Genomic DNA, 115,343 nt, shown 5'->3' with positions numbered 1-115,343 from the left:
CATGGTCATAAAGCGGAGCTTACGCACCGGCGCGAAAAGCCATGCCACCAGCAAAATACCGATTGCGCCACCCACGCCGTAGAGCATTCCTGCCCAGCCGTTGCTGTAGCCGAAGCCTACAGCGCCCATGCTCGAACCGGTTCCTACCATGGTCGCGACGGTGGAGCCCAGCGTCAGAAATAGCGGTAAGGAACGTCCGCCAAGTAAAAAATCTTCACCGCTTTTTTGATTACGCGAAACGTACCAGCCAAGCCAAATCATTGCCAACGCGTAAATAATAAAGCCGACTAAAAAGATATGACTATTCATCGTTCACATCCTGCCAGTTAGGGTTATAAAAGGTAAGAGGTTACGGAGCGCTGAATTATTTCAGCGCTCAAAAATCCTGTTTATATTTCTGATTAATAAGTTTTTATACGCGAGCCGCGTTATAACAGGTCACATCCACTTCAACTTTGCAATCCACCACCAGGTCCGCCACACAGCAAATACGGGCTGGCGGATGGTCGCCAAAGAACTCGCGGAACACTTTGTTGAAAGACTGAAAATAACGTGAATCGGTAAGGATGACTTTGACATGCACCACGTCGGCCAGGGTGTAACCCGCTTCGGTCATAATATCCACACAGTTCTGAATCGCCAGACGCGACTGCTCGACGATGCCGCCTTCCACCACTTCGCCATCCTTCATCGGCGTCTGGCCGGAAACATACAGCCAGCCGCCCGCCTCTACCGCCCGGGCGAACGGCAGATGCTGCCCGCCGGTGCCGGTGCCGCCTTCAACGCCATAACGTTTAATGCTCATTTTTCACTCCTTAGTTCATTCGACGGCGCAGGAAACGCCCCGCACGCCCGATAATCTTTTTATCGCTGCCGTAGCTCATCACGCCGTTAACCATCACCGCCTCGATACCGTCCGCCGGTTGTTTCGGGTCGGAGAAGCTGGCAACATCGCGCACCGTTTGTCGATCAAACAGCACCAGATCGGCGAAGTAGCCTACTTTTACCAGCCCACGATCCGCCAGCTGGAAGCGCGCCGCCGACAGCCCGGTCATTTTGTGGATCGCGGTAGTCAGTGGAAACAGCTGCTCATCGCGGCTGTAGTGGCCCAACACCCGCGGAAAGGCGCCCCACAGCCGCGGATGCGGCATCGGGTCGTTCGGCAGACCGTCGGAGCCGATCATGGTCACCGGATAACCCAGTACCCGCCGCACGTCCTGCTCATCCATGTTGTAGTAGATGGCGCCTGCGGGCATCAGCCGCGCCGCCGCCTCGTGCAGGCTAACCTGCCACGCTTCGGCAATCTGTTTCAGGGTTTTCCCTGCCTGCTCCGGCTGCGCTTCCGACCAGGTGATGACGATATCGAACTCATCGGTGACCTGCTTCATATCCAGCGTCGAGGAGCTGGCGGAATAGGGATAGCAGTCGCAGGCAATCTCCTGGCGCTGGCGCATCTTATCGATAAAAGCCAGCGTCTCGCTGGTGCGGCCCCAGTTTTTCGCTCCGGCGCACTTATGGTGCGAAACCACCACCGGAACCTTGCCGTGACGACCAATGCGGAACGCCTCATCCAGCGCCTCCAGAATCGGCTCAAACTCCGAGCGCAGATGGGTGGTGTAAACTCCCTGCTCCGCTGTTAACTCTTCGGCCAGCGCCATCACCTCTTCGGTGGTGGACTGAAACGCGCTGGCGTAGGCCAGCCCGCTGCTCAGGCCGAGCGCCCCCTGACGCAGCGCGTCGCGCAGCTGTATCCGCATCCCGGCGATCTCGGTTTCCGTCGCCGGGCGGAACAGATCGTCCATATGATTATTGCGCAGCGCGGTATGGCCAATCAGCGTGCCGACGTTTAATGACGGCTTCGCCGCCTCCACCGCATGGGCGTACGCTTCAACGGTGGGGTAAACAAAGTGCTCCGCCTCGCCCAGCAGGTTCATCGGGTCCGGCACCTCGCCGCGCATTGTCGCCGTCGCCGCGCTGATCCCGCAGTTGCCGACAATCACCGTTGTCACCCCCTGGCTCAGCTTGGGCAAATATTCCGGCATGCGAATGACGTTAATATCGTCATGGGTATGCACATCGATAAATCCGGGGGCCAGCACGCGCCCCTGCCCGTCAATCACCTGTTCTGCCTCCAGGTTCAACGCCGGGGCTATATCAACAATCCGATCGCCTTTCACCGCCACGTCGCCGCGAAACTGCGGTCCTCCGCTGCCGTCAATGACCGTGACGTTTTTGAAAAGCCAGTTAACTTTCATCGCATTTACTCCCTTTCAACTCTGCCGACAAGTTAACCATTTACAAGGCATAAAAACAGTGGAAAACTACGCAAAAACCAGATCTATTTTTGATACTTTTATTCAAAAAATACATGAATAACATATAAAAATTATATTTTTCAAAATATTAAAATTGATACCAGCTTAAATTCGATCATAAAAACCCAAAAGGATTATGTTATGAAATACCATTCATCTACGCTTATTCCTCATAAAGCCGCCGTCATGTCGGCACCGGCAAATCTGCTGGCGGAGGACGTCTGCCTCCCCGCCGCGCTGCTGAAAAAAACGGCGCTGGAAAATAACATCGCCTGGATGCAGCGCTATGCCGACGCGCACGGCGTGTCGCTGGCGCCGCACGGTAAAACAACGATGACGCCGTGGATTTTTCAGGCGCAGATACGGGAGGGCGCATGGGGGATCGGCGTGGGCAGCGCCTGGCAGGCCAGCGCGGCGATGGCCAGCGGCGTTGAACGGGTGTTAATGGTTAATCAGCTGGTCGGCAGGGCCAATATGCAGGCAATATCGCGCCTGAAAGCGCACTATCGCAAAGCCGATTTTATCTGCTGCATCGATAGCCTCGCCAATGCACGCGCGCTGTCAGCCTTTTTCAGCGAAAGGCAGCAAACGCTGGACGTGCTGATTGAGCTGGGTGTCAGCGGCGGACGCTGCGGCTGCCGCAGCGTGGATGATGCCCTGACCCTGGCCCATACCGTCGCGGAACTTCCGGGCCTGAAACTGCGCGGCCTTGAGCTGTATGAGGGAGTTTTGCACGGCGACGATCCGCAGCCGCAGGTGGAGGCTCTGCTGCGCCAGGCCGCCGATTTGGCCTGCCGGATGGAGCCGCTGGTTGAGGGCGAGTTTATCCTCACCGGCGCGGGTACCGTCTGGTATGACGTGGTATGCAATATCTGGCTGGCGGCACAGAAACCGGCGCGCTGCCGAATCGTTATCCGCCCCGGCTGCTATATTACCCACGATCGGGGCATATACGATATCGCGCAAAAAGCGCTGGTGGCCCGCGATCCGATCGCCTGCGATCTAGGCGGTGATTTAACCTCGGCGCTGGAGCTGATGGCGATGGTCCAGTCGGTGCCGGAAGAAGATCGCGCGGTGGTTAACTTCGGCAAGCGCGACTGCGCCTTCGATGCCGGGTTGCCGCAGCCCATCGCCCGGTATCGCCACGGCGCGCAGCTCTCCGCAGAGGGGATCGAGAGCGTGGGGATTATGGATCAGCACTGTATGCTGCGCCTCGAACCTGGCAGCGACGTGCAGGTCGGCGATATTCTGGTGTTTGGCACCTCGCACCCGTGCCTGACGTTTGATAAATGGAAAACGCTGCTGCTGGTAGATGACCAGTATAACGTGCTGGAAGAGCTGGATACTCTGTTCTGAAGAACTGCCCCCGGATTGCGGCTGGCGCCTTATCCGGGCTACGGGATGGCACCGACCCGTAGCCCCGGTAAGCGCAGCGCGACCGGGGGGACAGCCCGTAGCCCCGGTAAGCGCAGCGCGACCGGGGGGACAGCCCGTAGCCCCGGTAAGCACAGCGCGACCGGGGGGACAGCCCGTAGCCCCGGTAAGCACAGCGCGACCGGGGGGGGCCCAGCCCGAACAGGTGCGCCAGCACCGCCTCCGGGATATTTTTCGCGCGGATAACGTACTACTCCTCTTCCTCGCCCCGCGTTCCATTGCCCAGGGCGATAAACTCCTCCAGCAGCGCGGTAAGCTGGCGCATTTTTTCAACGGTAAATTGGGCTTCGATCTGACGATAGGCCTCTTCCACCTGGGCCTGGGCGCTTTCATACAGCTTCGAACCCGCTGGCGTCAGCGAAACGTACAGCTTGCGCTGATCGTTAACCGGCTTTAAACGCAGAACCAGGCCATCACGTTCCATACGGGTCAAAATACCGGTCAGGCTCGGGCGTAAAATACAGGCGCGAAAAGCCAGATCGTGAAAATCCATCGACGGATTTTCGGCAAGGATACGCACGATACGCCACTGTTGCTCGGTAAGATTATGGCGTTTAACGATGGGCCGAAAATGGGCCATCGCCGCTTCCCGCGCCTGCAGCAGCGCGATAGTTAACGAATCATGCATGACATACCTCGAAATTAAATCCTCACTCTATTAATAAGTTAATAATTAGCGTTAATTGCGTCTGAAGGCAACCGGTTTCTGTCTCTGAAAAGTACCAGATGGTACAACAAAAAACGATTACCAATTGATTTATAACAAATAAAAACAAATTCTGTAAATTTATTGTTAAACCGATCACAAAACATTCACTTCTGTTTGCCAAACCTTCCAGCAAAGAATAAAAGATGATCATTAACATATTAATGAAATTTGTTGTTTCCCAAATCCGTACCAGAGGAGTGGTAAATGAAAGGTACCATCTTCGCCGTGGCGCTAAACCACCGCAGCCAGCTCGACGCCTGGCGCGAAGCGTTCCAGCAGGCCCCCTATAAAACGCCGCCGAAAACCGCGGTCTGGTTTATCAAACCGCGCAACACCGTTATTGGTAACGGCGCGAGCATCCCTTATCCGGAAGGCGAAACCGTGCAGAGCGGCGCGACCGTGGCGCTGATCGTTGGCAAAACCGCGCGCAAAGTGGTCGCTGAGGAAGCGGCTGAATATATTGCCGGTTACGCGCTGGCAAACGACATCAGCCTGCCGGAAGAGAGCTTCTATCGTCCGGCAATCAAAGCCAAATGCCGCGATGGCTTTTGTCCGATTGGCGAACTCGCGCCGGTCAGCAATGTTGATAATCTGAACATCATCACCGAAATCAACGGTCGCGAAGCGGACAGCTGGAACACCACCGATCTCCAGCGCTCCGCCGCTGAACTGCTGAGCGCCCTGAGCGAGTTCGCTACCCTCAATCCCGGCGATGCGATCTTGATCGGAACGCCCCACTCCCGCGTTACGCTGCGCCCTGGCGATCGGGTACGTATCCTCGCCAACGGTTTCCCGGTACTCGAAAACCCGGTTGTCGCAGAAGGAGAAACGGCATGAGACAGGCTCGTATTGAATGGCAGGGACAGCAGCACGATGTGCAGGTTGATGAACGCGGTCGGGTGCAGCTGGCCGACGGCAGGCTGCTAAGCCAGGGCGAATTTCAGTGGCTGCCGCCCGCTAACGGCACCCTTTTCGCACTAGGCCTGAACTATGCCGATCACGCCAGCGAGCTGGAGTTTAAGCCGCCAACCGAGCCTTTGGTATTTATCAAAGCGCCAAATACCTTTATCGGCCACCAGCAGGAATCGGTACGTCCGGATAACGTCGAGTACATGCACTACGAGGCTGAACTGGTTGTGGTGATTGGCAAAACCGCGCGTAAGGTCGCCGAAGCCGACGCCATGGCGTACGTAGCCGGTTATACCGTTTGCAACGACTACGCTATCCGCGACTATCTGGAAAACTACTATCGCCCCAATCTGCGGGTCAAAAGCCGCGATACCCTGACGCCGATCGGACCGTGGATCGTCACGAAAGAGTCGATCCCGGATCCGCATAATCTGGCGCTGTGTACCTGGGTCAACGGTGAACTGCGCCAGCAGGGCACCACCGCCGATCTGATCTTCAGCATCCCCTTCCTGATCGCCTATCTGAGCGAATTTATGACCCTGCAACCGGGCGACATGATCGCCACCGGCACGCCGAAGGGGCTGTCGGACGTGGTACCAGGCGATGAAGTGATCGTCGAAGTGGAAGGCGTTGGCCGCCTGATCAACCGCATCATCAGCGAGCAGGAATATGAGGAGAAGCTGTCATGAAAAAAATTAACCACTGGATCAACGGTAAAAACGTCGCGGCCACGGAGTATTTTCATACCACTAATCCGGCGACCGGCGAAGTGCTGGCGGAAGTGGCCTCCGGCGGCTCAGACGAGGTAAATCAGGCGGTGGCGGCGGCGAAAGAAGCCTTTCCGAAATGGGCTAATCTGCCGATGAAGGAGCGCGCGCGCCTGATGCGTCGCCTGGGCGATCTGATCGATCAAAACGTCCCCGAGATCGCCGCTATGGAGACTGCTGATACCGGTCTGCCGATCCATCAAACCAAAAACGTACTGATTCCACGCGCTTCGCATAACTTTGAGTTCTTCGCCGAAGTATGCCAACAGATGAACGGCAAAACCTATCCGGTTGACGACAAGATGCTCAACTACACCCTCGTACAGCCGGTCGGCGTGTGCGCGCTGGTGTCGCCGTGGAACGTGCCGTTTATGACCGCCACCTGGAAGGTGGCGCCGTGCCTGGCGCTGGGCAATACCGCGGTCCTGAAGATGTCAGAATTATCGCCGCTCACCGCCGACCGTCTGGGAGAGCTGGCGCTGGAAGCGGGTATTCCGGCGGGAGTACTGAACGTGGTTCAGGGCTACGGCGCGACGGCGGGCGATGCGCTGGTACGCCACCACGACGTGCGGGCGGTGTCTTTTACCGGCGGTACCGCGACCGGACGCAACATCATGAAAAACGCCGGATTGAAAAAGTACTCCATGGAGCTGGGCGGCAAATCGCCGGTGCTGATTTTTGAAGACGCCGATATTGAGCGCGCCCTCGACGCTGCGCTCTTCACTATCTTCTCGATCAACGGCGAACGCTGCACCGCCGGCTCGCGCATCTTCATTCAGCAGAGCATCTATCCTGAGTTCGTAAAACGCTTCGCCGAGCGCGCCAACCGACTGCGCGTAGGCGACCCGGCCGACCCGAATACCCAGGTCGGCGCGCTGATTAGCCAGCAGCACTGGGAGAAAGTCTCCGGCTATATCCGCCTTGGCATTGAGGAAGGGGCGACCCTGCTGGCGGGCGGCGCGGATAAACCCACCGATCTGCCGGCCCACTTGAGAAACGGTAACTTCCTGCGGCCAACGGTGCTGGCGGACGTCGACAACCGTATGCGCGTGGCGCAGGAAGAAATTTTTGGCCCGGTAGCCTGTCTGCTGCCGTTTAAAGACGAGGCGGAAGGTCTGCGCCTGGCCAACGATGTGGAGTACGGCCTCGCCTCTTATATCTGGACCCAGGACGTCAGCAAAGTGCTGCGTCTGGCACGCGGCATCGAAGCCGGAATGGTGTTCGTCAACACCCAGAACGTCCGCGACCTGCGTCAGCCGTTCGGCGGCGTGAAGGCCTCCGGCACCGGCCGCGAAGGCGGCGAATACAGCTTTGAAGTGTTCGCTGAAATGAAAAACGTCTGCATCTCGATGGGCGACCATCCGATCCCAAAATGGGGAGTCTGATATGGGAAAGTTAGCGTTAGCAGCAAAAACCACTCACGTACCGTCGATGTATCTTTCTGAACTGCCTGGCAAAAACCACGGCTGCCGTCAGGGAGCCATCGACGGGCATAAGGAAATCGGCAAGCGGTGCCGCGAACTCGGCGTCGATACCTTCATCGTCTTTGATACCCACTGGCTGGTGAATAGCGCCTACCACATTAACTGCGCCGACCATTTTCAGGGCGTTTATACCAGCAACGAGCTGCCGCATTTTATCCGCGACATGACCTACGACTACGACGGTAACCCGGAGCTCGGCCACCTGATCGCCGACGAAGCGGTCAAGCTCGGCGTGCGCGCCAAAGCGCACAACATCCCGAGCCTGAAGCTGGAGTACGGCACGCTGGTGCCGATGCGCTACATGAACGCCGATAAGCACTTCAAAGTGGTGTCGATCTCCGCCTTCTGTACCGTTCACGACTTCGCCGACAGCCGCAAGCTGGGCGAGGCCATTCGTAAGGCTATCGAGAAATATGACGGTACCGTAGCGGTGCTGGCCAGCGGTTCGCTGTCGCATCGTTTTATCGACGATCAGCGCGCCGAAGAGGGGATGAATAGCTATACCCGCGAGTTCGATCATCAGATGGATGAGCGGGTAGTGAAGCTATGGCGCGAGGGTAAATTCAAAGAGTTCTGCACCATGCTGCCGGAGTACGCCGACTACTGCTACGGCGAAGGCAATATGCACGACACGGTGATGCTGCTGGGCCTGCTGGGCTGGGATAAATACGACGGAAAAGTTGAATTTATTACCGAACTGTTCGCCAGCTCAGGTACCGGTCAGGTCAATGCGGTCTTCCCGCTGCCTGAATCGGCTTAAGGAGAGGTCAGAATGCCGCATTTTATCGCCGAATGTACCGATAACATCCGCCAGCAGGCCGACTTGCCTGGCCTGTTTAGCAAAGTGAATGAAGCGCTGGCGGCGACCGGCATCTTTCCCATCGGCGGCATTCGCAGTCGCGCCATCTGGCTGGATACCTGGCAGATGGCCGACGGCCAGCATGATTACGCCTTTGTGCATATGACGCTGAAGATTGGCTCCGGGCGCAGCCTGGAAAGCCGTCAGGAGGTGGGTGACATGCTGTTCACGCTGATCAAAGCCCATTTTGCCGCATTGATGGAAAGCCGCTACCTGGCGCTGTCTTTTGAAATAACCGAGCTACACCCGACATTGAATTACAAACAGAACAACGTGCACGCCTTGTTTAAATAATGCGCGCTCGGTCCGTTCCCTCGCCCCTTTGGGGAGAGGGTTAGGGTGAGGGGAATCTCTGCGGCCTGATGCCCTCACCCCGGCCCTCTCCCACAGGGAGAGGGGGAAAACAATGCCACAGGAAGCAACTATGCTCGATAAACATACCCATACCCTGATCGCCCAGCGGCTTAACCAGGCGGAAAAACAGCGTGAGCAGATCCGCGCCATCTCGCTGGATCATCCGACGATCACCATTGAAGACGCCTACGCCGTACAGCGCGAATGGGTAAATCTGAAAATCGCCGAAGGCCGCGTGTTGAAAGGGCATAAAATCGGCCTGACGTCAAAAGCGATGCAGGCCAGCTCGCAAATCAGCGAGCCGGACTACGGCGCGCTGCTGGACGATATGTTTTTCCACGACGGCGGCGATATTCCCACCGATCGCTTTATCGTCCCACGCATCGAAGTCGAACTGGCCTTTGTACTGGCAAAACCGCTGCGTGGACCAAACTGCACCCTGTTCGACGTCTATAACGCCACCGACTATGTGATCCCGGCGCTGGAGCTGATCGACGCCCGCTGCCACAACATTGATCCGGAAACCCAGCGTCCGCGTAAAGTTTTCGACACCATTTCCGATAACGCCGCCAACGCCGGAGTGATCCTCGGCGGTCGACCGATTAAACCCGACGAGCTGGACCTGCGCTGGATCTCCGCTCTGCTCTATCGCAACGGCGTTATTGAAGAGACCGGCGTCGCCGCAGGAGTACTGAATCATCCGGCTAACGGCGTAGTCTGGCTGGCGAATAAGCTGGCGCCGTACGACGTTCAGCTGGAAGCCGGGCAGATTATTCTCGGCGGTTCCTTTACCCGTCCGGTACCGGCGCGCAAGGGCGACACCTTCCACGTCGACTACGGCAACATGGGCGCGATTAGCTGCCGCTTTGTTTAAGGGGAATATGATGAACAACGCCTTTAAAGACGCCTTAAAAGCAGGCCGTCCGCAGATTGGCCTGTGGCTTGGGCTCACCAGCAGCTACAGCGCCGAGCTGCTGGCCGGGGCCGGTTTCGACTGGCTGCTGATCGACGGCGAACATGCGCCAAACAACGTACAAACGATCCTGACCCAACTGCAGGCTATCGCCCCGTATCCCAGCCAGCCGGTAGTGCGGCCGTCGTGGAATGACCCGGTGCAGATTAAACAGCTGCTGGATATCGGCGCGCAGACGCTGCTGGTACCGATGGTGCAGAACGCCGACGAAGCGCGGCTGGCGGTGAAAGCCACCCGCTATCCGCCCGCCGGCATTCGCGGCGTCGGCAGCGCCCTTGCCCGCGCCTCGCGCTGGAATCGCGTCGCGGATTATCTCCATCAGGCCAACGATGCGATGTGCGTGCTGGTACAGATCGAAACTCGCGAAGCGCTCAAAAATCTGCCGCAGATCCTGGACGTCGAAGGAGTGGACGGCGTGTTTATCGGCCCGGCGGATCTGAGCGCCGATATGGGCTTCGGCGGTAACCCGCAGCACCCTCAGGTGCAGGAGGCGATTGAACACGCTATCGCGCAAATTCGCGCGGCGGGCAAAGCGCCGGGGATCCTGATGGCCAACGAGCAGCTGGCAAAGCGCTATCTGGAGCTTGGCGCGCTATTTGTCGCCGTCGGCGTTGATACCACCCTGCTGGCCCGCGGCGCGGAAGCGCTGGCGGCACGCTTTGGCACAGAAAAAACCGCCCACGGTTCGTCAGGCGTCTACTAATACCCGCAGTACCCTACAAAATTCCCATTAGAGGAAAACAATAATGAGCGATACATCATCTGCCATTCCGGAAAAGTTCGATCCGGCTAATCAGCACAAGCAGCTGACGGCCCAGCAGCAGTCGGTTATCAACAAGCTCTTCCGCCGCCTGATCGTGTTTTTGTTCGTACTGTTTATCTTTTCGTTTTTAGATCGCATCAATATCGGCTTCGCCGGGCTAACCATGGGGCAGGATCTGGGCCTTAACGCCACCATGTTCGGCCTCGCCACCACTCTGTTTTACGCCACCTACGTCATTTTCGGCATTCCCAGCAACGTGATGCTCAGCATCGTCGGCGCTCGCCGCTGGATCGCCACCATTATGGTGCTATGGGGCATCGCTTCCACCGCCACTATGTTCGCCACCGGGCCGAACAGCCTCTATATCCTGCGGATGCTGGTAGGGATCACCGAGGCCGGTTTCCTGCCCGGCATTCTGCTGTACCTGACCTACTGGTTTCCGGCCTTTTTCCGCGCCCGCGCCAACGCGCTGTTTATGATTGCGATGCCGGTGACCACCGCGCTGGGGTCGATCGTCTCAGGCTATATTCTGGCGATGGACGGTCTGCTGAACCTGCACGGCTGGCAGTGGCTCTTCCTGCTGGAAGGCTTCCCGTCGGTACTGCTCGGCATTATGGTCTGGTTCTGGCTCGATGATTCGCCGTCGAAGGCCAAATGGCTGACGGCGGAGGACAAAAAATGCCTGCAGGAGATGATGGATAACGACCATCTGACGCTGGTGCAGCCGGAAGGGGCTATCAGTCATCACGCGATGCAACAGCGCAGCCTGTGGCGGGAAGTCTTCACCCCGATCGTGCTGATGTACACCCTGGCCTATTTCTGCCTGACCAATACGCTTAGCGCGATCAGCATCTGGACACCGCAGATCCTTAAAAGCTTTAACGAAAGCAGCAGCAACATCACCATCGGCCTGCTGGCGGCGATCCCGCAGATTTGTACCATTCTGGGGATGATCTACTGGAGCCGCCATTCCGATAAACACCAGGAGCGTAAGCATCACACCGCCCTGCCGTTCCTGTTTGCCGCCGCGGGCTGGCTGCTGGCGTCGGCCACCGATCACAATCTGATCCAGCTGCTCGGGATCGTGATGGCTTCCACCGGATCGTTTAGCGCAATGGCCATTTTCTGGACCACGCCGGATCAGTCAATCAGCCTGCGGGCCAGAGCGATCGGCATCGCGGTGATCAACGCTACCGGCAATATCGGATCGGCGCTCAGCCCGTTTATGATCGGCTGGCTGAAGGATATTACCGGCAGCTTCAGCAGCGGCCTGTGGTTCGTTGCCGTTCTGCTGGTCATTGGCGCGCTGATTATCTGGGCTATTCCAATGAAAGGATCGCGTCCTCGCGCGACGCCGTAAGGAGCCGCTATGTGTCAGAGCCCTATCGCCAATATCGATATTAACAAAGAGTACGATGAGAGTCTGGGAACGGAAGATGTGCACTATCAGTCGTTTGCCCGCATGGCGGAGTTCTTTGGCCGCGATATGCAGGCGCACCGCCACGACCAGTATTTTCAGATGCACTTTCTCGATACCGGGCAGATTGAGCTGCAGCTCGACGATCATCGCTACTCGGTGCAGGCGCCGCTGTTTGTTCTGACGCCTCCCTCGGTGCCGCACGCCTTTATCACCGAGTCCGATAGCGATGGTCACGTGCTAACGGTAAGGGAGGAGCTGGTCTGGCCGCTGCTGGAGGTGCTCTACCCCGGCACGCGGGAGGCTTTCGGCCTGCCGGGCATCTGCCTGTCGCTGGCCGATAAGCCCGAGGAGCTGGCGGCGCTGGCGCACTACTGGCGGCTGATTGAACGTGAATCGACCTCGCAGCTGCCGGGGCGTGAGCATACCCTGACGCTGCTGGCGCAGTCGGTGTTCACCCTGCTGCTGCGCAACGCGAAGCTTGACGACCACGCGGCCAGCGGGATACGCGGCGAGCTCAAGCTATTCCAGCGGTTTAACCAGCTGATCGACAGCCACTACCATCAGCACTGGACGGTACCGGACTACGCCTGCGAGCTGCATCTGACCGAATCCAGGCTGACCGATATTTGTCGCCGCTTCGCTAACCGGCCGCCCAAGCGGTTGATATTCGACAGACAGCTGCGCGAGGCCAGGCGATTGTTGCTCTTTTCCGACAGTCCGGTCAGCGAAATAGCCTGGCAGCTAGGGTTCAAAGATCCGGCCTATTTTGCCCGATTTTTTAACCGCCTGACGGGCTGTTCGCCAAGCGCGTACCGGGCGCAGAAAGTACCGGTGTCTTAGGATCTTTCAGGGGCGACGCGGCGAGTTCGCAGCCGTCTGAGAGACAGTAGCCCGGGCAAGGCGCGTTAAGCGCCGCCTCCGGGTGCAGAGTGCAGAGTCGCTGAATTTCCCGGAGGCGATGCTGCGCATCTGTCCGGGCTACAAATTCAAAATCCGCACTGGCTTGTCGCCCAGCCCACCGGAGAGCCTGGCCGGAAAAGAGAAAAACCAACCCCGATCACATAACTTAACCCCGCCCGAAAAGTACCCGCCGTTGACCTAAAAGTCTCTTCACCAAAACCGCGTTAACCGCTTCAATTAAACAACAAAAACAAAACATAAATTTAACATCGCATTCCGATTAATACTGAAGAGGTCACCTATGAAACCTGAAAATTTCCGTGCAGACGCTAAACGCCCGTTAACCGGTGAAGAGTACCTGAAGAGCCTGCAGGACGGCCGCGAAATCTATATCTATGGTGAACGCGTGAAGGACGTGACCACCCACCCGGCGTTTCGCAACGCCGCCGCCTCCGTTGCGCAAATGTACGATGCGCTGCATAAACCCGAGCTGCAGGACACCCTGTGCTGGGGTACCGATACCGGCAGCGGCGGCTATACCCACAAGTTCTTCCGCGTCGCGAAAAGCGCCGATGACCTGCGCCAGCAGCGCGACGCCATCGCCGAATGGTCACGCCTGAGCTACGGCTGGATGGGTCGCACCCCGGACTACAAAGCCGCCTTCGGCTGCGCGCTGGGCGCAAATCCGGGCTTTTACGGTCAGTTTGAGCAGAACGCCCGTAACTGGTATACCCGTATTCAGGAAAGCGGCCTGTACTTTAACCACGCTATCGTCAACCCGCCGATCGATCGTCACAAGCCGGCCGACGAAGTGAAAGACGTTTATATCAAGCTGGAAAAAGAGACCGACGCCGGGATCATCGTCAGCGGAGCGAAAGTGGTGGCAACCAACTCAGCGCTGACCCACTACAACATGATTGGCTTCGGCTCCGCGCAGGTGATGGGCGAAAACCCGGACTTCGCGCTGATGTTCGTCGCGCCGATGGACGCCGAAGGGGTCAAGCTTATCTCCCGCGCCTCCTATGAACTGGTGGCCGGCGCAACCGGATCGCCGTACGATTATCCGCTCTCCAGCCGCTTCGATGAAAACGATGCGATCCTGGTGATGGATAACGTGCTGATCCCGTGGGAAAACGTACTGATCTATCGTGACTTCGATCGCTGCCGTCGTTGGACGATGGAAGGCGGCTTCGCCCGCATGTATCCGCTGCAGGCCTGCGTACGTCTGGCGGTAAAACTCGACTTTATCACCGCCCTGCTGAAACGCTCGCTGGAGTGCACCGGTACCCTCGAGTTCCGCGGCGTCCAGGCCGAGCTTGGCGAAGTGGTGGCATGGCGCAATATGTTCTGGGCGCTGAGCGATTCGATGTGCGCCGAAGCGACGCCGTGGGTCAACGGCGCATATCTGCCGGATCACGCCGCGCTGCAAACCTATCGCGTGATGGCGCCGATGGCCTACGCCAAAATCAAAAACATTATCGAGCGCAGCGTCACCAGCGGCCTGATCTATCTGCCGTCCAGCGCCCGCGATCTCAATAACCCGCAAATCAATGAATACCTGGCGAAATACGTGCGCGGATCGAACGGTATGGATCACGTCGAGCGTATCAAGATCCTCAAACTGATGTGGGATGCAATCGGCAGCGAATTCGGCGGCCGTCACGAGCTGTATGAAATCAACTACTCCGGTAGCCAGGATGAAATTCGTCTGCAGTGCCTGCGCCAGGCGCAAAGCTCCGGCAACATGGACAAAATGATGGCGATGGTCGATCGCTGCCTGTCCGAGTACGACCAGAACGGCTGGACGGTGCCGCATCTGCACAACAATACCGATATCAACATGCTGGATAAGCTGCTGAAGTAACGGGCAGCGGGAGGTCACAATGCAATTAGATGAACAACGTTTGCGTTTTCGCGATGCCATGGCCAGTCTGTCGGCCGCCGTTAACGTCATCACAACCGAAGGCGAGGAAGGCCGCTGCGGTATCACCGCCACTGCGGTCTGTTCGGTGACCGATACGCCGCCGTCAGTGATGGTCTGCCTCAACGCCAATAGCGCGATGAATCCGGTTTTTCAGGGCAACGGCAAGCTGTGCATCAATGTGCTCAACCACGAACAAGAGGAAATGGCCCGCCACTTCGCCGGAATGACTGGAATGTCGATGGATGACCGATTCGGCCTCAACTGCTGGCAAAAAGGCGCGCTGGGGCAGCCGGTTCTGAAAGGCGCGCTGGCGAGCCTCGAAGGTGAGATTAGTCAGGTGCAGACCATTGGTAGCCACCTGGTCTATCTGGTGGAAATCAGGAACATTACCCTAAGCCAGCAGGGCCACGGGCTGATTTACTTTAAGCGCCGTTTCCACCCGGTGATGATGGAAATGGAAGTGCTCGCGTAGTTTGCTCTTCCCCCTCTCTCTCGGGAGAGGGGTTTTCATGCCTGTTACCCCTCCCTTTTCTTCACGCTAATACTCCTGTGATCTCAATCACATATTTCCCTCCTGCTCACTTCATAGCCAACCGCTTACCCCGGCTAGCGACCGCTTAACCCCGCATATAACCACTCACAGATTTACCCAACTTTACGCGCGCGAAGTTCTGGCAAGATCGTCCCCAGCATAGCTAATCAATACCTCCAACAACCCTGACTCAAAACTAAAACGGCTTCGGCCCATTATTCATCTCATTAACGCCAGGTTTTACTATGGATACCAAAAAACTACTCAAGCACATACCCTGGGTGATTCTTGGAATCATCGGGGCATTTTGCCTCTCAGTCGTCGCTCTGCGCCGCGGTGAGCACGTCAGTGCGCTGTGGATCGTGGTGGCGGCGGTTTCCGTCTACCTTGTCGCCTATCGCTATTACAGCCTGTATATCGCGCAAAAGGTGATGAAGCTTGACCCGACGCGCTCTACGCCTGCGGTGATTAACAACGATGGCCTGAACTACGTCCCGACCAACCGCTACGTGCTGTTCGGCCACCACTTTGCCGCTATCGCCGGCGCAGGTCCGCTGGTGGGCCCGGTGCTTGCCGCGCAGATGGGCTACCTGCCGGGTACCCTGTGGCTGCTGGCGGGCGTGGTGCTGGCAGGGGCGGTGCAGGACTTTATGGTGCTGTTTATCTCCTCACGCCGTAACGGCGCCTCGCTGGGTGAGATGATCAAACAAGAGATGGGACCCGTTCCGGGCTCTATCGCGCTGTTCGGCTGCTTCCTGATTATGATCATCATCCTCGCGGTACTGGCGCTAATCGTGGTGAAAGCGCTGGCGGAAAGCCCGTGGGGCGTCTTTACCGTCTGCTCGACGGTGCCTATCGCGCTGTTCATGGGTATCTACATGCGCTTCCTGCGCCCTGGCCGCGTGGGTGAAGTCTCGGTGATCGGTATCGTTCTGCTGGTAGCGTCTATCTGGTTCGGCGGCATCATTGCCCACGACCCGTACTGGGGCCCGGCGCTGACCTTTAAAGACACCACTATCACCTTTACCCTGATTGGCTACGCGTTTATCTCCGCGCTGCTGCCGGTATGGCTGATTCTGGCACCGCGTGACTATCTGGCCACCTTCCTGAAAATCGGCGTAATCGTCGGCCTGGCGCTGGGGATCGTTATCCTCAACCCGGACCTGAAAATGCCGGCGGTAACCCAGTACATTGATGGTACCGGTCCGCTGTGGAAAGGCGCGCTGTTCCCGTTCCTGTTTATCACCATTGCCTGCGGCGCGGTCTCCGGCTTCCACGCCCTTATCGCTTCCGGCACCACGCCGAAGCTGCTGGCGAATGAAACCGACGCCCGCTTTATCGGCTACGGCGCGATGCTGATGGAATCTTTCGTTGCCATCATGGCGCTGGTTGCGGCATCGATTATCGAACCGGGTCTCTACTTCGCAATGAACACCCCGCCGGCAGGCCTTGGCATCGTCATGCCGAACCTGCATGAAATGGGCGGCGAAAATGCGGCAATGATCGCTGCACAGCTGAAAGAAGTGACCGTTCACGCGGCGGCGACCGTAAGTTCCTGGGGCTTCGTGATTTCACCTGAGCAGATCCTGCAGACGGCGAAAGACATCGGCGAACCTTCAGTACTGAACCGCGCCGGCGGCGCGCCGACGCTGGCCGTTGGTATCGCCCACGTGTTCCATAAAATCATCCCGATGGCGGATATGGGCTTCTGGTACCACTTCGGTATCCTGTTTGAAGCACTGTTTATCCTCACCGCGCTGGATGCCGGTACCCGCGCAGGCCGCTTTATGCTGCAGGATCTGCTGGGCAACTTCGTGCCGTTCCTGAAAAAAACCGACTCGCTGATCGCCGGTATTATCGGTACTGCGGGCTGCGTTGGCCTGTGGGGCTACCTGCTGTATCAGGGCGTGGTCGACCCGCTGGGCGGCGTGAAGAGCCTGTGGCCGCTGTTCGGTATCTCTAACCAGATGCTGGCCGCGGTGGCGCTGGTGCTGGGCACCGTGGTGCTGGTCAAAATGCAGCGCACCAAATATATCTGGGTTACCGTTATCCCGGCCGCGTGGCTGCTGCTGTGCACCACCTGGGCGCTGGGCCTGAAACTGTTCAGCACCAACCCACAGATGGAAGGCTTCTTCTTTATGGCTCAGCAGTATAAAGAGAAGATTGCCGCCGGTGGCGAACTGACCGCACAGCAGGTCGCCAACATGAACCATATCGTGGTCAACAACTACACCAACGCTGGCCTGAGCATTCTGTTCCTGGTGGTGGTCTACAGCATCATCTTCTACGGCATCAAAACCTGGCTCAACGTGCGCAACAACAAAGTGCGCACCGACAAAGAGACTCCGTACGTGCCGGTACCGGAAGGCGGCGTGAAGACCTCTTCGCACCATTAAACCTTAATGCCGGATAGCGCCAGGCTTATCCGGCCTACAAAGGTGAATTATCATAGGCCGGATAAGGCGCTAGCCGCCATCCGGCTTTATTCGTTATCGGGATTTCACAATGTTTGGTAACTTAGGTCAGGCAAAAAAATATCTCGGTCAGGCGGCGAAAATGCTGATTGGCATTCCGGATTACGACAACTACGTCACGCATATGCAAACCAACCATCCGGATCTGCCGTACATGACTTATGAAGAATTCTTCCGCGAACGCCAGCAGGCCCGCTACGGCGGCGATGGCAAAGGCGGCGTACGCTGCTGCTAATGGAGGCAAACATGGCACCGATTGCAGTCACCCTATTAACCGGTTTTCTCGGCGCGGGGAAAACCACCCTGCTGCGCCACATCCTTAATGAGCAGCACGGTTTCAAAATTGCCGTTATCGAAAATGAATTTGGCGAAGTTTCCGTTGACGATCAACTCATTGGCGACCGCGCCACGCAGATTAAAACCCTGACCAACGGCTGTATTTGCTGTACGCGCTCCAACGAACTGGAAGATGCCCTGCTCGATCTGCTCGACAGCCGCGATCGCGGCGAGATTGCCTTCGACCGGCTGGTGATTGAGTGCACCGGCATGGCCGACCCGGGGCCGATTATTCAGACCTTTTTCTCTCACGATGTGCTGTGCGAACGCTACCTACTGGATGGGGTGATCGCGCTGGTTGACGCCGTACATGCCGACCAGCAGATGAATCAGTTCACTATTGCCCAGTCGCAGGTGGGCTATGCGGATCGGATTTTGTTAACCAAAACCGACGTCGCCGGCGACTGCGACAAGCTGCGCGAGCGGCTGGCGCGCATCAACGCCCGTGCGCCGATTTATACCGTCATCCACGGCGATGTTGATTTAAGCCTGCTATTTAATACCAGCGGCTTTATGCTGGAAGAGAAAGTCGTTAACAGCAAACCGCGTTTCCACTTTATGGCCGAGAAGCAAAACGACGTGTCATCAATCGTGGTTGAGATGGATTACCCGGTGGATATCAGCGAAGTCTCACGGGTAATGGAAAACCTGCTGCTCTCCTTCGCCGAGCAATTGATGCGCTATAAAGGGATGCTGTGGATCGATGGCGAGCCAAATCGCCTGCTGTTCCAGGGCGTGCAGCGCCTGTACAGCGCCGACTGGGATCGCCCGTGGGGCGATGAAACGCCGCACAGCACGCTGGTATTTATCGGCATTCAGTTGCCGGAAGAGGAAATCCGCGCGGCGTTCGCCGGTTTACGCAAATAGCCGCCGCAAAGATGTCTCCCTCTCCCGGTGGGAGAGGGTATCAGCACGCTGGGTGGCTTAGCGGCGAACGACCACCAGCTTCTGGTTAACAAACTCTTTAATACCGAGGTCGGAGAGTTCGCGACCAAACCCGGAGCGTTTCACGCCGCCAAACGGCAGCTCCGGCGCGGTATCAGTCAACCAGTTGATATAAACCATCCCGGTTTCAATCCGCGACGCCATACGTTTCGCCCGTTCAATATTCTGGCTGAACACCGCCCCGCCAAGGCCATAGTGCGAATCGTTAGCGAGCTTCACCGCCTCATCATCGTCTTTCACGACGTAAATCTGCGCGACCGGGCCAAAGAACTCTTCAAAGTACGCCGGGTTATCACGGGTAATGCCGGTCAGGATAGTCGGCTCGAAAAAGCTGCCTTCCCGCTGCGCGGGTTTACCACCCAGGTGCAGCTTCGCGCCGTTTTTCACCGCCTCATTTACCTGTTTAGTCAGCGTTTCCAGCGCATCTTTCGAGGAGAGAGGACCCAGCGTCGTACTCTCATCCAGCGGATCGCCGATCTTCACCTCGCGGAAGGCTTGCGTAAATTGGCTCAGGAACTGGTCGGCGATTTTTTCATGCAGAATAAAGCGTTTTGCGGCGGTACATACCTGGCCTGCATTGTTAAGGCGCGCCTGCACGCCGATCTTCACCGCCTTCTCCAGACTGGCGTCATCCAGCACGACAAACACATCGTTACCGCCCAGCTCAAGCGTGGCTTTCTTGATGTGTTTCGCCGCCTGCGCCGCGACTACGCCACCGGCTTTTTCCGAACCGGTCAGCGCCGCCCCCTGAACGCGGTCATCGGCGATAATCTTCGCTACCTGATCCTGAGAAATAAACAGGTTAGTCCACGCCCCTTCAGGCGCACCGGCTTCACGTACCAGGTGGGCGAAGGTTTCTGCGCAGTGCGGAACGATACTGGCATGCTTGGCAATAACCGGATTTCCTGCCGCCAGATTCGGCGCCAGCACGCGCATTAGCTGGTAATAAGGGAAGTTCCACGGTTCCACCGCCATCAGCACGCCAATGGGATGATGTTCAACCCAGGCTTCGCCCAGCTCTGACTGGTACTTCACCGGGGCCAAAAACTGTTTAGCATTGTCAGCGTAGTAGCGGGCAATTTGCGCGCACAGCTTAACTTCTCCACGGCTTTGCTCAATAAGTTTGCCCATTTCCTGGCTGGCGATTTTAGCGAGCTCTTCAACCCGGCTGTCGATCAGGTCTGCCAGCTTGTGCAGCACCGGTAGCCGCTGGTCAATATTGCCTTTCGACCACTCCGAATGATACAGCGCATCCGCCTTTTGCAGGGCCGCTTCCACGTCCGCATCGCTGTGCGCCGGGTACTCTTTGATCAGCTGATTATTCGCAGGATTCACCGTCTGATAAGCCATATCGTATGTCTCCTTATTATCGCTATTAATACAGTCAAAAATACCGTACAGGATATTAAGAGTAGTCGAGATAGCTAACGATAGCGCTGAACTCGGGTAGATACGGAATTTTCCAGGAATGGAACAGAAAGAGCTACCGGGGTAAGACGCTCAGACCGAACGCCAGCCTGTCCGGAAGTTAATGATGAACGGCCGCGAGCTCCGCTTCCGGCAAGCCGGTAATTCTTAACACCGTTTCCAGCGCCATCCCTTCGGCCAGCATCGTTCGGGCAATACGTAGCGCTTCGGCGCGCTGGCCTTCCTCAACGCCTTCCTGACGGCCTTCAAGGCGCCCTTCCCGCTTACCCTGTCGGCGCCCTACTTCACGTAATCTTTCGGCGATAGTCATTAGCTTCTCCTTATGCTGCGGTACCCGCCGGGCCACTTCGCGGATAAACTTACCCAACCGAAGCGCTTTACCCGAGTGAATCAGGTAATTAAACAGCGTTTTCAACTGCCTGTCATTAGCGTATCCACTAAGCAAAATGGCGGTCAGATGCTCCACAATGCCCAGCAGATCGCGCTGACGAATATGCTTTTGCATCAGCTCCAGCAAAGCCACTCTTCGATGCTGCACAATTTCATCATCAGGCACGACGGTAATGTCCACCAGCGGAAACGGCACGGTATAAAGCTGTTTAGCCAGAACCGGGTCAGCAAACTTATCCAGCCAGGATAACGAATACGGATAAGGGGTGACGACGCCATGATAAAACAGAATCGGCACAACCAACGGCAGCGTTTTATGTCCGTTATCCAGATGGCGCTGCATGGCGGCAACGGCGTAACGCATCAGCCTGAAAGCCATATGCGCATCAGGGGAACTTTGATGCTCAATGACAACATAAATATATCCTTCTCCGGCCGCGGTTTTCAGCGCCCACAGAACATCGGAATAATATGCCCGCAGGTTCTCCTCAATAAAACTACCGGACTCAAGCGTTAACGAATCCAGATCGCAATGTTTTCTTAGCGCTGGCGGAAGATGGATATCCAGGAAGTCCCGCGCGGTGTCAGCATGCCGTAAAAACTGTTTGAAGACCGCATCATGCGGCGTCGACGTGGTACCCTTTTCCATGGTTGTCCGCCCGGCTAAGAAATCGTGCCGCCACTCTACTGCGCGTTTTTTACCACGACACGCCCTGCTGTCGCCTTTTACGAGCCGCCACCAAAGATATCTTCCCTCAGCTGCAAGCAGGACATTTTTGTCGGACGCGCCTCGCAGTTCTCCCGTAGCCTGCTGGCATGTTATAAATATCTCTTCCCTCAGTTAAGGAGCCTGCCGTGAGCCATACGCGCGATATTCTGCAAACCTTCTGGCGCGACGAACAGTTGCCCTGGCTGGAGCTGCGCAGCACCTGGCGCAGCCGCCAGGCCTATAAACGTCACCGCCATCCGCAGCTCTCCGTGGGGGCGATTATCGAAGGGGAAACGCGCTGCATCTGCAACGGGCAAGAGTATCTGCTGCGCCCCGGCGATCTGATCATTATCCCGGCGCAGGCGCCTCATAGCTGTAATCCGCGCGACGGCCAGCCGCGCAGCTACCATATGCTCTATCTCGATCTCAACTGGTGTCGGCAGCAGCTGATCGACGCCCCCTCTCAGCTGCAGATAACGGCATCGCAGCTGGTATTACGCGATGCCGGGTTATTCGCCCACTATCAGCACATTGTCGAATTGATGAGCCAGCAGAATACCGCTGCGTTACCCGCAAGCGTCGCCCGATTGCTGAATAATTTGCCCCTGAGCCCGCTCGCGCCTCAGGCGCTAAGCACAACCAGTTATCGTCTGTTCAGCCGCCTGGCCACTAATCTACAAGAACCGCCAACGCTGGATAGCCTCGCCGACGAGTTTGCCCTGCGTAAAGAGACGCTGATTCGCCTCTTCAAGCAGGATACGGGCCTGACGCCCGCCAGTTTTATCAATATCGCACGTATTGAGTTCGCTAAAACGCGCCTGCGCGCCGGGGATAATATTGCCGACGTAGGATACCAGGCCGGGTTTGCCGATCAGAGCCACTTTCATAAGACCTTTGTCAGCTATACCGCCGCCACGCCGCGCCAGTATGCTCAGAGCCGATCAATATCAGACAATAATTAGCGCATACGCTGGCGTAGGGTGACTTCAGGTTATTACTGAGGTTGCTATGAACATACTCACTACGCTCTTTCCCTCCGCCTTCCCCGCGCTGGCGCTCTCCCATTTTGTCGCCCTGCTGAGCCCCGGGCCGGATTTTTTCCTGCTGGTAGGCTACGCCATCCGCTACCGCCTGCGCGGCAGCGTCGGGCTGTGCATCGGTATCGCCGCAGGCAACGGCCTGTATATCATACTGGCGATTATCGGCTGGGGGATCCTGCGCCACGCGCCGCTACTGTTTACGATTATTGAACTGCTGGGCGCTGCATATTTGTTGTGGATAGGCAGCCTGCTGCTCAGAAGCCGTCCGGCCACGCTGGAGCTGCGCAGCGCTTCGGCTTCACGCCCGTCGCTGATAAAACAGCTTTTGCTGGGTCTGGGCTCTTCGCTGCTGAATCCGAAAAATGCGCTGTTCTATCTCGCGCTGATGACCTCCCTGCTGGGGCCGAACGTCACCCTGGTACAGCAGGCCGTCAGCGGAGTCTGGATGACCAGCGTGGTGCTGATATGGGATTTGTTATTGGTATCGCTGATTGCGTTACCGTCGGTGCAGCGCCGTCTTTCCGCCGTCGTCTGGCGAGTGGAGCGGGTGGCAGGTGGGGTGTTGATGGCTTTTGGCGGCTGGATTGTGTGGCAGTTTTTGCACGAGTTCGCCGTCAGGCTATATGCTTAAGCATATGGAAAAACTCGCTGAACTGAAACGCGCCAAACTGCTGGCGCTCTCGCTGCTGCTAATTGCAGTCGCTATTTTTATCACTACCCTCTTGCTGCCGCCAACGCCCTGGGTCGGTGCGCTGAAGGCTATCTCCGAAGCGGCGATGGTCGGCGCGCTGGCGGACTGGTTCGCGGTGGTAGCGCTGTTCCGCCGCATTCCGCTGCCGTTTGTTTCGCAGCATACGGCGATTATTCCGCGTAATAAGGACCGGATCGCCGACAATCTTGGCTATTTCGTCCAGGAGAAATTTCTTGATACGCCGTCGCTGGTGGCGCTGATCCGCCGCTATGAACCGGCGCTGATGCTTGGCAACTGGTTCAGCCAGCCGGACAATGCCCGTCGCGTCGGCCAGCATCTGCTGAAGGTGATGAGCGGTTTTCTGGAGCTGACCGACGATGCGCGGATCCAGCGCCTGCTGCGCCGGGCGGTACACAAAGCAATTGATAAGGCCGATTTAACTCAGACCAGCGCCATGATGCTGGAGGGGCTGACTCGCGATAACCGTCACCAGAAGCTGCTGGATTCGCTGATTAGCCAGCTGATCGCCCTGCTACAGCGCGACAGCTCGCGGGCATTTATTGCCCGCGGCATCGTGCACTGGCTGGAGACCGAGCACCCGCTCAAAGCTAAGCTGCTTCCTACCGAATGGCTCGGCGAACACAGCGCAGAAATGGTCACCGATGCTGTCAATACGCTGCTCGACGAAGTCAGCCAGGATCGGGCCCATCAGATCCGTCAGGCTTTCGATCGCGCGGCGATGAAGCTGATCGATAGCCTTAAATCCGATCCGCAGATGGCGGAAAAAGCGGATAATATCAAAGCGTACCTGAAGAATGATGAAACCTTTAACCGCTATCTTGGCGAGGTGTGGGCCGACCTGCGCGGCTGGATCAAAAACGACGTCAATAACGAAGATTCACGCATTAAGCAGCGCATTGCCGAAGCCGGGCAGTGGTTTGGCGAAACGCTGCTCCATGATGAGGCGCTGCGCGAGTCGCTGAACGAGCACCTTGAACAAGCGGCGCATCGGGTGGCACCGGAGTTTGCCGCCTTCCTTACCCGCCATATCAGCGACACGGTTAAAAGCTGGGACTCGCGCGATATGTCGCGGCAAATCGAACTGAACATCGGCAAAGACCTGCAGTTTATCCGCATCAACGGTACGCTGGTTGGCGGTACTATCGGCCTGGTGCTGTGGCTGTTTTCACAAATTCCGTCGCTGCTGAATTTACATATATAATTTAAATAACTGTTTTTAATTGATTTTCAAAACAAATAAAATTAACCATCAAAAATGAATGGATATATATGTTGACCCTGAATTTATTGCAGTGTGAAGTGCTGAAGCTGTTTATAACGCAAAACTCAGGATAGCTACCGATCGTCATTGCGTAGAGACTCAACAAGGAGCCCACCGATGTTGCAATGGATGACCCGCTTTTTTGCCCGCCATTCCGCCACGCTGTTCTTTCCGGCAGCGCTGATCCTGTATGACTTTGCCGCCTATCTGACTACCGACCTTATCCAGCCGGGCATTATCCACGTGGTGCGCGATTTTGACGCCGACGTGGCGCTGGCTCCCGCGTCGGTCAGCCTGTATATGGCCGGCGGCATGGCGCTCCAGTGGCTGCTTGGCCCGCTCTCCGATCGTATTGGCCGCCGTCCGGTTTTGCTGACCGGCGCGCTGATTTTTACCCTTGCCTGCTTAGCGACCATGTTCACGACCTCGATGGAGCAATTCCTCGCGGCGCGCTTTATTCAGGGTACCAGCATCTGTTTCATCGCCACGGTTGGCTACGTCACCGTACAGGAAGCATTCGGCCAGACAAAGGCCATTAAGCTGATGGCGATTATTACCTCGATCGTGCTGATTGCGCCGATTATTGGTCCGCTTTCCGGCGCGGCGTTAATGCACTTCGTCCACTGGAAGGTGCTGTTCGGAATTATTGCGGCGATGGGGTTTATCGCCTGGATGGGGCTGCTGCTTAACATGCCGGAAACCGTCCGGCGCGGCGACGTTCCCTTTAGCGCCATCGGCGTACTGCGCGATTTCCGCGATGTGTTCCGCAACCGTATTTTTCTGTTCGGTGCCGCAACCCTCTCACTCAGCTATATCCCTCTGATGAGCTGGGTGGCGGTCTCGCCGGTTATCCTGATTGACGATGGCGGGATGACGACCACAGAGTTCGCCTGGACCCAGGTACCGGTTTTCAGTGCGGTGATCGTTGCCAATCTGTCGGTAGCGCGCTGGGTAAAAGACCCGACGCGTCCGCGCTTTATCTGGCGCGCGGTGCCTATCCAGATGACCGGGCTGGCGCTCCTGATCCTTGGTAATTTACTGTGGCCACACGTCTGGCTATGGTCGGTACTTGGTACCTGTTTCTATGCCTTCGGCATTGGGCTTATTTTCCCGACGCTGTTCCGTTTTACGCTATTTTCTAACGAGTTACCTAAAGGTACCGTTTCCGCCTCTCTGAACATCGTACTCCTCAGCGTCAGCGCGCTCTCTATCGAGCTGGCGCGCTGGCTGTGGTTTAGCGGCGGCAGACTGCCGTTCCATCTGCTGGCGGTAGCCGCGGGGATCGCGGCCGCATGCTGTCTGGCGGGGTTGTTAAGCCGGATGCGCCAGCACGAACCTTCGTCACTGGCGACCGAGAAATAAACTACCGCCCCACAGCGCCGTGGGGCCTTTTTTATTAAGCAATACGGGTAAATCCGGCCTCCAGATCGGCAATCAAATCCTCCACATCCTCCAGCCCGATATGCACCCTCACCAGCGTCCCGTTGAAGTCAACATCCCCCGCCGGACGAATGCTGTTCAGTTCCTCCGGCTGGTTTGCCAAAATTAATGACTCAAACCCGCCCCAGGAATAGGCCATATGAAACAGAGAGAAATTATCGAGGAAATTCGCCATCTGCTCGTCGGTTAATCTGTTTTTTAGCACAAAAGAAAACAGACCAGAGCTTCCGGCAAAATCACGTTGAAAATATTCATGGCCTGGACATTCCGGTAACGCCGGATGGTTGACTCGCGCGACTTCCGGTCTTGCCGACAGCCAGCGCGCAATATAAATACTGCTCTCCTGGTGCTGTTTGAGGCGAACGGCCAGCGTACGCAATCCGCGGCTACCGTTGTAGGCGGTATCGGCGTCCAAAGTTTGCCCCATCAGGTATGAGTTCTCACGCAGACGATCCCAGCAGCGAGCATTGGAGACTGCGGTGCCCAGCATCCCATCGGAGTGGCCAATGGTGTACTTTGTTCCAGCCTGTATGGAAATGTCGACGCCATAATCCAGAGCCTTAAACAGCACGCCCGCCGCCCAGGTATTATCGATCATGATAATAATTTCGGGGTTTACCGCGCGGAGCGCTTTCACCATCCCTGGAACATCCTGTACTTCCATAGTGATGGAACTGGGAGATTCAAGAAACACCACTCGGGTTTCGGGGCGCAAAAGGTCCACGATACCCGCGCCAATCATCGGATCGTAATACGTGGTTTCAACATTGAATTTACTCAGGATCTTATTGCAAAAATCCTGAGTCGGCTCATAGGCTGCTCCCGTCATCAGGATATGATCGCCGCTCTCGACGAATGCCAGAATCGCGTTAGTCACCGCAGCAGCACCGCAAGGATAAAGCGCACAGCCCGCCCCGCCTTCTAACTCACTCATCGCCTTCTGAAACGCAAAGTGGGTATACGTCCCGCGGCGACCGTAAAACAGTTCGCCATTCGCACGATTAGCAGTGGCAAATTTTTTGTCCTTCACGGTATCAAATACCAGCGAAGAAGCACGCTGAATGACCGGGTTTACCGCCCCCTGGGTGTAGCGTTTATCACGTCCAGCGACGACCAGTTGCGTTTCGAGTTTGATAGAATCGTTCATAATATCTCCTGTTTCATGCTTAATCCGTGTTGAAAACCTACACCGCCGCGACCGTTGAGCTCGCCTCAGCGCTCACCGGCTTTTTTCCGGCAAACCGCTCTACTATCTGCGCCGCGTTCAAATCGTGGATTACGTTGATAAGCGTTGCCGGAGCGTCCGTTATCGCCCCCAGTACCACCAGCATTGGGATGGCTTCCATTGGCAGCCCCAGCGTAGTGACAATAAAGATCTCCCCGAGAAATGCGCCGCCCGGTACGCCGCCGACGATGATGGCGGAAAGTACGGCGATCAACATCGTCAGGAAGAACGTCTCGGCGGTGAAATCCATTCCCAGCACCGAGTAAATAAAGACAATTTTCAACGCCGCGATCATCGCCACGCCGCCTTTATTCAGGTTGACCAGCAGCGGAATAGAGACGTCCACGATTTCCGGGTTAATCCCCATCGCTTTACCGGCGCGTAGCGTGACGGGTAAGGTTCCTAAGGAGGAGCAGGTTCCCAGTGCGGTAGCCGATGGTTCGATGGCGTTACGCCAGAAAGCCTTCACCGCCGGAATACCGCCGCCAATGTACGAATAAAAAATCGAGCCAAAGATGTAGTAGACCAGCGTCGCCGCCATAAACAGGCCGATTGCGTGGGCAAAGGTCAACAACAGCGCGGAATCCTGGCTAGCCATGGTCGCCGCGAAATAACAGCCGAGCCCCACCGGAGCGACCTTCATGATGATGGAAACAATCTTCATAATGACGGTGTTGGTATCTTCCAACAGCGACGCGATACGTTTACCCGCCTGCTCCGATTGCCCAATGGCAATACCGGCGATAATCGCCATCACGATCAGCGCAAGAATATTGGACTTAGAGAACAGCCCGATAAAATCGCTAGTCGTAATCATGCTGACAAAGTCCATCTTTCCGCTCCCTGCCTGTACTGACTGAGAGAGATCGATAGTGACGCCCTGCGCTGGGTTGTACCAAAGTGCAAGCGCGACAATCCCGGCGGCAGGAATAAACGCCATCGCGATAGAAACAATAAAGATAATTGCCATAATGCGCCCCAGCCTTCTCAGGTCGGTCATACTGGCAATAGACGACATCACGCTGATACCCACCAGCGGAACAATAATCATAAATAACAGGTTTAGAAATATCTGACCGACTGGCTGCAATTTACTTGCCACTGACGGAGCGTAAATACCTAACAGCCCACCAGCTACCAGAGCGGATAAAAGAATAATAGAAGATTTGTAGGGTTCAAGTCGTGTCCACATAACCGGCACCTTTTAATTTAAATTGTATTAAATGAGATTTAATTCACAATTTGATGATTAATTTTCTCGCCTCCCGTCATTTTGTGATGCAACTCACTTAAGTTGTCATTTATTCACTTTAAAAACTCTTTATTTCCTATTAATCAATAATTACATGTTTAAATCGCCAATGTAATGGCCTATTCGTACCGTTTTAGCAAATCACTTGTGAATAAAAGGCAACAATGAGCATGCAGATATCGCTAAAGAATTTAGAATTTTTTATCAAAATCGTAGATTGTGGAGGATTATCTGAAGCCGCAGCGCAGCTCAACGTGTCGCCCTCTGCAGTCAGTAAAAGCCTGGCCGCAATGGAAAATTCACTGGGCACCACCTTAATTAAACGCACCACTCGCAGTATTACCCTGACCGATGCAGGACAATATTTTTTTAACCGTGCTAATAAATTACTGAAGGAATTTGATGAAACACTCAATACGACCTCAAGCTATGACCAAAATCCTCAGGGTGAATTACGTGTAACCTGTTCAATTGCTTTCGGTTATTCCCACCTGATCAATCTGGTAGGCAAATACCGCCTGAAATTCCCGGATGTGAATCTTTATATCGACCTGAATGATAATTTCATCAATCTGAATGAAACTGATTTTGATATCGCCCTGCGCATCTCTACTGCGCCACCGCAAAACTATGCCATGCGCAAGCTGGTACCGATCCGCTGGGCATACTGCGCTTCGCCTGATTACCTTGCTAAAAAAGGGATCCCCCAACGCCGGATTGATTTGGCAGGCCATGACTGTCTGGTTTATCCAGGCCTCACGCCAGTACTGAAAATAGCTGACGATCAGGATCGCTTGCATCAATTGAAACTTCACATGCCGATTCAAGCTAATAGTAGCCTGGTGCTACTAAAGTCAGTCTTAGAGGGACAAGGGGTCGCATACCTGCCAACTTATTTGATTGGCGGGCATATTCAAAAAGAGGAGATCACGCCGCTGCTGCTCAATGGCACCATTACGTGCGAAACGCACGCCCTGTATGCACTCTATTTCCCCAGCAAATACAGCAATCCAAAAGTTCGCTCCTTTATCGATTTCCTGGTCGATGAGCTCGGGACATTACCAGCATGGGATAGCTGGATACCGAACTGAGTCGATTGTTTTGCAGGGATTTATCCATTTATCCCTAAAATAATCCGGGTTGCAGGACAAAAAGGTTAATCGTTTTGAACAGCGCTTGCGCTGGCCCCGCAAGGGGCGAGGCCACAGGCCGAGTAACAAAACCAACGCACATGCCACTTGAAGTATGAAGGGGATATTTACGTCTGGTAGACGTTTGATATATCAGATGATATCTCTATCACGACAAATAATATCATTGCTTTCACAGCCCAGTTATCAGGAGAAAAAATGACTGAAATCACCTTATCATCCGCCGAGCGCGATCTGCTACGCGAGAAGCTATGTAAATACTGTGAAGAGAATTTTGAACTGGAGCTGGAGCAATTTGACGCTGAATTCTTCGTCGACTTTATCGCTAAAGAGCTGGGTCCGATGTTTTATAACGCCGGAATTGATACGGCAATCGCCACTCAGCTTGCCTGGAGCGACCGGATTCAGGAAGAGATGGATCTGAAAAAAGTCTTTTAGCAACTTCCGTTCGAGAGTCCGACATGCGTGGGCGATCAACAAATACATACTATTAATAGGGTTATAATGCGCGTTCTTTCATCATCTCCCGTGTACGGGGAAGGAAAACCATGTCGCTTATCACCGATCTACCCGCCATTTTTGACCAGTTCTCTGAAGCCCGTCAGCAGGGCTTTCTCACGGTAATGGAACTCAAAGAGCAAAACATTCCGCTGATCGGCACCTATTGCACCTTTATGCCACAGGAGATCGCCATGGCCGCAGGCGCGGTTGTGGTGTCGCTGTGCTCAACCTCCGACGAAACCATTGAAGAGGCGGAAAAGGACCTGCCGCGCAATCTCTGCCCGCTGATCAAAAGCAGCTACGGCTTTGGCAAAACCGACAAATGCCCCTACTTCTATTTTTCCGATCTCGTGGTAGGCGAAACCACCTGCGACGGTAAAAAGAAAATGTACGAGTACATGGCCGAATTCAAAGCCGTACACGTGATGCAGCTGCCAAACAGCGCCGGTGATGATGCCTCACGGGCGCTGTGGAAAGCCGAAATCCTGCGCCTGCAGAAGGCGATAGAAGATCGCTTTGGCACGCCGATCAGCGAAGCCGCCCTGCGCGAGGCGATTATCCTGAAGAACCGCGAACGTCGGGCGCTGGCGAACTTTTATCGCGTCGGGCAGCTCAACCCGCCTGCGCTTAGCGGCAGCGATATCTTAAAAGTGGTCTACGGTGCGACCTTCCGCTTCGACAAAGAGGCGCTGATTGATGAGCTCAACGGCATGGCCGAGCGGGTTCGCCAACAGTGGCAGGAGGGCAAACGGCTGGACGCGCGGCCGCGAATTCTCATCACCGGCTGCCCGATTGGCGGCGCGGCGGAAAAAGTGGTGAAAGCCATTGAGGATAACGGCGGCTGGGTGGTTGGCTTTGAAAACTGTACCGGAGCCAAAGCTACCGAGCGCTGCGTCGGGGAAACCGGCGACGTTTACGACGCCCTGACCGACAAATACCTCGCTATCGGCTGTTCCTGCATCTCGCCGAACGACCAGCGCTTAACCCTGCTCAGCCAAATGGTAGAAGAGTACCAGGCCGACGGCGTCGTGGACGTTATTCTGCAGGCCTGCCATACCTACGCGGTGGAGTCGCTGGCGATTAAACGCCACGTGCGTCAGCAGCACGACATCCCCTATATCGCCATTGAAACCGACTATTCAACGGCGGATATCGGCCAGCTCAGCACCCGCGTGGCGGCCTTTATTGAAATGCTGTAGGGAGCGCGCGTGACTGTTACCGTAGGGATTGATTCCGGCTCTACCGCCACCAAAGGCATCCTGCTCGCAGACGGCGTGATCCTGCGCCGTTTTCTCAGCCCGACGCCGTTTCGCCCCGCCGACGCCATCGTTGAGGCGTGGGAAACGCTCAGCGCTGGCCTGAACGAGCGCCCGTTTTTAACCTTAACCGGCTATGGCCGCCAGCTGGTGGATTTCGCCGATAAGCAGGTCACCGAGATCTCCTGCCACGGACTCGGCGCGCGCCTGCTGGCCCCGCAGACCCGCACGGTCATTGATATCGGTGGCCAGGACAGCAAGGTTATCCAGCTGGACGAAGAGGGTAACCTCACCGATTTTCTGATGAACGATAAATGCGCTGCGGGCACCGGGCGCTTTCTGGAGGTGATATCGCGCACGCTGGGGGCCAGCGTCGAGCAGCTCGATAGCATTACCGAGGGCGTTGAACCGCATGCGATTACCAGTATGTGCACGGTGTTCGCCGAATCCGAGGTCATCAGCCTGCGTTCGGCCGGAGTGCCGCCGGAGGCGATCCTCGCCGGCGTCATCAACGCCATGGCCCGACGCAGCGCCAATTTTATTGGCCGCCTGTCGGCGCAGGGGCCGCTTCTGTTCACCGGCGGCGTCAGCCACTGCGCGGCCTTCGCGCGGATGCTGGAGGGGCACGTGGGAATGGCGGTGCAGACGCATCCCGACGCGCAGTTTGCCGGAGCGATCGGCGCCGCGCTAATTGGCCTACGTCAGAGGAGCCGCCGGTGACGGAATATCTGTTTTTGTTTCACTCAACGGTGGGCGTGGTGCGAATGCGCAAAGCCCTGCAGGCGGCGGGAATGACTTTCCGGGTGAAGGACATTCCGCGCCAGCTGCGCGGCGGCTGCGGGCTGTGCATTTATCTCAGCTGTGAAGAGGGAGAGGAACAACGGTGGGTTATCCCCGGTGCAACGGAAGCCCTGTTTCGCGTCACCGGGGATAACTACCAGCTGCTGGCTCAGTTTCCACAGCAGGCGTAACCCAAGCGCCAATCATATTTTGGCAGGCCGGGTAAGGCGCCAGCCGCCACCCGGCATGAAGCGAGCGCAATATCCGGGTTTAGCCCCTCACCCCAGCAGCTGGCGCACGCAGGATTTAAACACCCGCACGCCATCCGCCAGCGCGGCGCGGTCGAAATGCATCTCCGGATGGTGCAGCCCCGGCAGCAGGTCGCAGCCCAGCCCCCAGAATCCACCTTTAACCTCTGGACGCAGGCGCAGGTAGTGGAAAAAGTCTTCACTGCCCGGCGTGCTTTTCGCGTCGGTTAATCCGGCATCGCCAAAGACCTCGCGAATCGCCTGGCTGACGATGGCCGTAGCCTGTTCATCAATAATAGCGGCGGGCATCTCTTTGACGATCTGGATATTAACGGTGGCGCCGTAAGCCACCGCGCTGCTCTCTATCGCCCGCACCACGCGCTCTTTCAGCATCGCCATGCCGTCGTTTTCCGCGCTGCGCAGATCCCAACACACGTGCGCTTTCGCCGGCACCGAGTTGGTGACCCCCGCATCGCAAAGAAAGCGCGTCGCTTTTGCGCTCCAGGTCAGCGAAGGCGCCAGATGAATCCCGTTCACCGCCTGTACCGCGTGCGAGGCAGCGTCCAGCGCGTTAATGCCCAGATGAGGGCGCGCGGCGTGGGCGGCTTTGCCGTGGAAATCAACCATCACCGTCGCGGAGGCGGAGTAGTACATTGCCGGTACCGCTTTCCCTTTCGGACACTCTTCCAGCGGCCTGAGATGGAAACCGAACAGCATATCCACGTCGTCCAGTACGCCCGCTTCAGTCAGCGCTATCGCTCCCGTGCCCAGCTCCTCGGCGGGCTGAAAGAGTATTTTCAGCTTCCCGCGCTTTACCAGCCCTTCGGCGAGGATCTCTTCCGCGGCGGTCAACACCACCGAAGAGTGACCGTCATGGCCGCAGGTATGGCGAGCTTCTAAACGACCATCGATAATATGGCCCAGCGCATCCATATCTGCCCGCAGCGCCACGACCGGCCCCGGCCTGCCGCTATCCAGCAGCGCCACAATGCCGGTGGTGCCGCCGACGTTGCGCTGCACCTGAAACCCCGCGGCTTCTAATGCATCGCCTATATATGCCGACGTTTTGTACTCCTCAAAGCCCAGTTCAGGGATTTGATGCAGATAATTGAAATGCTCTAAAGTTCGCGACACGTCTTACTCCTTGCCTTTTCTTAAGCAATCACGCGCATGATTAGCATGGCGATGACGGCATTGATAATGCTCACCGCCATCAGCAGCGGCCAATATTTTTTCGGGACATCCGCCACGCCGAGCAGCCGCCCCATATACTGAAGCTGCGAACCCATCAGGAAAATCGCCGGGATAAGAATAGTGATATCCGCCACGTTGAGCGTACCTTTGCTCAACAGGCTCACCGCCACGCCGGTTCCCGCAGAAGCGGAAAGCCAGGAGGTCAGCAATACGGTAATCGCTTCACCCGGCAGACCAAAAAGCCCCATCAGCGGCGCACAAACGTGTCCGATAATCTGCATGACGCCGAGTAAATTAAGCATTTCGGCGATCACGTAGGCCATTAATACATTCGGCATCAGGTTGTTGATGGCAATATTAAATCCTTTACGTGCACCAATAACAAAAATATCGAACGGGTTACTAGAGACTTTTGCCGAATTATTCATTTTCAAAATCTCCTTTATAAGCAGTATTGAGAACCAGACGCGTGATTGCCGCACCGACAAATTTCAGCGCAAACATTAAAAGCAGCGGGATAATAATAGGAATAGTCAGCGAAGCGAAAAGCGCCGAACCAATCGAGAAATAGTTATTAATCAGACCGGCGCCAGAATATTGCCATGCCCCCATAATGACCAGGTCCTTACGGTTTATTCTGTTGCTGTCATACAGCTCTTTCGTCAGCGCCGCACCGGCATCGGTACTCTGTAAATCAGTAATTAACGCCAGGCCGGTATAGCCCGGGATCCCAAGCAGCGGCCGTAACAGCGGCGTCAGCAGCTTATGCGCCGCGCGAATCGCGCCATAGTGGGTGAAGATTTCCAGCAGGCCCAGCGCCAGCATCACCGTTGGCACCAGCGACAGAGCAAACAGGAAACCAGCCTTGGCGCTGATGCCGCCGCTGCCAATAAAGGTGTTGGTTTCCGGCGTTTTCATGGTGCCGAAGGCGCCGCCGAGCGTGGTGAAGTCAAACGCCCCCAGCCAGGCCATGCCTTCCACCTTAAACAGTAACCCGGAGAAAACTAATAATACGATGACCAGTGAAATCCAGGCCCCGGGCCCGACTTTCCACTCATTTGCCGTTTCGTCGGAGGAACATTCCAACGTTTTATTTTCACTCATACCCTGTCCTCACATCATGAAATGTTAGTGCGATTGTTTGCAATTTGAGATTTTGTCAATTTATTGTTATTCGATCTTATTATTTTTTACTGATAAGCTTTTTCCGAGAAATAATTCTTACCCGCAGGCTCATTGGTATACCTCTCCCGTATTCACTTTATCAGCATCATCACAAATTCTTATTCTTTGACTGTCTGAGTCTTTCGGCCTTAATAGCGTGCCGAAAATGCCCGATGAAAATTATCCCCTATTCCAGTTTTTGTCCGAATTACGATTATCTATAACTCGTCGGGATGATAAATACCTGTGAAAGGGTGTTATTGTTGACCACAGGTCAACAAAGGAGTGAAAAACGATGTTGCATGAGAGGCCTATGAGCTATCTGTATGAAGTCGGGATTCAGGGAGGCATTCGCCGGGCCGCCGATATTCTGGGGATCAATCCGTCAGCTATCAGCCGCCAGATAGCACAGCTGGAACGGGCGCTGGAGCTGCCTCTGCTTGAAAGGCAGGGAAGAAACGTGGTGCTTACTGAAGCAGGGCGCCTGCTGGCAGAGGATTACTACGAAAGCCGCCAGCGGCGGGAAAAACTGGAAAGCCATCTGAAAGATTTACGCCACATGCGCGGCGGGACCATCTCGGTGAGGATTGGCGGCGGGCTGGTCACCACCTTTATTGAATCGGTGATGAGTACATTTTCTCAATCCTGGCCAAACGTGTTCGTGGATATTATTGTCGGCAGCATGCAGGAGATGCTCAACGACATCGCCAACGGCGAAGCGGATATGGCGGTCGCTTTCGGCCCCATCGGCAACCCGGAGCTTAAACGCCACAGCTTCCAGTGGGGTCCCATCTGCGCGGTGGTCTCTCCGCATCACCCTATTGCTACCCGGCCCGCCGTCACTATCGATGAACTCACGCAATACCGCCTGATCGCGCTCACTGAAAGCTATGGCCTGCAGCGCCATATGAACGCTATGTTCAAAACCGCAGGACGGCAATTTCACCCGGCCTATCGCTGCAACCTCTTTTCGACCGCCATGAGCCTGAGCCAGGCAGGATTGGGGATCTCTTTTATGACCGCATACGCCGCCCGGGAAGCGATCGCCCACGGCATTCTGCGGGCGGTTCCTATCGATCATCCTATCTCCAGCAGCGCCCAGTGCCATCTGTTACGCAACTCCGACCGTCGTTTTTCTCCGGCGGCGCATCATATGTGGCGGCTGCTGCACAACGCTTTTCGCGACGCGCAGCGGGCGCTGGCGGCCTGAGCTTATTCGGTCACCACAAACCGGGTTGGCGCAAAGCAGTTCAGCAGCCGATGCACCAGGAAGACCATGGTCAGCGTGACGATCAGCGCCACGGTCACCGAGGTAATGCGGTACAGATCGCTGAACACCAGGTCCTGATCCGGATGCAGGTTCTGGCCGAACATGATGCCGATGGTGGTGATGCTGGCGAAACCAACGCCGGCGCCCACTTTCTCCATCACGTGCAGGCGAGCGCTAAACGCCAGGCCGAGGCCAATCAGCTGCATCATCAGCAGCATATGGTTGCTGAAGTCGTAGATAATCAGCTGCACCACCAGAATATAAAGGCAGGCCAGCACCACCCCCACCACGCGCCAGATCGAACTGAGCACCGCGCCGCGATAGTGCATCGGGAACAGGATTAAAATGCCCGCCATCAGCGCCGACAGCGAGTCGCTCAGATCGCAGACCTGGAAGATCACAAAGATCATCGTCGCCACGCTGCCGGAAAGCAGATATTCGTGGCGAATACGGGCGGCATCTTTTTCAATGCGCGGCGGCGGCTTGCGCGGTTCGACATCCGGGATGAAGTAGTTGAGCAGCGCGCTCAGCGCCACCGCCATCACGCAGGCCTCCATATTGGAGAACATCAGCGTGTGCCAGTTGCTGGTGGGATAGCTCATAAAGTTGAGCATCGTGCTTTGACATACCACGCCCATCGAACCCAGCAGAAACAACGGCCCCTGGCTCATAAAGCGAAAGCGCATCACGTACAGACCAAACACCACCAGCGTCATAATGACCGGCCACTGTGAAAGATAGCCGACGATCAATACCATTTCGACGCAGTTTACCGCCGCGCTGAACACAAACTGCCGCGCCACATGGCGGTTAAATACCGGCACCAGCGACAGCAGCATCAGCGGATATACCACGAAGAAAACGCCGTACTGTACGTCGTAGAAGGTTGAAATGCTCAGTGCGATAGTGCCGGCCACGGCGATACGCAGCGTCTGACGAAAATCGTTCGCCGTGTAGACGATGTTGCCGTGCGGGGTGAAGACCCGAGCCAGGGTATTAATAGACATAGTGCAGGAAGCTCACCAGATGAATCTGCGCCCCGGCGAAGGTGCGGGCGAACGGGCCATCGCTATTGTAGAGCTGCACCGTGGCGCGCGCGCCGGTCGGCAGCGGCTTATCCAGCGGCTCGTCCAGGGCGACGTGAATACGCATGCGCTGCGCGTCGCGCACCCAGCGGGTGGACTGTTCCGGCTGCGACAGCTGGCCGTTAACTTCTTCCTGTCCGGCAAGAATACCGGCATCGCTGCTGGTGACGTGCGCCCGATATACTTTGCCCGGCAGCGCATCAAACACCACCGCGGCATCGGTATTGACGCCGGTGTGGCGCAGGCTCTTCTCGCGGAAGTCGGCGACAATATCGGTCTGGTTGCTGACCAGCGCCAGCAGCGGTGTGGCGGCGGTAGCGTACAGTCCGGGGTTAAGCTGCAGGTTACTTACCATGCCGTCAGTCTCCGCGCGGACCTTCGTCCAGCCGAGATTAAGCTGCGCTTCCTCCAGCGCGTTGCGGTATTTTTGCAGCGTGACGTTGCGCCCATCGTCGCGCTCGCCGCGCTGGATCAGCAGATTCTGGATACTGGCGTTGAGCGCGCTGACCGACTGCTCGCTGGTCTGCCAGGTGGTACGCACTTTATCCAGATCCGACTGAGAGACGTTTTGCATGGTGCTCAGGCGCTGGTAGCGATCGAAGGTCACCTTATCGTTGCGCGCGGTGTACTGGGCGGTGCGCAGGTTGGCGCGGGCAGAGGCGATCTGCGCGTCCAGCTGCTGGTTGCTCAGCTTCGCCTGTTCAAGGGCGATTTGCGCCGCTTCAACTTTATTAATGAATGGCGTGGGATCGAGCTCATACAGCAGGTCACCCTTTTTCACCTGGCTGTTGTTGTGCACGTAGACATGGGAGACGTAGCCGGAGACGCGCGACGAGACCGGCGTGACCACGCGCATCACGGTGGAGTCCGGCGTGAGCGGGATCCAGATATCGGCAACGATAAACCAGGCGAATATGGCAAGGAAGGCGGCAATACTCACCCTTACCCAGCGGGCAAATTTCTGTTCAGGGGTCATCATAGTTTTTTAGATCTTATTATCTTCTTCGCGGATTATCCGCAAGTTGCAGGCGATTTGATTTAACGTGGCGCTAAAGGCGGCGAGCTGCGCTTCAGGGATGGTTTCAGTGACGCTCTGTTGATAGCTCTCAATCACGCGGTTCAGCTCTTCCAGCCTCGAACGCCCTTCCGCCGTCAACGTCAGCAGGCGTATGCGTTTGTCATATGGCGATGTAGAACGCAGCAGATAACCCTGCTTTTCCAGCTGCGTAAGGGTGCGCATCAGCGGCGGCAGTTCAATGCCCTGCACCTCCGCCAGCTCGCTGACCGAGACGTTATCTCCCAGCTGATGCAGCTGCATCAGCACCGTCCAGCTTGACTGGGTCAGGCCGGTGTCGGTAATGGCAGAATCAATAATCGCGCGCCACTGGCGCACCACCATCGCCATGCGCATGCCCATCGGGCGGCGGGCAAACAGGTCGTCTTCGGTCATATCATTTTCCTCACTTAGCTGTGGGGAAAATAATACTTATCATGGTAAGTATCAAGAAACGAAAAGTGGATAAGCATGAATTGATAAATTATATGAATGTATCATCCCCGGTCGCGCTAGCGCTTACCGGGGCTACGGCTTTGCGCGGTCTGGTAGCCCGGACAAGGCGCGTCAGGCGCCGCATCCGGGGAAATCCACCATCCGCGCTGACGCTTACCGGGGCTACAGCTCTGCGCAGTCTGGTAGCCCAGACAAGGCGTGCCAGGTGCCGCCTCCGGGGAAATCCACCATCCGCACTCACGCTCCCGGGGCTACAGCTCTGCGCAGTCTGGTAGCCCGGACAAGGCGCGTCAAGCGCCGCCTCCGGGGAAATCCACCATCCGCGCTTACGCTCCCGGGGCTACAGCTCTGCGCAGTCTGGTAGCCCGGACAAGGTGCGCCAGGTGCCGCCTCCGGGGAAAATCCCCGGTCGCGCTGACGCTTACCGGAGCTACGGCTTTGCGCGGTCTGGTAGCCCGGACAAGGCGCGTCAGGCACCGCCTCCGGGGGAAATCCCCGGTCACGCTCACGCTTACCGGGGCTACAGCTTCGCGCGGTCTGGTAGCCCGGACGAGGCGCGTCAAGCGCCGCCTCCGGGGAAATCCACCATCCGCGCTTACGCTTAGCGGGGTGATGGATAGGCACCGGATGATAGATCGCATTTTTTAATTGATCTGATCCCGACGCAGCCCGACGTCTTTCAGCTGTTCATCGCTCATACGCTGCAATGTTCTGCGTGTTTGTTCACGAAGCCACCATTTTTTGATCGCCCGCGCCAGAAATACGAAGCCGATAAACGGCTGTTTTGCCCGATTCTCGTGAAATTCCATCCTCTACCTCCTCACCTTGCCAGAGGCTTTATCTTCACGGATCCGGGGCCAAACAATACAGATTCACAAAATACTTTTCTTTAACATACAGATTCGCTAAAACGTACAGCAGACCTCATTTTTACCGCCAATCTGTACTGGTTTATTGATCTGTATGGCGACGATCAAGGATACAGCATGACCCGCTATCAACATCTGGCCAGCCTGCTGGCAGAACGCATCGAACAGGGGCTGTATCGCCCCGGCGAAAAGCTGCCTTCGGTACGCAGCCTGAGCCAGGAACACGGCGTCAGCATCAGCACCGTTCAGCAGGCCTACCAGACGCTGGAACAGCAACAGCTGATCGTGCCGCAGCCGCGCTCCGGATATTTCGTGGCCCCGCGTAAAGCCCAGCCGCCGGTGCCGCCGATGTCGCGTCCGGTCCAGCGTCCCGTCGAGATCACCCAGTGGGATCAGGTGCTGACCATGCTCGACGCCCGCCACGATAAATCGATTATCCCCTTCGGCGGCGGCTCGCCGGACGTCACCCAGCCGAGCCTGAAGCCTATCTGGCGCGAGCTGAGCCGGGCAATTCAGCACAACCTTAGCGAAGTGCTGAACTACGACGAGCTGGCCGGGCGTCGCGAGCTGCGCGAACAGATCGCCCGCCTGATGCTCGACGGCGGATCGGTGGTCACCGCCAACGATCTGGTGCTCACCAGCGGCTGCCACAGCGCGCTGTCGCTGGCGCTGCTGTCGGTATGCCAACCTGGCGATATCGTCGCCGTCGAATCCCCTTGCTACTACGGCACCATGCAGATGCTGCGCGGATTAGGGCTAAAAACTATCGAGATCCCCACCGATCCGGAAACCGGGATCAGCATCGAGGCTTTGGAACTGGCGCTGGAGCAGTGGCCGATCAAAGGGGTAATCCTGGTCCCTAACTGCAACAACCCGCTGGGATTTATCATGCCGGATGCCCGCAAGCGGGCAGCGCTGTGCCTCGCCCAGCGCCACGATATCGTTATCTTTGAGGATGATATCTACGGCGAGCTGGCAACCGAATACCCGCGCCCGCGCACGATCCATTCCTGGGATATCGACGGCCGGGTGATGCTCTGCAGTTCGTTTACCAAAACCATCGCTCCCGGGCTGCGCATCGGCTGGATTGCCCCCGGCCGTTATTACGATCGTCTGCTGCAGATGAAATATGCCGCCAGCGGTACCAACGTTCCCTCCACCCAAATGGCGGCCTGTAATTTTATTCGCGAAGGCCACTACCACCGCCATGTGCGGCGGATGCGGCAGATCTATCAGCGTAATATGGAAATTTACACCTGCTGGCTGCGGGAGTTTTTCCCCTGCGGGATCTGCGTTACCCGCCCGAAAGGCGGCTTTATGCTGTGGGTCGAGCTGCCGGAGCAGGTGGATATGGTCTGCGTCGCGAAGCAACTATGTCGGCTGAAGATCCAGGTAGCGCCGGGCTCGTTGTTTTCAGCATCCGGGAAATATCGCAACTGCTTAAGGATCAACTGCGCCCTGCCGCCGATCGAGAAGCATAAAGAGGTGATGGTGCAGCTAGGAATGGCGGTGAAGGTAGCGATGGAGCCGGATCTATAGCGTGTAGCACTCTGCCAGAAACGCCATCATCTCATTCGCATCTTTGCTGTGATAGAAACGGACCATTTTGCTGTTGAAATCCAGCGCCCGCGCGGCGGGGATACTGATCGGATTATAACCATGACGCATCAGCCAGCCGTTCATCATATGGCGACTGGTGTGTTTATTTCCGTCAAAGAAAAACTGGAAATATGCGCCGATCAGAAACATCGCCAGCCCACCTTCAAACGGCGGCAATGTTTTAATCTGGCTAACGCCTTCGGCAACAATACGGTTTAATTCCGGCGCACCTGCTTCGGTTGCGGGCGGGAAATGCGTCCCCAGTTCGCCGAGATGTACGCGCGCATGTAATGCAACTCCTTACCTTCGCCACGAAAGATGCCCCACTCCAGCGCCTCATTGCGGGCAATAATGGCGTGCAGCAAGGTAAGCCAAAGGATAAGAAAGAAGTGTTTCTTTCACATATCCTTGCACGCCTGAACGAACTCTTTATAACTGATAACCTCACGGACAAGGACATGATTAATTATGCCTCAACCGTGCGCGATAAATTATCGGAAAACTAAGCCATGATGACGTACATCTCCAATAACACTCGCGAGCAGGCGATGCTCGGCGATTTCTCAAAAACCATTGATGATGCAGTAATGGATAGCAACGAAGCGCAGCAGGAGATGCTGTTGCAATATCTGTCAAATCCAGCGCTAGCAAAAGGCTTTGCGCGCGTGGTGTTTGATTTACTGAAAGGGGTGTAACCTTAAGTTAAAAAGGCTGCGATAACGTTCACAGCCTCATTCATTTAACTGGTTTATTGCGCTTCCTGTCTCTTAATTTCTTCCAGTAATCTGATATCCAATCGAGAGGGAAATTGCTTTGAAATAATGACACATAACCATAATATGCCCATCGCCATAAGATAAAGAATGCCATGTTTCCAAAAAGACAATTCTTTGTTTCCCAAAGCAGAAAGGAAGATAAACAAACCAGCAATCAAAATTAAGTGAATAGAATATATAACCCCAAGAAACCATTCAATCCGCAAATATACACCAGTCTTAATAGATGGCGTAAAACTATTGCATATCACGATGGAAGATTGAAACTTCTTGAAAAATGATATAGTCACCAAATTATGATATTTACTTGCTAAATCGACACAATAGCATTGCCTTAATACATCATCAAATCCGCAAAGCTCTTTGTTTTGCAATCGACTCAACTCGATCTCTGCACTACGTCTCTGCTCCGCAGAAGTATAATTATTACTTAGTATTTTTAAGAGTTCATTTTTTCGACGATTTTTTATCGTATCAATCATATTGCTAATGAATTCGATTTTTAAAAGAGATAAACAAAATACAATCATGCACATGACAATGAATAATGCAGTCCCGGCTTCAATTACACCGTTATCCATACAGTATTGAATAAATTTAAAAAATTGTTCCAAAATTTCCTTCATGATATTAGTCCATTAGTGAATTTCATTGTTTCATTAAATTTACTGTTTGAAGTAAGTTCAGTATATGTTTAGATTTACAGGTGTTATTTAACGCGAGCTGGTCGTGCGGCAACACGGCCAGCCCGCTAATCACAATCCCTATTAACAAGGAATAGAGACCATGACTACCCCGCATTCTATTGCAGAATTCACCGATCCAGAAGTCTCCCCGGAAAATAACCGTAAAGGCACCGTCAGTTACGCGAGCCGCTTTGAAGATCGCCAGCGTATCCCGGCGATTATCATGAAAGGCCAGTGGCTGGAAGCTGCCGGTTTTGCCACCGGCGCCAAAATCGATATCAAAGTAATGGAAGGCTGTATCGTGATTACCGCGAAGCAGCCGGAGCCGGAACTGGTAGAGTCTCTGCGCCAGCTGCATAAGCTGTCGGCACGCAAGCAGAAGCAGGTGCGGGCGTTAATCGGCGCGATCGCCGGGCAGAAACGTAAGCTGGCCTAAGCTAAATTCCCCGGCGGCGCTGCGCTGACCGGGGCTACCGGTTCCCCGCCGTCTGCGGGCCGGTAGCCCGGACAGGCGCGCCAAGCGCCGCCTCCGGGATTTCTCTTCTCCAGGCACCTAAGACCTTACAATGCGCTCATATTATCCCATATATAAATAATCTTACTGCCGCATCCAACAGCGTAATATGCTGGAGAATAAACCTATAGCAGTAAAAAATTAGCAAATGAAAACCAAAGACAATATAACAAAAAAGTTTTTTGCTAAATAACCAGCATATAAGAAAACCCCACCAATATATCTAACCGCATGACTCACCAGCAAATATATATCATTTATTTTTGATAAAGCTGCCCCGATTGCCTTCCCATAATAATCCCGATACATTCACTCATTCCCTATACGGGAAATTCTAAATATAAAAAAACGCAACAATATAACCGGGATGAATGTCATGAAAATAACCAAAGACCGAGTGGTTTACGCCATGTCGCGAGATAACGCTCCTGTCGCTACCGTCAGCAGCGGCAGTGAAGTGCTGTTTGAAACCTGCGACTGCTTCTCCGATCAAATCACCTCCGCCGATGCCGTATTTAACGAGCTGGACTGGCAACGCGTTAATCCGGCGACGGGGCCGGTCTACATTGAGGGCGCCGAGCCGGGCGACGCGCTCAAGGTCACCATCAAGCGTATTTCCCTGACCAGCCAACAGGCGGTGATGGTCACCGCGCCGCAGCTGGGGGTGATTGGCGACGAGCTTGATGCCCCGAAGGTCACTATCGTGCCCATTGAAAACGACCATGCCGTGCTGCCCGGCAACGTGCGCGTGCCGCTCAATCCGATGGTCGGCGTAATTGGCGTCGCGCCTGCCGGGGAAGCTATCTCCTGCGGCACGCCGGACAGCCACGGCGGCAATATGGACTGCAAAATGATTACCGCCGGCAGCACCCTGTGGCTGCCAGTCAACGTGCCCGGCGCGCTGTTCGGATTGGGAGATTTACACGCCGCAATGGGCGATGGTGAAGTTTCGGTTTGCGGTCTGGAAATTCCCGGCGAAGTACTGGTCGAGCTGACGGTGGTCAAAAACCGCAAGCTGCCGCTGCCGATGCTCGAAAACAGTGAGACCCTGTTTACCCTCGCTTCAGCCCAGACGCTTGATGATGCCGCCGCCATGGCTACCCGCAATATGGCACATTTTATCGCCGACAATACGTCCCTGACGCTGGCTGAAGCGATCAGTATTCTGAGCATCGCCGGCGACCTGCAAATCTGTCAGGTAGTCGACCCGCTAAAAACCTGCCGCTATGCGTTACCTAAATCGGTAGCTGAACAGCTCTCCCTGAGCATCGCTGGAGTACAGGGATGAGCGTTGAACAATTTGGCTATAAGCAGGAGCTGCACCGGGCGCTGACGTTCCGCGACCTGCTGGTCTACGGCATGATTTTTATGGTGCCCATCGCCCCGTTTGGCGTCTTTGGCTACGTCTGGGACGGCGCGCAGGGCATGGTGGCGCTGGCCTATCTCATCGGTATGGTGGCGATGTTCTTTACCGCCATGAGCTACTGGTCGATGTCGCGCGCCTTCCCTGTTTCTGGTTCGGTATACGCATATGCCCAACGCGGTATTCATCCCATTGTTGGCTTTTTTGCCGGATGGCTGATCCTGCTGGACTATATTCTGGTGCCGTCGCTGCTCTATATCGTCAGCGCGGCGGCGTTAGCGCCCATGCTGCCGGGCGTGCCGGGATGGCTGTGGATTGTCGGCTTTATTACCATCAACAGCCTGATTAACCTGCGCGGCATTACCTTTACCGCACGCGCCAATAACACGATACTGATCGCGGAGATCGTGGTGCTGTCGGTGTTCGTCGTGCTGGGGCTGATTGCGCTCTACTCCGGCGCCGGGGCGGGCCATCTGACCCTCGACCCGCTCTATAACGCCGATAAGTTCAGCCTGCCGCTGGTGATGGGCGCGGTCTCCATCGCCGTGCTCTCGTTCCTCGGCTTCGACGGGATCTCCACGCTTTCGGAAGAAACGAAAGGCGGGGTGGATACCGTGGGTAAGGCATCGCTGGGCGCGCTGATGCTGGTGGGGTCGCTGTTTATCCTGCAGACCTGGATTGCCGCCGACCTGGCACAGGGCATGACGTTCAGCAGCCTCGATACTGCCTTCTACGATACCGCTAATCTGGCGGGCGGCGGCTGGCTGAAGTATGTCACCATGTGGTCGACGGTGATCTCCTGGGGCATTGCCAACGCGCTGGTGGCGCAGGCCGCCGTGTCGCGCATTCTGTTTGCGATGGCGCGCGATAAGCAGCTGCCGCAGCTGCTGGCGAAAGTGCATCCGCGGCTGAAAACGCCTTACGTCAGCACCCTGTTTGTGGCGCTGATTTCGCTGGCTTCCGGCCTCCGGTTCTATGGCGATATCGATAACCTCAGCCGTCTGGTGAACTTCGGCGCGCTGATGGGCTTCCTGGTGCTGCATATCGCCGTGATAAACCATTACATCATTCGCCAGAAATCACGCAATCTGGTGGTACACCTGCTGTTCCCGGTGGTAGGTCTGTGCATTATCGGCTTTGTTATTTATGAAATGGACGTGCAGGCCAAAGTGCTTGGGCTGAGCTGGCTGGCGGTTGGCGTGGTCTATTACCTGCTAATGCGCCTGGTGCTCAAGCGCGATGTGGAACTGAAGCTGGAAGGCTAGCGCGATTTATCTCCCCGGCTCGCACTGCGCTTAGCCGGGCTACCCAAGCGCACGGGCCGGTAGCCCGGGCAAGGCGCGTCGAGTGACGCCTCCGGGAAACAGTACGCAATGCCGCTTCAGATGTTCTTCCCGGCTCGCGCTGCGCTTAGCCGGGCTACCCAAGCGCACGGGCCGGTAGCCCGGACAAGGCGCGTTAAGCGCCGCCTCCGGGAACAGCGCGCAATGCCGCTTCAGATTATCTTCCCGGCTCGCGCTGCGCTTAGCCGGGCTACCCAAGCGCACGGGCCGATAGCCCGGACAAGGCGCGTTAAGCGCCGCCTCCGGGAAACAATGCGCAATGCCGCTTCAGATGTTCTTCCCGGCTCGCGCTGCGCTTAGCCGGGCTACCCAAGCGCACGGGCCGGTAGCCCGGACAAGGCGCGTTAAGCGCCGCCTCCGGGGAAATATGGCCGCTCACTTGCCAAAAAACACCATACCTTTATAGGGCTGCTTCCGGCACGCCGCCAGACGCTGAGCGAGGCTACCGACGTGCAGCTCCAGCTTGTGGCCGTCCGGATCGAGGAAGTAGTGCGACGCGCCTTCGCTTTTGTTGGTTTTCCAAACCGGCACGCCAGCCGCATTCAGCCGCCCGGCAAAAAGCGCGAAATCCTCCTCCGCAATGCTGAACGCGTAGTGGGTGTAGTCGCTCTCCTCCGGCGGGGTAACGCGCCGCTGCGGGTCCAGCGACAGGCACAGCCAGAGGTCGCCGCAGGAAAAATACGCACCGTTATCCCAGCAGGCGTGCAGCGTCATCCCCGGCAGCTGCTGATAAAACGCCACGCTCGGCGCCAGCTGGCTGACCGCCAGGGTCAGGTGATTTAATCCGCTTAACATGGCTTCTCCTCTAATGACCTTACGATTTGCTGGCGCAGCCACCGGTGCGCCGGATCGCGGTGCCAGCGCTCGTGCCACAGCATCAGCATCTCAAACCCGGCGACCGCCAGCGGCGGTTCGACCACCGTCAGCCCCTCTGCTCCGCGCACCAGCCGCTCCGGCAGCACCGCCACCAGCTCGCTATTGCGCAGCGTCTCCAGCATAAACAGGAAATGTGGCACGGAAAGGACAACCCGCCGCGTCAGCCCGAGATTCGCCAGCGCGCTATCGGTCGCGGCGCTGAATCCCCCGCCGTCCGGCGAGACAATCACCTGCTCCAGCTGGCAGAACTGCGCCAGAGTTAACGCCGACCGCAGCGCCGGGTGCCCTGCTCTGCCCGCCAGCACGTAGCGTTCGCGAAACAGCAAACGCTGATGCAGCCCGGGCGGGGCGCCGTCGCGCGTGTGAAAAAACAGATCCACTTCGTCGCGATCCGCCTGCTGAACCAGCCGCGCGGGCTGCAGCTCAAACAGCGCCAGACGGCTGGCCGGCGAGGCAATACGCAGCGCATTGAGCGCCGGCAGCAAAATCGCCGACGCCATATAGTCGGTCGCCGCCACCCGCCAGGTCTGCGCCGCCGTGGCCGGGTCGAAAGGCTGAACCGGCGCTACCGCCAGCTCCAGCGCCAGCAGCGCATCGCGCAGCGGCCCGCGCAGTTCATCGGCGCGGGCAGTGGGCTGCATTCCGCGCGGCCCCGGCAGCAGCAGCGGGTCGGCGAAAATCTCGCGCAACCTTGCCAGCTGGACGCTGACCGACGGCTGCGACAAATTGAGGCGCTGCGCCGCGCGGGTGACGTTATTTTCGCTGAGCAGGACGTTCAGCGTGCGCAGCAAATTGAGATCCAGCCCCTGGAGATTAATCATCACTATACCTGCCATTGAAGCAATTCATTTCTACTATAGCGTCGTCGACTCTACTCTGCAGCTCTCCATTGCTCAGAGGTAATTTCAATGAAAATATTACTGGTTTACGCCCATCCCGAACCGCGTTCGCTTAACGGCGCGCTGAAAGATTTTACCGTGCAGCATCTGCAAAACGCCGGTCACGAGGTACAAGTGTCCGATCTCTACGCCATGCGCTGGAAGGCGGGATTTGATTCCGACGACAGCAGCGCCCCGCCGGTGGGTGAAAGCTGGCGGGCAACGCGGGATTCGCAGTACGCCTTCGCTCACGGCACGCAGAGCGCGAATATCATAGGCGAACAGGAGAAGCTGCTGTGGGCCGATACGGTGATTTTTCAGTTCCCGCTGTGGTGGTTTTCGCTGCCCGCCATCATGAAGGGATGGATTGACCGGGTCTACGCTTACGGCTTTGCCTACGGCGTCGGCGAGCACAGCGAAACGCACTGGGGCGATCGCTACGGCGAAGGCACGTTCGCGGGGAAACGGGCGATGCTGGTCGTTACCGCCGGCGGATGGGCGGAGCACTATGCGCCGCGCGGAATTAACGGGTCTATCGACGACATCTTGTTCCCCATTCAGCACGGGATGCTGTTCTATCCCGGCTTTGACGTCCTGCCGCCGGTGGTGTTCTACCACACCGACAAACTCGATGCACAGCGCTTCGCCGCGCTGCGCGAGGAGCTGGCCCGGCGACTGGATACTCTCTCTGAAACGCCGCCCATTTCCTTCCGTCGGCAGAACCACGGCGACTATCTGATCCCCTCTCTGAACCTGCGTCCGGATCTGGCGCCGGGCGAAAACGGCCTTGCTATCCACGTGAAGCCTGTGTGAATCTCTGTGGGTGATATTCGCGGCACGGCGAATATCACCACAATTCATAAGGTGAACTGTGAGCCTCCACGCAATAACGTCATCCCGTCCCGCTACGCCCCTTCGCATATTGATAGCGATCAAGAATAATCATACCGTCTGGTCGGTATGATTCGGGCCATGAACATGGAAGCCCAACATCGAAAAAAAGATCCCGTCCGTCTGCATAAACAGCTGCTGGAGTCAGCGGCCACCATCGCCGGTCGGGACGGCATCGCCTCGCTGTCGCTGAACGCCGTCGTGCGCGAAGCGGGCGTCAGCAAAGGCGGTTTACTGCACCACTTCCCTAGCAAGCAGGCGCTGATTTTCGCCCTCTTTGCCCGCCTGCTGGCGATTATGGAAGAAGCGATTTCAGAGCTTATGGCCGCGGATAACGTCTCTTATGGCCGCTTTACCCGCGCCTATCTGCGCTATCTGTCGGCGCCGGAACTCACGGATACCCAAGAGAGCCGACAGCTGATGGTGCTGTCGCTGGCCATGCCGGATGAACCGGTGCTGCGAAAATGCTGGCGCGACTGGATGCTGGACCATCTGGCGAAAGGGGATGAACTGGACAATAGCCATACTGGTACGCTAGTGCGCTATGCGGCGGACGGCATCTGGCTATCGGAGTTAACCGAGGGGCGCACCATGAGCGCCGGGCACCGGCAGTCGCTGCTCAGCGATCTGACGAAGATGACGCTTCCTGCGTGAAGCATATATACACTAAATCATTCGCGTTGCAGGACAAAACGGTTAACCGTTTTGAACAGCGCTTGCGCTGGCCCCGTAAGGGGCGAGGCCGCAGGCCGAGTAACGCGGCAAGGGAGCGACAAATTCGTCGGGAACGAATTTGACCAGCCGAAGGCTGGCCTCCGGTGAGAGGCAGGAGCCTCTCATTAATCCCTGGGAGCATAGACAACTATGTGACCAAGGTGAGCGAGCGCAGCCAACGCACCTGCAACGTGAAGTATGACGTGATAGATTGAGGCCACGATGCGCTATAACATCCATGGCCGTCTTATTTATGATGCAACGGACGGCACGCTAACATTACCGGGAAACGATGAGGCGGACAGCCAGCTGTCGATTACTGCCAACGCGCTGCTGTGGTTCTTCCTGCGCCATACCGAGGTGGTCAGCCGCGATGAGGTGCTCAGAAAAGTATGGGATGACAATGGGTTAACCTCATCCAACAGCAATCTCAACCAGTATCTGAGCATGCTGCGCAAAACCTTCCGCCACTACGAAGTCGACAACATTATCGTTACCGTGTCGCGCGGGCTGCTGCAGCTCAATCCGGATCTCACTATCGAGATGCTCGACGCTAGCCCGGAGCCGCAGACGACGCAGGAGCCCGAGCCGAACGAAACCGCCGTCCCGGAAGAACATAAGCCCGTCACCAGCCGCCACGCACGCGGCACCTGCTGGTATCTGGCCGGCGGCTGCCTGTTCACCATCGCCCTGCTGCTGGTGGTCTGCAGTTTTCTCGGCAGCAGCGAATCGCGCCCTATCACCCTGACGCAAATGCGCCACAGCCAGTGCGAGCTGCTGGCCAGCGATGAGATGCTGCGATCCGTTGCCAGCCCCGCCTATGGCAAGAATTTCGATGCCGTCCGCCAGCGCCTGAAGCTGGAGTGCAAACCCGGCGAACGCTTCGTCTTCTTCTATGGCGACCGGCTGGAAACCAACGGTCTGGGCCGGGTGTTCCTCGCCCACTGCGCGATGCATGAAGATAACCCGTTCAGCTACTGCGATAACTATTTTTATTATTCATGGAAGCCGCAATGAGAATCGCCCCGCGCCCCTTTTTCGCCCTCTCCAGCCTGGTGTTTATTGCCGCCGCCGGGTTCTGCGCCTGGAAGCTGCTGCCGGTCGAAAACGGCGGGGTAATGAGCTGTTCGACAAAAGCGATTATGCGCTTTGAGAACATGGAGAAGGAGAACGTTAACGGCAATATCCATTTCAACTTTGCCGCCAACGGCAAAGGGTCGATGGTCGTTGAAGGCTACACCGATTCCGCCGCCGGCTGGCTTTACCTCCAGCGCTACGTCAAATTCAGCTACAGCAGCAAGCGCATCTCCACCACCGAGCGCCACTATCGCATCAGCAAGTGGGAATCCAGCGCCTCGTCCATCGATGAGTCGCCGGACGTGATCTTCGACTACTTTATGCGCGAGATATCGGACAGCCACGATGGCCTGTTCCTCAACGCGCAGAAGCTCAATGAGAAAGCCATTCTTCTCAGCTCTATCAACTCACCGCTCTACGTCTGCACCCTTAAGTCCGGCAGCAAGCTTGACTAAGCTCACCCCCCACTTTTCCTTCATCGCTTTAGTAAAACCGCACGTTTTGTATTTAGCCTGCCGAATAAAACACGATCCTCTCCACACTTCATACATCGTCAAATTACCCTTTATCTGCAATAAATTAGCAACTTGTTAACATCAGTTCGTCTCCGGCTAAATGGTGAAAAAAGCGCCGCAATCGTCACTCAATCCGTCCCGCCATTACAGCACAAATGCATAAATCAGCGCCTTAACCAATCTAAATCACAGAGTAAAAGACTAAAAATACCCATCAAGCAGATTTAAATTTCACTTCATTCGCCATTCCCTATAGTGAACCTCGAACGCCGCTTCCGCGTCCTGACGCCGTTACGCGGACGGTTTTCCTGAATCACAAAACCTGTTCTGAAGGAGAAACCATGGGTGATGCATTAGGGCTTATCGAAACCAAAGGTCTGGTGGCCTGCATTGAAGCAGCGGATGCGATGTGTAAAGCCGCCAACGTCGAGCTGATTAGCTATGAAAACATCGGCTCGGGGCTGGTGACCGTCATGGTGAAGGGCGACGTCGGCGCGGTGAAAGCAGCGGTCGATTCCGGCGTCGAATCCGCGCAGCGCATCGGTGAAGTGGTGACCTCGCTGGTTATCGCTCGTCCGCATAACGACATCAACAAAATCGTCATTAAACACAAGGCCTGATGGCCAGGAGAACGCAAATGGGTGATGCATTAGGTCTGATCGAAACCAAAGGTCTGGTGGCCTGTATCGAAGCGGCGGATGCCATGTGTAAAGCCGCCAACGTTGAACTGATTGGCTATGAAAACGTCGGCTCCGGCCTCGTCACCGCGATGGTGAAGGGCGACGTCGGCGCGGTGAAAGCGGCGGTGGATTCCGGCGTCGAATCCGCGCAGCGCATCGGCGAAGTGGTGACTTCTCTGGTTATCGCCCGCCCGCATAACGACATCAACAAAATCGTCTCGCATTACAAAATCATAGATTAACCGGAGAAAAACCTGATGAAAGAAGCGCTAGGGCTTATCGAAACCAAAGGTCTGGTGGCCTGTATTGAAGCGGCGGATGCGATGTGCAAAGCCGCTAACGTTGAGCTGATTGGCTATGAAAACGTCGGCTCCGGCCTGGTCACCGCGATGGTGAAGGGCGACGTCGGCGCGGTGAATGCCGCGGTGGATTCCGGCGTAGAAGCGGCAAAACGCATCGGCGAAGTCGTCACCTCTCGCGTCATCGCGCGTCCGCATAACGACATCGAAAAAATCGCGGCGCAGCACAAAGCATGACCTGACAGGGCGCGCCCCGTCTCCACTCTTTTAGTCTGATGAAGGATAGACTCATGATTGAACTGGATAACGATTTGCAGTCCCGGCAGAACGCCCGGGAGCTGGTGCGCAATGCCAAAAAGGCGCAGGCGATTCTGGCCACCTTTTCGCAGCAGCAAATCGACGCCATCGTGAAGAACGTGGCCCAGGAAGCGGCGCATCATGCCGAAGCGCTGGCGAAAATGGCCGCGGAAGAAACCGGTTTTGGCAACTGGCAGGACAAAGTGCTGAAGAACCGCTTCGCCTCGCTGCGCGTCTACGACGCCATCAAAAATATGAAGACCGTCGGCATCATTCATGACGATCCGCTACAAAAAGTGATGGACGTGGGCGTGCCGCTGGGGGTGATTTGTGCGCTGGTGCCGTCGACCAACCCGACCTCCACCGTCATCTATAAAACGCTGATCGCTCTGAAGGCCGGCAACGCGATTATCTTCTCCCCGCATCCCGGCGCCCGCCAGTGCAGCTGGAAAGCGATTGAAATCGTGAAGCGCGCGGCGGAAGCGGCAGGGGCGCCTGCCGGTAGCGTCGACGCCATTAGCCAGCTGACCCTCGAAGCCACCTCAGAGCTGATGCACAGCAAAGACGTGTCGCTGATCCTGGCGACCGGCGGCGAAGGCATGGTGCGCGCCGCCTACGCGTCCGGCACGCCGACCATCAGCGGTGGCCCGGGTAACGGCCCGGCGTTTATCGAGCGCAGCGCCGATATCCCCCACGCGGTGAAAGATATCATCACCAGTAAAACCTTCGATAACGGCGTGATCTGTGCCTCCGAGCAGTCGATTATCGTCGAACGCTGCATCTACGACGAAGTGCATCGCGAGCTGGAAGCTCAGGGCGCGTACTTCATGAACGAAAACGAAGCGGCGAAAATGGCGGCCCTGCTGCTGCGTCCCAACGGCACCATCAACCCCAAAGTGGTGGGTAAAACCGCGCTCTATCTGAGCCAGATGGCCGGCTTCTGCGTTCCGGCCAGCACCCGGGTGCTGATTGCTGAGCAGACCACGGTATCGCATACCAACCCCTACTCGCGGGAAAAACTGTGCCCGGTACTCGGCCTGTACGTCGAAGAGGACTGGAAAGCCGCCTGCCACCGCGTCGTGGAGCTGCTGACCAACGAAGGCCTCGGCCACACGCTGGTGATCCACACCCGCAACCAGGACGTCATCCGCCAGTTCTGCCTGGAAAAACCGGTTAACCGCATTCTGATCAACACCCCGGCGGCGCTGGGCGGCATCGGCGCGACCACCAATATCACTCCGGCCCTGACCCTCGGCTGCGGCGCGGTCGGCGGCGGCTCCAGCTCGGACAACGTCGGGCCGATGAACCTGCTCAACATCCGCAAAGTGGGCTACGGCGTTCGCTCCATCGATGAACTGCGCGCGCCGGGCAGCCGCCCGGAACCGCAGCCGACCATCATCAGCCCGGCGTCCGGCCCGAACCGCAGCATCTTCGACGATGAACGTTTTAACGCCCCGGCGACCGCAGCCCATCCGGCCAGCGCCGACGATCGCTTTGCGACTGCCGCCGCCGTCGGCGCGGACAGCGAGATTAATGAGCAAAACGTGGAACGCGTCATCCGCCAGGTGCTGGAACGCCTTGGTAAGTAGCACATTGATATAAGGCGATAAAAACAATGATTCTCGCAAAGGTAGTCGGACATGTCGTCGCCACGCAGAAGTGCGATGAGCTACGGGGCAGCAACCTGCTGCTGATCGTCAAATTAGATGATGACCAGCAGCCGATGAAAGACCAGACCTGGGTTGCCGTTGATAGCGTCGGCGCCGGTATGCACGACATCGTGCTGGCCGAAGAGTACCTGGCGCTCAACAAAGAGCGCTACAAGGCCATGTCGGTGGTCGCCATTGTCGAGAACGTGTTTCGGGACGCTTAAGGAGTCAATAACCCCATGAGTGAATTTTTGCTGAAACCCCGGATTCGCTTTGGTCAGGATGCGCTTGCCATCCTGAACGAGCTGCCCGCCCGCAACGTGCTGCTGGTCACCGACCAGGCGATGGTTAAATTTGGCCTCGCCGATCGCGTCACGCAGATCCTCCATGCTCGCGGCATCGCTTTCCAGGTCTGGGACGACGTGGTGGCCGACCCGGATATCGCCACCGTGGTGCGCGGTATGAAGCGGATGGATTCCAGCTATCCGGATCTGGTTATTGCGCTGGGCGGCGGTTCGGTGATTGATGCAGCCAAAGCGGTTATTTTCGCCCTGGCGCAAACCCGTCCGGACGCTCACCGCGAGCCGCCCTGCTTTGTGGCGATCCCCACCACCAGCGGCACCGGCTCTGAAGTCACCGCCTTTTCAGTGGTAAAAGCCCACGCCGAGAAGCTGGTGCTGGTGGACCCGTCGCTGCTGCCGGATATCGCCATTCTTGACCCGGCGCTGGTGGCCTCGGTGCCGCCGGCGATCACCGCCGATACCGGGATGGACGTGCTGTGTCACGCGCTGGAAGCCTATGTCTCCCGCGCCGCCAGCGACTTTTCCGATGCGCTGGCGGAGAAAGTGGTTCAGCAGGTATTTCGCTTTCTGCCGACCTGCTGGCGCAACGGTGGCGACCTGCTGGCACGGGAAAAGATGCACAACGCTTCCTGCATGGCGGGCATGGCCTTCACCAACGCCTCGCTGGGCATTACCCACAGCCTTGCCCACGCGCTCGGCGGCGTGTTTCGCGTCCCCCACGGCCGCGCCAACGCCCTGCTGATGGCGGACGTGGTGGCCTGGAACGCCGATTATCACGGGCTGTGCGCTACCGATGCCGCCCACAAATATGCCCGATTAGCCCATCTGCTGGATCTGCCTGCGGCCACTACCCGCCAGGGCGTCGCCAGCCTGCTGGTCGCCATTCAGGCGCTTAAAGACGAAATGAGCATGCCGGCCGGCATCCGCGATACCGGCGTCCTTGCAGACGAGTTTGAACAGCGGCTGGCGGAGATGGTCGGCCAGGCGTTACGCGACAGCTGTACCCCGACGAACCCACGCGCGCCGGACGCTCACGCACTGACCGAACTCTATCGCCGGGCATGGACCGGCAACGCCGTTCAGGGCCACTGATAACAAGATTTGGAGAACCTTACCCATGGCACACTACAGCTTAACGCCGCGCGTCAAAGTGTTGGCAGAACGTTTACTCTCACAAAAAAGCACCCTGTGCACCGAACATGCCGCCACGCTCAACGCCCTTGATGGCGATATCGCCGGGGTTCCCGCCGCCGTCAAACCGGCGCGCCGCTTCTATGAACTGATGCGCCAGCTGCCGCTGTGCATCAGCGCCGACGAGCTGATCGTCGGCAACCAGACCCGCAAACCGCACGGGGCGATTTTCCACGACGAGAGCGCCGCCCGTCGCCCATCCGCGTTCCAGTTCCTCAACCTGAATAGCGATCTCGACTCCCCGGATTACAAGCTGGTGATAGAAAAAGGCGTGCTGGCGATAAAACATCAGCTGGAAGAGAAAACCCGCGCGCTGGGCAGCGCCGTCAGCCGCAGCGGCATGGACGAAGTCAACGGCTGCCGCGCGGCCATCTACGCCTGCGATGCCCTGCTGGCGCTGGCGCAAAACCTGGCCAACAGCGCGGAACAGCTGGCTGCCGCGGAAACCAACGCTTACCGTCGGGCGGAACTGCTGGACAGCGCCGCCATTCTGCACCACGTTCCGGCGCATCCGGCGCGCAGCTTCAAAGAGGCGTGCCAGGCATTTTATCTGTTCCAGCTGGCGCTTCAGCTGGACAACGGCAGCTACGCCGTCAACCCGGAAGGCGCGGATAAAGCCCTGCTGCCTTACTATCAGCACGACATCAACAACGGCGCGCTGTCTCAGCAGCAGGCCTATGAAATCGTCGAATCGCTGTGGTTTAAACTGGCAGAACTGAGTGAAGTCCGCGCCGCCTGCACTATCGACGGTTATCCGATGTTTGACGCCATGCTGCACGGCGCAAGCCTTGAGAACGCGCGCATCAACGAGCTCTCCGACATGTTTCTCAGCGCGCAGCAAAACCTGAGAGCCCTGCATCTGCCGGTGCGTCTGTTCAAGGGCGTACAGCACGTTTCCGCCGCCCCGTTTGCCGCCACCGGCGAGACGCCAGCGGCGGAAGGCCTGACTCCGCGCATGCATCGCCTGCGCAACCACTATCTGACCGTGCGCCCGAGCGTCTCTATCTACCGCGCGCTGGCCTTTACCGAAGTGGTGAAAGCCAACCCCGGCATGCCGACAATTCTGCTGCGCGCCAAAGCCTTCCGTCACGCCTGCGAAACCGCGCCGATTCTGATTCAGGACGATGAGCTGATCGTCGGTCATCCATGCGGCAAGCCGCGCGCGGGGGCGTTTTCGCCGGATATCGCCTGGCGCTGGGTGCGCGACGAACTCGATACCATGAGCACCCGTCCGCAGGATCCGTTTGAGATCAGCGAAGCAGATAAGAAAACCATCCGCGAAGAGATCGTACCGTTCTGGGAAGGCCGCTCGCTGGACGAAATCTGCGAAGCCCAGTACCGCGAAGCGGGCGTGTGGGCATTCAGCGGCGAAACCTTCGTCAGCGACCTCTCCTACCACCAGATCAACGGCGGCGGCGACACCTGCCCGGGCTACGACGTGCTGCTGTTTACCAAAGGGATGAACGGCATTAAAGCCGACGCCGAGGCGCATCTCGCCAGCCTGAGCATGGAAAACCCGGAAGATATCGACCGTATTTACTACTACAAGGCGGCCATTGAAACCTGCGAAGGGGTGATTAACTACGCGCAGCGCATCGCCGCCCGCGCCCGCGAACTGGCCGCCGTTGAACAGAACGCCCAGCGCCGCGCCGAGCTGCTGACCATCGCCGAAGTGAACCAGAACGTCCCGGCGAATCCGCCGAAAACCCTGCAGGAAGCGCTGCAAAGCATCTGGACCGTGGAATCGCTGTTTGAAATCGAAGAGAACCAGACCGGGCTGTCGCTGGGCCGCGTTGACCAGTACTGCTACCCGATGTTCGAAGCCGATATCCGCGAAGGCCGCCTGACGCACGACGCCGCGCTGGAGCTGCTGCAGGCGTTTATCATCAAATGCGCCGAGCTGATGTGGATGTCCAGCGAGCTGGGGGCGAAATATTTCGCCGGCTATCAGCCGTTTATCAACCTGACCGTCGGCGGTCAGAAGCGCTCCGGCGGCGATGCCTGTAACGATCTGACCTACCTGATCATGGACGCCGTGCGCTTCGTGAAGGTTTACCAGCCGTCGCTGGCCTGCCGTATTCACAACCAGTCGCCGCAGAAGTATATGGAAAAAATCGTCGACGTCGTCAAAGCGGGGATGGGCTTCCCCGCCTGCCACTTCGACGACTCCCATATCAAGATGATGCTGCGAAAAGGCTTCGATTTCGAAGACGCCCGCGACTACTGCCTGATGGGCTGCGTTGAGCCGCAGAAATCCGGGCGTATCTACCAGTGGACCTCCACCGGCTACACCCAGTGGCCCATCGCCATTGAGTTCGTTTTAAACCGCGGCCGGATGGTGCTGTTTGACAGCTATCAGGGGCTGGATACCGGCGACCTGCGCGACCTGCACACCTTCGAGGATTTCGACGCGGCGGTGAAAAAACAGATTGCCCATATCGTACGCCTGTCGGCGATCGGCACGGTCATCAGCCAGCGCGTGCACCGCGACGTGGCGCCGAAGCCCCTGATGTCGCTGCTGGTGGAAGGCTGCATGGAAAAAGGCAAAGACGTTGCCGCCGGCGGCGCGATGATCAACCACGGCCCGGGGCTGATCTTCTCCGGTCTGGCGACCTACGTCGACTCCATGGCGGCGATTCGTAAGCTGGTGTTTGAAGATAAGAAATACACCCTCGAGCAGATGCGCGACGCGCTGCTGGCGAACTTCGAAGGCTTTGAAGGCCTGCGCCGCGACTGCCTCAACGCGCCGAAATACGGCAACGATGATAACTACGTCGATCAGTATGCGCTGGATATCACCGAGTGGACCGAGCGCGAGTGCCGTAAGTACAAGATGCTCTACTCCACCCTGAGCCACGGCACCCTGTCCATCTCCAACAACACGCCGATCGGCGAGCTGACCAACGCCACGCCGAACGGCCGCCTGGCGTGGATGCCGCTCTCCGACGGTATCAGCCCGACCCAGGGCGCGGATAAGCAGGGCCCAACGGCGATCATCAAGTCGGTGAGCAAGATGAACGTCGAAACCATGAACATCGGCATGGTGCACAACTTCAAGTTCCTCAAAGGGCTGCTGGATACCCCGGAAGGCCGCCACGGCCTGATTACCCTGCTGCGCACCGCGTCGATTCTCGGCAACGGCCAGATGCAGTTCAGCTATGTCGATAACGACGTGCTGAAAAAAGCCCAGCAGGAGCCGGAAAAATACCGCGATCTGATCGTCCGCGTCGCGGGCTACAGCGCCTACTTCGTTGAGCTGTGCAAAGAAGTTCAGGACGAGATTATCAGCCGTACGGTCATCGAGAAGTTCTGATAAAGACACGGACGTTTTTGGACAGGGAAGTCCCGATCGTTTTTCTGGAGGTATGTGTGAGCGCAAAACAAGAATTAACCGGGCGAATATTCAATATTCAGAAATATTCGATCTATGACGGCGATGGGATCCGCACGCTGGTTTTTTTCAAAGGCTGCAATATTCGCTGCCCGTGGTGCGCTAACCCGGAAGGGCTGAATAGCCAGTTTCAGGTAATGTTCTCCCAGGATAAATGCATTAACTGCGGCGACTGCGTCAGCGTCTGCCCGGCGGGAATTCATTATCGGGCGGAAGAAAACGGCGAAATGAAGCATTTCGTCAACCGCAATAAAGACTGTATCGGCTGCCGCAAGTGCGAAGAGATCTGCACCCAGAACGCGCTGGATATTATGGGCAAAGATGTCACCGTCAGCGAACTGATGGAGATCATCATGCAGGACTACGACTTTTATATCTCCTCCGGCGGCGGCGTCACCATCGGCGGCGGTGAAATGAGTCTGCAAACCGATTTTGCCGTCGCGCTCTTTAGCGAATGCAAAAAGATGATGCTCAATACCGCCGTGGAAACCCAGGGCACTACGCCGCTGGCTAATTATCAAAAGCTGGCGCCGGTGACCGACACCTTCTTATTCGATATTAAGCAAATTAACAGCGAGCAGCATAAAGCGTTATTTGGCATCGGTAACGAAGGCATTCGCCGCAACCTGGAGTGGCTGGTGGACTCCGGCGCTAACGTCATTATCCGCATGCCGCTGGTTCGCGGCTATAACGACTCGTTCGATGCCATTACCGGGGCCATTGATTATGTACAAAAGCTGGCGAAGCGCGGAAATATCCGCCGCATCGATATGCTGCCGTACCACCAGCTCGGGCGCAAAAAATATGAGCGCCTCGATATGCCCTATCCCATTACCCAGGACCCGACTTATTCCGCCGCAGAGTTAGACCGGCTGGAAACGTTCTTCACGCAGTTTGATTTTGATATTCGCTTAGTCCGCCATTAACAGGAGCCGACAATGAAAAGTTTAGGCGTAATTGAAACGCGAGGGTTAGTTGCCGCCGTTCAGGCCGTAGATGCCGCCTGTAAAAGCGCAGGGGTGACCTGCATTGGCTACCGCAAGGTCGGTTCGGGGCTGGTGAGCGTCTGTTTTGAAGGTGAGATCAGCGCTATCCACACCGCCATCGAACGCGGCGTGACCGTCGCTGAGCTTATCGACCCGCAGGTCAAATCCCTGACGATCGCCCGTCCGGAGCGCAGCGTCGTGGACGCCCTCAGCACCCTGAAAGGCCGTCCGCCGCGCGCGGAAGCTGCCGCGCCGCTTGAGGCTGAAGCCGTCGCGCCCGCCGCTGTGGAAACAAGGGAACCCACTGAACCCGCCGCCGCGCCTGCGCCGACGGAAGATAAAAACGCGGCGATAAGGAAAGGGAAGAAGGCATGATCGACACCCTGCTCCATGAAAAAATCGCCGCCCGCCTGAGCCACGTTGCGCCGGCTATCCCGGTCGGCATCTCTAACCGCCACGTCCATCTGGCGCAGCAGGATGTCGAAGCGCTGTTTGGCAAGGGCTACGTCCTGACGCCATTTAAGCCGCTGCGTCAGCCGGGACAGTTCGCCGCCCAGGAGTGCGTCACCGTGGTCGGTCCTAAAGGCTCGCTCACCCAGGTACGCGTCCTCGGGCCAACCCGTCCGGTATCGCAGCTGGAAATCTCCCGCGCCGACTGCTTTACCCTCGGCATCAAAGCGCCGGTTCGCGAATCCGGCCAGCTGGAGAACGCGGGCAGCGCGCTGCTGATCGGCCCGGCAGGCCACGTTGAACTGCGGTCTCAGGTGATCTGCGCCTGGCGGCATATCCATATGTCGCCGCAGGATGCCCGCCAGCTGAACGTCACCAACGGCCAGAAGGTTAGCGTCCGCAGCAGCGGCGAACGCCAGCTGACCTTCGATGAAGTGGTGGTGCGGGTACGCGAAGACTTCGCGCTGGAGTTTCATATTGATATCGAAGAGGCCAACGCCGCCGGCTTGAAAAACGGCGCGCAGGTCACGCTCATCGGCTAACGGAGGCTCGCCATGACCAACCAACAAATGGAAGACCTGGTTGAACGCATTATCCAGCGTCTACGGCCGCCGGTACTGGTGATGGTGACCGCCGCGGCGGGCTACCGGCACGCTATTCGCCAGCGGCTGGCCGGCTGCGGCGAGAGCCTGCACCTGGCGCTGGATAGCGGCCTTGACGACGGCGAGCAGTGGCGGGCTATCGGTAAAACGCTGGCGGCGGCCGACTGGCAACAGGGGCTGCCTTCTGCCTCGTATAAGGCGCTGCTGCTGCCGTTTCTCGACTACCCGCTGGCGGCGGATCTGCTAAACGGTTCCCTGCACAGTCCCGTTGCCCGCCGCGCGCACGATGCCCTGCTGAGCGGCCTGCCGGTGCTGGCGCTGCGCTATCACTGCGATCCCGCCAGCGAGCTTAACCAGCTGCGCGGGGCGCAGCCTGATAGCGCTTACGCCGGGCATATGCAGGCCACGCTGGCCCGCCTGGCCGAATGTGGCATCGCGCTGTGCACCATGAACGAATTGCTGGAGAAGCTGGCATCGGGTCGCGGAGCGACAGCGCCGTCGGCGAGCGGCCCGCGGCGTTATCTCACTGTCACAGACGTGGTGAATAATCCGGCGCTGGCCTGTGCTCCTGAAGCGCAGTTGACCGATGCCGCTAGCGATTTTTTAAAAAACAGAAAAAAAGAACCTTACCTTAAACAGTAAACCCGGAGTTTAACTTATGTCTTCAAAAACAAAGTGTTGGCTATGGATGCTGCTGGTTATCGTTTCCGAAACCTCAGCCACCTCCACCCTCAAAATGTTCGGCAGCAGTGAAGGGATCACCAAAATGCTGCTGCTCGGTCTGCTGGTGCTGCTGTACTGCACCTGCTACTACTCGCTGTCCCGCGCGGTGAAAGATATTCCCGTCGGTCTGGCCTACGCCACCTGGTCCGGTACCGGCATCCTCGTGGTGTCGACCCTGGGAATGGCGTTTTACGGCCAGCACCCGGACACCGCTGCCATTATCGGCATGGCGGTTATCGCCAGCGGTATCGTAATCATGAACCTGTTTTCCAAAATGGGTAGCGAAGAGAGCGAAGAAACGCCCGCAGAGCCGGTGGCAGCAGCTTCATCCCTGGATAATAAAGTCGCCAACTAACAGAAAAGGAATCACCAATGTTTAACCTCGGATTTTTATGGCTGGCGCTGTCTATCGGTTCCGAAATCACCGGCACGTCGATGATCAAAAAGACCAACGGCTTTAGCAAACTGGCGCCATCGGTGCTGGTGGTCTGCGCCTACGGCCTGTGCTACTTCGCCCTCACCCGCGCGATGAGCACCATTCCGGTCGGCGTCGCCTACTCGTTATGGTGCGGCTTTGGTATCGTCGGCGTCACGATTTGCTCGATGATTCTCTATAAACAAAAACCCGATATCCCGGCCATCCTCGCCATGGTGCTGATTATCTCCGGCGGCATCATCATGAACGTCTTCTCCAGCATGTAAGCCACCTGCGCCTTCGTGTATTCTCATGAAGGCGCCAAAACTTCCTGAACAAAGCGTTATTGTCGAAATAAAGAAACAAAAAACCATCGCCAGCTAATCATATAATCAAAAAACCTAAAATTACGACGAACATCAAATTTTTATCCACCGCTTATCGATAAATAATTTTTTGTGATTTTAATCGTGGTTATTTTTTCGTTTTACTTTATTTTTATCACACCCCTTCAACCACAGAGGACGATGTAATGACGCAAAAATCGATTTATCGCCTCATAGCCCAGGGCGGCCTGGACGACTGGTATAATTTGGATCATCGTATCTCCAACGATTTCCCTCGTTAATTCTCCGCTGCTGTTCATTCCCTAAAATTTTTTATTTAGAACTGCGTTTAGTCGTTATTTGTCGCGTCTTTTATTTGTCGCCAAATAGCCAAACGCGGCACAGCATCCCTATGGAGAAAATAAATGAAACGTATCCCTGAGCCGTTCCGCATTAAAATGGTCGAAAACATTCGCATGACCACCTTTGACGATCGTGTTAAAGCCCTGGAAGAAGCGGGCTACAACCCGTTTTTGCTCAATAGCCAGGACGTATATATCGACCTGCTGACCGACTCCGGCACCGGCGCGATGAGCGACCATCAGTGGGCCGGGCTGATGATGGGCGACGAGGCTTATGCCGGGTCGCGTAACTATCAGCACCTGTGTGAAAAAGTCAAAGAGATCATCGGCTATCCGTATACCATTCCGACCCACCAGGGACGCGGCGCGGAGCAGATTCTGTTCCCGAGCCTGATTGCCCGCCGCAAGTCGGCACATCCGGTGTTTATCTCCAACTTCCACTTTGATACCACCGCCGCGCACGTTGAACTCAACGGCGCGAAAGCCATCAACGTGGTGACGCCGAAGGCCTTCGACACCACCTCGTGGTACGACTGGAAAGGCAACTTTGATATTGATTTACTCAAAGCGACCATCGCCGAGCACGGCGCGGAAAACGTGGCGGCAATTATTACCACCGTCACCTGTAACAGCTCCGGCGGTCAGCCGGTATCGCTGGCGAATATGCGCGAGGTGTATCAAATTGCGCGCCAGAACAATATTCCGGTGGTCATCGACTCCGCCCGTTTCTGCGAAAATGCCTGGTTTATTAAACAGCGCGAAGAGGGCTACGCCGATAAATCGGTGAAAGAGATTATTCTTGAGATGTACCAGTACGGCGATATGCTGACCATGTCCGCCAAGAAAGACCCGATGGTAAACATCGGCGGCCTGTGCTGCTTCCGCGATGACGAAGAGCTGTTCAACGAAGTGCGCATTCGCTGCGTGCCGATGGAGGGCTTTGTCACCTACGGCGGCCTGGCGGGGCGCGATATGGAGGCGCTGGCTATCGGTCTGGAAGAAGGAACCAACGAGGATTACCTCGCTTATCGTATCAATCAGGTGGAATATCTTGGCGAACGTCTGCGCGAAGGCGGCATCCCGATCCAGTATCCAACCGGCGGCCATGCGGTATTCGTCGATGCCAAACTGCTGCTGCCGCATATTCCGGCGGAACAGTTCCCGGCTCATGCGCTAAATAACGAGCTGTATCTGGAGGCAGGTATCCGTAGCGTGGAAATTGGCTCCCTGCTGCTGGGCCGCGATCCGCAAACGGGTAAGCAGAAAGCATCGCCGATGGAGCTGCTGCGCCTGACCATTCCGCGCCGCGTTTATACCAACGATCATATGGACTATATCGCTAATGCGCTGATCGCCGTTAAGGCGCGCGCATCCACGATTAAGGGTCTGACCTTTACCTATGAGCCGCCGGTACTGCGCCACTTTGTCGCCAGACTGAAGCCGGTGAAATAACCCGGGCAGGGCGCTCTCGCAACGGGGGCGCCCTTAATTGCCAGACCATATCAATAAGCTCAATCATTCGGGTTGCGCCAGGGTAGCCGTTTGCCTGCAGCTCGTTATCTGTATCCTGAATAATTCGAGTTGCAGCCAATATATCTGCGCTTGAAGTATGACGGATATAATGATTATAGCCACGTGAGGAATACACCTTATGGCTACATTATCGGTATCCAAAGCGGTCTCAAAAAATACGCCATCGCTGATTGGCGGAGCAATGATCATCGGCGGCACAATTATTGGCGCCGGCATGTTCTCTTTACCAGTGGTCATGTCCGGCGCCTGGTTTTTCTGGTCGCTGCTGGCGTTAATATTTACCTGGTTTTGTATGCTGCACTCCGGGTTAATGATCCTTGAAGCAAACCTCAATTATCATATTGGCGCCAGCTTCGACACGATTACAAAAGATCTACTGGGTAACGGCTGGAATATTATTAATGGCCTGACCGTCGCCTTTGTATTATATATTTTGACCTACGCCTATATATCCGCCAGCGGTTCGGTTATTCAGCATACTTTTGCGCAAATAGACATCGCAGTACCGGCTCGTTTAGGCGGTCTGGCGTTCGCGCTGGTCGTTGCCTTTATTGTCTGGTTGAGTACCAAAGCGGTAAGCCGGATGACAACTATCGTGCTGGGCGCCAAAATTCTCACCTTCTTTATGACCTTTGGCGGCCTGATGTGGCACGTGGAACCTGCGATTCTGTTTAACCGCACGGAAACAAACGCGTCCTATCTGCCCTATGTTCTGATGACGCTGCCGTTCTGTCTGGCCTCCTTTGGCTATCACGGCAACGTACCCAGCCTGATGAAGTACTACGGCAAAGACCCGTTGATTATTCGCCGCTGCCTGCTGCTCGGTACGCTGATGGCGCTGGTGCTGTATATCATCTGGCTGGTCGGCACCATGGGCAATATTCCGCGCCCGGCGTTTATCGCTATCGCCGAAAAAGGCGGCAATATCGACGTGCTGGTGCAGACCTTAAGCGGCCTGTTGAACAGTTCGACCCTCGATTTATTGTTGACCGTCTTTTCCAACTTCGCCGTCGCCAGCTCGTTCCTGGGCGTAACACTTGGCCTGTTCGATTACCTGGCGGATCTGTTTAAGTTCGACGACAGCCGGCTGGGGCGTTTCAAAACCGCACTGGTGACCTTTCTGCCGCCGATTATCGGCGGGCTGCTGTGGCCCAACGGATTTATCTACGCCATTGGCTTCGCCGGTCTCGCCGCTACGGTATGGGCTGCTATCGTCCCCGCCCTGCTGGCGCGCGCTTCGCGCCGGCGTTTTGGTAGCCCTAACTATCGAGTCTGGGGAGGCAATGCCATGATTATCCTGATTTTATGCTTCGGCGGTGCTAACGCAATTATTCATATTTTATCCAGCTTTAACCTGATGCCGGTGTATCGCTAAATGAAAAAGGGCTTTCGCTACCGCGACTTTTCGTGGCAGGATAACAGGATGAACAGAAACGTTGTCATATCTCACCCCTGCCGTTGGTGGCTGCCTGCATAACAGGCGGCATGATTTAACGTTTCCACTATTCAAAGCCGCCGGAAGGCGGCTTTGTTGTTTCTGCGTGTCGCCCTTCGGCCTGATAGCATCCAAAGGAGTCACTCATGAACACCAGCCACACTATTCTGACCGGCGACCGCCCCACCGGCCAGCTGCATCTCGGCCACTATGTCGGGTCTCTGCGCCAGCGCGTACAGCTTCAGCACGACCACCAGCAGTTTATCCTGATCGCCGACCTGCAGGGATTAACCGATAACGGCAGCAACCCGCAAAAAATCAGCCACAACATTCTTGAGGTGATGGCCGATTATCTCGCCGTCGGCATCGATCCGCAGAAGACCACTATTTGCCTGCAATCTGCTCTGCCGGCGCTGGCCGAACTCAGCGCGCTGTATATGAATATCGTCACCGTCGCCCGGGTTGAACGCAACCCAACGGTGAAAAATGAAATCGCGCAGAAGGGATTTTCGCGATCGCTGCCGGTAGGGTTCTTAGCCTATCCCATTAGCCAGGCCGCCGATATCACCGCCTTCAAAGCCGGTCTGGTGCCGGTTGGCGACGATCAGCTCCCGATGATTGAACAAACCAACGAGATCGTGCACAAGATGAATAGCCTGACGACGACGCCGATCTTGCGGCACTGTAAAGCGCTACTCAGCGACGTAAGCCGCCTGCCGGGCGTCGACGGCAATGCTAAAATGTCGAAATCGCTGGGCAATACGCTCACGCTTTCGGCCAGCGAAGACGAGATCCATCGTGCGGTCAGCGCGATGTATACCGATCCGAATCACCTGCGAGTTACCGATCCGGGCCAGATCGAAGGTAACGTGGTCTTTACCTATCTCGATGCCTTCCATACCGATAAAACAATCGTTGCCGATATGAAAGCCCACTATCAGCGCGGAGGGCTGGGCGACAGACAGTGCAAAAACGAGCTGGAAGCCTGCCTGCAGGAGCTGCTGGCGCCGATACGCGAACGCCGGGCGACCTGTATTCAGGATAAAGGCATGCTGCTGGAGCTGCTGCGCCGGGGAAGCGAGCGGGCGCACCAGCTGACCCAACGGACGTTACATGAGGTGAAACGCGGCCTGGGGCTACCGGTGTTGTTCTGAGGCGCGGAGATCTCGCCGCATTGAAATCCGTTGCCGCATCTCTCTCGGGGGCGGCGCTTGCAGCGCCTTTCCCGGGCTACGGGTTTACTGCCGTCTGCGATCCGGTAGCCCGGACAGGCGCAGCGCGCCGCCTCCGGGAACGCCCTCCACATTGAAAGCCGTTGCCACATCTCTCCCGGGGGCGGCGCCTGAAGCGCCTTGCCAGGGCTACAGGTGCACTGCCGCCTGCGATCAGGTAGCCCGGACAGGCGCAGCGCGCCGCCTCCGGGAAGGGCTCGGCAGATTAATTCCCTTCGCCCTCATACTTCTTCACGCAGTTGCGCCCGGCGCGCTTAGCGACGTAAAGCGCGCTGTCGGCGTCGCGCAGCAACAGGTTGTAATCCGGATGACCGCTATGCACGGCGTAGCCGATGCTGGCGGTGATCGAAATCTCATTGTCAGCGCCAACGCTGAACGCCAGCTGGCTGATTTTTTTGCGCAGCCGCTCAAGGATAGTAAAGGCCTCTGCCGCGCCGGTTTCCACCAGCACCAGCAAAAACTCCTCACCGCCGTAGCGGAAGATATAGTCACTGGAGCGGATATTATCGCTGAGCAGTTCCGCGACGTGCTTAATCGCCCGATCGCCAACCATATGACCCCAGCTGTCATTGATGTCTTTAAAGTGGTCGATATCAATAATCGCTACCGTCATCGGCAGTTCATATTCCATCGCCAGCGTCACTTCATGCTTAAGAACAACCGGCAGATAACGGCGGTTCAACAGGCTGGTCAACGTATCCTTACCGCTTTGCATCTGCGACAGGCTGCTAAAAAGAACCCCCAGCTGGCTGCCGATCTGCTGGCAATGAATGTGGATCCCCTGCAGCAGAGCCTGGGTATTTTTATACTCTGAATTGTCAGTCGATGATTTCCAGGCGGATAACAGGGCATCGACCTTACTAATTAAGTCGGTGATTTCCTGCATTTGCGGATTTTTGTTAAAATAACGCACGCATTTATGGCGGAACCACAAACCAAATTCCGAATCAGATAATAACGCTCCGTTAATATCGGTCTTATTATCGCTAACGATATTAAAAATAGCGGTATTTTCCCATCCGGAGAGAGCAGCCTGCTGTTTACCATATTCCAGCGGCACGTTATCCATCAGGCTATACAGACGGTAAGCCTCTTCATTTTTTGTCGCCCGATAGTGGGATAAGGTGTAGGCATGGCACATCATTTCTACCGCCATATTAATAGCCATGATGGCGTAGTAGATGGCGGCAACGCTGGTCTCGCGATCGAGGTTACTATCGCGGATATTTTCAATCAGCCCGGCTTTCAGCTGGCGCGCACCGCGAAGAACCGCTTCTGCCGGAATACCGATGCGCGAATGAATGCTGCCGATCTGGTACTGCCGCTCCGCCAGCGCCGGCAAATTTTCCTTCTCACTCATCAGGATATCTTTCACCCAAAGAGCCAGCGAACTGCTGAGCCGCTCCTGGACTAAATCATAGGTAAGGTGCCTGGCGATGTCCGGATCCTGGAAAATAAAGTCATAAAAACGGGCTGCTAACGCCTCCGCCTGCTGCCCGGCAATATTTTTAAGCACCGCCTTCACTTCCGGTGTCAGGCTGTCGTACAGCGGCAACCATTCCTTAAAAATAATCGAGATATATTTTTGGCTTTCATCTTTCATTGAATAAAGCACTCGCCCGGCGTTAGTGTATTTTCAGGGCCGCAGATCATACAACAGTTCTTCAGGTGCAACCAGATTAAAAATGCGCCAGTTGCCTGGTAATAATATCCTCAGGTTATTAGCGTTGAGAAACAGCTAATAAGTATGATGATTTAATCAAGTGAACTGAAGATTGGGCGATCCCTATTTGTAGCATTAAAATCAGGCAGCCGTAAGGATAATATTGTCTTATTGGTGTCTTCACTTTTTTTATGTTAACCCTACGACAAGTCCATATGATGTATATGGACACACTTAGTGCGGGTGTTAGTATCACATAGACGGTAGCAATAGATATGCGTGTTTCATTAAGGCGAGGATGGCTGATGATGACCACATTAATCGCACCTCATTCTGACCGGTTAGCAGCGCAGCATAAATCACGCTCCGGTTGCCTTACCCCCTTCCTTCTTTTCCTGGAAACGAGACTTCGCCACGCGGAGCAGAAACGCGCACCACTTAGCCAATGAAACAAAGCGAGTCGCGTATGGACAAAATCAAACGACGTTGGGTCGGGTACGTTATTGGTTTACTGGTGGTGATTGCAGCAGCAGCCTGGTGGATGATGCGCCCGCCAGGACTTCCGGCAGGCTTCGCCAGCAGCAACGGTAGAATTGAAGCCACAGAAGTTGATATTGCCACCAAAACCGCCGGACGTATCGACACGATACTGGTCAAAGAGGGGCAGTTTGTTCGTCAGGGAGAAGTCTTAGCCCGGATGGATACTCGGGTACTCAACGAACAAAGACTGGAAGCCGCCGCGCAAATCAAAGAAGCAGAAAGCTCAATTGCCGCCGCGAAAGCGCTACTCGATCAGCGTCAAGGCGAAATGCGCGCCGCCGAGGCGGTCGTGAAGCAGCGGCAGGCGGAACTGAACTCAGCTTCCAGGCGTCACGTCCGTTCCAACACGCTCTCTCAACGCGGCGCCGTTTCTGCTCAGCAGCTTGATGACGACCAGGCCGCAGCTGAAAGCGCCAGAGCGGCGCTGGAATCAGCAAAAGCACAGGTTTCAGCCGCCAGAGCGGCTATCGAAGCGGCGCGAACCAGCATTATTCAGGCACAAACCCGGGTTGAGGCCGCTCAGGCTACCGAGCGCAGGATTATCGCCGATATCGATGATAGCGAGCTCAAAGCCCCACGGGATGGTCGTATTCAGTACCGCGTTTCAGAACCGGGAGAAGTCCTGGCCGCTGGAGGGCGGGTACTGAATATGGTCGACTTATCCGACGTCTATATGACCTTCTTCCTGCCTACCGAGCAGGCAGGTCTGCTGGCGCTGGGCAGCGAAGCACGCATTATCCTCGACGCAGCGCCGAATCTGATTATTCCTGCGAATATCAGTTTTGTCGCCAGCGTAGCGCAGTTTACCCCCAAAACGGTGGAGACCAGCGATGAAAGGCTGAAGCTGATGTTCCGCGTCAAAGCCCGCATTCCGCCGGAGCTGCTGGAACAGCATCTTGAGTATGTCAAAACCGGGCTGCCCGGCATGGCCTGGGTGCGCCTGGATAACCAGCTGGCGTGGCCTGAAACGCTGACGGTGAGGCTGCCACAATGAAAACTATCGCTCGCCTGGAAAACGTCAGTCAGCACTTTGGCGCGACCACCGCACTGAAGGATATTACGCTGAGCATTCCCGCCCGCTGTATGGTTGGCCTGATCGGACCAGACGGCGTGGGCAAGTCCAGCCTGCTATCGCTGATTTCCGGCGCGCGAGTGATTGAGCACGGCAACGTCATGGTGCTCGGCGGCGATATGAGCGATGTGCGCCACCGTCAGGATGTCTGCCCGAAAATTGCCTGGATGCCCCAGGGCCTTGGGAAGAACCTCTACCATACCCTGTCGGTCTATGAAAATGTCGATTTCTTTGCTCGTCTGTTCGGCCATGATAAAGCCGAACGCGACATCCGCATCAATGAGTTGCTCCAGAGTACCGGCCTGGCGCCGTTTCGCGACCGTCCGGCGGGAAAACTCTCCGGCGGGATGAAGCAAAAGCTCGGCCTGTGCTGCGCGCTCATTCACGATCCGCAGCTGCTGATCCTCGATGAACCGACAACTGGCGTCGATCCCCTCTCCCGGGCGCAATTTTGGGATCTTATCGACAGTATTCGCCAGCGTCAGCCGGAAATGAGTGTTCTGGTCGCCACGGCCTATATGGAAGAGGCGGAGCGCTTTGACTGGCTGGTCGCGATGAATGCGGGGGAGGTTCTGGCGACCGGCAGCGCGAACGAACTTAAAGCGCACACGGGAAGCCAGACCCTGGAACAGGCCTTTATCGCCCTGCTTCCCGAAGCCCAACGTCTGGCGCATAAAGAGGTGGTTATCCCGCCGCGCAACGTAGAGGAGAACGAAATTGCCATTGAAGCCCGCGGGCTGACGATGCGCTTCGGTAATTTTGTCGCCGTTGGCCACGTGAATTTTCGTATCGCCCGCGGCGAGATTTTTGGTTTTCTCGGTTCTAACGGCTGCGGTAAATCGACCACCATGAAAATGCTGACCGGGCTGCTACCGGCCAGCGAAGGCGAAGCGTGGCTGTTTGGTCAACCGGTAGACCCCAGGGATATCGAGACTCGCCGCCGTGTTGGCTATATGTCACAGGCTTTTTCCCTCTATAGCGAACTCACCGTGCGGCAAAACCTCGAGCTGCACGCCCGCCTGTTCCATATTCCCGATGCTGAGATCCCCGGGCGGATCGCCGAAATGAGCCAGCGCTTTATGCTGGAAGAGGTGGAAGACATTCTGCCCGCTTCCCTACCGTTAGGTATTCGCCAGCGGCTATCGCTGGCGGTAGCGGTGATTCATCGCCCGGAAATGTTAATTCTTGATGAACCCACTTCCGGTGTCGACCCGGTGGCCAGGGATATGTTCTGGCAGCTGATGGTCGATCTTGCCCGTCAGGATCGCGTAACGATTTTTATCTCCACGCACTTTATGAACGAGGCGGAGCGCTGCGATCGCATTTCGCTGATGCATGCCGGAAAAGTGCTGGCCAGCGATACGCCGCAGGCGCTGGTCGAACAGCGCGGCTCGGCCAGCCTTGAAGAGGCGTTTATCGCCTGGCTGCAGGAAGCGGCAGATGCGGCGCAGCCACCTGATACAGAAGCGACAACGGTTCCTGCGATTGAACACAAAACCGAAACCGCTGCGCCGCGTCAGGCGTTTAGCCTGCGCCGTCTGTTTAGCTACAGCCGCCGTGAAGCGCTTGAGCTGCGCCGGGATCCGGTACGATCGACTCTGGCCTTACTCGGCACCGTGATCCTGATGTTTATCATGGGTTACGGGATCAGTATGGACGTCGAGGATCTGCGGTTTGCGGTACTCGACCGCGACCAGACCGTCAGCAGTCAGGGCTGGTCGCAAAATATCGCCGGTTCCCGCTACTTCATTGAACAGCCTCCGCTGCAAAACTATGGCGAACTGGACAGAAGAATGCGCAACGGCGAACTAGCGGTGGCTATCGAAATCCCACCTGACTTTGGCCGCGATATCGCCCGGGGAACGCCGGTGCAAATCGGCGTGTGGGTGGACGGCGCGATGCCCAACCGTGCGGAAACGGTACGCGGATACGTGCAGGCAATGCATCTGGCCTGGCTACAGGAAATGGCCGGTCGTCAGGCTAGCCCTAATCGTGATACGTCACTGATTTCTATCGAAACTCGTTACCGCTATAACCCGGATGTGAAGAGCCTGCCGGCGATTGTTCCGGCGGTTATTCCGCTGTTGTTGATGATGATCCCAGCGATGCTCAGCGCGCTCAGCGTAGTTCGTGAGAAAGAACTCGGCTCCATTATCAATTTGTACGTCACTCCGACCACCCGCAGTGAGTTTCTGCTGGGCAAACAGGTGCCGTATATCGTGCTGGGAATGTTCAACTTTTTCCTGCTCTGCGCGCTGTCGGTATTTGTCTTTGGCGTGCCGCATAAGGGCAGTTTTCTGACGCTTACGCTGGCCGCTCTGCTCTATGTCACTATCGCCACCGGGCTTGGTCTGCTGATCTCAACCTTTATGAAAAGCCAGATTGCGGCGATTTTCGGCACCGCGATCATTACGCTTATCCCGGCAACGCAGTTTTCCGGGATGATCGACCCCGTCGCCTCGCTGGAAGGTCCAGGTCGCTGGATTGGTCAGATTTATCCAACCAGCCACTTTCTGACGATTGCGCGCGGCACGTTTTCCAAAGCGTTAAATCTGACGGATTTGTGGGCATCCTTTATTCCGCTGCTTATCGCGGTTCCGCTGGTACTCGGCCTGAGCGTATGGCTGCTGAAGAAACAGGAGGGATAATGCGCGGATTACGTAATATTTATAATTTGGGTATGAAAGAGCTACGCAGCCTGCTGGGCGACAAAGCGATGCTGACGCTAATTGTCTTTGCTTTTACCATCTCGGTTTACTCCTCCGCTACCGTGATGCCCGGTTCGCTACATCTGGCGCCTATCGCTATTGCTGATATGGATAAATCGCAGCTCTCATCGCGTCTTATCAATAGTTTTTATCGGCCCTGGTTTTTACCTCCGGAGCTCATTACCGCCGATGAGATGGACGCCGGGCTGGATGCGGGAAATTACACTTTCGCCCTCAATATTCCGCCTGATTTCCAGCGCGATGTTCTGGCCGGACGCCAGCCGGAGCTGCAGGTCAACGTTGACGCCACCCGTATGAGCCAGGCGTTTACCGGCAATAGCTATATTCAGAATATCATTACCGGGGAGGTAAACAGCTTTGTCGCGCGCTACCGGGATAACAGTGCTTTACCGGTTGAGCTGGCCGTCAGGATGCGTTTTAACCCGAATCTCGAGCAGGCGCGTTTTGGCGCCGTTATGGCGATTATCAACAATATTACCATGCTGGCGATCGTGCTTACCGGCTCGGCGCTGATACGCGAGCGGGAACATGGCACCGTGGAGCATCTGCTGGTTATGCCGGTCACACCGTTTGAGATCATGATGGCGAAGATATGGTCAATGGGGCTGGTGGTACTGGTGGTTTCCGGACTCTCCCTCGTCCTGATGGTTCAGGGTGTCCTGCAGGTACCAATTGAAGGCTCTATTCCGCTCTTTATGCTTGGGGTAGCGCTGAGCCTGTTTGCCACGACTTCAATTGGTATCTTTATGGGGACGGTGGCGCGTTCGATGCCGCAGCTGGGTCTGTTAATGATCCTGGTGCTGTTACCGCTGCAGATGCTATCAGGCGGTTCGACGCCCCGGGAGAGTATGCCGCAGGCGGTGCAGGACATCATGCTCACCATGCCGACAACCCACTTTGTCAGTCTGGCACAGGCTATTCTGTATCGAGGCGCTGATTTCTCAATCGTCTGGCCGCAGTTTCTGACGCTGCTGGCTATCGGTGGAGTGTTTTTTACTATCGCGCTACTGCGTTTTCGCAAGACCATCGGGGAGATGGCCTGAAACCAATACCGGTGTCGCAACTCCAGGTCGCGGCGCCGCTTCTATTTATTATGATTCATAAACCGGCGCAGAACCCAGGTGAAACCCATCGCCATGCTAAACAGGATGAATAGTAGCAGTATCCAACTAACGGATATTCTCAGCAGCGCACTTAACGTCATAAGAGGCTGAAGATACACGGTAAATGAATCATCGATAGATTTACCCAGCAATACCATTAGCCCATCAGTTAACCAAACAAGCGCCCGACAAACCAGCCAGATGATCGCCGGCCAGCAGAGCAATACCAGAAAGGTAAAACGCTCCCGGATATAATTTATCAGTTGGCGCAGAGGAGGCCAGTTAATCAGAATTTTCATTTCTATTCTCATATTGCCAGCCGGTAACATGCACTATTCGTCAAAAGACGTTACCGGGTTAGCTTCCATACAGGCAATGCACCCTATGTTTTTATCAAATTTGAATTAACTTAAACCAGATCGAGTTAACAAAGTGTTAAGGACACTAAGTCATTTCACTGAAAAAGTCCAGCTGTTGTGCCCGCGAATCGGCATGATGAGAGGGTTTCCTATCCATTTGTTAAGATAATTACATTAGAATAACTTCAGCATTCTGGCGGAATCGCTCTTAATAGAGTTGTTCCTGCATATTAAGCAGCAAGTATGTATATATTCTTATTTCTATGGCCAAAAAAAACCATACTAAATATGGCGAAATAAATCACTCTATTCAGATAATTAACTCATGGATAGTTATTTTCTATAGATGATAGCCTTAACATAAACATATTTTCCTTAATCGAAACTATCAACAATACGTTCAGGTAATAGCTAATCGCAATATCAGCAGTTCTCATGACGGCTGCTGTTTTACTTTTTGTATCAACAAGATGCCGCTTGATGACACATGTTTTATCGCAATAACAGTGCTGCAGGATGGGCAAGACGCTTTTTCATTAATAACAGGCGCAGTGGTAGCCACTGCTTAAATGACTGAAGCCCATGTGGGAAGGTAAGTGCAGAAACAGCCCGTCGCATTTTCGCCGTAACTCGTCCCCTTGTAGGACATGTCAGGTTTAGGCAAAAGCTATGGATATCTGTGTCAGGATATGGAATGTTACCCATATAGGTACGGGGAGTTTATCGATATGTTTGCGGAAGACAAAAACGCAAAAAGCCCATCCGTCAGGATGGGCTCTTCACTGATTTGATGCCTGGCAGTTCCCTACTCTCACATGGGGAGACCCCACACTACCATCGGCGCTACGGCGTTTCACTTCTGAGTTCGGCATGGGGTCAGGTGGGACCACCGCGCTGTTGCCGCCAGGCAAATTCTTTGTGCTCAGTACGCAATTCTTTATCGCATCAGCTGCGTTGCCCGCGCTCGCAAAGCCAGTCACATACGCCAGTATGCTCCTGCCTTTCCTTCGCCTGTCGCCTTGCTGCTGCGCAAATTATTGCGTACTCAACTCTGAATCATTGCTGAAAATCGTCTCTCAAATCCGCCAAAACATCTTCGGCGTTGTAAGGTTAAGCCTCACGGTTCATTAGTACCGGTTAGCTCAACGCATCGCTGCGCTTACACACCCGGCCTATCAACGTCGTCGTCTTCAACGTTCCTTCAGGACTCTCAAGGAGTCAGGGAGAACTCATCTCGGGGCAAGTTTCGTGCTTAGATGCTTTCAGCACTTATCTCTTCCGCATTTAGCTACCGGGCAATGCCATTGGCATGACAACCCGAACACCAGTGATGCGTCCACTCCGGTCCTCTCGTACTAGGAGCAGCCCCCCTCAATTCTCCAGCGCCCACGGCAGATAGGGACCGAACTGTCTCACGACGTTCTAAACCCAGCTCGCGTACCACTTTAAATGGCGAACAGCCATACCCTTGGGACCTACTTCAGCCCCAGGATGTGATGAGCCGACATCGAGGTGCCAAACACCGCCGTCGATATGAACTCTTGGGCGGTATCAGCCTGTTATCCCCGGAGTACCTTTTATCCGTTGAGCGATGGCCCTTCCATTCAGAACCACCGGATCACTATGACCTGCTTTCGCACCTGCTCGCGCCGTCACGCTCGCAGTCAAGCCAGCTTATGCCATTGCACTAACCTCCTGATGTCCGACCAGGATTAGCTGACCTTCGTGCTCCTCCGTTACGCTTTGGGAGGAGACCGCCCCAGTCAAACTACCCACCAGACACTGTCCGCAACCCGGATTACGGGCCCACGTTAGAACACCAGCCATTAAAGGGTGGTATTTCAAGGATGGCTCCATGCAGACTGGCGTCCACACTTCAAAGCCTCCCACCTATCCTACACATCAAGGACCAGTGTTCAGTGTCAAGCTATAGTAAAGGTTCACGGGGTCTTTCCGTCTTGCCGCGGGTACACTGCATCTTCACAGCGAGTTCAATTTCACTGAGTCTCGGGTGGAGACAGCCTGGCCATCATTACGCCATTCGTGCAGGTCGGAACTTACCCGACAAGGAATTTCGCTACCTTAGGACCGTTATAGTTACGGCCGCCGTTTACCGGGGCTTCGATCAAGAGCTTCTCCGCGAGGATAACCCCATCAATTAACCTTCCGGCACCGGGCAGGCGTCACACCGTATACGTCCACTTTCGTGTTTGCACAGTGCTGTGTTTTTAATAAACAGTTGCAGCCAGCTGGTATCTTCGACTGAGTTCAGCTCCATGAGCAAGTCACTTCACCTACCATCAGCGTGCCTTCTCCCGAAGTTACGGCACCATTTTGCCTAGTTCCTTCACCCGAGTTCTCTCAAGCGCCTGGGTATTCTCTACCTGACCACCTGTGTCGGTTTGGGGTACGATTTGATGTTACCTGATGCTTAGAGGCTTTTCCTGGAAGCAGGGCATTTGTCACTTCAGCACCGTAGTGCCTCGTCATCACACCTCAGCGTTAATAAGGTTCCGGATTTACCTGGAGCCTCCGCCTACATGCTTAAACCGGGACAACCGTCGCCCGGCCAACATAGCCTTCTCCGTCCCCCCTTCGCAGTAACACCAAGTACAGGAATATTAACCTGTTTCCCATCGACTACGCCTTTCGGCCTCGCCTTAGGGGTCGACTCACCCTGCCCCGATTAACGTTGGACAGGAACCCTTGGTCTTCCGGCGTGCGGGTTTTTCACCCGCATTATCGTTACTTATGTCAGCATTCGCACTTCTGATACCTCCAGCAGCCCTCACAGGCCACCTTCAACGGCTTACAGAACGCTCCCCTACCCAACAACACATCGTGTCGCTGCCGCAGCTTCGGTGCATGGTTTAGCCCCGTTACATCTTCCGCGCAGGCCGACTCGACCAGTGAGCTATTACGCTTTCTTTAAATGATGGCTGCTTCTAAGCCAACATCCTGGCTGTCTGGGCCTTCCCACATCGTTTCCCACTTAACCATGACTTTGGGACCTTAGCTGGCGGTCTGGGTTGTTTCCCTCTTCACGACGGACGTTAGCACCCGCCGTGTGTCTCCCGTGATAACATTCTTCGGTATTCGTAGTTTGCATCGGGTTGGTAAGTCGGGATGACCCCCTAGCCGAAACAGTGCTCTACCCCCGAAGATGAGTTCACGAGGCGCTACCTAAATAGCTTTCGGGGAGAACCAGCTATCTCCCGGTTTGATTGGCCTTTCACCCCCAGCCACAAGTCATCCGCTAATTTTTCAACATTAGTCGGTTCGGTCCTCCAGTTAGTGTTACCCAACCTTCAACCTGCCCATGGCTAGATCACCGGGTTTCGGGTCTATACCCTGCAACTTAACGCCCAGTTAAGACTCGGTTTCCCTGCGGCTCCCCTATACGGTTAACCTTGCTACAGAATATAAGTCGCTGACCCATTATACAAAAGGTACGCAGTCACCCCACATGGAGGCTCCTACTGCTTGTACGTACACGGTTTCAGGTTCTTTTTCACTCCCCTCGCCGGGGTTCTTTTCGCCTTTCCCTCACGGTACTGGTTCACTATCGGTCAGTCAGGAGTATTTAGCCTTGGAGGATGGTCCCCCCATATTCAGACAGGATACCACGTGTCCCGCCCTACTCTTCGAGTTCACAGCATGTGCATTTTGGTGTACGGGACTATCACCCTGTACCGTCGGACTTTCCAGACCGTTCCACTAACACACACGCTGATTCAGACTCCGGGCTGCTCCCCGTTCGCTCGCCGCTACTGGGGGAATCTCGGTTGATTTCTTTTCCTCGGGGTACTTAGATGTTTCAGTTCCCCCGGTTCGCCTCGTTTGACTATGTATTCATCAAACGATAGTGCAACGAATTGCACTGGGTTTCCCCATTCGGACATCGCCGGTTATAACGGTTCATATCACCTTACCGACGCTTTTCGCAGATTAGCACGTCCTTCATCGCCTCTGACTGCCAGGGCATCCACCGTGTACGCTTAGTCGCTTAACCTCACAACCCGAAGATGTTTCACTTCTGATTGCGAAAATTTGAGAGACTCGAACACACTTCAACAGTGTGTCGTTTCAATTTTCAGCTTGATCCAGATTTTTAAAGAGCAAATATCTCAAACATAACTCACTGAGTTAGTTTTGAGATATAAAGGCAGGTGACTTTCACTCACAAACCAGCAAGTGGCGTCCCCTAGGGGATTCGAACCCCTGTTACCGCCGTGAAAGGGCGGTGTCCTGGGCCTCTAGACGAAGGGGACACTGAAGTCTCAATCGCAAGGACGCCTGCTATTTACTTTTCATCAGACAATCTGTGTGAGCACTACAAAGGCAGGTTCTTTCAGGTAAGGAGGTGATCCAACCGCAGGTTCCCCTACGGTTACCTTGTTACGACTCACCCCAGTCATGAATCACAAAGTGGTAAGCGCCCTCCCGAAGGTTAAGCTACCTACTTCTTTTGCAACCCACTCCCATGGTGTGACGGGCGGTGTGTACAAGGCCCGGGAACGTATTCACCGTGGCATTCTGATCCACGATTACTAGCGATTCCGACTTCATGGAGTCGAGTTGCAGACTCCAATCCGGACTACGACATACTTTATGAGGTCCGCTTGCTCTCGCGAGGTCGCTTCTCTTTGTATATGCCATTGTAGCACGTGTGTAGCCCTGGTCGTAAGGGCCATGATGACTTGACGTCATCCCCACCTTCCTCCAGTTTATCACTGGCAGTCTCCTTTGAGTTCCCGGCCGGACCGCTGGCAACAAAGGATAAGGGTTGCGCTCGTTGCGGGACTTAACCCAACATTTCACAACACGAGCTGACGACAGCCATGCAGCACCTGTCTCACAGTTCCCGAAGGCACGTTCTCATCTCTGAAAACTTCTGTGGATGTCAAGACCAGGTAAGGTTCTTCGCGTTGCATCGAATTAAACCACATGCTCCACCGCTTGTGCGGGCCCCCGTCAATTCATTTGAGTTTTAACCTTGCGGCCGTACTCCCCAGGCGGTCGACTTAACGCGTTAGCTCCGGAAGCCACTCCTCAAGGGAACAACCTCCAAGTCGACATCGTTTACAGCGTGGACTACCAGGGTATCTAATCCTGTTTGCTCCCCACGCTTTCGCACCTGAGCGTCAGTCTTTGTCCAGGGGGCCGCCTTCGCCACCGGTATTCCTCCAGATCTCTACGCATTTCACCGCTACACCTGGAATTCTACCCCCCTCTACAAGACTCCAGCCTGCCAGTTTCGAATGCAGTTCCCAGGTTGAGCCCGGGGATTTCACATCCGACTTGACAGACCGCCTGCGTGCGCTTTACGCCCAGTAATTCCGATTAACGCTTGCACCCTCCGTATTACCGCGGCTGCTGGCACGGAGTTAGCCGGTGCTTCTTCTGCGGGTAACGTCAATTGCTGCGGTTATTAACCACAACACCTTCCTCCCCGCTGAAAGTACTTTACAACCCGAAGGCCTTCTTCATACACGCGGCATGGCTGCATCAGGCTTGCGCCCATTGTGCAATATTCCCCACTGCTGCCTCCCGTAGGAGTCTGGACCGTGTCTCAGTTCCAGTGTGGCTGGTCATCCTCTCAGACCAGCTAGGGATCGTCGCCTAGGTGAGCCGTTACCTCACCTACAAGCTAATCCCATCTGGGCACATCTGATGGCAAGAGGCCCGAAGGTCCCCCTCTTTGGTCTTGCGACGTTATGCGGTATTAGCTACCGTTTCCAGTAGTTATCCCCCTCCATCAGGCAGTTTCCCAGACATTACTCACCCGTCCGCCACTCGTCACCCGAGAGCAAGCTCTCTGTGCTACCGTTCGACTTGCATGTGTTAGGCCTGCCGCCAGCGTTCAATCTGAGCCATGATCAAACTCTTCAATTTAAGTTTGATGCTCACAGAATTAAACTTCGTAATGAATTACGTGTTCACTCTTTGAGACTTGGTATTCATTTTTCGTCCGAGGACGTTAAGAATCCATGTCACTTTGAGTGCCCACACAGATTGTCTGATAAATTGTTAAAGAGCAGTGCAACGCGGCTTTCGCTCACCGTTGCGAGGTGGCGTATATTACGCTTTCCTCTTTCAGAGTCAACCCTGAATCTCAGGATTTTTTCTCTTCAACCGACCGGCTGTTTGTGTGAAGTGATTCACATCTGCCGTGTCAGTGGGAGCGCATTATAGGGAGCTCCTGAGATATAGCAACCCTTAAAATACAAAAAACTTATCAAGCGCTCATAATTTAAACTTCCCGAGACGAATTCATACTACGTAAAACAGTAAGAACCCAGCTACCGCAAGGGTTGTAGCCATCCTCGGTTAGAAGTGAGATTTTGCGGAATTCATTTTTTAGCTACTTCAGCGCCCCCTTCATCTTCTTATGACATAACTTCAGATGATGAATTAAGCATCAGCCTTGACCCATGACAAAGCGGTATAAGGAGGCATATTTCTATAATCAGGCCCGTTTCTTCTTATTGGTATAAACCCATGGCTTATCAACTCAACATTAACTGGCCCGAATTTTTGGAAAAGTACTGGCAAAAGCAGCCGGTAATAATAAAGAAGGCTTTCGCAAATTTCGTCGATCCGATTACGCCGGATGAGCTGGCCGGGCTGGCAATGGAACCGGAAGTCGATAGTCGGCTGGTAAGCCTCAAGAATGGACAATGGCAGGCCAGCAACGGGCCGTTTGAACATTTTGACGACCTGGGTGAAACCGGCTGGTCATTACTGGCTCAGGCGGTAAACCACTGGCACATGCCCGCTGCGGAGCTGGTGCGCCCCTTTCGCGTGCTGCCTGACTGGCGTTTAGACGATCTGATGATCTCTTTTTCCGTACCTGGAGGCGGCGTTGGTCCACATATCGATCAGTACGATGTTTTTATTATTCAGGGGATGGGGAGCCGCCGCTGGCGCGTAGGCGACAAGCTGCCGATGCGTCAGTTCTGCCCGCATCCAGCTCTGCTACACGTCGATCCGTTCCCACCGATTATTGATGAGGATCTGGAACCTGGCGATATTTTATATATTCCACCGGGATTCCCGCACGACGGGATAACCCATGAAACGGCGCTTAACTACTCCGTCGGCTTCCGTGGACCTAATGGTCGTGATTTGATCAGCAGCTTTGCCGATTACGCGCTGGAAAACGATCTCGGCGGCGAGCATTACAGCGATGCGGATTTAACCTGCCGCGAACATCCGGGCCGGGTAGAAGAATATGAACTGGATCGCCTGCGCAGCATGATGCTTGAGATGATTAACCAGCCGGAAGATTTCCGCCAGTGGTTTGGGCGTTTTGCTACCACGCCACGTCATGAACTGGACATTGCGCCAGCAGAACCGCCTTATGAAGAAGAAGAGATCCGCGATGCGCTGATGGGTGGTGAGAAACTGACTCGCCTGAGCGGCCTGCGCGTACTGAATATTGGCGAGAGCTTCTTTGTGAATAGCGAACAATTAGATCCGACAGAACCTCAGGCTCTGGATGCGCTTTGCCGCTATACCCTGCTAGGCAAGGATGAGCTAGATGAAGCCGCGCTGAACAATCCGCGCTTTATCGCCGAGCTGACCCGTTTGATTAACCAGGGCTACTGGTTCTTCGACGAATAATATTTCATAAATCTGTTCATATAAAGAGGACGCGGTTAACGCGCCCTCTTTTTTATATCGCTGTAGCATCTGTACTGCTACTACCTCACTTCCCGAGTAAAGCCTCATACTGAGCCTGATACTGCGGCGCATTCCATGAACCATCAAACAGGGTGTAAGTAATATACCCTTTGTTCAGCCAGCCTGAATCATCATCGCCTTCCGCTGGTTTCAGCGCCTCCGGATTCATCGTTTGTTTCGCGGTTCCGTCCGGCAGGAGTTCATAACCAATCTGTGGGGTTGGGAACTGTTCATTCTCAATATAATGAACGCCCTTAATTTCAGCCGACGGCAGCGGCGGATAGTTGATGCTCAACCCAGAGCCCTGCGGCAAAATCGGGCTTCCCGGTTTATGAGCAGAATTAAGTTTATCCACCAGAGAGACAACATAATCTACCGAGTCAGGCCAATATTTATGCGTACTCGGCCATTTATTTTTCATCTCTTCTTCTGTGAATCGATAGCCAATGCTGGCGGCGATCGCCGGGAAACCGTAGCGCAAGGCTCGCGCCGCAGCGCTGACGGTACCGGAGTTAACCTGAGCCATCCCGGTATTAGGACCATCATTAACGCCAGAAATCACCAGATCCGGCGGAGCGTCTTTCAGAACTCCCCAAAGGCCGAAATCAAGCGCATCCGCGGGCGTTCCAGGGAAGCAGTAGCGCTTATCGGCCACTTTTTTAACATCAAAAACTTTACCCGTTTTAAAGGTGATGGCCGATCCGATACCGCTCTGATTGGTTGCCGGAGCCACCAACCAGACGTCATACCCTTTTGCCGCCAGTTTTTCCTGCAGCGAGGTGGTACCAACAGACTCGCAGCCATCGTCATTAACCAGCAATATTTTTAGCGGTTTTTCAGCAGCCTGTACGCCAGCTGATGATAACGCCAGAATGGCGGCAGTCAGAATTTTCGTTCTCATCTTCACTCCTTGTTGGATAGCAGAGGTATTTCTTAGGCGCAAAAAAAAACCTAAGACCCCTGCTGCAAGCCGAGTCGGCGAACAAGGGTCTTAGGTTTTGCCTGTGGTCAGTAACAATCCCAGAGTGGAGCGAAAATAACGCCAGGCCGGGAAAGAGTCCAGAGGTAAGGGATGTATTTTGTGACAGAGATCAACCCTCTTTAACTATTTCATCAAGAAATTGCCAATTAATCCGAAAATTAAACTTAAGATACAACTCAACTAGCCTAAATTAGCTTCATGAAGATGATCACATTTATTGATATTAATAAAAAATAGAGGATGTTTTTTCTCATACTTAGTGATAACGTCGCCACAGTTGGATTGTTACTGTTAACAACAGGCGAAACCTACGTCAGATAGTTCGAGCGAGCATAGTATTATTTATGCCCCGTGTCGGATATCTGACGTAGGTTTTTTTTTGCTTATAAAAAGACCATTCAGGTGGAGTGTAATATGAAGAAGTGGCTAATAGCATTAATGATGGCGGCAGGAGCAGCAACTTGTTCCGCAGCAGAAGTTAAAAATGACGACGGTGTAAATATCTATTTCGCCCGTCATGGAAAAACCCTGCTGAATACTTTTGATCGCGTACAGGGCTGGGTGGACTCTCCGCTCACCGAAGACGGTATTCGCGTTGCCCGCTACCTTGGCGAGGGGTTAAAAGATATTCCCTTTGATAGCTTTTATTCCAGCGACGCCGGCCGTCAGCGCGAAACTATGCAGGTCATCCTCAAGCAAGCTGGAATAAGTAACTACCACCTTACTGAGCTAAGCGGCCTGCGAGAAGCCTTCTTCGGCGGTTTCGAAGGTGGCTATAACAAAGATATGGCCGACGCAGGGGCAAAACAGCTTGGCCTGAAAGATGGCGCCGCGCTTTTCAGCCAAATGAAAGCGGGAACGCTGACCGTTGATACAAACCAGAATGCGCTGGCAGCCGCTGACCCTAAAGGCATGGCGGAAAACTATCAACAGGTAAAAACCCGTACCCAAGCGGCACTGCGTACTATTGTTGAAAACGCACTGGCCCGGGGCGATAAAAATGTACTGGCAATTTCATCCGGTACCTCAATGCAAATCATGATCTCTGATTTAACGGACGATAACGCGAAAAACAAACCGCTTTCTAATGCTGCCGTCGTCAAGATTGTTTATAAAGACGGGAAATACACCGTCCCTGAAATCGGCACAATGAAATATGTCGAAGCCGGAAAAAAATCGCTCGATAAAAAATAAAACCAATACTTAATTATTTATTATGACAGGCTTCAGGCGAAAAGATCGCGCCTGGATCGCTGCGTCCCTACTCTGGGGTTTATTATGAAAATCAATACTATCACAGTCGCCATGATGATGCTGGCTCTTCCCGCCAGCGCCTGGTCCGCTACAGCAGCAAACAATATACACGAACGCGATATGGTTGATACGGTTCTCGACGATCCGTTATTTAGCCAGTCGCATATGAATTTATCTTTTAAGAACTACTGGAAATATCTTAAGGAAGAAGAAACCGAGCCAAAGAAAGTCCATAACGCATGGGGCCAGGGCGTTGCCGTCGATTATCAATCCGGCTATTTTGCCGATATTATTGGCTTTGATGCAACCTACTATGGTGCAGTAAAACTTGGCGCCAGCGATTACTTTAACTCTCGTGGCGTGCTCTACAATAATGGCAGCGGTAATAAAAAAGGCAACGCCGAAGGATTTTCTAAATTTGGTCAACGCAACGTTAAGCTGCAATATCAGCTGGCAGACGTCAATCTGAACGCCCGCTGGGGCTGGCAGACTATGAAAAACTTTGGCGTTATCTCCAACTCTACCAGACTCTCTCCGACCACCTATTTAGGCTGGACCGGCGCGGTGAACTACGGCCCGATAACGTTACGGGGTGCATACATTGAAAGCTCGATGGACCGTAACTCGCCGGATAAGAAACGTTTTCAGACCAACAGCGGGCAATATATTAATCACCTCGCCAGCGGCGATATTGTATGGCAAAGCGAGCACCTGAACATGCAGTACGGCTATGGTGAAAGCGACAACTATCTGCGCCGTCATATTCTTTTTACTAACCTTAAGCCCACAAAAGCGCTAAATATTGGTACTCAGGTCTATGCCACCCACGCGCTGGACGAGTATAAATCTATGCCGGCGAATAAGCGTGACTTTGACGACGACGCCTGGCACATCGCTATGGATGTTAAGTGGCAGGCCGATAACTGGAGCACTAAATGGGGCCTGGGCTATACCGATGCCAATAAGGCCAATGAAGTGGGCTTCTATCCGCGCCATATGAGTAAAAACTCGCGCGGGACCTTTACTTCCATGGCCTATGCCGGTAATGACTACATGCGCGACGGTGAGCTGGTCCTTTCCAATATGTCGGACTATAACCTGACGCCAGAGCTGGCTATCGGCCTGGCCGGCAATATCGCCCAGTTTAATTACCGCGGCAACCATGTCCGCACGGGGGAAATTAACGCCTTCAGCCGCTGGGAACCCACGCACCCAAGACTGAAAAATCTCACCGTTTGGGCGATGTTCGGACCTGGGTGGTCCTATCGAATGAATGGCAAAACGCCAGTGCTGACCGACGGCCATTACAGCCGGGCCAACTCGCTCTCGTCGGAAGTGATCATCGAATATAAATTTAACCTGTTCTGATACGTCCGCCCCGCCGTTAATGGCGGGGCACACTTCCATAAGTTCTTCAGCTCATCGCTATAGCTTTCATACGTTACGCCACGCACAGGCTAGTATTCAGCCTTGAAAAATCAGATAAAGCAGCGTTGCTGGCGCTCTAAAATCGACGTAAATCAATCATCTTTTCATTGAATCTTCGTGACCCATGTTGGCATATCCCAGGTACCGCCCAAACGCAGATAGCGGCACATTCCAGTCGTCGCTTCGCGACTTTTACGAAACGTAGCGCCATCCCAAATCCAGCTCGCCGTCCCCCAACAATCACCGAGCCCTCGCCCTTTCTGGCTCATAAAGATCTCGCCGTCGCCATACTCAGAACCGGAAACCGTGATAAGCACCGGCTCGCCCGCAAGCTGGCTGTCGATAACCCAGTAACCTTCGCCAGTGTTATACGCAGCCCGCCAGCAGGAGGCTGAAATCAGGGAATGGGCGTTATCAAGCGGCGTCAGGCTGATGGTTTCAGGCTCCTCCCCCTCCCCAGGCTGGATGCGTTCGCACCCGTCATCGTTCTTTAGCGTGGCCAGAAACTTCGGCTTGAGCACGGCCAGCTCAGGCGCGGTGAGGACTCTTTGCTGTGCTTGCACAGGCATGACCCGGTGAATCACCGGAGCGGGAATCGCTGCCCGGACGCTGCTTTCCGGCCTGTCGCCTTTTTTGGTCAACGCGCCCGGCGTACCGATTCGCCCCTGAACATCGTCCATTTTCAGCAGTACCGCATAAGCACCCTCGCCGGAGAGTACAAATGGCTCTTCCCCGCCTGTCAATTCGACATTCCCGCTGCCTTTGATGGCGTTAGCAATCTCCCGGGTCTGTTTATCCGACAGCGCCCAGCTCTCTTTTCCGGGCTTCACATCGCCTGCCGAGTGGCCGTTGATCCAGAGCGTTAATTTGTCAGGCACAACTTCACTATCCTCAATCTCCGCCAGCATCAGCTCTCCCGAGACGGCAGTGCCTGCTCCGGCCTGACGGGTCAGCAATACCGAGCCACCCTTTCCTTCTTCGTGGCTGTACCCCGCCGCCCGGCAGGTCAGCGTGTTATCACACACCACTTCCCAGTCTTTGTGACTGAATGAAATGCCTGTTTCCGCGAGCGCGGGGGCGCTGAGTACGGCCAATGTCATCAGCCCTCCCCAGACTTCCTTTTTCATATATTCTCTCCTTAATCTGTCATCTGTGTAGTCTGAGTAATCCCCCACTCAGAGAGAAGCGTTTTCCCCTGTCGTGACATGTTTTCAGACAACGACCTGAATGCATCGCTGCTTTACGCTTTATTGGGCATATTCCCGCCGGCTCAGCCTGGCCAGCGGGCGTTCGCGTGGCTGGAGGCGCGATCCATATTTACCCACTGCGGATACCCTTGCACTCACGGCATATAGAGGGGCCAGCGCAGACTGGCAGGCGTTAAACTATCTTTCCAATATCACCCCGCAGGCCGCCAACCTGAATCAGTAGGAGTGGGCGAGGCTGGAGGATAAGGAGCGCGCCCTCGCCCTGCGCAGCGACGTGGCGGCGGTGTGGGCCGTTACCGGGCCGCTGTTCGAACGGCATATCGCCACCCTGTCCGCCGCGCCCGAGGTGGGGCTTCCCAGCGGCTACTGGAAGATTATTTTTATCGGCTCCAGTCCGGATAAGGGCGAATACGCGGCGTTTTTGCTGGATCAGGCGACGCCCAAAAGCGCCAGTTTTTGTGATTATCAGATCACGGTGGACGAGATTGAGCGGCGAACTCATCCGGGGCTCTCGTTCTGGTCCGCCCTGCCGGCAGGTATCGCCCGCCGCCTGAAGTCCAGGAAGGGGACGCTGGCAAAAGAGATGGGGTGCCCGTAATTGGGCATGGGCATCCTGCTGCGGGCATTATCTCGCTTTTATTTTTTGAATCTGCTTTGCGGTTATTTCAGCAATATCAGGAAAGACATTTTCCGCAGGCGCTAATTAATAGCATCACGTATTCTGTTAATTCTTAATTCGTGGTTAAAGGCGTTTATTATGTCCGATTAAATTCTGGACTTTATTTTTATTACTGGTTAGGTTTACAGGTGTTATTTAGCGCGGTGCGAATGTGCGCCAACACACCCGCACCGCTGATCACAATTACTATTTATAGGGAATAGCAACCATGACTAATGCTGATTGTATTGTAGATTCGTTTGATCCAGAAGTGTCGCCGAAAAATAAGCGTCAGTTGACGGTGAGTTATGTGAGGCGTTTGCCAGATCGTCGTCTTGTTCCGGCGCTGATCATGAAGGGCGAGTGGCTGGCGGCGGCAGGGTTTTCGACCGGCACCCGGGTTGAGGTGCGGGTGATGAATGGCTGTATTGTGCTGACGGCGGTTGAGCCGGAACCGGAGCTGGAAGCTGCGATGCGCAGGGTGGAGAAGCTGTCGGCCAGGAAGCAGAAGCAGGTCAGAGAGTTTATCGGGGTGATTGGGGGACGGGGTTGAGGGGCCAGGATTGCGGTGACAGGCAGGATTTTAATGTCATGCTCTATTGACTGAGGTTCATCGCCATCCCGGGCCTGTACTCATCCATCAAATCCGTACAACGTTCGTTTTAGATAACGGATAAGTACCTGTTAATACGACTGCATGAGGAAACCATCATGGAGACTTACCGATTACATCGCGGCAGGCTTATCGACCATATCCAGCTTGTGGTAAATGATTTCGAGGCCAGCAAAGCGTTTTATACAGCCGTGCTGGCGGTCCTTGAGATCCCTGTCGTGAATACCTACGACGATTATTTTTGGGCTGATGAGCTTGTTGTTTCATCCATTAATAGCCCCGGTTCCGCAGGTAAGCCGACAGGACGCCATCACCTGGCTTTCCAGGCCAGGGATCGTGAGACGGTGGATGCTTTTTACCAGGCGGCGCTGGCACACGGCGGCAGTGATAACGGAGCACCCGGTGAGCGAACTTATCAACCGGGATACTATGCGGCCTTTGTACTCGATCCCGATGGTAACAACATAGAAGCGGTTTACCATGGCGAGGGGGAACGCAGTGCGGCATCGGTGGAGATTGGCTTCAGTCTTTAAGCATAACGGTCTCCGGGCAGGGGCCGTTTTGGGCGAATGGCGTTAAGTCAGAGCAGGAGCTAGCCCAGGTATTCGCCATATCGAAGCCCTCATAATAATGAGGGCTACATAAAATAAATTCAGTATTGCAAATTCATTACGTATTCATTTTGTAAAGGAATAAATATGGGCGCCATTAACGAGATAGATATTGCAAAGCTTGTATTGCTACCCGCTATTTTATATGTGGCTAAAAAGATCATCTATCTGGGCTGGAAAGATGATGTCCAGCCCGCCAGCAAAGCGAAAAATTCGCTTTGAAAAGGTAGCTATTGAAACAAAAATAGAGGTGCTGAATAAAATCGCTGAGATAGCGAACGCTGAAATACCCGACACTAAACTCTCGAGGACGCATCAGACGGTACAAATGAAATTTTAGTATAAGCAGATCGGGATTACTCTTCCTGTCTGGCACGCCCATAAGCTGATCGCGTTTATCGCTGATAAAAATATCGACTCATATGATGTACGATTAATGAGTTTGCTTAAAAACCCATTCTTATATCATTGTGAAGAAAATCATTTTTCTGTAGATACTGAAAAAATAAAAAACTTCACATCGTTAGCGGGGTTTTCTGGCTATTTTCAATAGCCATTTTTGCTTGCGCCTGGTAGACAACAATACAATTGTTACTGGCCAGCGGAGGCGTAAATTCGATTATCGCATTTTCACTGTTTTACTTTATTTCCGCTATTGTGGGTAGTCACTGGCTTATTGTAAGTATCCCGCATCATCGTGCTATTAACATTTAGAGCAGTCGATATGCCAAAGAAGGTGAACGCGATACGTAAAGCTTGTTTTACTGACTGAAGAGGAAGGCATAAATTATCGTTATTCATTTACTACACGCATTATACCTTCCTACTCTGGATAACCTCTCTACGTTTGCTTAAGTTTGACCATGAATATGGAGAGAAAATTTAGGTTAATCTGATAATAACCCCACCAATTTTAATCACATTTCTTTAACAGAATGTTATTTTTTTCTTTTTATCCCTCCACCTCATACCAAGTGGTTCCAATAATAGTGATTACCTTCTGAAAACCTTCTCTGTATATCTCAATGAAATCCCAATAAATTAAGATTCTTCCTTTTGCATAATCCTAATTTATTTTCACAGGAGATAAGAGCTGATGGTGACAAAATGTAAACACTTCATCATGACAATTGGATAAATTAAGGCGATATTTTATATAACTAGTTAATTTATATAAAAAAATATTAAATTTATTTCCAAGGTACTTTGTTAAAAACCATAGGATTTAACGATCGATTAATGCTTATTGATAGACATCGCCTTTTGATTTTTTGTTATCGATCGATACAAACGATTAACACCGACCCAGCCGGGTGTTATATAAAATAAAATATCCCCGTTACTTTAAAATATTAATTGGGATGTTAATGATATTCTTCATGGATTAAATCAGACGGACATGGTGATACAAATGAATTTGAAGGTGAAGGTCTCTCTATGGCCCGTATTACTTTTTTTTATAACTTCTTCCGTATATGCTGCATTATCGGTAGAACGCTCTCGTGTCATTTTTAATGAAGGAGATAAGACTGTCGGACTGAGTGTAAAAAATAATAATGCTCAGGATCCTTATCTTGCTCAGGGCTGGATGGAGAATGAGAAAGAAGAAAAAATAAATAGTCCGCTGATGGTTTTACCCCCCTTACAGCGTATTGAACCCGATGGTAGAACAATGATCAGAATTAGGCAGGTCTCCGACACTACCTTGCTTCCTAAAGATAGAGAAAGTGTTTTCTGGCTTAACTTACGAGAGATCCCGCCCAAATCTGATAAGCCTAACGTTTTAATGTTAGCCATGCAGACGCGAATGAAAGTTTTCTGGCGCCCAAAGGGAATTAAAGTGGAACCAATTCTTGATGTGGTACCTGGTACTGAAACGCTGACGCTCATCCGTAAGGGGGAACACTATGAGATTAATAATCCAACTCCATACCATTTTTCATTCGTAGAAGTTCGAAGTGGCCTGCACAACAAAGCACTGGACGACTTCGAGCCAACTATGGTTTCTCCAAAAGATTCTAAGACGTTGGAACTACCAGCTATTCGGATTGGAAATAATCCGACATTGATGTTCATAAATGACTATGGAAGTGCACGCCTGTTGCCGTTTCTTTGCACCGGTACTCTCTGCCGGGCGGGAAAAGTGGAATTACCAAAGGAAGGCTGATATGACACGCCAACTCTCAACAACATCCTGGATATATCCGATGATCGTCGGAGCCATATTACTACTTTCTGGTGGGCAAGTGACTGCGGCCGAAGGGGACACTACTACCATCAACATCACTGGTACTCTGATTGATGGCCCTCAATGCGTTATTGATGGCAATGACACTATAGACGTGAAATTTGGCGATGACCTGATTACTCGCAAGGTGGACGGTACGACATATAAAAAAGAGATCCAGTATGGACTTTCCTGTACCGGTCTGACCAGCAATGCACTGAAGCTGACTATTCGTGGCTCGTTGTCTAGTTTTGGCTCCGGATTACTGCTCACAACTAAAGGAGGGCTCGGTATCCGCTTATTCAGTGGTGCTGATGGCAATACTGTTTTAACGCCTGGAAATTATGTCAATTTCAATGGGGAAACCAATAAACCAAAACTGTGGGCTGTACCTGTGGCTCAGGATAATACGACATTAACGGCTGGTTCGTTTTCCGGCACTGGCACTATGGTCATTGAGTACCAGTGATGTACAGGAGATACATATAATGAACCCAATTAAAATTCCTAATGCATTGCTTATATTGGCATTTCTCGTTAGTTCGAATGTACTTGCCGATGCCACTGTTAACTTCAGTGGCACTCTGATAGAGGCACCCCCGTGTGTGGTAAATAACAACAAGGTCATCACTGTCGACTTTGGTAACGAGGTTATGACTACGCGTCTGGACGGGACGCAATATCGAAAACTTATCGACTTCGATTTAGATTGCAGTATGGCGGCGTCGTCGAAACAGAAGATAAGGATAACGGGTGCCTCGGCAAATTTTGACAGTACAGTACTCGCTGGAGGCAAAACCGGTCTGGGAATAGCTTTGTATAACGGTAACACACGTCTGAACGTCGGTACCTGGGTAGATTTCACCGACCCAAATATACCGTTGTTGTACGCAGCGCCAGTTAAGCAAAATGGTGTGACACTGAGCGGAGGCCCCTTCAGAGTAATGGCGTCTTTGGTTGTGGAGTATCAGTAAATGACGTGGGAACTGAACCGATGATGCACAATAAATCAAAATATACTGCATGTTTACTGGCTGGTTTCGTGATGACTTTCCTGTCGTCTGCTCAGGCTGCTGATCCTGAAAACCTTGAGTTTGTCGGAACCCTCGTAACTCCGCCATCTTGTTCAATAAGTGAAGACGGTCCTGTATATGTTTCGTTCGGTGATGTTCGGATAAAGAAAGTGGAGGAAGGGAATTACCGCAAAACCGTACCGTTATCTCTGAAATGTGAAGAAAACACTCTTTCGTGGCAGTTACGACTAAGTGTGCGCGGTAATGCTGCTGGGTTTGATGCTGATAATGCCACCGTAGTGACGCCTGAACAGGCAAATCTGGGCGTGAAAATTTATCAAAATGGTCAGCCTTTTAAACTGGATGAGGCAATCAATGTCAACAGCACCACATTGCCAAATATTGAAGCCGTTCTTGTTCAGCGCAACGGAGTGGAATTAACGGAGGGGGCGTTCAGTGCCACCGCTACTCTTCGCGCGGAATATCAGTAACACTTATAAAAAACACCGTGATACCAGCCGGTGGCTTAATGAGTGGCCTGGAGGCCATGGGCCGGGTGTGGACATATATGCAGCGGTGGAAAAACTGGGCACAGATGCCCGTCGAATCAAAACAACCATTAAGGACGCGTATGAACCTCCGCATTCGCACAACTATAACCGTGTGCTTATTTCTGTTCGTTAACGAAAGCATTGCAGATACATCGGGATATATGTATCCATTGCGATATGTTCCCAGTAATATTCAAAATAACCCGGACGGAACATCCACGTTTGAACTGGGTTCAGTCGAAGGGGCTATATATACGACCTTGGGTGACGTATCGTCAAATGTATCGATTCCTAGTGGGCGGCTGGAATTCTATCTGACCGTAAAACGGAACGGGACATGGCGGTACGAATTGTTGCCGACTTCCCAGGGGATTTCAGCGAATAACTGGGGACAAGCGCTCCTGACGACAGCCCCGCAGAGGCCTCCGGGGCGCTTCACTGTGAGTGGTGAGTTTGAATCGTACTCATGTACCCGGTTCGGATATCTGGTTAACGAAAGAAGTCTCAGGGTTGTGCCCAACGCTTCAGTAGTAACGATTCAAGCGGCGGCGTGTAGTGGAGGGACCGATTCAGTGAAGCCACCACCTCCAGGATATTGTTACATGTCTGAGCCATCGATTACGTTCGCATTTGGAACAATCAAAAAGGAAGACGCATCGGGAGCCTCAGAGACGCGGGATGTAGGGGTTATGTGTGTAGGGAAGAATATAAATTACACGCTGTCGACAACACCAGTTAAAATCATCCTGTCCAACAATCTCGAAGCGAAAATTACAGTAGACGGGGCTGAACTTGGAAAAACGTTTACGGGGTCTGACGGTGTAAACAAACATAGCATGACCGTCACGTTGTCCGGGACGCCAGACAGCGCTGGAGCATTTAGCGGAACTGCTGTGATGCGGGTTACTTATATCTGACAGGACAAATCTGACCCACTGAGACTTTGTGGGTCGGAGCAAAATGTGAATTAGGTGTAGCCATTGGTACGGGCTATTATCAGAACCCTTCAATAGTAAATCTACGGGACTGTATAATTTAACTACTACAGTTTTAAAACCATGGTAAATATAGAAATCTTCAGCTTATTAAGTAAGTGCATGAACCATGATTGCACGAATGCTGATATTCTTAGCAACTCGATAACAACGAAGTGCTGCATCATGTAGTACTTCGGTTCTAAGCCTTTTCTATAGAATGGAATATGGACAGCGAGGTTGACCTGCACCCCGTTGATTAATACACCGCGATGTTAGTAATGTCTTCATAAGCCACATGAGGACATGCCCATGATGAAGCGTTTTTCCGACGAACAGATTGTAAGTATCCCTGCAAAACGGCCCATTCACTTTTAGAGATCTTCCGACATACTGATTATGTCCCCTGAGGAGATCGCTATGCGTAAGATCCGATTCACCGAGCACCAGATCATCGCCGTCCTGAAGTCCCTCGAAGCGGGCAGGACCGTCAAAGATGTGTGTCGTGAGGCCGCTATTTCCGAAGCCAGCTACTACAACTGGAAGGCAAAGTATGGCGGGATGGAAGCGGCCGATATTAAAAAAATCAAAGATCTTGAAGACGAGAATAGGAGGCTTAAACAGATGTTTGCTGATCTCAGCCTTGAGTGCAGGGCACTTAAAGACGTCATCGAAAAAAAGCTTTAAAACCAGCGATAAAGCGTGAACTCGTCGGCTATCTGACGACGCAATTTGCCATGAGTTTACGCCAGGCCTGCAGGACGTTATCGCTGAGCAGGACGGTGTATTTTTATCAGCCTGATACCCGGCGTGATGAACCGGTGATCCATACGCTGACTGAGCTGGCAGAACGCTATCCGCGCTACGGTTTTAAGAAGCTGTTCCAGCTGCTGCGCAGGCAGGGCAACACCTGGAACCATAAACGTGTTCACCGGATTTACTGCCTGCTGAAACTGAATTTTCGTCGCAAGGTAAAACAGCGGCTGCCAGTACGTAATCCAGAACCACTGGCGACGCCGCAAGCGTTAAACCAGAGCTGGTCCATCGATTTTATGCATGACGCGCTGGTCTGCGGCAGGCGCTTCCGGACCTTCAATGTGGTGGATGATTTTAACCGTGAAGCACTGGCGATAGAAATCGACCTGAATATCCCGGCTCAGCGTGTCGTCCGGGTACTGGACAGGATAGTGGCAAACCGCGGATATCCGCTGAAAATGCGGATGGACAATGGGCCAGAACTGGTCTCGGTGGCGCTGGCACAATGGGCCGAAGAACATGGCGTGCAGCTCGAATTTATCAAGCCGGGTAAGCCTACACAAAATGCTTTTATCGAACGGTTCAACCGGACATACCGGACAGAAATTCTGGATTTTTATCTGTTCAGAACACTAAATGAAGCACGGGAAATTACCGGGCGCTGGCTGATGGAATATAACAACGAGCGGCCTCATGAATCCCTGAATAACCTGACGCCGGAAGAGTACCGGCTGATGGCTGAAAACCCGGAACTCTCAAAAAGTGCGTGGAACTAAAGCTGGGATACTTACACGATGATTTACGTTTGTGCCAATGAATCGCAGAAAGAACATTTCGTACATTACTTGGCGGCATTAACTTATCAGGCAGCAGATACCGGACTGCGACGTATTGGCGGCATCCGGACGAGGAGCTCCAATTCCCAGTGAGTACGCGATGATGCTGCATCCAGACCGCTTTGTCATGCACCGTGTTCCTGGGAAAAAATCTAGCCTAACGTCTTCATTCAGGAGAAGAGCAACAGACTTAAGCGATATGGTTCGTGACCGAAATCACAGTCATGTTGTCGGGATTAATACGGAGACCTTTTAACAGGCTCGTTGTAAGGACAGAAAATGTCTATGGTTGTAGAATCAATCCATCACAACCTGATAGCTACTATTAAATCAATGCCTTTAACTTCTTCTGGATATCGTCATAGGGGACTTGTTGTGTGCAAGCACCAAAGGATACTCGGATTGAGCCATTGATCCGTTCTGCATCCATTCCCATAGCGACTAGCACATGGGATGGGAGATAACTGCTGGAAGTACAAGCTGAACCATTTGAAACTGCAATAACTCCTTTCAGCTGCACCATAGCCGCCTCAGAATTAATTCCAGGTATAGAAAAATTTAAAACGTAGGGTGAAGTATTCACCCCATTAATCACCCCCCCAATTTTAGTGATAGTGGAAATAAATTCGTTTTTCAATGCAGAAACATGTTCGAACCATTTATCTGCATTTTTCATAGCCACCTCACAAGCCAATCCTAATCCTGCTATTAGCGGTGTAGCCAAAGTACCAGGCCGTAATCCTTTTTCCTGACCACCACCGAAACATATTGGTTTTAGCGGCGATTTAAGATAGCCACGACGTCGTATGACAAGAGCACCGATGCCTTTTGGTGCGTAAAGCTTATGCCCGCTAACACTAATGAAATCAATACGTGTATTTTCAAGATTGAATGGGTACTTACCGAAACTTTGTGCCGCATCGACATGCAAATATGCATGATGCTCACTCAACAATTGACACACTTCATCAATAGGCTGAATAACGCCAGTCTCGTTGTTAATATGCATAATCGATACGAGCACTGTATCTTCTCGCAATGATCTTTTTAACTGTGCAGTATCAATCTGCCCATCTGATGTAACATCAAGATAAGTCACATTAAAACCTTGCGCTTCTAAATGCGCAATAGGCTCCAATACAGCTTTATGCTCTATCTTACTGGTGATTATATGTTTTTTGCCTGTGTTCTCAGCAAAATCACGCAAACCTAAAATGGCTATATTGTTGCTTTCAGTCGCACCGCTAGTGAAAATGACCTCAGTTTTATCAGCCTTTACTACCGCTGCAACTTGATGGCGAGCCAACTCTACGGCTCTTTTTGCATTAACCCCATACTCGTGTGTGCGGCTTCCAGCATTACCATACTCTTCAACCATCATGCTATAGACAAGATCGGCCACCTCAGGAAGGACAGGAGTAGTTGCACTGTAATCAAGGTAAACAGTCATTTGCTTGTTCCTAAAAATCTAAAGACTTCATCCAACGGTTTTGCTACCATGCTAGCTCATGTTCGTACGAACAATCCAATTTTTTCGTTCGAACACAATCTGCGCAATGAAACGTTGAGGACTATCAATAGTGAACCATATAGTATCTGGAATCAGTTTCCCCGCGATTCGAGGGATTCAAGCTGGGCACGAATACTATATTGTGATGTGTCCCCTCAAAAGACTTAAAAAAATTTTTACATTAGATGAGTCTATGCTGGCAGAAAGTGACAAAGCACAACGAGTGTTAAATCATAGCCGCATCCCGCAGATTGCACATTACATCCATAGCAACAGGCTAGACTACACGTTTTCAGCCATTACAGCTTGCATTGAAGGACAAACATACTTTGAACCAATAGCCGCTGAAGGGCATGGTAACAAGATTGGTAACCTTGTCGTTGATGAAGATGCAGAGTTTTACCTGACTGATGGTCAACATCGCAGTGCAGCTATTCAACAAGCGTTAGAAGAAGATCCCGCACTGGGAGACGAAACCATATCTGTCGTTTTCTTCGTGGATAAAAATCTTAAACAACGCCAAAAAATCTTCCGCGATTTGAACTTGTATCCTATACCGGCCAATAGGTCCATCGCAGTGTTGTATGGCTCTACACCTGAAGAAAATCTGACTAACCATGTAGTAGAAAGTAGCGAGTTTTTTAATGGTGTTGTTGAGTTTTCAAGCCGTATAAGTAAGCGTTCAGCTAAATTTTTCATGCATAGTTCAGTGCATGCTGCATGCATGGAACTTTGTCCTAATGTCACTGAAAAAAATTGGCTGCAACAAGCAGAAAAAGCTGTGGAATATTGGGATGAGCTCGCAAGAAACTTACCTCTCTGGCAGCAAGCAAAAAACCATCAGATCAAGCCAGCAGATAGGGCAAATTATGTGCTATTCAGTGCAATTCTTCTGAAAAGTTTTGCTATGTTCGGCAATGAACTGCTTGCAGATCACACAAACTGGAAGCCTTTGCTGAAAAAATTCCAAGGCTTAAATTGGGCGAGAACAAACAGATTATGGATGGAACGCTGCTTTAATAAAGGTCGAATGGACCATAGCGTACATTCCGCTTTACTGACATTGAACGCTCTAAAACAACATTTACAGTTACCATTAAATATTGAGCAACAAAAAGTCGAAGATAAATTTCTAGGAATCAAAAAATGAGTTTTACAGTAAACAGTCCTCCTTACTCTGCATTTAACAAACAAGGTCTAAAAGCGACTGTTGCTACCACCATTGCCCATATAAAGAGATTATATTTATCAGATCAAATTCCTTGGGTTATCGGGTACAGTGGAGGTAAAGACTCAACTGCAGTTTTGCAGCTGGTATGGTCTGCGCTACAAGAACTAAAAAAAGAAGGCCGGTGCCATAAAGATGTGCATGTCATAAGCACAGATACACTTGTGGAAAATCCTATTGTTGCTATGTGGGTAGAAAAATCATTAGAACGAATGATTGAAGCAAAACAGCAACAAGATCTTCCTATTCACCCACACCGCCTGACACCTGATGTCAAAGATAGGTTTTGGGTCAATCTTATTGGTAAAGGCTACCCTGCTCCACGCTACAAATTTCGCTGGTGTACTGATCGTCTAAAAATCTCTCCTTCCAATAATTTTATCAATAACTTGGTAGATAAAAAAGGCGAGGCAATTTTAGTCCTAGGTACACGCAAAGCAGAAAGTACAACCCGAGCGGCAACAATGGAGCACTATGAAAATACTGAAACCAACACCCGTCGAGCAGATGGGCTAACGGCAAATGGTACCTTAGATAGAGTTTGGGTATATCCCCCAATTGCCGACTGGACCAATGATGATGTATGGATATATCTGAACTCAGTATCCAACCCCTGGAATTTCCCCAACCAGGAGCTAATGGGTATGTACCAAGGAGCTACGGAAGGTGGTGAGTGCCCACTCGTTGTCGATAAAAGTACCCAAAGTTGTGGTGATAGCCGGTTCGGTTGTTATGTTTGTACTATGGTCTCTGAAGATAAATCCATGTCAGCGATGATTGCTAATGACGAAGAAAAAGAATGGATGTATCCATTATTAGCACTGCGTAATGAAATTGACGTAAACGACGTAGATCATGATAAGAAACTAGGTAAACTACGCAGAGACAAATCTCGTCGTGATTTTCGCCGTATGAATGGCTCTCTAACTGTGCACATAACAAAAAATGGGGCTGATATTGTTCCAGGGCCATATATACAAAACTTTCGTGAAGAATTGCTTGAAAAAGTATTATCAGCGCAAGTAGCCGTGCAAAAAATGGGGCCTGTAGAAGTAAAAAATCTTGAACTATTGCCTTTGGAAGAACTGGAGGAAATACGTCGTATATGGATAGAAGAAAAACTAGAAGTAGAAGATAATCTTCCTGCAATTTACCAAAAAGTAATTGGAAAACCTTACCCTGGCCCACGTCGTGCTCACCACCCTATCCTGAACAAAACAGTATTGGACAAACTCAAAGATTTTTGCTCTGAAAATAACGATGATGAAGGCCTCATGTATCAACAGATACGTGCTGCTATGGTTATTGCCAATAGACATAAAAGTCAGTTGCGGAGAGCAAATTTAGCTACAGAGTTAGCAGATAGTTTAGAAAAAGGGGCATTTTCATCTTTAGATGAGGCTAAAACTTTTGCTCTAGAACGCAAAAGGCTAGAGCTACAAATACAATATGACAACTCACCAAATTTGTCAGAAAGAGAAAAGGAATCTATTAATGAGCAGATTGCAATTATTACTCGTTCAGTCAAAGAACGAGGATATAGCTCATTACTGATTGAAACAGAGGTTGTCAACGATGATATTTAACAAACTGCGAATCATGAATTTCGGTATTTATCAAGGTGAGCACTTGATTGACCTCGAAGTAGAAAGAGATAAACCGATAATCTTATTAGGAGCACTAAATGGTGGAGGTAAAACAACTTTTCTTGATGCTATACAGTTAGTTTTGTACGGTAAACATGCGAGATGCTCTAACCGTGTAGGTACGGCCTATGGTGCATTTTTATCCAGTTGTAAAAATCGTTTTTCATCTCCAGAAGCCGAGGTAAAGTTAAGCTTAACCTTTACACATCGAACAGAAGATAGAGTTAATCGCTACGATATTGAACGCAGCTGGTATGTAAAAGGATCAGATACAAAAGATAAAATTAAAGTGTACGTTGATCTTCAACCAAACGAGCATCTAAGCCAGCATTGGGATGAATTTGTTAACGAATTTATCCCACTCAGTTTATCTGATTTATTCTTCTTTGATGGCGAGAAAATTGAAAACTTGGCACACCCACAACGCTCATCGGAACTAGTCAGAACCGGTATTGAGAGCCTGTTAGGACTTGATTTGCTATCGCAACTGCAAATTGACCTTGCTCAAGTGGATAAAAAACGCAGTGCATCTAATGTTGATCAAAACATTATTGCGAAAGTAGAGGCTTGCGAAAATGAAATGGGTCAGTGTAATGCTGCAATTTCAGATTTGAAAAAAGAAATAGTTGAAATAGAACATGGCATCAGTAATATCACTATTGCTGTGAACAAAGCTCGTCAAGCTGTACGTAATGCTGGTGCCCATCTGATTGAAAAGCGTGATGAACTTAAGTTCGAGTTAGGCACTATTGAAACTAAATTAAACCTAAACAAAGCCGAACTAATTAAATTAGCAGCTGGTGTAGGTCCACTCGGATTAGTGAAAGACCTAATCAATGAAACTAAAATGCAAATTCATCTGGAAACTAAAGCAACCCAAGCAAAAATACTAGATGAAGCAATTAATATTTATAACGAAAAAATCCTAAATGTACTTAAAACCACTTCAGCATCTGAAAAAACCATTAATCACGTTAATAATATTATAATTGAACAAGCGCAAGAGCAACAGGCTCTGGCTAATGTTGAGTGTTTTTTGAAAACGGAAGTGGGTATTTTTAATGGCTTAGAAGAGAGAATTTCTCAAGAAGACAAACAACGACAGAAATTAAAGAAAGAACAACAACTACTACTTGAACAACAAGCCTTACTACAACAACAACTAGATACTGTTCCTGATTATGAATCAGTACAGCATTTAATTACTGAATTAGCTGAACGCGAGGCAAATCTTAAATCCCTCACTGCACAGTACAAACATAAAAAGCAATTACTGGAACAAACAGCTGCAAAAAATAATATTTTGTCACAGCGCTACACTAACTTATTGGCACAACAGAATAAAGATACTTTCGAACAAAAAAGAACTATCCAAGTAAGCAGTCATATTAAAAAATTGAAAATAACTTTGCAAAATTTTGCGGAAATATTAATACGTGAAAATATCGATCGGTTACAGACATTAGTTAAGCAAAAATTTGATATTTTAGGTCGTAAATCACAGCTCATTCGTCAGTTAGAAATTTGCCCTGAAAGCTTTGCTATCACACTTTATGATACAGCAGGCAATATACTTGAAGCAGCCAAACTTTCAGCAGGAGAACGACAGCTTTTAGCAATTGCCATTTTGTGGGGTTTAGCTGAAGCATCAGGTAAGGAACTACCGACTGTTATTGATACCCCGCTTAGTAGATTAGACGGTAAACATCGTAGTAAGTTAGTAAATTACTATTTCCCCAAAGCAGGCCCGCAAGTTGTCCTGCTATCGACTGATGAAGAAATTATTGGTGAGTATTATCAACAGTTAAAACCTTACATAAGCCGTGAACTCCATATTAGTCACGACGAGAAAAGCAAGACCTCTAGCTTTAAAGAAGGATACTTCTGATCATGCAACACATTGATATTATTCGTTTATCTGAAAAACAAAAACAACAACTGATCACTCTTAAACGAAAAACTGGTATCGAAAACTGGAATGTACTATGTCGCTGGGCTCTTTGTAAATCATTAGCTGATCCATCCGTACCACCAAAGGAAAATATTCCCTCAGATAGTAATGTTGAAATGACATGGAGAACATTTGCAGGTAGTGAATACAAGATTTATGAATCAATCGTATTACTTAGAAGCAAAAAAGATTTAATGGGCGAAAATATTCATGATTTCATCAAAATTCATATATCACGTGGGTTGAATATGCTTTTAAAAACATCGTTCATATAGAAATCATTGTTAATAAATAATGTTTCAAAATTAACAAATAAACACAATAAGGGAAATTTATTACAGGGAAACTTAATAAATTTCCTTTAGCATCAGGAAATTACTAACTAATGTTTATATATATAAATTCGCAAAAATAATAATAGCTAGCATCTTTATAATCTTCCTATAGACTCGAAAATGATAATGAGCAAATATTCATGATGCTAGTAATATAATTTTCGAATTTAATTATTTACTAATTACCTATGTCAATACAGCAAAGCTTCGAATCACTATTCATATCAATCTATTTTTTTTGCTAAAGATACAGTCAGCATAGTTGATCGCTGGTACTAAACGGTGATGATAATCATTAACATGAGTCTTACATACAACCTTTAGATTTATCGGATTTGCAGCTCCTCGCGGGTTAATCAAATCTATATACAAATTATTTTTTCGTTTAGATGTACAGCCAGGATGAGAACATCGCTCTGATAAAGCCATTTTCCTAATGATCCAATAAGGCTCTGGTATACTAAATCCGACAAAATTATCATTTTTGTAATTTTTTAAATTTCGCCCAACATCATATATAGAAATTAAATTAGATTTATATCGATTACACCATCCACAGCTCAACGCAATATTACTGAGATCATCAATATCTCCTCCTCCTTTAGAAAAGGGTAATTTGTGTTCTACTTCAATTTTAAGATCTCTTTCAATTAACCCTCTAGGCATCATATAATCTACAAACTCAGGTAGAATTATGTTCCCAGGTCTTCCTAAAAAAATATCAATAGCATCCATACTAAATTTTGAATTGCATATCCAACATCTTGGTTCACCTTGTGAAGACTCAATAAGATCTAATTTATTTTGTTTAGTAACACGCTGTCTTAGTCTTCCAGAGACACTTTCTATCCTTTTGAACATGAAGCCTGATATTATGCTACATAGCTTCAAAAACATTGGATTGTCCGGATCGATATTGACATGAATTAATCCTCTTCTTACAAGGGAAAATATTTTATACTGATCTACCTCACCTAAACACTCATCTAAATTACAGAGTGACTCGCAAAACCATGCCAACCATTGCAGGTTAATATCATTTTTTAATAATGATGTGCCGCCTAAAAAGACATCATCGGGGACTTCTATAATTGATTGTTTCGCAATTCCTGCGGCATTCCAAACGTTACCAAATCCGCTTAATGATTGCTCGATATATTGATGTAATCTTTCCATTTTTATATCTTTTTATAATTAGCTGTCTGTGGTAACTGTCTAGGATCCTGTCGATATGTCAACCAAAGTCTTGACCATTGTTTTCTGGTTCCTGGCGCATCTTTTTTGACATTGGCTAATTTCCAATCTCTATTAAAATAGTTAAGATCTACATCAGTTAGCCACTCGTTAACCAACTGCGAAATTGAATCCGCCGAATTCAAATTAGTCCTAGATTCACATAAGTATTTAAAAAAATCCGCTGCTAATATTGTTAACGATATCTTATTAAAGAGATTAGAGCTCGTATGCCCCCAATAATTATGGCTGCTAGGGTCATTAGTATTACCAAATTTGTCTCTCACACAAGTCCAAAAGTTTACAAATACATCTCTCCACACTCCATCCTCAGAACTCCATACTTTATATTTATCATTTTCAGTGATTATTTCTGAAGCCTCTAGGTAGCGTCTTCTCCAGAGATCTGCATAATCAATGCGGTTCTCATCACTAAAAAATTTACCTCCCTTAAGATCTTTAAAAATAGTAATCAAAGATCGCATAACGGTCCAAGGTAATTTCCCAGATTGTTCTCCACTTATCCCCGTTTGTACTAGCCCAAAAAAAGGACTATTGCAATTTCTAGTTGCGAAGGAAACGGCTTGTGATGCTTCTAGTTCGATATCAGCATTTTTTAACCTATCCGCTACACGTTCTAATTCGTTTGTTGCAAGAGTGGTAGATACAATTGTCCCTAATAAAGCATTATTAATAGGGGTAGCTTTCTGGTTAACAACTACAAATTGGAAAACATGCTCTGCAGGATCATCAGACAAAACTAAAGAAATCGGCAAGTGCCTACATACTTCATTTTGGACTTTTAACTTTGCTTCTTGTTCTGTCAATCCGTCGTTTGTCATAAACCCAAAATATTTAGCCATCGCATCATCAGTTTTTGATTCTCGATTTGAATGCTCTATGGCACCAATAAGTCTATGTTGTCCATCAACAATAATAACTGGTTTTAGATAAGAAATAATAGAGTCTTTTGTAAACCCTAAAATTTCTGAAGAGTCATAGTCCTGTCCATATTCTTTTAAGATAGAAATTCGACAGGCAACTTCCTGCCATAAATCACTTATATGTGATGATTCGATAATGGTAAGATCTTCATCGTGAAGTTCTCCTCCATCATTAACATCAATAATTGTTGGAGTGATTTCCGGGTGTTCATCATAATCTAATGATAGCCGTTCTTTCAATTTAGCTAAAAGACTAACATCCAACTCTTGTTTATCAATATCTTCTACCCTATTACTGAGGTAGCTACTAAATAGCTGAAGTAGCTCAATAAGTTTAAGGGAATGAAAATCCTCATAATTTATAACAAGTGTACCCTTCTGAATATAGTCATTAGAATTCACATCTTCATCAGGAATAAAGTGAACTGCACTATCAAAATCCCCTATTTTTCTGGGAGCACAAAGAAGAGGATTCTGTAAAATGTTGTCATTATTTGAATAAAAATTTATTAAACTATCAAGTCGCTCTGCCTTAAAAGAGCGTTGAAACCCTGTTGATTCGACTGAATCAAAATTCTTTTTCTCAGGAATACCAGCCCAAACATCGATCTCATGAGCTGATGCAGAGAAGAAAACTAACCAGTTCCCATCGCTGGTCTGTTTACACCGTATGGCTTGGTATTTGTTCTGCACGTTACATAATCTCCAATAAAATCAAAGAATTTAATAGTATACAGAATACTATTTTTTCCAAAAAAGAAAAGACACAAATCATGTGTATGGATATCCATTACTATGATAACTAGTCAATAATGGTATTGAGGCACAGATGAGACCTTGTTAAGAAATCTAGCTCAGTTCATGAATACACTTTCGAATCACAAAAAAAATATTAACATGCTGATATTTAATAAAAAAATCACAAAATAGTATATTCCTTCACTATGAAAAAGAAGAACTGTACTCGCCGGTGCTTAAAGCTTGAAATATCCCTCTTCCAACACTCGACGAAAAAAATACGGATATAATCCTCTTAACGTGAAAACGGACTTAAGCCATTAAAATCAAATGGGCTAACGCCTCCCTCTCGATTCGCATCCAGATAATCTGCCCACCACTGCAACATCAATCTACGCTCCCCGAGATGTTCCGCCTTATGGATGTAAGCTGCCCGTACAGAACTACGCTCCTGGTGACTCATCTGCCGTTCTACCGCATCCCTCAACCACAAACCCGATTCTATCAGTGAACTACACTCCATGGTCCTGAAACCATGTCCACATACTTCAGTTTTCGTATCATAACCCATCACTCGCAGAGCCTTATTCACTGTGTTCTCACTCATCGGTTTCCGTGGGTCATGATCGCCGACGAAAATCAGCTCTCTGTTTCCACTCATGGTTTTGATCTTTTCCAAAATTGCTAGAGCTTGTCGCGACAAGGGAACAAGATGCGGCGTCTTCATCTTTGAGCCACGCTGAGAGTGTTTAACGCCTTCCAACGGTTCACGCTCATCCGGAATCGTCCACATAGCCGTTTCAAAATCTACTTCTGACCAACGAGCAAAACGCAGTTCACTTGAACGGATGAAGACCAACAATATGAGTTCAACCGCAAGTCGAGTTAACGGCCTGCCAGAATAGTGATCAATGCGATGGAGTAATTCAGGAATGCGATTTAGTTCTAACGCAGCACGATGCTGCCGTTTAGCTGTGGCGACCGCTCCAGCGATTTCTTGTGCGGGGTTGTAATCGATTAAACCGCTTTGCACTGCAAAGCGCATAATAGCGGTAGTTCGCTGTTGCAAACGAGCCGCAACTTCGAGACGCCCGGATGACTCCACAGCTTTGATGGGTACGAGCAGATCCTACGTCTTCAATTCAGCAATGTTACGCTTACCGATAGCAGCAAAGAGATTATCTTCCAGACTTTTCAATACACGAGCGCTATGCGATGCAGACCACTTTTGATTGCTGGCGTGCCAGTCTCTGGCAACCACTTCAAAAGTTATCGCCTCTTGCTCCTGCTCTACCTTAACGGCTTTCTTGTTTTCACTGGGATCGACGCCATTAGCTATTAGCTTACGGGCCTCATCCCTGCGAGCCCTGGCATCCGCCAGCGAGACTTCAGGGTATTTTCCCAGCGCCAGCATCTTCTCCTTACCACCAAAACGATAACGAAGCCGCCAGTATTTGGAACCGTTAGGGTGAACCAGCAAAACCATGCCTTCACCGTCAGTTAGTTTATAGGCTTTTGCTTCAGGCTTAGCCGAACGAACCTTCACATCACTCAGAGCCATGATGAGTATCCTTTCAGAGGTTCTGTGTGGGTACAAACATTATCGAACCGGGATATACCCGCAGTTGTACCCGCATCAGTAAGTTGATGTAGATTGAATCAGGTTGACTTAGGTTGAGTGAAAAAGCGAGGAAAGCCTTGCGGATACTGGATTTCAGGCACAAAAAAAGACGTCCGTTGACGTCTATTGATGTTCCGATGGTGCGAAGGCCGCACCGTGATTTACGCCATAATCAATTGAAATAAATGAATTTATAAAAATAAGGGGTCACGATGTATACTCACATGTATACTCAACGCGACTCCCTGTGACTACAGCTAGCTAAAAACTACTCTTCATCTTCTTCCACAGGCTCCAGCGCGTCAAGTACGACTCGCACCATAGCAATAGAACCAATACGGATAAAAGCATCTTCTCCATCTTCGTCGGTTAGCATATAACGATCTGTCGTTTCAGGCTCGCAGTCCAGCTTTTCAAAGAACCCATTCAACTGACCGATATCATCCGTCTCTTCGTTTTGCGGCGCATCAGGCTCAACACTCAGTGGAATCACTGGTCCGCCGTTTACCAGCGTGATATGGACATTAAAATAATCGTCTTCGTAGGCATCATCCTCTTCGTCAACGATTGGCCGCAGACCATCAGACAGGAACTGATGAAATACCACTTCACGCATATTTAACGCATAGCGATACTCAGAAGAATCAAAAACGAAGAAGCGTTCTAAGTTTGGGGTGTTTTTTTCCTGAAAATAATAATAAAACCTCCGCTTATCCGCTGCTGAAATGGGCAACAGCAAATAGTCCTGCTGCCCCTGTAGCCAAAGTTTTACAGTCCAGAGACCGCTATCCATTTCAATGCCGCTTGTGGCTATCGCCTCAAGGTCTTCATCGGTTTTACGACGCTTCTTGCGGAAATCGTTTATCAATCGATCACTTTCCGGGAATACGACATTTAGAGGCTTATCCAGAGCATTGCATATTGCCTGTGCGAGACTCAGCTTTGCAGCAACCTTGCCGGTTTCGATACGCTGAATTTGCTGCTGGCTGGTGCCAATCATAAACGCCAGCTCGCGTTGGGTGATCGATAGCTGGGTACGAAACTGTTTGATGTTGTTCTGTAACATGGCATCCATCCTTCAGACAGGGGAAGAAAATGCCATTAAAACACATTTAAGAGTAAAAAACACAAAAACGAGTTTCAATTTGACGGGTAATCACTAATGAACAGATGTCATTGTCACGAAGTTCTTAGTGAACCGCGTAATCATCGAGTACCACTTTTCGGACTTCCCAAGGTTCATACCGAGTCAGCTGTACATCGGTGGCCGGATACGTGGTCAATCAGGCGAACTAAAACATTATCGGCGTGTTGGTGACTGTACCGAAGGGCGAAACGGTAGGTATCTGGTTAAGGTTTAATTATTAATGTGATTATTGTTGGCGTAACCTCTGACTGGTTATGTATCATGTTTTTCGGTGCAATGAGCGCTACAGATTATGAAAATAGGGAGAAGGGAAAGATGAGGTATTATGATTCTGGACTGCGCCAGCGCGAGAATACTCTCGCTTATTGGCTGGAAACAGCGATAAGTGGGCCTGTAGCTGAGCTTCGTTTTCAGACGGGTTTTTTTTCACTGGACGGTCTAGGATTACTTCTTCCTGCCCTCACTCATTGCAAAGTTAACAATCTTCCAACAAATATTCTCCTTGGTTCGAATGATTCAAGCACCCTTAAAAGTGATGTTGAAAGATTAATTGAAATCATGGGCATACCACGAGGTGGAGCTCAGTTGGGAATTGTCAGTTTCAAAGGGGGCTACTTTCACCCTAAAACTTATCATATTCGCCGAGAAGATGGTTCACAGGCCGCCTTTGTGGGATCAGCAAACCTTACTGCATCAGGTCTTGCTCTGCATGTTGAGGCAGGGATTTCTCTTGATACAAACGAAGGAGATGATCCCCAAATTCTAGAGGAAATTGCTACCGCGATTGACCGCTGGTTTGTTCAAGAAACAGATGGTCTTACTATAGTATCAGATGTTTCAGTTCTAAACAGTTTAGTTGAAAATGATGTCCTTGCACTTGCACCGCCACCTCGACCCCTTGCCCAAGGAAGTGCTGATATACACCAATCCAGTGTTAAGAAACGCCTACGGCCCATAATTGAGATCCCGAAAGTTGCTGGTTCAGTAACAACAGGCGAGGATAAAGTAACCAAATCTAATACGCCGTCAATTATTACTCAGTCCCGTCAGGATGCAACGTTATCGACAGGGCCATCATTTACCCAGCGTGAAGGATTTCCTCCATATATTCTATTTGCAACAGATGCTATTCAGGCTACTACTGACTATGGAGCCATAACCGGAATACCACTACCAAAGGGGGCCGCAGGGCTTATTATTCAATTAAATCGCGACAGCGCACGTCATTTTGCTGGCGGGACAGGAACAGCAAATATAAGCATACCCGTTGTATCTGTCCAGACTTTGAAATTTGGCCCTTTTGGTAAACATAATAGACCTCGTGCTCAATTTAACCTTAGGTTACGTTTTTTAAGCGACAATATGACCATTGATGGCGGAACTGTTAGTACGAACGTTATGGGGTATGGGTTTACTCCAAGCGAAACAGGTCATAGTGATATTCGTATGCTTGTGCCTGCTTCAGTAAATGCCTTAAGCAGTTTGATAATTGCTGAGGGGCTGAGTGTACCTGTGGATGGCGATATGGCACTTCTAGAATGGCCGACCTCGACAGAGCCTTCTTTTCGTCTCAGTTTCCTTGATAGCAATTCAGGGATTTCACAACAGGCAGCCGCCTTGTTCAGGGACGCGGCGGAACAGGGCGAGCTTGCCGGGAATGGAGCCTGCTGGCTACCTCCAGACTACTCGCCAGCATGGTGAGAAAGTCAGTAACAACGTGTGAGCTGAGTCTAGTTACTAGCTGCTGCTTTAAGGACTATAAGTGCTTCTGTTGTGGTTGCATTGTTTTGATGTAAACCGTAACGCTTGTAGGTCTGAAGTGGTATGGTTTCCACATGCTGCCATCCACGTGATACTGCAAGATTTGCCAGATGTTGTGGGGTATTGATGTCAAAACGTGTACCACCAAGCACTGTATGATTACCACCAACGATAAGACCAAAAGGTGCATCTTCTTTTACAACACCTCTGACAGAGGCAAATACATCCGACATGGCTGAAAAGTATCGATAAAGCAGACGGGGAACCGCTTGTCTTCTAAAACCATCGGTTTCAGATAAGGCTTGCTGTAATTGAAGGCAAAAATGGGCTTCCGTTTCCGGCAGTCCATCTTCATTCTTTTCCAGATGTGCCAGCAGGTTCTTTTTTCCCGCTCCGCGAATCTCACGACTACCAACAAGCTCGGCTTCTAATAACTTCACCTCTGAAGGCGTTAATAATCCAAGCCATACAAGACTAAGCCTTTGAGTATCAATATAAGGTAAAGCTGTTGCATATGGCGGACTGGTTAGAGCTAAGTCAAAAGTATTGGCACCAAGGCCATCATGCCCCATTGCATTTTTGCAGTCGATATTGATTGCCCTTTGCTTTATTTCAACAACTCCCACATTACGTTGAAAATCTGACAGTTTTTTGTAAAACGCCTCTAGAGCCTCCCTGTAAGCTTGAAAAAAACTCTTTTCAGGAAAAGGGGACTTTCTACGTCTGATGCGCAAATCATGAGGTTCCTGTAATGAATAATCACGCAGTAGGTTTGATGCAATTACCAGCATGGTATTAGTACTGGCACTACCTGACTGTTCAATGGCTCTTCTCAGCTTTTCAATTTGCTGTAAATAATCCATAGGGAACCACGACTGCAAGTAAATATCTCGTTCATCACCAACAAAATGGATGCAAGAATATTTTTCTGCCTCAATGAGGCATGATATTCCATCCCTGAGAAGCCTCTCAGCAGGGATTTGCAGGGAACGTAATTTGGCATTAGCAATAAATACTGCCAATGGATTAATATCTGTCCCAATAGCATCAATACCCAGATGGGCGCATTCTACTAAAGAAGTTCCACTTCCACAAAAAGGATCAAGTACAATTTGTCCAGGTTTTGCTGCAAAGATGTTCAATATTGCTTTTGCAACTTGAGGATTAAACTTGCCTTTGTACTCGTGCAATCCATGTGCTGAGTAGCGGGTAGCCTGCCGACTCGTATTGCTGCCATTCACTTGTTCCAGAATACGTTGCATCGTATTTACTGGTGGTAATCCAAGTTCAGTAGTATAACCTGCAAAATAGACTAGCCGTTGAGCCATTTCAGGTGTTACAGGATGCTTTACATTTACCCCTTTTTCACTAACCTCGATTAAATCAGGTGTCAGAAGACTTTGTATCTCACGCAGTGCGAGATCTTTTTCATATGGGTAGTATTTATAGTTGTGCCATGTTAATTGCATATCTAAATTATCTTTTCTGAAACACAAGTACGGTTTCCGTCTTTATGTTTGCATGTGAGAGATTGAAAGATTTTCTGTTTGCGTTTATAACGCGATCAAAACGAGATACATGCTCCAACCCTATTTCAGAAGCAACCAGATCAATGATGTCCCCATTATTGATAATCTTTCCGTGAATCTTTGACCGCCCCACAACGAAGCAGACAAACCCCTTTTCGACTAATACATTATCAATGAGAGAAAATACTCCTCGCATTTGATCAATAAATAGCTCAGCCGTGTGATGATTTTTTTTGAAAAAGTGTGCGCGCGCTCCGATCTCCTTTTCCTTCACTGAAAGGGGATCAAAGCCAAGCCACCACATCCGATATTTATGATAAAGCCAGTATTCATAGGCATTAGGATAAGGAGGAGAAGTAACGACCAACCCAATCGGGATATTGATATCTTCTGGCTGAACCTCAAGCGTATTTGCTTCTATAATTTGTGCTGTAGGTAAATCTTCTTTTCGCGTCGTCAACGCCTTCATAATTTTTGCTGCTGAGGCACGGAATAATTTAAAAACATCCTCATAGGAAATATTTTTATCGATAGCAGCGTACCGGGTATCGCTATCTTGATTTGAAACACGAACCAGTATTCCTGAAAGTGCCAAACGAAGCTGATCCAGCCAAGGAAGATAAACCTCGTCCGCAATCGTTGCAGCGAGAGCTCCGACGGCTAACTGGATATCAGCTTTAAACCAGTGGTCCACGTTTGGTATGTCGGGCGTTGCCAGCGATGTAATATTGCCTGAACGTCTGATAACGTCTTCAACAGCATCAATAAAGCCATCCGATAAAGGACTGGTTTTGACCCGAGATATCAGGCACGCAATTGGATTGAGATCGATACCAACAGAAGGGATACCTGCCTGTTGAGCTTCAACTAGTGTTGTTCCTGAGCCTGAAAATGGATCGAGTACACCGGTTCCCGCTGGAAGAGGTAGAGCGTTCATGAGTGCGCGGGGAATGTCACCAATAAATTTTGCGGGATATGGGTGAATCGTTTCGATTGTGGGAGTTTTTCCTCGATTCTGGAACCCCCAATCCACCTCAGCAAGTTTTTGCTGAATAGCATTGCTTCCGGTCTCAAGCTCTTGTGCTGCTACACGTGTTGAACGTTCTAAAATGGATCCCATTACTTTCTCATTTTTCAAGTTACAAAGTTTTTATTCTCGATTGATAAACTTAAATTTTATCAATTTTCTCCAAAAGTGTGGGAGGTTTATAATTGCCTTCCAGATATTGCTCTGCATTTCTCAGGAACCATTCTTTAAGTGATATGCCTTCGCTTGCCAATGCAGAGTAAAGTCTGCGCTTTACCTCTGGTTTTACTTCTATAACAATACGACCGCTGTTACCTATACTCATGTAATAACCCGCGATAATTTATGTGATATATGTGACATTACATATGTACTTATCCTACGCCAGACAACCAGATTCGTACAGTTTTTTCTTGACTAGCATCGCTTTCTCTACAAGTTGCACCAGCCGGTAGCCGAAAGCATGGCCCTGCCGCATCGCCCAATGACTCGCTATGTCGTCGCCAATTTCTGAAGTGGGCCGGGAAACGTCATTGAGCCGACAATCAACGTCTCAATCTGTTTCAGCGCAGCATCACGTCCTGTAACGATACGCTCAGCACTGGTCGAGCAAATCAGCTCATTATGATCGGTTAAAATTTCAGCTTCTGTTTGCATGGTATTTTGTCCGTAAAAAGCAAACACGCCCGCCGGGAATGGCAGGCGCATTATGCAATGAGTTAATAAGGAAAAAAGATTGGTGATGTAAATCGGGAAGACGGCTCGCAAGATTCAGCGTATCGAAGGAAGATGGCTTTGCCGTAACAGGCCGGTTGCCTGTCGCGCCCGTAAAATATCTACCGCCCGTAGATAAGGTGACTGCTCCTGACAGTTAAACCCTCTGCGATCGATACGGACCAGTTCGTACTTTTCCACCAGAAAGTTAACGGCATCAGCCAGCGTGATACCGGCGTTGATATGCTCCTGAATAACGGTTTCATCACTGAAAGGCGTGTCATTCAGGGTAAGGCCATAATGTTGCTCCAGCAGACGGGTAAGCAGCATCTGCCAGACAGCCACGGGCGACGGGCACGACTTCGCCGCCCGCTGATTTGCAGGAAGGGTTTTCATAAGGTTTCTCGTTGGGAAATTGACTTAACGTTGAGTGGGATAAATCGCGATATAAACGTAGCCGTGCGAACCAAGCGTATCGGCCTCGCAGGTCAGTCCTCTGGCATACAGCGTGACGCAGTGCTGATGGTGGATATTCAGTTCACCGCTGGTGAGCATTAACTCCAACTGTTTCATCAATACCGGGAAAGCCTGGTCAAGATGGCGTAAATCTGCATCGCAGAACTGTCCGCTAAAATTCGCACGGTCAGCCAGGTAATGCAGGCGGTTATCTTCCTGTACCAGACGGGCACCAAAACACGGGGAGATGTTGCGTCTGAGTCCCCACCAGGGTTCACTGATATCAGGCGTTGTTATCGTGTTTTTCTTCGACAAAATGTAGTCCTCCTTAATCGTGAATTAATTCAGGCTTACGTTGCGTAATACGACATACGGGCCGTTGCGGTCCTGACGGCGCTCCGCGAATACGGCGAGCACTCCGCTGATATCCTGTACTTCCCGACCATGGTAGTGGCAGATGCTGCCTGACCATTTGTATTTACCCGTGCAGAAGCGAAACAGCCGGGACACCGGGGATGCTGGCGGTATATCGCCATTGTCTGACGTTTGCTGATAATCTTCATGGCACTGTTCTCCCTTAAAGCCAGCCGCGTTCGGCAAACGAGATGACATCCATGCCGCCGACCACCAGGTGGTCCAGCAGACGGATATCCACCATGCCCAGTGCATGCTTTAGCTGCTCAGTCATCTTCCGGTCAGCATGACTGGGTTCGGCAAGCCCTGACGGGTGATTATGCGCAAGTACGGCAGCCGCAGCATTGTGCTTCAGCCCTGCCTTAACGATTTCACGCGGATGCACGGTAACAGTGCTGATGGTGCCCAGAAACAGCGTGTCGTAAGCAATAAGCCGGTGCTGGTTGTCGAGCCACAGTACGGCGAATTCCTCACGTTGCTCCTGCGTCAGTTGCAGACGAAGCCAGTCGCGTACCGAACTGCTGGTGGTGAAGGCCGCACCGGGTTCGCGTAGCTGGCGTTCCAGAATGTTCAGCGCCCGCCGGATGGTACGCTGCGCATACGGCGTCATGGCGGGGCGCGGGTGAGGATGTACTGAGGTGGGGAACATATCGGGTTGTAATGGTGCGGGTAATGTTGTCGTGTCCTGCATAGCCTGAAAGCTCCTAATCAATGAGACGCATAATGGCCTGGCATTCCGGGTGATTCAGCGCATAGTCCCGCAGACGGTAATAGTGCTCTGTCATGGCATCACATTCAGTGCGGCAGGCATGGTGGCTGTAAGCCATGAGACAGACCGCTATCCCGGCGGCTTCAGGACTAAGTTCACCGCCGTTGCCATTCATGACGTTAAACAGCGTCCAGGGCTCATTGTTATCCGCTTCCGGCACCATAAACACGCCACCGTTGCTCAGCGTATAAAAGTTCCAGATACCGCCGTGGTAGTCCGCGCAGAAGCGGTCCATCCAAGCAAAAACGGTGGGTTCAAGGATTATCCACTCCGGTATGTTGCCGAAGTGCTGCGGCCAGAAACCGATGCGGTCCTCATCAGCGACCAGTGTTGAGGTCATCAGCTGTTGAGCTGCAACAGGAACGGTTTCTTCTGGAGTGAACAGCAGCAGTGTGTTCTCAGTCATTTACGTTCTCCTTGTTCATTAATGGGTTAAATCTGTAGGGGTAATAAAAGTGTGTGGGGAGCAGTGAAGGTGCGCTGGTGGTTATTTGCTGAGGAGGGTCATCATGTTCTCTGTCATTACCCATAAAGCGCGGTTAAGTTTAACGTCACCATCGATGCCATTAATGGCACGAGTTCTGGCGCGTTTACCCTGTGCAGAACGACCGGATAAGCCACCTTTAATCAGGTTCTCCTGAATACGCTGATAGGTTGTCCAGAGATCCCCGGATTCGTCCTGCCAGCGTCGGGGAGCCAGCAACTGTAATTCGGTAACAGGTTGATGATCTCCACCAAAACGGTACGTCAGTGCTGCTTTAGCCAGTGCCTGTTGTGCTGGTGGAGGCAGCATCAGCGACTGCATGGCATCGCGTTTTTCTTCAACCTTATCGAAAATACCGAGCACCTCGTAAGCACCTTCAATTACCCTTTCAACAACGTTGCCTTTATGCGGTACGCGAACTTCACCAAAAGACTCGCCGCAAACAAGCCCGTTGCAACAAATAGCTCTGAACAAGCCCGGCAGCATCTGATAGCTACTGGAACCATCATGGCTGTTCAGCAGGATAATTTCCGGCACCTGCTTACCCGTAATTTGCCCCTCCCGGCGTAAACGCAGCATATGTTTCGTATGTTCGCGTTTTGATGCGTCGCGAACGCGGGTCTGGCAGGCAAAGAACGGTCGGAAGCCTTCCCGCTGAAGATTATCCAGCAGAGTAATTGTTGGGATATAGGTGTACCTGTCACTTCGGGATTCGTGTTTATTTTCACTGAAAACGCTGGGCACATGGCGCATCAGCTCTTCATGGGTTAATGGACGGTCGCGACGAATCTGGTTCACGCGACCAAAGCGACTGGCTAATCTCATGGATAATTCCTTATTAAAAGACATAAAAAAAGACCATGCCCCGGTGAAGGAGTATGGTCT

Annotated in this window: 104 protein-coding genes, 1 tRNA gene, 3 rRNA genes and 8 pseudogenes (1 of these 116 running past the window's edge); 73 read left to right on the top strand and 43 right to left on the bottom strand. The window is 52.6% G+C overall.

Annotated features, from left to right (window positions below):
• The 3 genes from GJ746_RS03540 to GJ746_RS03530 form a co-directional block, all read right to left on the bottom strand.
• A protein-coding gene (locus tag GJ746_RS03540; protein ID WP_154678956.1) for a sodium:solute symporter family protein crosses the window boundary here: on the bottom strand, nt 1–309 show its start. It extends 1,179 nt beyond the left edge of the window; only the first 309 of its 1,488 coding nucleotides appear in the window; it begins with the start codon at nt 307–309; the stop codon falls past the left edge of the window.
• Nucleotides 310–412: 103 nt separating this feature from the next.
• Nucleotides 413–805, bottom strand: a complete 393-nt coding sequence (locus GJ746_RS03535; protein ID WP_154678955.1) for a RidA family protein — start codon at nt 803–805, stop codon at nt 413–415.
• A 10-nt stretch (nt 806–815) separates the two neighbouring features.
• Nucleotides 816–2,255: an N-acyl-D-amino-acid deacylase family protein gene (locus GJ746_RS03530; RefSeq protein ID WP_154678954.1), complete on the bottom strand. Its 1,440-nt coding sequence runs from the start codon at nt 2,253–2,255 to the stop codon at nt 816–818.
• Between GJ746_RS03530 and GJ746_RS25585 the strand changes: the two are divergent.
• Nucleotides 2,233–2,383: pseudogene (locus tag GJ746_RS25585) on the top strand (hypothetical protein). The gene GJ746_RS03530 and the pseudogene GJ746_RS25585 overlap by 23 nt on opposite strands.
• 73 nt (nt 2,384–2,456) lie before the next feature.
• Nucleotides 2,457–3,671 (top strand): amino acid deaminase, encoded by a 1,215-nt coding sequence (locus tag GJ746_RS03525; protein ID WP_154678953.1) that lies wholly within the window; start codon nt 2,457–2,459, stop codon nt 3,669–3,671.
• A gap of 268 nt (nt 3,672–3,939) precedes the next feature.
• Here GJ746_RS03525 and hpaR read toward each other — a convergent pair whose 3' ends face one another.
• Complete coding sequence (hpaR, locus tag GJ746_RS03520; RefSeq protein WP_154678952.1) at nt 3,940–4,377, bottom strand: homoprotocatechuate degradation operon regulator HpaR; 438 nt, start codon at nt 4,375–4,377, stop codon at nt 3,940–3,942.
• 285 nt (nt 4,378–4,662) lie between these two features.
• Between hpaR and GJ746_RS03515 the strand changes: the two genes are divergently transcribed.
• The 14 genes from GJ746_RS03515 (at nt 4,663) to yjiA (ending at nt 19,020) form a co-directional block, all read left to right on the top strand.
• Complete coding sequence (locus GJ746_RS03515; protein ID WP_154678951.1) at nt 4,663–5,295, top strand: fumarylacetoacetate hydrolase family protein; 633 nt, start codon at nt 4,663–4,665, stop codon at nt 5,293–5,295.
• Nucleotides 5,292–6,056, top strand: coding sequence for a fumarylacetoacetate hydrolase family protein (locus GJ746_RS03510; RefSeq protein WP_154678950.1), 765 nt, complete (start codon nt 5,292–5,294; stop codon nt 6,054–6,056). Before GJ746_RS03515 ends, GJ746_RS03510 begins: the two co-directional genes overlap by 4 nt.
• On the top strand, nt 6,053–7,519 hold the full coding sequence (gene hpaE, locus GJ746_RS03505; RefSeq protein ID WP_154678949.1) for a 5-carboxymethyl-2-hydroxymuconate semialdehyde dehydrogenase: 1,467 nt from the start codon (nt 6,053–6,055) through the stop codon (nt 7,517–7,519). The genes GJ746_RS03510 and hpaE overlap by 4 nt, the downstream gene beginning before the upstream one ends.
• Nucleotide 7,520: 1 nt before the next feature.
• Nucleotides 7,521–8,378 carry a 3,4-dihydroxyphenylacetate 2,3-dioxygenase gene (gene hpaD / locus GJ746_RS03500; protein WP_154678948.1) on the top strand — a complete coding sequence of 286 codons (858 nt, stop codon included), beginning with the start codon at nt 7,521–7,523 and terminating at the stop codon, nt 8,376–8,378.
• 12 nt (nt 8,379–8,390) lie between these two features.
• Nucleotides 8,391–8,771, top strand: coding sequence for a 5-carboxymethyl-2-hydroxymuconate Delta-isomerase (locus tag GJ746_RS03495; protein ID WP_154678947.1), 381 nt, complete (start codon nt 8,391–8,393; stop codon nt 8,769–8,771).
• 130 nt (nt 8,772–8,901) lie between these two features.
• The gene (hpaH, locus tag GJ746_RS03490) at nt 8,902–9,705 is read left to right on the top strand and encodes a 2-oxo-hept-4-ene-1,7-dioate hydratase (RefSeq protein ID WP_154678946.1); all 804 of its coding nucleotides are present in this window, start codon (nt 8,902–8,904) and stop codon (nt 9,703–9,705) included.
• A 10-nt stretch (nt 9,706–9,715) separates the two neighbouring features.
• Nucleotides 9,716–10,507 carry a 4-hydroxy-2-oxoheptanedioate aldolase gene (gene hpaI / locus GJ746_RS03485; RefSeq protein WP_154682632.1) on the top strand — a complete coding sequence of 264 codons (792 nt, stop codon included), beginning with the start codon at nt 9,716–9,718 and terminating at the stop codon, nt 10,505–10,507.
• A 43-nt stretch (nt 10,508–10,550) separates the two neighbouring features.
• Nucleotides 10,551–11,927 (top strand): 4-hydroxyphenylacetate permease, encoded by a 1,377-nt coding sequence (hpaX, locus tag GJ746_RS03480; RefSeq protein ID WP_154678945.1) that lies wholly within the window; start codon nt 10,551–10,553, stop codon nt 11,925–11,927.
• A gap of 9 nt (nt 11,928–11,936) precedes the next feature.
• Nucleotides 11,937–12,827 (top strand): 4-hydroxyphenylacetate catabolism regulatory protein HpaA, encoded by an 891-nt coding sequence (gene hpaA, locus GJ746_RS03475; RefSeq protein WP_154678944.1) that lies wholly within the window; start codon nt 11,937–11,939, stop codon nt 12,825–12,827.
• 361 nt (nt 12,828–13,188) lie between these two features.
• Nucleotides 13,189–14,751 carry a 4-hydroxyphenylacetate 3-monooxygenase, oxygenase component gene (hpaB, locus tag GJ746_RS03470; RefSeq protein ID WP_154678943.1) on the top strand — a complete coding sequence of 521 codons (1,563 nt, stop codon included), beginning with the start codon at nt 13,189–13,191 and terminating at the stop codon, nt 14,749–14,751.
• 19 nt (nt 14,752–14,770) lie between these two features.
• Nucleotides 14,771–15,283 carry a 4-hydroxyphenylacetate 3-monooxygenase reductase subunit gene (locus GJ746_RS03465; protein ID WP_154678942.1) on the top strand — a complete coding sequence of 171 codons (513 nt, stop codon included), beginning with the start codon at nt 14,771–14,773 and terminating at the stop codon, nt 15,281–15,283.
• Between the two features lie 305 nt (nt 15,284–15,588).
• A complete protein-coding gene (locus GJ746_RS03460) occupies nt 15,589–17,739 on the top strand; it encodes a carbon starvation CstA family protein (protein WP_154678941.1) in 2,151 nt (716 codons plus the stop codon).
• A 109-nt stretch (nt 17,740–17,848) separates the two neighbouring features.
• Entirely contained in the window at nt 17,849–18,052 is a 204-nt protein-coding gene (locus GJ746_RS03455; protein WP_117052318.1) for a YbdD/YjiX family protein, read from the top strand.
• A gap of 11 nt (nt 18,053–18,063) precedes the next feature.
• The gene (yjiA, locus tag GJ746_RS03450; RefSeq protein ID WP_154678940.1) at nt 18,064–19,020 is read left to right on the top strand and encodes a GTPase; all 957 of its coding nucleotides are present in this window, start codon (nt 18,064–18,066) and stop codon (nt 19,018–19,020) included.
• 57 nt (nt 19,021–19,077) lie between these two features.
• On the opposite strand, the gene GJ746_RS03445 is transcribed toward yjiA, so the two are convergent.
• Nucleotides 19,078–20,448 carry an NAD-dependent succinate-semialdehyde dehydrogenase gene (locus GJ746_RS03445; protein WP_154678939.1) on the bottom strand — a complete coding sequence of 457 codons (1,371 nt, stop codon included), beginning with the start codon at nt 20,446–20,448 and terminating at the stop codon, nt 19,078–19,080.
• A 178-nt stretch (nt 20,449–20,626) separates the two neighbouring features.
• Nucleotides 20,627–21,565 carry an Rpn family recombination-promoting nuclease/putative transposase gene (locus GJ746_RS03440; protein WP_154678938.1) on the bottom strand — a complete coding sequence of 313 codons (939 nt, stop codon included), beginning with the start codon at nt 21,563–21,565 and terminating at the stop codon, nt 20,627–20,629.
• Between the two features lie 206 nt (nt 21,566–21,771).
• On the opposite strand from GJ746_RS03440, the gene GJ746_RS03435 reads away from it, so the two are divergent.
• The 4 genes from GJ746_RS03435 to mdtM all read left to right on the top strand — a co-directional run bounded on the left by GJ746_RS03435 (nt 21,772) and on the right by mdtM (nt 26,000).
• Nucleotides 21,772–22,587, top strand: coding sequence for an AraC family transcriptional regulator (locus GJ746_RS03435; RefSeq protein ID WP_154678937.1), 816 nt, complete (start codon nt 21,772–21,774; stop codon nt 22,585–22,587).
• A 46-nt stretch (nt 22,588–22,633) separates the two neighbouring features.
• A complete protein-coding gene (locus GJ746_RS03430; protein WP_154678936.1) occupies nt 22,634–23,296 on the top strand; it encodes a LysE family translocator in 663 nt (220 codons plus the stop codon).
• The gene (locus tag GJ746_RS03425; protein WP_154678935.1) at nt 23,289–24,578 is read left to right on the top strand and encodes a DUF445 domain-containing protein; all 1,290 of its coding nucleotides are present in this window, start codon (nt 23,289–23,291) and stop codon (nt 24,576–24,578) included. The genes GJ746_RS03430 and GJ746_RS03425 overlap by 8 nt, the downstream gene beginning before the upstream one ends.
• A 177-nt stretch (nt 24,579–24,755) precedes the next feature.
• Nucleotides 24,756–26,000, top strand: a complete 1,245-nt coding sequence (gene mdtM, locus GJ746_RS03420) for a multidrug efflux MFS transporter MdtM (RefSeq protein WP_195908790.1) — start codon at nt 24,756–24,758, stop codon at nt 25,998–26,000.
• A 34-nt stretch (nt 26,001–26,034) separates the two neighbouring features.
• Here mdtM and metC read toward each other — a convergent pair whose 3' ends face one another.
• Together metC and GJ746_RS03410 are read right to left on the bottom strand one after the other, a co-directional pair.
• Nucleotides 26,035–27,225 (bottom strand): cystathionine beta-lyase, encoded by a 1,191-nt coding sequence (metC, locus tag GJ746_RS03415; protein ID WP_154678934.1) that lies wholly within the window; start codon nt 27,223–27,225, stop codon nt 26,035–26,037.
• 37 nt (nt 27,226–27,262) lie between these two features.
• Nucleotides 27,263–28,495 (bottom strand): dicarboxylate/amino acid:cation symporter, encoded by a 1,233-nt coding sequence (locus GJ746_RS03410; protein ID WP_154678933.1) that lies wholly within the window; start codon nt 28,493–28,495, stop codon nt 27,263–27,265.
• Between the two features lie 224 nt (nt 28,496–28,719).
• On the opposite strand from GJ746_RS03410, the gene GJ746_RS03405 reads away from it, so the two are divergent.
• The 5 genes from GJ746_RS03405 to GJ746_RS03385 all read left to right on the top strand — a co-directional run bounded on the left by GJ746_RS03405 (nt 28,720) and on the right by GJ746_RS03385 (nt 32,434).
• Entirely contained in the window at nt 28,720–29,646 is a 927-nt protein-coding gene (locus GJ746_RS03405) for a LysR family transcriptional regulator (RefSeq protein WP_154678932.1), read from the top strand.
• Nucleotides 29,647–29,904: 258 nt separating this feature from the next.
• The gene (locus GJ746_RS03400) at nt 29,905–30,144 is read left to right on the top strand and encodes a DUF2164 domain-containing protein (RefSeq protein ID WP_154678931.1); all 240 of its coding nucleotides are present in this window, start codon (nt 29,905–29,907) and stop codon (nt 30,142–30,144) included.
• A 110-nt stretch (nt 30,145–30,254) separates the two neighbouring features.
• The gene (locus GJ746_RS03395) at nt 30,255–31,406 is read left to right on the top strand and encodes a double-cubane-cluster-containing anaerobic reductase (RefSeq protein WP_154678930.1); all 1,152 of its coding nucleotides are present in this window, start codon (nt 30,255–30,257) and stop codon (nt 31,404–31,406) included.
• 9 nt (nt 31,407–31,415) lie between these two features.
• Nucleotides 31,416–32,183: a putative 2-hydroxyacyl-CoA dehydratase activator YjiL gene (yjiL, locus tag GJ746_RS03390; RefSeq protein ID WP_154678929.1), complete on the top strand. Its 768-nt coding sequence runs from the start codon at nt 31,416–31,418 to the stop codon at nt 32,181–32,183.
• The gene (locus GJ746_RS03385; RefSeq protein ID WP_154678928.1) at nt 32,180–32,434 is read left to right on the top strand and encodes a DUF3343 domain-containing protein; all 255 of its coding nucleotides are present in this window, start codon (nt 32,180–32,182) and stop codon (nt 32,432–32,434) included. The genes yjiL and GJ746_RS03385 overlap by 4 nt, the downstream gene beginning before the upstream one ends.
• Before the next feature lie 87 nt (nt 32,435–32,521).
• Here the strand turns inward: GJ746_RS03385 and GJ746_RS03380 are convergent, their stop codons facing one another.
• Genes GJ746_RS03380 through GJ746_RS03370 form a run of 3 tightly spaced genes read right to left on the bottom strand, consistent with a single transcriptional unit; the run spans nt 32,522 to nt 34,789 of the window.
• Nucleotides 32,522–33,625: a M20 peptidase aminoacylase family protein gene (locus GJ746_RS03380; protein ID WP_154678927.1), complete on the bottom strand. Its 1,104-nt coding sequence runs from the start codon at nt 33,623–33,625 to the stop codon at nt 32,522–32,524.
• Between the two features lie 20 nt (nt 33,626–33,645).
• Nucleotides 33,646–34,113 carry a YjiG family protein gene (locus tag GJ746_RS03375; RefSeq protein WP_154678926.1) on the bottom strand — a complete coding sequence of 156 codons (468 nt, stop codon included), beginning with the start codon at nt 34,111–34,113 and terminating at the stop codon, nt 33,646–33,648.
• A complete protein-coding gene (locus GJ746_RS03370) occupies nt 34,106–34,789 on the bottom strand; it encodes a nucleoside recognition domain-containing protein (protein WP_154678925.1) in 684 nt (227 codons plus the stop codon). The genes GJ746_RS03375 and GJ746_RS03370 overlap by 8 nt, the downstream gene beginning before the upstream one ends.
• A gap of 355 nt (nt 34,790–35,144) precedes the next feature.
• Between GJ746_RS03370 and GJ746_RS03365 the strand changes: the two genes are divergently transcribed.
• Complete coding sequence (locus GJ746_RS03365; protein ID WP_154678924.1) at nt 35,145–36,059, top strand: LysR substrate-binding domain-containing protein; 915 nt, start codon at nt 35,145–35,147, stop codon at nt 36,057–36,059.
• 2 nt (nt 36,060–36,061) lie between these two features.
• Here GJ746_RS03365 and GJ746_RS03360 read toward each other — a convergent pair whose 3' ends face one another.
• From GJ746_RS03360 to GJ746_RS03345, 4 genes are all read right to left on the bottom strand, one after another.
• Nucleotides 36,062–37,126: a DUF2955 domain-containing protein gene (locus GJ746_RS03360; RefSeq protein ID WP_154678923.1), complete on the bottom strand. Its 1,065-nt coding sequence runs from the start codon at nt 37,124–37,126 to the stop codon at nt 36,062–36,064.
• A complete protein-coding gene (locus tag GJ746_RS03355) occupies nt 37,116–38,183 on the bottom strand; it encodes an HlyD family secretion protein (protein WP_154678922.1) in 1,068 nt (355 codons plus the stop codon). Before GJ746_RS03355 ends, GJ746_RS03360 begins: the two co-directional genes overlap by 11 nt.
• Nucleotides 38,184–38,189: 6 nt before the next feature.
• The gene (locus GJ746_RS03350) at nt 38,190–38,654 is read right to left on the bottom strand and encodes a MarR family winged helix-turn-helix transcriptional regulator (protein WP_154678921.1); all 465 of its coding nucleotides are present in this window, start codon (nt 38,652–38,654) and stop codon (nt 38,190–38,192) included.
• Nucleotides 38,655–39,358: 704 nt separating this feature from the next.
• The gene (locus GJ746_RS03345; protein WP_154678920.1) at nt 39,359–39,523 is read right to left on the bottom strand and encodes a DUF1127 domain-containing protein; all 165 of its coding nucleotides are present in this window, start codon (nt 39,521–39,523) and stop codon (nt 39,359–39,361) included.
• A 177-nt stretch (nt 39,524–39,700) separates the two neighbouring features.
• Between GJ746_RS03345 and GJ746_RS03340 the strand changes: the two genes are divergently transcribed.
• Nucleotides 39,701–41,122: a PLP-dependent aminotransferase family protein gene (locus tag GJ746_RS03340; RefSeq protein WP_154678919.1), complete on the top strand. Its 1,422-nt coding sequence runs from the start codon at nt 39,701–39,703 to the stop codon at nt 41,120–41,122.
• Here GJ746_RS03340 and GJ746_RS25580 read toward each other — a convergent pair.
• Nucleotides 41,117–41,550: pseudogene (locus GJ746_RS25580) on the bottom strand (cell filamentation protein Fic); the annotation flags it as partial. The gene GJ746_RS03340 and the pseudogene GJ746_RS25580 overlap by 6 nt on opposite strands.
• Here GJ746_RS25580 and GJ746_RS03330 point away from each other — a divergent pair.
• Nucleotides 41,545–41,877: pseudogene (locus GJ746_RS03330) on the top strand (hypothetical protein); the annotation flags it as partial. The pseudogenes GJ746_RS25580 and GJ746_RS03330 overlap by 6 nt on opposite strands.
• Nucleotides 41,878–41,930: 53 nt before the next feature.
• Here GJ746_RS03330 and GJ746_RS03325 read toward each other — a convergent pair.
• The gene (locus GJ746_RS03325; protein ID WP_064411473.1) at nt 41,931–42,584 is read right to left on the bottom strand and encodes a hypothetical protein; all 654 of its coding nucleotides are present in this window, start codon (nt 42,582–42,584) and stop codon (nt 41,931–41,933) included.
• A 160-nt stretch (nt 42,585–42,744) separates the two neighbouring features.
• On the opposite strand from GJ746_RS03325, the gene symE (GJ746_RS03320) reads away from it, so the two are divergent.
• The 3 genes from symE (GJ746_RS03320) (at nt 42,745) to GJ746_RS03310 (ending at nt 45,786) form a co-directional block, all read left to right on the top strand.
• Entirely contained in the window at nt 42,745–43,080 is a 336-nt protein-coding gene (symE, locus tag GJ746_RS03320) for an endoribonuclease SymE (RefSeq protein WP_154678917.1), read from the top strand.
• A gap of 454 nt (nt 43,081–43,534) precedes the next feature.
• Nucleotides 43,535–44,446, top strand: a complete 912-nt coding sequence (locus GJ746_RS03315) for an acetamidase/formamidase family protein (RefSeq protein ID WP_154678916.1) — start codon at nt 43,535–43,537, stop codon at nt 44,444–44,446.
• Entirely contained in the window at nt 44,443–45,786 is a 1,344-nt protein-coding gene (locus tag GJ746_RS03310; RefSeq protein WP_154678915.1) for an APC family permease, read from the top strand. Before GJ746_RS03315 ends, GJ746_RS03310 begins: the two co-directional genes overlap by 4 nt.
• A 453-nt stretch (nt 45,787–46,239) precedes the next feature.
• Here the strand turns inward: GJ746_RS03310 and GJ746_RS03305 are convergent, their stop codons facing one another.
• Both GJ746_RS03305 and GJ746_RS03300 read right to left on the bottom strand, forming a co-directional pair.
• Nucleotides 46,240–46,659, bottom strand: coding sequence for a FosA family fosfomycin resistance glutathione transferase (locus tag GJ746_RS03305; RefSeq protein WP_154678914.1), 420 nt, complete (start codon nt 46,657–46,659; stop codon nt 46,240–46,242).
• Nucleotides 46,653–47,561, bottom strand: coding sequence for a LysR family transcriptional regulator (locus GJ746_RS03300; RefSeq protein ID WP_154682630.1), 909 nt, complete (start codon nt 47,559–47,561; stop codon nt 46,653–46,655). Before GJ746_RS03300 ends, GJ746_RS03305 begins: the two co-directional genes overlap by 7 nt.
• A gap of 87 nt (nt 47,562–47,648) precedes the next feature.
• On the opposite strand from GJ746_RS03300, the gene GJ746_RS03295 reads away from it, so the two are divergent.
• The 21 genes from GJ746_RS03295 (at nt 47,649) to trpS (ending at nt 66,610) form a co-directional block, all read left to right on the top strand.
• Nucleotides 47,649–48,431 carry an NAD(P)H-dependent oxidoreductase gene (locus GJ746_RS03295; RefSeq protein WP_154678913.1) on the top strand — a complete coding sequence of 261 codons (783 nt, stop codon included), beginning with the start codon at nt 47,649–47,651 and terminating at the stop codon, nt 48,429–48,431.
• A gap of 147 nt (nt 48,432–48,578) precedes the next feature.
• Nucleotides 48,579–49,163 (top strand): TetR/AcrR family transcriptional regulator, encoded by a 585-nt coding sequence (locus tag GJ746_RS03290; protein ID WP_154678912.1) that lies wholly within the window; start codon nt 48,579–48,581, stop codon nt 49,161–49,163.
• Between the two features lie 282 nt (nt 49,164–49,445).
• Nucleotides 49,446–50,240, top strand: coding sequence for a winged helix-turn-helix domain-containing protein (locus GJ746_RS03285; protein ID WP_154678911.1), 795 nt, complete (start codon nt 49,446–49,448; stop codon nt 50,238–50,240).
• Nucleotides 50,237–50,755 carry a FidL-like protein gene (locus GJ746_RS03280; RefSeq protein ID WP_154678910.1) on the top strand — a complete coding sequence of 173 codons (519 nt, stop codon included), beginning with the start codon at nt 50,237–50,239 and terminating at the stop codon, nt 50,753–50,755. Before GJ746_RS03285 ends, GJ746_RS03280 begins: the two co-directional genes overlap by 4 nt.
• A gap of 401 nt (nt 50,756–51,156) precedes the next feature.
• Nucleotides 51,157–51,435, top strand: a complete 279-nt coding sequence (locus GJ746_RS03275) for a BMC domain-containing protein (protein ID WP_004098239.1) — start codon at nt 51,157–51,159, stop codon at nt 51,433–51,435.
• A gap of 17 nt (nt 51,436–51,452) precedes the next feature.
• On the top strand, nt 51,453–51,737 hold the full coding sequence (locus GJ746_RS03270; protein WP_004108664.1) for a BMC domain-containing protein: 285 nt from the start codon (nt 51,453–51,455) through the stop codon (nt 51,735–51,737).
• Nucleotides 51,738–51,752: 15 nt separating this feature from the next.
• Complete coding sequence (locus GJ746_RS03265) at nt 51,753–52,031, top strand: BMC domain-containing protein (protein WP_002442217.1); 279 nt, start codon at nt 51,753–51,755, stop codon at nt 52,029–52,031.
• A gap of 53 nt (nt 52,032–52,084) precedes the next feature.
• Nucleotides 52,085–53,680 carry an acetaldehyde dehydrogenase (acetylating) gene (locus tag GJ746_RS03260; protein ID WP_154678909.1) on the top strand — a complete coding sequence of 532 codons (1,596 nt, stop codon included), beginning with the start codon at nt 52,085–52,087 and terminating at the stop codon, nt 53,678–53,680.
• Between the two features lie 26 nt (nt 53,681–53,706).
• On the top strand, nt 53,707–53,964 hold the full coding sequence (locus GJ746_RS03255; protein ID WP_004098229.1) for a EutN/CcmL family microcompartment protein: 258 nt from the start codon (nt 53,707–53,709) through the stop codon (nt 53,962–53,964).
• Between the two features lie 15 nt (nt 53,965–53,979).
• Nucleotides 53,980–55,134, top strand: a complete 1,155-nt coding sequence (locus GJ746_RS03250; RefSeq protein WP_154678908.1) for a 1-propanol dehydrogenase PduQ — start codon at nt 53,980–53,982, stop codon at nt 55,132–55,134.
• A gap of 25 nt (nt 55,135–55,159) precedes the next feature.
• Entirely contained in the window at nt 55,160–58,546 is a 3,387-nt protein-coding gene (gene cutC / locus GJ746_RS03245) for a choline trimethylamine-lyase (protein WP_154678907.1), read from the top strand.
• A 56-nt stretch (nt 58,547–58,602) separates the two neighbouring features.
• Nucleotides 58,603–59,550, top strand: a complete 948-nt coding sequence (gene cutD, locus GJ746_RS03240; protein WP_154678906.1) for a choline TMA-lyase-activating enzyme — start codon at nt 58,603–58,605, stop codon at nt 59,548–59,550.
• Between the two features lie 12 nt (nt 59,551–59,562).
• Nucleotides 59,563–59,985: a BMC domain-containing protein gene (locus tag GJ746_RS03235; protein WP_154678905.1), complete on the top strand. Its 423-nt coding sequence runs from the start codon at nt 59,563–59,565 to the stop codon at nt 59,983–59,985.
• Nucleotides 59,982–60,602 carry a phosphate propanoyltransferase gene (locus GJ746_RS03230; protein ID WP_154678904.1) on the top strand — a complete coding sequence of 207 codons (621 nt, stop codon included), beginning with the start codon at nt 59,982–59,984 and terminating at the stop codon, nt 60,600–60,602. The genes GJ746_RS03235 and GJ746_RS03230 overlap by 4 nt, the downstream gene beginning before the upstream one ends.
• A gap of 12 nt (nt 60,603–60,614) precedes the next feature.
• Nucleotides 60,615–61,304 carry a hypothetical protein gene (locus tag GJ746_RS03225; protein ID WP_154678903.1) on the top strand — a complete coding sequence of 230 codons (690 nt, stop codon included), beginning with the start codon at nt 60,615–60,617 and terminating at the stop codon, nt 61,302–61,304.
• Nucleotides 61,305–61,320: 16 nt separating this feature from the next.
• A complete protein-coding gene (locus GJ746_RS03220; protein ID WP_154678902.1) occupies nt 61,321–61,740 on the top strand; it encodes a DMT family transporter in 420 nt (139 codons plus the stop codon).
• A gap of 17 nt (nt 61,741–61,757) precedes the next feature.
• Nucleotides 61,758–62,087: a DMT family transporter gene (locus tag GJ746_RS03215; protein WP_004108688.1), complete on the top strand. Its 330-nt coding sequence runs from the start codon at nt 61,758–61,760 to the stop codon at nt 62,085–62,087.
• A gap of 245 nt (nt 62,088–62,332) precedes the next feature.
• A complete protein-coding gene (gene tnaC, locus GJ746_RS03210) occupies nt 62,333–62,428 on the top strand; it encodes a tryptophanase leader peptide (protein WP_004098218.1) in 96 nt (31 codons plus the stop codon).
• A 123-nt stretch (nt 62,429–62,551) separates the two neighbouring features.
• Complete coding sequence (tnaA, locus tag GJ746_RS03205; RefSeq protein ID WP_154678901.1) at nt 62,552–63,940, top strand: tryptophanase; 1,389 nt, start codon at nt 62,552–62,554, stop codon at nt 63,938–63,940.
• A gap of 199 nt (nt 63,941–64,139) precedes the next feature.
• Nucleotides 64,140–65,396 carry a tryptophan permease gene (mtr, locus tag GJ746_RS03200; protein ID WP_154678900.1) on the top strand — a complete coding sequence of 419 codons (1,257 nt, stop codon included), beginning with the start codon at nt 64,140–64,142 and terminating at the stop codon, nt 65,394–65,396.
• 206 nt (nt 65,397–65,602) lie between these two features.
• The gene (gene trpS / locus GJ746_RS03195; RefSeq protein WP_154678899.1) at nt 65,603–66,610 is read left to right on the top strand and encodes a tryptophan--tRNA ligase; all 1,008 of its coding nucleotides are present in this window, start codon (nt 65,603–65,605) and stop codon (nt 66,608–66,610) included.
• Nucleotides 66,611–66,893: 283 nt separating this feature from the next.
• On the opposite strand, the gene GJ746_RS03190 is transcribed toward trpS, so the two are convergent.
• Nucleotides 66,894–68,291 carry a diguanylate cyclase gene (locus GJ746_RS03190; protein WP_154678898.1) on the bottom strand — a complete coding sequence of 466 codons (1,398 nt, stop codon included), beginning with the start codon at nt 68,289–68,291 and terminating at the stop codon, nt 66,894–66,896.
• A gap of 526 nt (nt 68,292–68,817) precedes the next feature.
• Between GJ746_RS03190 and GJ746_RS03185 the strand changes: the two genes are divergently transcribed.
• The 3 genes from GJ746_RS03185 to GJ746_RS03175 are packed head-to-tail and all read left to right on the top strand — an operon-like array spanning nt 68,818 to nt 73,735.
• Nucleotides 68,818–69,885: an HlyD family secretion protein gene (locus GJ746_RS03185; RefSeq protein ID WP_154678897.1), complete on the top strand. Its 1,068-nt coding sequence runs from the start codon at nt 68,818–68,820 to the stop codon at nt 69,883–69,885.
• Nucleotides 69,882–72,611 carry a ribosome-associated ATPase/putative transporter RbbA gene (gene rbbA / locus GJ746_RS03180; RefSeq protein ID WP_154678896.1) on the top strand — a complete coding sequence of 910 codons (2,730 nt, stop codon included), beginning with the start codon at nt 69,882–69,884 and terminating at the stop codon, nt 72,609–72,611. The genes GJ746_RS03185 and rbbA overlap by 4 nt, the downstream gene beginning before the upstream one ends.
• Complete coding sequence (locus GJ746_RS03175; protein ID WP_154678895.1) at nt 72,611–73,735, top strand: ABC transporter permease; 1,125 nt, start codon at nt 72,611–72,613, stop codon at nt 73,733–73,735. Before rbbA ends, GJ746_RS03175 begins: the two co-directional genes overlap by 1 nt.
• 41 nt (nt 73,736–73,776) lie before the next feature.
• On the opposite strand, the gene GJ746_RS03170 is transcribed toward GJ746_RS03175, so the two are convergent.
• The 5 genes from GJ746_RS03170 to GJ746_RS03150 form a co-directional block, all read right to left on the bottom strand.
• Complete coding sequence (locus GJ746_RS03170) at nt 73,777–74,094, bottom strand: hypothetical protein (protein WP_154678894.1); 318 nt, start codon at nt 74,092–74,094, stop codon at nt 73,777–73,779.
• 852 nt (nt 74,095–74,946) lie between these two features.
• Nucleotides 74,947–75,062 (bottom strand): 5S ribosomal RNA (rrf, locus tag GJ746_RS03165).
• Between the two features lie 198 nt (nt 75,063–75,260).
• A 23S ribosomal RNA gene (locus GJ746_RS03160) occupies nt 75,261–78,166 on the bottom strand.
• A 183-nt stretch (nt 78,167–78,349) separates the two neighbouring features.
• A tRNA-Glu gene (locus GJ746_RS03155) sits at nt 78,350–78,425 on the bottom strand.
• 85 nt (nt 78,426–78,510) lie between these two features.
• Nucleotides 78,511–80,049: ribosomal RNA gene (locus GJ746_RS03150) — 16S ribosomal RNA — on the bottom strand.
• The 16S, 23S and 5S rRNA genes sit together here with 1 tRNA gene alongside, the layout of an rRNA operon.
• Nucleotides 80,050–80,655: 606 nt before the next feature.
• Here GJ746_RS03150 and GJ746_RS03145 point away from each other — a divergent pair.
• On the top strand, nt 80,656–81,780 hold the full coding sequence (locus tag GJ746_RS03145) for a cupin domain-containing protein (protein ID WP_154678893.1): 1,125 nt from the start codon (nt 80,656–80,658) through the stop codon (nt 81,778–81,780).
• An 85-nt stretch (nt 81,781–81,865) separates the two neighbouring features.
• Here GJ746_RS03145 and surE read toward each other — a convergent pair whose 3' ends face one another.
• Nucleotides 81,866–82,741, bottom strand: coding sequence for a 5'/3'-nucleotidase SurE (gene surE / locus GJ746_RS03140; protein ID WP_154678892.1), 876 nt, complete (start codon nt 82,739–82,741; stop codon nt 81,866–81,868).
• Between the two features lie 495 nt (nt 82,742–83,236).
• On the opposite strand from surE, the gene GJ746_RS03135 reads away from it, so the two are divergent.
• Together GJ746_RS03135 and GJ746_RS03130 are read left to right on the top strand one after the other, a co-directional pair.
• Complete coding sequence (locus tag GJ746_RS03135) at nt 83,237–84,016, top strand: histidine phosphatase family protein (protein ID WP_154678891.1); 780 nt, start codon at nt 83,237–83,239, stop codon at nt 84,014–84,016.
• An 84-nt stretch (nt 84,017–84,100) separates the two neighbouring features.
• Nucleotides 84,101–85,444: an OprD family outer membrane porin gene (locus GJ746_RS03130; RefSeq protein ID WP_154678890.1), complete on the top strand. Its 1,344-nt coding sequence runs from the start codon at nt 84,101–84,103 to the stop codon at nt 85,442–85,444.
• A gap of 164 nt (nt 85,445–85,608) precedes the next feature.
• Here the strand turns inward: GJ746_RS03130 and GJ746_RS03125 are convergent, their stop codons facing one another.
• The gene (locus GJ746_RS03125; RefSeq protein WP_154678889.1) at nt 85,609–86,631 is read right to left on the bottom strand and encodes a DUF1176 domain-containing protein; all 1,023 of its coding nucleotides are present in this window, start codon (nt 86,629–86,631) and stop codon (nt 85,609–85,611) included.
• 106 nt (nt 86,632–86,737) lie between these two features.
• Between GJ746_RS03125 and GJ746_RS03120 the strand changes: the two are divergent.
• The 9 genes and pseudogenes from GJ746_RS03120 to GJ746_RS03080 form a co-directional block, all read left to right on the top strand.
• Nucleotides 86,738–87,310 (top strand): annotated as a pseudogene (locus tag GJ746_RS03120) (DNA/RNA non-specific endonuclease); the annotation flags it as partial.
• 289 nt (nt 87,311–87,599) lie between these two features.
• Nucleotides 87,600–87,923: an endoribonuclease SymE gene (gene symE / locus GJ746_RS03115; protein WP_154678888.1), complete on the top strand. Its 324-nt coding sequence runs from the start codon at nt 87,600–87,602 to the stop codon at nt 87,921–87,923.
• A 158-nt stretch (nt 87,924–88,081) separates the two neighbouring features.
• Nucleotides 88,082–88,516 (top strand): VOC family protein, encoded by a 435-nt coding sequence (locus GJ746_RS03110; protein WP_154678887.1) that lies wholly within the window; start codon nt 88,082–88,084, stop codon nt 88,514–88,516.
• A gap of 165 nt (nt 88,517–88,681) precedes the next feature.
• Complete coding sequence (locus GJ746_RS25480) at nt 88,682–88,816, top strand: hypothetical protein (RefSeq protein ID WP_264766556.1); 135 nt, start codon at nt 88,682–88,684, stop codon at nt 88,814–88,816.
• 1,189 nt (nt 88,817–90,005) lie between these two features.
• The gene (locus tag GJ746_RS03100) at nt 90,006–90,761 is read left to right on the top strand and encodes a molecular chaperone (RefSeq protein ID WP_154678886.1); all 756 of its coding nucleotides are present in this window, start codon (nt 90,006–90,008) and stop codon (nt 90,759–90,761) included.
• A gap of 1 nt (nt 90,762) precedes the next feature.
• Complete coding sequence (locus GJ746_RS03095; RefSeq protein ID WP_154678885.1) at nt 90,763–91,290, top strand: fimbrial protein; 528 nt, start codon at nt 90,763–90,765, stop codon at nt 91,288–91,290.
• A gap of 19 nt (nt 91,291–91,309) precedes the next feature.
• Nucleotides 91,310–91,795, top strand: coding sequence for a fimbrial protein (locus GJ746_RS03090; protein ID WP_154678884.1), 486 nt, complete (start codon nt 91,310–91,312; stop codon nt 91,793–91,795).
• A 20-nt stretch (nt 91,796–91,815) separates the two neighbouring features.
• Nucleotides 91,816–92,325 carry a fimbrial protein gene (locus tag GJ746_RS03085; protein WP_227852746.1) on the top strand — a complete coding sequence of 170 codons (510 nt, stop codon included), beginning with the start codon at nt 91,816–91,818 and terminating at the stop codon, nt 92,323–92,325.
• 662 nt (nt 92,326–92,987) lie between these two features.
• Nucleotides 92,988–93,302 carry a hypothetical protein gene (locus GJ746_RS03080; RefSeq protein WP_154678883.1) on the top strand — a complete coding sequence of 105 codons (315 nt, stop codon included), beginning with the start codon at nt 92,988–92,990 and terminating at the stop codon, nt 93,300–93,302.
• Between the two features lie 132 nt (nt 93,303–93,434).
• Here GJ746_RS03080 and GJ746_RS25575 read toward each other — a convergent pair.
• Nucleotides 93,435–93,566 (bottom strand): annotated as a pseudogene (locus GJ746_RS25575) (GNAT family N-acetyltransferase); the annotation flags it as partial.
• Nucleotides 93,567–93,779: 213 nt separating this feature from the next.
• On the opposite strand from GJ746_RS25575, the gene GJ746_RS03070 reads away from it, so the two are divergent.
• Nucleotides 93,780–94,891, top strand: a protein-coding gene (locus GJ746_RS03070; protein WP_154678882.1) for an IS3 family transposase whose coding sequence is annotated in 2 segments (ribosomal slippage) — nt 93,780–94,041 and nt 94,041–94,891 — 1,113 coding nt in all. Because the reading frame shifts where the segments join, the coding sequence is not laid out codon by codon here.
• Between the two features lie 385 nt (nt 94,892–95,276).
• Here the strand turns inward: GJ746_RS03070 and dndA are convergent.
• Nucleotides 95,277–96,401, bottom strand: coding sequence for a cysteine desulfurase DndA (gene dndA, locus GJ746_RS03065; protein WP_154678881.1), 1,125 nt, complete (start codon nt 96,399–96,401; stop codon nt 95,277–95,279).
• A gap of 130 nt (nt 96,402–96,531) precedes the next feature.
• Here dndA and dndB point away from each other — a divergent pair, with 130 nt between their 5' ends.
• The 4 genes from dndB to dndE are packed head-to-tail and all read left to right on the top strand — an operon-like array spanning nt 96,532 to nt 101,561.
• Nucleotides 96,532–97,611: a DNA sulfur modification protein DndB gene (gene dndB, locus GJ746_RS03060; RefSeq protein WP_154678880.1), complete on the top strand. Its 1,080-nt coding sequence runs from the start codon at nt 96,532–96,534 to the stop codon at nt 97,609–97,611.
• Nucleotides 97,608–99,275 carry a DNA phosphorothioation system sulfurtransferase DndC gene (gene dndC, locus GJ746_RS03055; protein ID WP_154678879.1) on the top strand — a complete coding sequence of 556 codons (1,668 nt, stop codon included), beginning with the start codon at nt 97,608–97,610 and terminating at the stop codon, nt 99,273–99,275. Before dndB ends, dndC begins: the two co-directional genes overlap by 4 nt.
• Nucleotides 99,265–101,223 (top strand): DNA sulfur modification protein DndD, encoded by a 1,959-nt coding sequence (gene dndD, locus GJ746_RS03050; protein WP_154678878.1) that lies wholly within the window; start codon nt 99,265–99,267, stop codon nt 101,221–101,223. Before dndC ends, dndD begins: the two co-directional genes overlap by 11 nt.
• 2 nt (nt 101,224–101,225) lie before the next feature.
• Entirely contained in the window at nt 101,226–101,561 is a 336-nt protein-coding gene (dndE, locus tag GJ746_RS03045; protein WP_195908789.1) for a DNA sulfur modification protein DndE, read from the top strand.
• Between the two features lie 279 nt (nt 101,562–101,840).
• On the opposite strand, the gene GJ746_RS03040 is transcribed toward dndE, so the two are convergent.
• The 4 genes and pseudogenes from GJ746_RS03040 to GJ746_RS03025 all read right to left on the bottom strand — a co-directional run bounded on the left by GJ746_RS03040 (nt 101,841) and on the right by GJ746_RS03025 (nt 107,223).
• Nucleotides 101,841–102,797 carry an HNH endonuclease gene (locus GJ746_RS03040; RefSeq protein ID WP_154678877.1) on the bottom strand — a complete coding sequence of 319 codons (957 nt, stop codon included), beginning with the start codon at nt 102,795–102,797 and terminating at the stop codon, nt 101,841–101,843.
• A gap of 2 nt (nt 102,798–102,799) precedes the next feature.
• Nucleotides 102,800–104,491 carry a hypothetical protein gene (locus GJ746_RS03035; protein ID WP_154678876.1) on the bottom strand — a complete coding sequence of 564 codons (1,692 nt, stop codon included), beginning with the start codon at nt 104,489–104,491 and terminating at the stop codon, nt 102,800–102,802.
• Nucleotides 104,492–104,831: 340 nt separating this feature from the next.
• Nucleotides 104,832–106,097, bottom strand: a pseudogene (locus GJ746_RS03030) (tyrosine-type recombinase/integrase).
• Between the two features lie 328 nt (nt 106,098–106,425).
• Entirely contained in the window at nt 106,426–107,223 is a 798-nt protein-coding gene (locus GJ746_RS03025) for a helix-turn-helix transcriptional regulator (RefSeq protein ID WP_154678875.1), read from the bottom strand.
• A gap of 303 nt (nt 107,224–107,526) precedes the next feature.
• Here GJ746_RS03025 and GJ746_RS03020 point away from each other — a divergent pair, with 303 nt between their 5' ends.
• The gene (locus GJ746_RS03020; RefSeq protein WP_227852744.1) at nt 107,527–109,005 is read left to right on the top strand and encodes a phospholipase D-like domain-containing protein; all 1,479 of its coding nucleotides are present in this window, start codon (nt 107,527–107,529) and stop codon (nt 109,003–109,005) included.
• Between the two features lie 29 nt (nt 109,006–109,034).
• Here the strand turns inward: GJ746_RS03020 and GJ746_RS03015 are convergent, their stop codons facing one another.
• The 10 genes and pseudogenes from GJ746_RS03015 to GJ746_RS02970 form a co-directional block, all read right to left on the bottom strand.
• On the bottom strand, nt 109,035–110,534 hold the full coding sequence (locus GJ746_RS03015) for a TRM11 family SAM-dependent methyltransferase (protein WP_154678874.1): 1,500 nt from the start codon (nt 110,532–110,534) through the stop codon (nt 109,035–109,037).
• A gap of 7 nt (nt 110,535–110,541) precedes the next feature.
• Nucleotides 110,542–111,714, bottom strand: coding sequence for a DNA methyltransferase (locus tag GJ746_RS03010; protein ID WP_154678873.1), 1,173 nt, complete (start codon nt 111,712–111,714; stop codon nt 110,542–110,544).
• A 49-nt stretch (nt 111,715–111,763) separates the two neighbouring features.
• On the bottom strand, nt 111,764–111,946 hold the full coding sequence (locus GJ746_RS03005) for a hypothetical protein (protein ID WP_105576963.1): 183 nt from the start codon (nt 111,944–111,946) through the stop codon (nt 111,764–111,766).
• Between the two features lie 90 nt (nt 111,947–112,036).
• Nucleotides 112,037–112,278: pseudogene (locus GJ746_RS03000) on the bottom strand (restriction endonuclease subunit M); the annotation flags it as partial.
• A gap of 114 nt (nt 112,279–112,392) precedes the next feature.
• Entirely contained in the window at nt 112,393–112,731 is a 339-nt protein-coding gene (locus GJ746_RS02995) for a TA system toxin CbtA family protein (protein ID WP_154678872.1), read from the bottom strand.
• Nucleotides 112,732–112,755: 24 nt separating this feature from the next.
• Nucleotides 112,756–113,106, bottom strand: coding sequence for a type IV toxin-antitoxin system YeeU family antitoxin (locus tag GJ746_RS02990; protein WP_154678871.1), 351 nt, complete (start codon nt 113,104–113,106; stop codon nt 112,756–112,758).
• 24 nt (nt 113,107–113,130) lie between these two features.
• Nucleotides 113,131–113,354, bottom strand: a pseudogene (locus GJ746_RS02985) (DUF987 domain-containing protein).
• Nucleotides 113,355–113,368: 14 nt separating this feature from the next.
• Nucleotides 113,369–113,854: a RadC family protein gene (gene radC, locus GJ746_RS02980; RefSeq protein ID WP_154682627.1), complete on the bottom strand. Its 486-nt coding sequence runs from the start codon at nt 113,852–113,854 to the stop codon at nt 113,369–113,371.
• A 55-nt stretch (nt 113,855–113,909) separates the two neighbouring features.
• Complete coding sequence (locus tag GJ746_RS02975; protein ID WP_227852786.1) at nt 113,910–114,314, bottom strand: antirestriction protein; 405 nt, start codon at nt 114,312–114,314, stop codon at nt 113,910–113,912.
• A 147-nt stretch (nt 114,315–114,461) separates the two neighbouring features.
• The gene (locus GJ746_RS02970; RefSeq protein WP_154678869.1) at nt 114,462–115,283 is read right to left on the bottom strand and encodes a DUF932 domain-containing protein; all 822 of its coding nucleotides are present in this window, start codon (nt 115,281–115,283) and stop codon (nt 114,462–114,464) included.
• Nucleotides 115,284–115,343 lie beyond the last annotated feature (60 nt).

Source organism: Klebsiella oxytoca (genome assembly GCF_009707385.1).
Lineage (GTDB): Bacteria > Pseudomonadota > Gammaproteobacteria > Enterobacterales > Enterobacteriaceae > Klebsiella > Klebsiella oxytoca_C.
Note: the sequence above shows the minus strand (reverse complement) of the source record. Positions and strands in the feature narration are given on the sequence as shown.

Bases quoted from the DNA above. Each gene is read 5' to 3' on its own strand.
- GJ746_RS03535 (WP_154678955.1), bottom strand. From the start codon at position 805: ATGAGCATTAAACGTTATGGCGTTGAAGGCGGCACCGGCACCGGCGGG.
- GJ746_RS03530 (WP_154678954.1), bottom strand. From the start codon at position 2,255: ATGAAAGTTAACTGGCTTTTCAAAAACGTCACGGTCATTGACGGCAGC.
- GJ746_RS03525 (WP_154678953.1), top strand. From the start codon at position 2,457: ATGAAATACCATTCATCTACGCTTATTCCTCATAAAGCCGCCGTCATG.
- hpaR (WP_154678952.1), bottom strand. From the start codon at position 4,377: ATGCATGATTCGTTAACTATCGCGCTGCTGCAGGCGCGGGAAGCGGCG.
- GJ746_RS03515 (WP_154678951.1), top strand. From the start codon at position 4,663: ATGAAAGGTACCATCTTCGCCGTGGCGCTAAACCACCGCAGCCAGCTC.
- GJ746_RS03510 (WP_154678950.1), top strand. From the start codon at position 5,292: ATGAGACAGGCTCGTATTGAATGGCAGGGACAGCAGCACGATGTGCAG.
- hpaE (WP_154678949.1), top strand. From the start codon at position 6,053: ATGAAAAAAATTAACCACTGGATCAACGGTAAAAACGTCGCGGCCACG.
- hpaD (WP_154678948.1), top strand. From the start codon at position 7,521: ATGGGAAAGTTAGCGTTAGCAGCAAAAACCACTCACGTACCGTCGATG.
- GJ746_RS03495 (WP_154678947.1), top strand. From the start codon at position 8,391: ATGCCGCATTTTATCGCCGAATGTACCGATAACATCCGCCAGCAGGCC.
- hpaH (WP_154678946.1), top strand. From the start codon at position 8,902: ATGCTCGATAAACATACCCATACCCTGATCGCCCAGCGGCTTAACCAG.
- hpaI (WP_154682632.1), top strand. From the start codon at position 9,716: ATGAACAACGCCTTTAAAGACGCCTTAAAAGCAGGCCGTCCGCAGATT.
- hpaX (WP_154678945.1), top strand. From the start codon at position 10,551: ATGAGCGATACATCATCTGCCATTCCGGAAAAGTTCGATCCGGCTAAT.
- hpaA (WP_154678944.1), top strand. From the start codon at position 11,937: ATGTGTCAGAGCCCTATCGCCAATATCGATATTAACAAAGAGTACGAT.
- hpaB (WP_154678943.1), top strand. From the start codon at position 13,189: ATGAAACCTGAAAATTTCCGTGCAGACGCTAAACGCCCGTTAACCGGT.
- GJ746_RS03465 (WP_154678942.1), top strand. From the start codon at position 14,771: ATGCAATTAGATGAACAACGTTTGCGTTTTCGCGATGCCATGGCCAGT.
- GJ746_RS03460 (WP_154678941.1), top strand. From the start codon at position 15,589: ATGGATACCAAAAAACTACTCAAGCACATACCCTGGGTGATTCTTGGA.
- GJ746_RS03455 (WP_117052318.1), top strand. From the start codon at position 17,849: ATGTTTGGTAACTTAGGTCAGGCAAAAAAATATCTCGGTCAGGCGGCG.
- yjiA (WP_154678940.1), top strand. From the start codon at position 18,064: ATGGCACCGATTGCAGTCACCCTATTAACCGGTTTTCTCGGCGCGGGG.
- GJ746_RS03445 (WP_154678939.1), bottom strand. From the start codon at position 20,448: ATGGCTTATCAGACGGTGAATCCTGCGAATAATCAGCTGATCAAAGAG.
- GJ746_RS03440 (WP_154678938.1), bottom strand. From the start codon at position 21,565: ATGGAAAAGGGTACCACGTCGACGCCGCATGATGCGGTCTTCAAACAG.
- GJ746_RS03430 (WP_154678936.1), top strand. From the start codon at position 22,634: ATGAACATACTCACTACGCTCTTTCCCTCCGCCTTCCCCGCGCTGGCG.
- GJ746_RS03425 (WP_154678935.1), top strand. From the start codon at position 23,289: ATGCTTAAGCATATGGAAAAACTCGCTGAACTGAAACGCGCCAAACTG.
- mdtM (WP_195908790.1), top strand. From the start codon at position 24,756: ATGTTGCAATGGATGACCCGCTTTTTTGCCCGCCATTCCGCCACGCTG.
- metC (WP_154678934.1), bottom strand. From the start codon at position 27,225: ATGAACGATTCTATCAAACTCGAAACGCAACTGGTCGTCGCTGGACGT.
- GJ746_RS03410 (WP_154678933.1), bottom strand. From the start codon at position 28,495: ATGTGGACACGACTTGAACCCTACAAATCTTCTATTATTCTTTTATCC.
- GJ746_RS03405 (WP_154678932.1), top strand. From the start codon at position 28,720: ATGAGCATGCAGATATCGCTAAAGAATTTAGAATTTTTTATCAAAATC.
- GJ746_RS03400 (WP_154678931.1), top strand. From the start codon at position 29,905: ATGACTGAAATCACCTTATCATCCGCCGAGCGCGATCTGCTACGCGAG.
- GJ746_RS03395 (WP_154678930.1), top strand. From the start codon at position 30,255: ATGTCGCTTATCACCGATCTACCCGCCATTTTTGACCAGTTCTCTGAA.
- GJ746_RS03375 (WP_154678926.1), bottom strand. From the start codon at position 34,113: ATGAATAATTCGGCAAAAGTCTCTAGTAACCCGTTCGATATTTTTGTT.
- GJ746_RS03370 (WP_154678925.1), bottom strand. From the start codon at position 34,789: ATGAGTGAAAATAAAACGTTGGAATGTTCCTCCGACGAAACGGCAAAT.
- GJ746_RS03365 (WP_154678924.1), top strand. From the start codon at position 35,145: ATGTTGCATGAGAGGCCTATGAGCTATCTGTATGAAGTCGGGATTCAG.
- GJ746_RS03360 (WP_154678923.1), bottom strand. From the start codon at position 37,126: ATGTCTATTAATACCCTGGCTCGGGTCTTCACCCCGCACGGCAACATC.
- GJ746_RS03355 (WP_154678922.1), bottom strand. From the start codon at position 38,183: ATGATGACCCCTGAACAGAAATTTGCCCGCTGGGTAAGGGTGAGTATT.
- GJ746_RS03350 (WP_154678921.1), bottom strand. From the start codon at position 38,654: ATGACCGAAGACGACCTGTTTGCCCGCCGCCCGATGGGCATGCGCATG.
- GJ746_RS03345 (WP_154678920.1), bottom strand. From the start codon at position 39,523: ATGGAATTTCACGAGAATCGGGCAAAACAGCCGTTTATCGGCTTCGTA.
- GJ746_RS03340 (WP_154678919.1), top strand. From the start codon at position 39,701: ATGACCCGCTATCAACATCTGGCCAGCCTGCTGGCAGAACGCATCGAA.
- GJ746_RS03325 (WP_064411473.1), bottom strand. From the start codon at position 42,584: ATGAAGGAAATTTTGGAACAATTTTTTAAATTTATTCAATACTGTATG.
- symE (WP_154678917.1), top strand. From the start codon at position 42,745: ATGACTACCCCGCATTCTATTGCAGAATTCACCGATCCAGAAGTCTCC.
- GJ746_RS03315 (WP_154678916.1), top strand. From the start codon at position 43,535: ATGAAAATAACCAAAGACCGAGTGGTTTACGCCATGTCGCGAGATAAC.
- GJ746_RS03310 (WP_154678915.1), top strand. From the start codon at position 44,443: ATGAGCGTTGAACAATTTGGCTATAAGCAGGAGCTGCACCGGGCGCTG.
- GJ746_RS03305 (WP_154678914.1), bottom strand. From the start codon at position 46,659: ATGTTAAGCGGATTAAATCACCTGACCCTGGCGGTCAGCCAGCTGGCG.
- GJ746_RS03300 (WP_154682630.1), bottom strand. From the start codon at position 47,561: ATGATTAATCTCCAGGGGCTGGATCTCAATTTGCTGCGCACGCTGAAC.
- GJ746_RS03295 (WP_154678913.1), top strand. From the start codon at position 47,649: ATGAAAATATTACTGGTTTACGCCCATCCCGAACCGCGTTCGCTTAAC.
- GJ746_RS03290 (WP_154678912.1), top strand. From the start codon at position 48,579: ATGATTCGGGCCATGAACATGGAAGCCCAACATCGAAAAAAAGATCCC.
- GJ746_RS03285 (WP_154678911.1), top strand. From the start codon at position 49,446: ATGCGCTATAACATCCATGGCCGTCTTATTTATGATGCAACGGACGGC.
- GJ746_RS03280 (WP_154678910.1), top strand. From the start codon at position 50,237: ATGAGAATCGCCCCGCGCCCCTTTTTCGCCCTCTCCAGCCTGGTGTTT.
- GJ746_RS03275 (WP_004098239.1), top strand. From the start codon at position 51,157: ATGGGTGATGCATTAGGGCTTATCGAAACCAAAGGTCTGGTGGCCTGC.
- GJ746_RS03270 (WP_004108664.1), top strand. From the start codon at position 51,453: ATGGGTGATGCATTAGGTCTGATCGAAACCAAAGGTCTGGTGGCCTGT.
- GJ746_RS03265 (WP_002442217.1), top strand. From the start codon at position 51,753: ATGAAAGAAGCGCTAGGGCTTATCGAAACCAAAGGTCTGGTGGCCTGT.
- GJ746_RS03260 (WP_154678909.1), top strand. From the start codon at position 52,085: ATGATTGAACTGGATAACGATTTGCAGTCCCGGCAGAACGCCCGGGAG.
- GJ746_RS03255 (WP_004098229.1), top strand. From the start codon at position 53,707: ATGATTCTCGCAAAGGTAGTCGGACATGTCGTCGCCACGCAGAAGTGC.
- GJ746_RS03250 (WP_154678908.1), top strand. From the start codon at position 53,980: ATGAGTGAATTTTTGCTGAAACCCCGGATTCGCTTTGGTCAGGATGCG.
- cutC (WP_154678907.1), top strand. From the start codon at position 55,160: ATGGCACACTACAGCTTAACGCCGCGCGTCAAAGTGTTGGCAGAACGT.
- GJ746_RS03235 (WP_154678905.1), top strand. From the start codon at position 59,563: ATGAAAAGTTTAGGCGTAATTGAAACGCGAGGGTTAGTTGCCGCCGTT.
- GJ746_RS03230 (WP_154678904.1), top strand. From the start codon at position 59,982: ATGATCGACACCCTGCTCCATGAAAAAATCGCCGCCCGCCTGAGCCAC.
- GJ746_RS03225 (WP_154678903.1), top strand. From the start codon at position 60,615: ATGACCAACCAACAAATGGAAGACCTGGTTGAACGCATTATCCAGCGT.
- GJ746_RS03220 (WP_154678902.1), top strand. From the start codon at position 61,321: ATGTCTTCAAAAACAAAGTGTTGGCTATGGATGCTGCTGGTTATCGTT.
- GJ746_RS03215 (WP_004108688.1), top strand. From the start codon at position 61,758: ATGTTTAACCTCGGATTTTTATGGCTGGCGCTGTCTATCGGTTCCGAA.
- tnaC (WP_004098218.1), top strand. From the start codon at position 62,333: ATGACGCAAAAATCGATTTATCGCCTCATAGCCCAGGGCGGCCTGGAC.
- tnaA (WP_154678901.1), top strand. From the start codon at position 62,552: ATGAAACGTATCCCTGAGCCGTTCCGCATTAAAATGGTCGAAAACATT.
- mtr (WP_154678900.1), top strand. From the start codon at position 64,140: ATGGCTACATTATCGGTATCCAAAGCGGTCTCAAAAAATACGCCATCG.
- trpS (WP_154678899.1), top strand. From the start codon at position 65,603: ATGAACACCAGCCACACTATTCTGACCGGCGACCGCCCCACCGGCCAG.
- GJ746_RS03190 (WP_154678898.1), bottom strand. From the start codon at position 68,291: ATGAAAGATGAAAGCCAAAAATATATCTCGATTATTTTTAAGGAATGG.
- GJ746_RS03185 (WP_154678897.1), top strand. From the start codon at position 68,818: ATGGACAAAATCAAACGACGTTGGGTCGGGTACGTTATTGGTTTACTG.
- rbbA (WP_154678896.1), top strand. From the start codon at position 69,882: ATGAAAACTATCGCTCGCCTGGAAAACGTCAGTCAGCACTTTGGCGCG.
- GJ746_RS03175 (WP_154678895.1), top strand. From the start codon at position 72,611: ATGCGCGGATTACGTAATATTTATAATTTGGGTATGAAAGAGCTACGC.
- GJ746_RS03170 (WP_154678894.1), bottom strand. From the start codon at position 74,094: ATGAAAATTCTGATTAACTGGCCTCCTCTGCGCCAACTGATAAATTAT.
- GJ746_RS03145 (WP_154678893.1), top strand. From the start codon at position 80,656: ATGGCTTATCAACTCAACATTAACTGGCCCGAATTTTTGGAAAAGTAC.
- surE (WP_154678892.1), bottom strand. From the start codon at position 82,741: ATGAGAACGAAAATTCTGACTGCCGCCATTCTGGCGTTATCATCAGCT.
- GJ746_RS03135 (WP_154678891.1), top strand. From the start codon at position 83,237: ATGAAGAAGTGGCTAATAGCATTAATGATGGCGGCAGGAGCAGCAACT.
- GJ746_RS03130 (WP_154678890.1), top strand. From the start codon at position 84,101: ATGAAAATCAATACTATCACAGTCGCCATGATGATGCTGGCTCTTCCC.
- GJ746_RS03125 (WP_154678889.1), bottom strand. From the start codon at position 86,631: ATGAAAAAGGAAGTCTGGGGAGGGCTGATGACATTGGCCGTACTCAGC.
- symE (WP_154678888.1), top strand. From the start codon at position 87,600: ATGACTAATGCTGATTGTATTGTAGATTCGTTTGATCCAGAAGTGTCG.
- GJ746_RS03110 (WP_154678887.1), top strand. From the start codon at position 88,082: ATGGAGACTTACCGATTACATCGCGGCAGGCTTATCGACCATATCCAG.
- GJ746_RS25480 (WP_264766556.1), top strand. From the start codon at position 88,682: ATGGGCGCCATTAACGAGATAGATATTGCAAAGCTTGTATTGCTACCC.
- GJ746_RS03100 (WP_154678886.1), top strand. From the start codon at position 90,006: ATGAATTTGAAGGTGAAGGTCTCTCTATGGCCCGTATTACTTTTTTTT.
- GJ746_RS03095 (WP_154678885.1), top strand. From the start codon at position 90,763: ATGACACGCCAACTCTCAACAACATCCTGGATATATCCGATGATCGTC.
- GJ746_RS03090 (WP_154678884.1), top strand. From the start codon at position 91,310: ATGAACCCAATTAAAATTCCTAATGCATTGCTTATATTGGCATTTCTC.
- GJ746_RS03085 (WP_227852746.1), top strand. From the start codon at position 91,816: ATGATGCACAATAAATCAAAATATACTGCATGTTTACTGGCTGGTTTC.
- GJ746_RS03080 (WP_154678883.1), top strand. From the start codon at position 92,988: ATGTCTGAGCCATCGATTACGTTCGCATTTGGAACAATCAAAAAGGAA.
- dndA (WP_154678881.1), bottom strand. From the start codon at position 96,401: ATGACTGTTTACCTTGATTACAGTGCAACTACTCCTGTCCTTCCTGAG.
- dndC (WP_154678879.1), top strand. From the start codon at position 97,608: ATGAGTTTTACAGTAAACAGTCCTCCTTACTCTGCATTTAACAAACAA.
- dndD (WP_154678878.1), top strand. From the start codon at position 99,265: ATGATATTTAACAAACTGCGAATCATGAATTTCGGTATTTATCAAGGT.
- dndE (WP_195908789.1), top strand. From the start codon at position 101,226: ATGCAACACATTGATATTATTCGTTTATCTGAAAAACAAAAACAACAA.
- GJ746_RS03040 (WP_154678877.1), bottom strand. From the start codon at position 102,797: ATGGAAAGATTACATCAATATATCGAGCAATCATTAAGCGGATTTGGT.
- GJ746_RS03025 (WP_154678875.1), bottom strand. From the start codon at position 107,223: ATGTTACAGAACAACATCAAACAGTTTCGTACCCAGCTATCGATCACC.
- GJ746_RS03015 (WP_154678874.1), bottom strand. From the start codon at position 110,534: ATGCAATTAACATGGCACAACTATAAATACTACCCATATGAAAAAGAT.
- GJ746_RS03010 (WP_154678873.1), bottom strand. From the start codon at position 111,714: ATGGGATCCATTTTAGAACGTTCAACACGTGTAGCAGCACAAGAGCTT.
- GJ746_RS03005 (WP_105576963.1), bottom strand. From the start codon at position 111,946: ATGAGTATAGGTAACAGCGGTCGTATTGTTATAGAAGTAAAACCAGAG.
- GJ746_RS02995 (WP_154678872.1), bottom strand. From the start codon at position 112,731: ATGAAAACCCTTCCTGCAAATCAGCGGGCGGCGAAGTCGTGCCCGTCG.
- radC (WP_154682627.1), bottom strand. From the start codon at position 113,854: ATGTTCCCCACCTCAGTACATCCTCACCCGCGCCCCGCCATGACGCCG.
- GJ746_RS02975 (WP_227852786.1), bottom strand. From the start codon at position 114,314: ATGACCTCAACACTGGTCGCTGATGAGGACCGCATCGGTTTCTGGCCG.
- GJ746_RS02970 (WP_154678869.1), bottom strand. From the start codon at position 115,283: ATGAGATTAGCCAGTCGCTTTGGTCGCGTGAACCAGATTCGTCGCGAC.